Source organism: Mycolicibacterium flavescens, assembly GCF_001722335.1.
GTDB classification, from domain to species: Bacteria; Actinomycetota; Actinomycetes; order Mycobacteriales; family Mycobacteriaceae; genus Mycobacterium; species Mycobacterium flavescens.
This window is the reverse complement of record NZ_MIHA01000003.1, coordinates 111,272-222,782: the sequence shown is the minus strand read 5'-3', so window position 1 is coordinate 222,782 and position 111,511 is coordinate 111,272. Positions and strand designations below refer to the sequence as shown.

Genomic DNA, 111,511 nt, shown 5'->3' with positions numbered 1-111,511 from the left:
ACCTGCTTCGCTCCGACGACTTCCGCGTCACCGCGATGGGCTCGAACCTGCCCAAGCCGCTGCAGTGGGTCGCCAACCACACCAAGACCGGGCTGCTGCATCCGCTGGAACCGCCGTCGATGCTGTCTGTCGAGCCGCCCGAGCACACGCGCTACCGCAAACTGGTGTCGTCGGTGTTCACCACCAGAGCCGTTGCGGCGCTGAAGGATCGGGTGCAGCAGACCGCCGACTCGCTGCTCGACGAGCTGTCCGGCGCCGGGACCGTCGACGTCGTCGAACGGTACTGCGCGCAACTTCCGGTCACCGTCATCGGCGACATCCTCGGCGTGCCCGACGACGCTCGCCCCCGGGTCCTCGAATTCGGTGAGCTCGCCGCCCCCAGCCTGGACATCGGGTTGACCTGGTCGCAGTACCGCACCGTCTACCGCGGTATCGAAGGCTTCAACGACTGGCTCTCGGCGCACCTTCAACAGCTGCGGGCCAACCCCGGCGACGACCTGATGAGCCAGCTGATCGCGGCCTCCGACGAGGGGGCCCGGCTCAACGACCAGGAGCTTCTGGCCACGGCCGGGCTGGTGCTCGCGGCCGGCTTCGAGACGACGGTGAACCTGCTGGGCAACGGCATTCGCCTCCTGCTCGACCACCCCGAGCACCTGGAAACGCTCGCCGCCCGCCCCGAACTGTGGCCGACCGCGGTCGAGGAGATCCTGCGACTCGACCCGCCGGTGCAGCTGACCGCGCGAATCGCCAAGGTGGACAACGAAATAGCCGGACGTGTCGTACGTGCAGGCGAAGGGGTGATCCTGTACGTCGCGGGCGCCAACCGGGACCCGAAGGTGTTCGACGACCCGCACACCTTCGACCTCGAACGCGACAACGCCGGCAAGCACCTGTCGTTCTCCGGCGGGCGGCACTTCTGCCTGGGCGCGGCGCTGGCCCGCGCCGAAGGCGAAGTCGGGTTGCGCACCTTCTTCGAGCGGTTCCCGAACGCCCGGCTGGCCGGGCGCGGCAGCAGGCGCGACACCCGGGTGTTGCGCGGCTGGTCGACCTTGCCGATCGAGTTGGGGTCCCGCGCCGCGGTTAGTACGCCGTCCTGATCCGAATCACCGTTATCGGGGGCTTTCGCGTCCGGTATTGAGTAGGTTCGCAAGCGTGGATTTCCGAGCGGCGCTGCTCGACCAGACCCGATCCTTCGGTGAGCTGATCCGCAGTGCAGACCCGTCAACGCCCGTGCCGACCTGTCCCGACTGGACGCTCAAACACCTGTTCCGCCATGTCGGTCGCGGAAACCGCTGGGCCGCACAGATCATCGCCGAACAGCGGATCGCGGCGCTGGATCCCCGCGACGTGCGTGACGGGAAACCGCCCGAGGACCCCGACGCGGCCACCCGCTGGCTGCTCGAGGGTGCACAGCTGGTCATCGACGCCGTCGACCGCGTGGGTGCGGCCACCCGGGTGTGGACCTTCCTCGGTCCGCGGCCGGCGGGCTGGTGGATCCGGCGTCGCCTGCACGAGGTCGAGGTGCACCGCGCCGACGCGGCGCTGGCGGTCGGCGCCGGCTACGAACCGCCCGCCGACCTGGCCGCCGACGCGATCAGCGAGTGGGTGGAGCTGATGGCGCAGAACAGCGCCCAGCCCGCGCTGGACCGCGGCCGCAGCCTGCACATGCACGCCACAGACGATGGCCTGGGGCCGACGGGTGAATGGACGATCGTGCACGACGACGACGGCGTCTGGTGGTCGCACAACCACAGCAAGGCCGACGCCGCGCTGCGCGCCACCGCCACCGAACTGCTGCTCGCGCTGACCCGCCGACGCACCGCGAGCGACCTCGGTGTCGAAGTGCTCGGTGACGCGGCGGTGTGGGACAGATGGCTGGAGCGCACGGCCTTCTAAGCTGACGGCATGCGCGGCATCATCCTGGCCGGCGGTGCGGGCACCCGGCTGTACCCCATCACCATGGGCGTCAGCAAGCAGCTGGTCCCGGTCTACGACAAACCGATGATCTACTACCCGCTGTCCACGTTGATGATGGCCGGCATCCGCGACATCCAGGTGATCACCACCGAGCAGGACGCCGACGCGTTTCACCGCTTGCTCGGCGACGGTTCGAATTTCGGCATCAACCTGACCTACGCGGTGCAGCAGCGCCCGGACGGCCTGGCGCAGGCGTTCGTGATCGGTGCCGACCACATCGGCACCGGCTCGATCGCGTTGGTGTTGGGCGACAACATCTTCTACGGTCCCGGCCTCGGCACCAGCCTGAGCCGCTTCCAAACCGTCAACGGGGGAGCGATTTTCGCCTACTGGGTGTCCAACCCGGCCGACTACGGCGTGGTGGAGTTCGGCCCCGACGGTGCCGCGCGGTCGCTGGAGGAGAAACCCGCGACGCCGAAATCGCATTACGCGGTGCCGGGTCTGTACTTCTACGACAACGACGTCGTGGAGATCGCACGCTCGCTGAAGCCCTCCGCGCGTGGTGAATACGAGATCACCGAGATCAACCAGACCTACCTCGAACAGGGCAGGCTGCGGGTCGAGGTGCTTGCCCGCGGCACCGCCTGGTTGGACACCGGCACGTTCGACTCGCTGCTCGACGCCAGCGACTACGTGCGCACCATCGAACGCCGCCAGGGGTTGAAGATCGGCGTCCCCGAGGAGGTCGCCTGGCGGGTCGGGTTCATCGACGACGAACAGCTCGCCGCCCGCGGGCAGGCGCTGCTCAAGTCCGGCTACGGCCGGTATCTGCTGGAACTGCTGGAGCGCTAGGGGTCGCCAGCACCGCGGCGATACCGGTCGTCAACGGCACCGACAGGGCCAGCGCGATACCGCCGACCGCCGAGCGCGCGATCTCGATGGCCACGCTCTCGCCGGTCAGCACGTCGCCGAGCGAACGGTTGGCCACGCTGAACAACAGCAGCAGCGGCAGCGCGGTACCCGCGTACGCCAGCACCAGCGTGTAGACCGTCGACGCGATGTGGTCGCGGCCGACGCGCATCGCGCCGACGAAGACCTCGCGGCGCGTGGCGCCGTCGCCGACCGCGGCCAGCTCGAACGCCGTCGACGCCTGCGTGACCGTGACGTCGTTGAGCACACCGAGCGAACCGATGATGAACCCGGCCAGCAGCATTCCGGTGATCGACACGTTGCCCAGGTACGCCGCGACCTCGTTGTTCTGATCCTCTGAGAGCCCGGTCAGATGCGTGAATTCGATTGCTGCCCAGGACAACACCGCGGCAAGCAGCAGCGACGCCAATGTGCCGAGCAGCGCCGCGCTGGTGCGTAGGCTCACGCCGTGGGCGAGGTAGATCACCGCGTACAGGATCGCCGCCGACGCGACGAGGGCCACCGGGACGGCCGGTGCGCCGTCGCGCAGCGCGGGCAACAGGAACACGACCAGCACCCCGACCGCGATCACGATGCCGACCAGGGCGCGCAGGCCACGCCACCGGGCGACCGCCACGATCACGACCGCGAACGCGACGGCGAACGCGGCCAGCGGCCACGTGCGTTCGAAGTCGTAGAACGCGTACGTGGTGGCGCCCGCGCTGTCGACCTGCCTGCTGAGCCGGATGTCGTCGCCGACGGACAGGGTGGGCTGCCCGGGCCCGACGCCGATCTCCAACAAGGTGTTGGCGCCCTTGTTCGGTCCCGAGTCGATCGCCACCAGAGACTGCACGCACGGTGCACCTTGACTGTCGGCGGGAATCGGCGCCGACGTGAGCACCTCACCCGCCGAAGGACTTCCGCACGTCGCCGCGGCGCTGGACACGACATGGCCGGTCTCGGTGGTGACGGCCCCGCCCGCGGCGTTCTGGAACGGCAGCGGGATGTCGGCTTTCTCGCCGCTGGGCCACAGCAGCGCGGCGCCGATCAGCGTGGCCACCCCGATCGCCACCAGCAGGCCGACGACCACCCTGGCGGCCACCGGACCCAGCGGGGACGGGCCGTCGAGCGAATGCGAGTGTCCGTGTGAGTGCGCCACCCGGTCAGGGTAGAGGCAGGCCGCGAACGCTCACCCTACTGGCGGTAGCTGGCCAGGAAGTTGCCGAGCCGCTCGATCGCGGCGGACAGGTCGCGCGCCCACGGCAACGTCACGATCCGCAGGTGATCCGGTGTGGGCCAGTTGAAACCGGTGCCCTGCACCACCAGGATCTTCTCCTGCAGAAGCAGGTCGAGCACGAGTTGTTCGTCGTCGACGATGTCGTACACCTCGGGATCGAGCCGCGGGAACGCGTACAGCGCGCCTTGGGGTTTCACGCACGACACCCCGGGGATCTCGTTGAGCTTCTGCCAGGCCACGTCGCGCTGCTCCAGCAGGCGGCCACCCGGCAACACCAGGTCATCGATGCTCTGGTAGCCGCCGAGCGCGACCTGAATCGCATGCTGGGCAGGAACATTGGGGCACAACCGCATATTCGCCAGCAGGCTGATGCCCTCGATGAAACTCGCCGCGTGCTCCTTGGGGCCGGTGATCACCAGCCAGCCCGACCGGTAACCCGCCACCCGGTAGGCCTTCGACAGGCCGTTGAAGGTCAGGGTCAGCACATCGGGGGCCACCGAGGCCATCGAGATGTGCTCGGCGTCGTCGTAGAGGATCTTGTCGTAGATCTCGTCGGCGAGCAGCAACAGCTCGTGCTTGCGCGCCAGTTCGGCGATCTGCTCGAGCGTTTCGCGGCTGTACACCGCGCCGGTCGGGTTGTTCGGGTTGATCACCACGATCGCCTTGGTGCGCTCGGTGATCTTGGACTCCAGGTCAGCGACATCGGGGTTCCAGCCCTGCGTCTCGTCGCACAGGTAGTGCACCGGGGTGCCGCCGGCCAGCGAGGTGCACGCCGTCCACAGCGGATAGTCCGGCGCCGGGATCAGCACCTGGTCGCCGTTGTCGAGCAGCGCTTGGAGCACCATCTGGATGAGTTCGGAGGCGCCGTTGCCCAGATAGACGTCGTCGACGTCGAACTTGGGGAAGCCCTCGACCAGTTCGTAGCGGGTGAACACCGCACGCCGCGCCGGCATGATGCCCTTGGAGTCCGAATAGCCCTGCGCGTACGGCAGCGCCGCGATGATGTCGCGCATGATCACGTCCGGGGCCTCGAAGCCGAACGGCGCGGGATTGCCGATGTTCAGCTTGAGGATGCGATGGCCCTCGGCCTCCAGCCGCGACGCGTGCTCGTGCACCGGGCCGCGGATCTCGTAGAGCACGTCCTGCAGTTTCGACGACTGCGTGAACGTGCGGAGCCGCTGCTGATGGCCGCCGGTGTGCCAGGTCGCGGGCGTATGGGGCGTGGTCACATCATCCATGGTGGCATTGCCGTCCAGTCATTTAGAAATTTCGCGCGCACCCGCGGTCAGGCGTAGGTCGCGGAGAGGTTGGTCAGAGCGGCCCACCTGTCGGCGAAGTCGGCGGGGCTCAACACCGTCTCGACGTGCGCACCCACCGGCCGGAAGAGGTCGGGTTCGAGCAGGGCGAGCGCCGTCGACTGGTCCCAGAACATCGTGCGCCCGCCGTAACCGGACTGTTCCCAGGTGTCGACCGCCCACGACGCCGACTCGCCCAGCAGGATCTGGCGCAGCGTGTTGGGCAGACCCACCGGACCCAGCCGGTGGACCATCGCCAGCGTCGGGCCGTACACGGTGCCCACGCAACCGGCCCGGTTCGGCGTCGTATCGCAGTCGCCGCGTGGGACGTCGACGTAAGTGTGGTCCAGTCCCGGAAGTTGTTCACCGAACACGGTTTCGCAGGACGGCCGGTCGTAGACGCAGTTGAAGGATTCGCCCGCCTCGAGCTCCGGATCGCCTTCGGCCGGGCGGCCGGTGATGACGACGCGACCGGTCTTGGCGCGCAGCGCGGGACCGTAGTGCCGGAAGGAGGTGAAGCCGCCGATCAGCAGGATGTCCACCCGCGAACAGTGCGATGCGGCGTCGCTGATCTGGCGGACGAAGTCGTCGGACGCCGGTGTCGGCGGCAGCTCCGCGGGCAGGAAGTTGTTCAGCCGGTTCATCAGTTTCCGGAAGACCAGGACGTAATCGCCGAACGTCTCGGCGATGTCGGCCTCCGGACGGTTGACGGCGGCGCCCACGATCACCGGGATCCGGCGTTGACCGGGTTCGGCCACCAGTCGGCTGACCGCCGAGGCGCCGAGCGCCGGCAGCGTGTAGCCCTCGGTCGTCACGATCGCCGCCACATGCCGGGCCCCGACGACCATCGGGATGGTCATCAGGTCGTCGATGTCCATGTCGGTGTCGACGACGACGCAGGCGTCCGCGGGGTCGGCGTTCGCCGCGAACGCGAGCGAGGACCACCCCAGGACGACCGCCGTGGCCAGGGCCAGGACAGGGGTCCGGGTCACCGCTTCCCGGGACGTCGGGCGCCCTTGGCGATGCCGAGGCCTTTCACCGGAGGTTCGTCGCCGACGATGCGGGCGTCACCGTCGCTGCCCGACGACGGCGCGGGCTCGGGGGCCGGCTCCGGCTCGGCCGCAGCGGCTTCCGGCTCGGGGGCTGGTGCCTCAGGCTCGGGGGCTGGTGCCGCGGCCGGCTTCGGCGCCGGTGCCTTCTTCTTGGCACCGGGGCGACGGGCGCCGGGGGCGATGCCCAACCCCTTGACCTCGGGCTCGGGCCTGCTCTCCAGGCCGCGGTCGGAATCCGCGGTGTCCGCGGCCTCGGTGCCCGCTTTCGCCTGGTCCGGATCCACGTTCGGCGGCTGGACGACCGTGGCCTCGCCCTCGTTCGGGGCGGCCTTCGCCGGTGCCTTCTTGGCGCCCGGCCGCCGCGCACCCGCCGCGATGCCGAGGCCCTTGACCTCCGGCTCCGGCTTGGCCTCCGCGGCCGGCTTCGTTTCGGCGGGCGCGGACTGCGCCGCCGGCGCCGCCTTCTTTGCGCCCGGGCGCTTCGCACCTGCCGCGATGCCGAGTCCCTTGGCGGGAGGTGCTGCGGCAGCGGGCTTTTCGTCGGCCTTGTCGGCGGTATCCTTCGTCGCACCCGGAGCCTTCTTCGCGCCGGGGCGCTTGGCGCCGCCCGCGATGCCGAGCCCCTTGACCGGCTTGGTCTCGGTGGTCTGAACGCTCTGAGCCGCCTCTGCGGCAGGCGCTTCCGGTTCCTCTGCCTCGACGGGCGTCTCCTCGACCGCGGGTGCCGCGGCAGCCGCCTTGGCGGCGCGCTCCTCGGCCTCCTTGGCCGCGGTTCCCTTCTCCGGCAGCGTGATCGTGCTCTTGTCCAGCGAGCCCAGCAGCAGCTGGGCCACGTCGAGCACCTCGGCCTTCTCCACCTCACGCGCGGCGGACACCTCGTCGACGCCGTCGGTGATCATCACGCGGCAGAACGGGCAGCCGGTGGCGATGGTGTTGGCCGTGTCCATGGCCTCCTCGGTGCGCTCGGTGTTGACGCGCTTGCCGATGTGCTCTTCCATCCACATCCGGGCACCGCCGGCGCCGCAGCACAGGCCACGGTCGGCGTGGCGCGGCATCTCGGTCAGCTTCGCGCCCGCCGCCCCGATCAGCTCACGCGGCGCGGAGTACTCCTTGTTGTGCCGGCCCAGGTAGCACGGGTCGTGGTAGGTGATGTCCATCCCGCCGTCCGCGGGCTTGACCGGGATCAGCTTCTTGTCGCGCACCAGCCGGTTGAGCAGCTGCGTGTGGTGCAGCACCGTGTAGTTGCCGCCGACCTGCGGGTATTCACGACCCAGCGTGTTGAAGCAGTGCGGGCAGGTGACGACGACCTTGCGGTCGACCCGCTCGACACCCTCGAACAGGCCGTCGAGCGTCTCGACGTTCTGCGCGGCCAGCTGCTGGAACAGGAACTCGTTGCCCGAGCGGCGGGCCGAGTCGCCGTTGCAGGTCTCGCCCTCGCCGAGCACCAGGTACTTCACGCCCGCGGCGGCCAGCAGTTCGGCGACCGCCTTGGTGGTCTTCTTGGCGCGGTCCTCGTAGGCGCCGGCGCAGCCGACCCAGAACAGGTACTCGTAGCCCTCGAAGCTCTCGACGTCCTTGCCGTAGACCGGCACGTCGAAGTCGACCTCGTCGATCCAGTTCGTGCGGTCCTTGGCGTTCTGGCCCCACGGGTTGCCCTTGGTCTCCAGGTTCTTGAACAGCACGCCGAGTTCACCGGGGAACTCGGACTCCATCATCACCTGGTAGCGACGCATGTCGACGATGTGGTCGATGTGCTCGATGTCGACCGGGCACTGCTCGACGCAGGCGCCGCACGTGGTGCACGACCACAGCACGTCGGGGTCGATCACGCCGCCCTGCTCCTCGGTGCCGACCAGCGGGCGGGTGGCCTGCTCCGGACCGGAACCCAGGATCCGCTCGAATCCGGACTCGGGCACGTGCTCGTGCGCGTGCTTCTCGGAGGCCTTCTCGCCGCGCAGTTCCTCGCCGAGACCACCTTCGGGGGTGTTCTCCAGAGGCGACTCCTTGTCGCCGAGGATGTAGGGCGCTTTCGCGAACAGGTGGTCGCGCAGGTTCATGATCACGAGCTTGGGCGACAGCGGCTTACCGGTGTTCCACGCCGGGCACTGCGACTGGCACCGGCCGCACTCGGTGCACGTGGTCATGTCGAGGTAGGCCTTCCACGTGAAGTCCTCGATCTTGCCGCGGCCCAGCACCGCGTCCTCCGGCGGATCCTCGAAGTCGATCTGCTTGCCCTCGTACTCGACGGGCAGCAGCGGGCCCAGGCCGTTGGGTAGCCGCTTGAACGTGACGTTGATCGGCGCCAGCCCGATGTGCAGGTGCTTGGAGTGCAGCACGATCAGCAGGAACACCAGCATCACCGCGATGTGCAGCAGCAGCGCGATGGTCTCGATCCACGAGTTGGCGGTGTAACCCAGCGGGCTGAGCACCCAGCCCATGAACTGCGAGAAGAACGCACCGTTGCCGTAGGGCAGGGCGTCGGTGTTGACCGCGGCGCCGCGCACCAGCGCGTAGGTCCAGATGACGTTGAAGATCATGAACAGGATCAGCCAGGCGCCGCCGGTGTGCGATCCGTAGAAGCGGGAGTCGCGGCCGTGCTGCTTGGGTTCCTGCATCACGCGGATGATCGCGAACGTGATGATGCCGAGCAGCACCGCGACGGCGAAGAAGTCCTGCAGGAAGCCCAGCGCGTCCCAGCGGCCGATGATCGGGATGTGGAAGTCGTGGTCGAAGATCAGGCCGTAGGCCTCGAGGTAGACCGACGCCAGGATGAAGAAGCCCCACATCGTGAAGAAGTGCGCGATGCCGGGGATCGACCAGCGCAGCAGCCGGGTTTGCCCGAACACCTCCTCGAACTGCGTGGTGATGCGTTTGCGGAGGTTGTCCTTGCGGTTGTTCTCCGGGCTGGTGGGGGCGCCGGAGCGGATCAGGCTGGTCAGCCACAGGACGCGCTTGGCCGCGAAGACCAGCACCAGGGCGGTCAACCCGAGGCCGACGACGAGCCTGATCAGCATCTGCGTATCCACCGCGAGCCTCCCAATCTAAGTTACTCATGAGTAACTTACCTGTAGTTACCCGTCGGTAACTTACCTTCAGGGCCTGCTCATAGTTGCATCCCACCGGGAATCGCCGCCACGAAGGCTTGCCTAACTAGCTCCGGTCGCCCGGTCGGGGGTCGGCCGGCGGGGACCCGGACGGCTGCCACCGAGCGCGCCGGGAGGGGGTCGATCAGGCCGGAGTGAGCATGGCCCGCAGCATCGACAGCAACTCGGTGCGCGACTCGGCACCCAGCCGGCGCCGGATCCGGGCGACGTGGTGTTCGACGGTCTTGGGCGAGATGGACAGCTGCTCGCCGATCAGCTTGTACGGCATCCCGCGGATCAGAAGCTCGGCAACTTCGATCTCCTTCTTCGACAACCGCATGTACGACGGCCTGCTCGGGTCGTCGTCGACCGGCCGGGGGATCGGCGCGGCATCCTGCTCGGCGACGGTCTGCTTGAGGTCGCGGGCCAACTGCAGCATCGCGCCGGACACCCGGCCGTCCGGCGTCTGCAGCGCGGCCTGACCGGCCAGCCGGGTGGCGTCCCAGGTGAGACCGAACTGCGCGAGCAGCCGCGCGGCCGCGGTGACCTCGTCGACGTCGACGGAGTTGGCCAGCACCCGCAGCCAGGTCCGGCCCGCGGTGGCCAGCGCCCGCGCGAACGCGCTGTGCGGTGCGGCGGCGGTGAGCGCCTGGCCGTGCGGTGCGACGGCGTCCGGCGCGTTGGCCAGGATCCCCGCGTGCACCCCCGACCAGTGCAGCGGCACGCTCCACAGCACCGGGTCGCCGAGCGAGGCGAGCAGCGCGAACGCGTCGTCGATGGTGTGCTGCAGCCGCTCGAGCTGGTGCAGTCGCGCCGCGGCGACCCACAGTTCGCCGAGCGGCAGCAGCGAGAACAGGTCGACGGAGTACTCGGCCAGCACCTCCATCGCCGCGTACCAGTGCTTCTGCATCGCGCCGGTGTCCCCGCTGCGCCGCGCGATCGCGGTCTGCAGGGCGCTCGCCCACAGCGCGTCACGGCGATGCAGCGGGCTGGTCTCGGAGTCGGCGCCCGCGGCGGCGACGTCGGTGCCTGCGGCCGTGAGCTGACCGTCCTGCATGCGGACCCAGCCCAGCAGCAGGCGGTGCCTGCGGGTCACGAACAACGCCTGGCCGTCACTGCCGCCGCCCGCCACGCGGCCGATCACGCTTCGGGCCCGGACCGGGTCACCGCCGTGCAGCGCGGCCAACGTCACCAGCGCCGCGGGGGTGTCAGGAGCGACGGCGGTCGCCGGCACATCGGTGGCGACGGCCTGCGACAGCCGGGCCACCGTCGCCGGGTACGGCGAGTCCAGTGACATCAGCAGCCCCTCGGCGAGGCTGCGGGCGGCCCGCGCAGTCGACGTCGGAGGTCCGCCGGACTCGGCGCTCACCGATGCGCGGGCGGCGGCCAGATCACCTGCGGCCAGGCAGGCCACCGTGCCCGCGGCGCCGACGAACGCGTCCGGGTGCGGGCCCAGCCACCGGAACAGGTCGGCGGCCTGCGCCGCGCTACCGTCGTGCGCGGCGATGCTGGCGGCGATGCGGACCGCGGCCGCGCGCTCGGCCGGATCCGGCGAGCCGAGCAGTTCGTCGGCGAGCCGGCCCGCGGTGACGCAATCGCCGGTCATCGCCAGCGCATCGGCCAGCTGCGGGCTCAGTGCGGCCGCTCCCGCGTCGACGGCTGCGCGGTAAAGCCTTGCCGCCCTTGCGGGTTGACCTCCACTCCGGGAGGCCAGCTCGGTGAGCGCGGCCGCCAGCCGATCGTCGCGCAGCCCGTGCTCGGCCAGCTGCAGCGCCAGATCCGGTGACAGCGTCGACATTTCGATCTGCGACAGCAGGAGCGAGATCTCCGTGTCGTGATGTCTTGCGGCACCCAGGATCTCGGCCAGGCTGCGGTGCAGCGTGCGACGGAAGGCGCGGCTGTGGGACGGCTCGATCAGTCCGGTGGCGTGCGAGCGGTCGACCAGCGCCCGGGCCCGATCGGGTGGCAACCGCAGGGCGGCCGCGACGTCGTCGGCGCCCAGGCCCCGGTTCAGCGACAGCACCAGCAGCGTGTCGAGAAGCTGCTCGTCGAGGAGGCGGAGCCGCTCGATCAACGCGAACTGCGCGGCCTGCGGGATTCCGGCAGACGAACCATCGGGTTCGGTGACCGCGGTGATGGCCGGTCGCACCAGGAACGGCAGCCCCGCGGTGGCGACCATCAGCGACCGGACCAGATCCGTCGACGGAGTGCCGCCCGCATCGGACAGCAGGCGGGCGACGTCGCCCGGCGCCAGCGGCCCCAGGTCGACGGCCGGGTGCTCGCGCTGCAACGTCAGTGTCAACGCGCGCAGCGCGGGCCGGTGCACCACCGGTTCGGTGGCGACGACCACGGTGGCCGCTGGGTCGTCCACCCGGTCGGCGAGCGCGTCGAGTTCGGCGTCGTCGAGCAGATGCGCATCGTCGACGACCACTGCACCGTCGGCCTCGCCGGGGCGCGGGGGACGGGTCAGCGCCGGCACGGCAGCCGAGCGCAGCGCGGTGCGGACCGCGGTCAGCACCGCGGTCTTACCGGTGCCGATGCCGCCGGAGACCACGACCTTGACCGGTGCTGTCGGGTCGTCACCCAGCCTGGCGACCAGTTCGCGCGCTGACGGCGCAAGGTCGGCCGGCGAGTCCGACGCGGCCATGGCCTAGGGCTCGTCCGGAATCGGGATGTCGGGCAGCGGTTCCACGGTCGTGGTCACCGGCGGCGCGGTCGTCGTCGGCGGCGCGGTGGTCGTCGGCGGCGGTGTGGTGGTCGGCGGTGTGGTCGTGGTGCGCGTCGTGGTCGTGGTTGTCGTCGTCGTGGTTGTCGTCGTCGTGGTGGTCGTGGTGGTGGTCGACGAGGTCGGCGACGTGGTCGTCGTCGATGACGGCGGCGGCGGTGGCGGGGGCACCACCGTGGTGCTCGGCTGCCCGTCCGATCCGGTGACCGTGATCGTCTGCGGCGCAACCGAAGTCAGCTGATCGGGGGATGGACCGGTTTCGAAGGTGGTGGCCGTCTCGGTCACCGGCCCGGTGGTGCCGCTGGTCCCGGTCAGCGTGACGGCCAGACCGCCGATCGCCAGCAGCGCGGCGGCGGCCGCGGCCCCGAACAGCACGGTCGGCCTGCGGTACCACGGCAGCGGCGGCGGTTCCGGTTCGTACTGCTCTTCCTCGTGCGCGAACTCCACCGCGGGCCGCGCGCCGGTGACGCCCGGTTCGAAGGTGTAGTCCTCGCCGGCGTAGGGCACGGGTTCGCCTGCGGGGGAATCGTCCTGGGACCACGCCAGCGCGCGGAACGTCGCCGAGGCGGCGCCGTCGGATGCCGACTCGGCCGCGGCCACCCCGGCCGCGCCGGCGGCCCACGCCGCGGCGGCCATGCCGGTGGGCGCATCGGCTGCGGCCGCCATGCCGGTGGGCGCGTCGGCATCGGCGGCGGTGTCGGCGATCAGCGCAGCGCCCGCGGCCACGTTGAGCTGCGACTGCGGTGTGGTGATCACCGGCGCCCGCAACCGGGTGGACAGCTGCTGGGTCACCAACGGTATGTTGGCCCCGCCGCCGACGGTCGCCACCGCCGAAATGCTGGCCAGCGCAATGTTGTTGCGCTGCAACGTTTCTTCGACTGTGTTCAGCACACCGGTCAACGGCTCGGAGATCAGCTGCTCGAGCTCGGTGCGTGTCACCCGCACGTCGGTGTCGACGCCGGGCAGTTCGACGTGCACGACGGTGGCGGTCTCGCCCGACAACCGCTCCTTGGCCAGCCGGGACTCGTTGCGTAACCGCGCCAGCGACCCCACCGCCGCGGTGCCCGCCGGGTCGGCGTCGTTGGCCGCCGCGACACCCGAGACGACGTGGTTGAGCAGCGACTGGTCGATCTGGTCGCCGGAGAAGTCGGCGTAGCGGACGGTCTCACCGATCGGCGCGAAGTTCGCGCCCGCGTCGGCCAGGCTGATGCTGGTCCCGCTGCCGCCGAAGTCGCAGAGCACCACGACACCGCTGTCGGGCAGGCCAGGCGCGGCCTGCAGCGCGGACAGCGCGGCGACCGAGTCGGGCACCAGCACCGGGGCCACCCCGCCGGGAGACAGCGCCGGCGCCGCGCGCAGGGCACCGCGCAGCGCGCCGACCGTCGCCGGACCCCAGTGCGCGGGCACCGCGACGGCGATCGGCGACCCGCCGTCGACCGTGCGCGCCATCGCGTCGAGCGCCTCGACGAGGACCCGCTCACCGCGGTGGGGGGAACCGTCGGCGGCCACCAGCGGCACCGGGTCGCCGACGCGCTCGACGAACCCGCTGAGCACCGTGCCGGGCCGGGTCAGGTTCGGGTTCTCCGACGGCACGCCGACCTCGGGCGGTCGGTCGTCGAAAATGGTGAGGATGGACCGGCGCATGACCGGCGGTCGGCCGATCCGGGCCGCCACCAAGTTGGTCGACCCGATCGACAACCCGAGAGAGTCGCTCATCACCGTCTTTCTGAGGTCTGCGTGCGGCCGCCCATCACGATAGCGGCTCGGCGGCCGCCGCCACGGGAGCTGCCCCTAGTGCGCCGCGATCCCCTAATGGTGTGTCCCCTAACGGCGGGCCGGCAGGAGTGGGTTTCGCACCGATCACCGGGGCGGCGACCGTCGATAGCATCGTGACATGCCGCTTTGGGCGGCCTGTTGATCCTTCTGGGACATATATCTACGAAAGGGAGGGAGGGTGTTTCATGGCCAACGAGTTGCTCGACTTCGTGATGTCGGTTGTGCGTGACCCGGACACCGCCGCGCGGTTCGCGGCGAATCCGGAGCAGGCCATTCTCGACGCCAATCTGACCGATGTGAGCGCCGCCGATGTCAACGCCCTGATTCCCGTGGTGTCCGAGTCGCTGTCGACGCTGCCGACGACGGTTCCGACCGCCGGGTTCGACGGCGTCGCCGAAGCGGCCAACGTCTGGACCAGCGGCGCGGCGACGGCCGCGTTCGACGCGTTCGGCGACCAGGTGCCGGTTACGGGGCTTGACGACCTCGCGATCGACGTGCCGACGATCACCGACCCGGGTGTCGAGACGCCGAGCGTCGACGACGGCCCGCTGTTGCTCGACCCGGCGGTCGAATCCGTGATCGACGACGCCCCGACGGATCTGCCCGAGGTGGCGGATCTCGGCGAGGCGGTCGCCGACATCCAGCAGCTCGACGTCGACGCCGGCGGTTTCGACCTGTTCGACTGAGCCCGTCCGACCGGATGCGCGGTCCCCTGTGATCAGGGGGCCGCGCATTTTTTTGTGCGCCCACCGACCCCCATGCCGATCCCCTAATCCCCTAATGCGGCCCCCACGGTGATCCCGGGGCGGTGGTGCGCAGGCAGGGGTTGTGACCCCGTTTCTGCGGGGGCGCGCGATCCATAACGTGGTGTTCAGATCGCCGGAGGCCCGGTGACAAGAACCCCGAACCGAATCGAAAGGACCCCGACATGAACCTCATCGACTGGTTTCTGAACCTGTTCCGCGACCCGGTCGCCGCTGCGGCCTTCGTCACCGACCCCGACCGCGAACTGCACCAGGCCGGCTTCGGCAGCGTGTCGGCCGCCCAGGTCCAGGCCGTGGCCGCCACCGTGGCGCCCGCCGCGGTCCTGCACGGCGGCGGCAACCCCGTCGTCGGGCTGCAGCAGGCCGTGGCCCAGACCCACGGCATCGCGTTCACGCCGCAGCGTCAGACCGAGGCGCTGTCCAACAACGACATGCTGTCCAACAACGACACGCGGCTGCTGAGCCCGGAGACCAACACCGTCAACCACGCGGGCCAGGACCAGCAGCAGGGCGTCGGCAACGTCAGCCTGGACTTCGGTGACATCACGTTCGGCAACAAGACCTCGAACACCGCGACCGACGGTGGCGTGGTCAACACCGGAACCGCCGACGACATCGACACCACCAACGTCGAGGGCGACGGCAACGTGGTCGGCGACGACAACGACGGCAACGTGACCGGCGACATCGACACCGACGACGGCTCGCCGGTGATCATCGGCGACGCCAACGACGTCGACAACGACACCCAGCAGGCCGGCGGCGACATTGTTCAGGACAACGAGGCGCCCGTGATCAACGACGTCGACATGAGCGGCGGCAGCGGCGGCGGCGCGGTCGGCGGTGACGGTGGCGGCGGCCTGATCGGCATCGGCAACGACGGTGGCGACGCGATCGGCGGCGCCGGTGGTTCCGGCGGCGGGATCGTCATCAACGACGGCGGCATCGTCGACGCCAGCGACGACGACGTCGCCGTCGAGGACAACGACGTCGTGACGCAGGTCAACGACAACGACACCACGGTCAACCAGGCCGGCGTCGACATCTTCTGATCTGCCTGACACCGCGGCTGGCGGGGACCGAACACTCGGTCCCCGCCAGTCGGCACGTCTACCGTTGACTGACCGATTCGACTCGAGGACTCCATGACACAACCCGCCAAGCAGGTCAAGGTGATCGTCGAGCTTATCGACCACACCAGCCGGATCGCCGAGACCAACGATCGCGGCGACCTCGTCGAGCGGCTGGCCCGGGCCAAGGACCGCGTCACCGACCCGCAGATCCGCGTGGTCGTGGCCGGTCAGCTCAAGCAGGGCAAGAGCCAGCTGCTCAACTCGCTGCTCAACGTTCCGGTGGCGCGCGTCGGCGACGACGAGAGCACGGTGCTGGCCACGATGGTGTCCTACGGCGAGACCGCCAGCGCCAAGCTGATCGTCGCCCGCGGCGACGGGCAGGAACCCGAGGCCGTCGAGATCCCGATGGCCGAGCTGCGCAACGACCTGCGGCGCGCCCCGCAGGCCGGGGGACGGCAGGTGCTGCGTGTGGAGGTCACCGCGGCCAGCCCGCTGCTGCGGAACGGGCTGGCGTTCGTCGACACCCCCGGCGTCGGCGGGCACGGCCAACCCCACCTGTCGGCGACGCTGGGGCTGCTGCCCGACGCCGACGCGGTGCTGATGTGCAGTGACACCAGCCAGGAGTTCACCGAACCCGAGATGACGTTCATGCGCCAGGCGTTCGAGATCTGCCCTGTCGCAGCGATTGTCGCGACCAAGACCGACCTGTACCCGCATTGGCGCCAGATCGTCGAGGCCAACAGGGCGCACCTGCAGCGGGCCGGGCTCTCGGTGCCGATGATCCCCGCGTCGTCGCTGCTGCGCGCCCATGCGATCCAGCTCAACGACAAGGAGCTCAACGAGGAATCGAACTTCCCGGCCATCGTGAAGTTCCTCAGCGAGGAGGTGCTGGGTCGGCAGAACGACCGGATCCGCGAGCACGTCGTCAACGAAATCTACTCCGCAGCAGAGCATCTCACGTTGAAGGTGAGCGCCGAGCTGTCCGCGCTCAACGACCCGCAGACCCGCGACGCGCTCAAGGCGGACCTGGAGCGGCGCAAGCAGGAAGCCCAGGATGCGTTGCAGCAGACCGCACTGTGGCAGCAGGTGCTCACCGACGGCATCGCCGACCTGACCGCCGACGTCGACCACGATCTGCGCGGCCGGTTCCGGGTGATCAGCCAACACATCGAGCACGTGATCGACACCTGCGACCCGACCCAGCACTGGGCCGAGATCGGCGCGGAGCTCGAAGAGGCGATCGCGACCGCGGTGGGCGACAACTTCGTCTGGGCCCACCAGCGGGCCGAGGCGCTGGCCGCCGAGGTCGCCCGCACGTTCGTCGACGCCGGCCTGGACGCGGTGAACATGCCGCAACTCGATCCCCGCCGGATGGGCGCCGACCTCGGCGAGATGAAGTCGCTGTCGAGGCTGGAGGCCAAGCAGCTCAGCAAGGGCCGCAAGCTGACCATGGGCATGCAGGGCTCCTACGGCGGGGTGCTGATGTTCGGCATGATGACGTCGTTCGCCGGGCTGGGCATGTTCAACCCGATCTCGCTGGGGGCGGGGCTGTTGATGGGGCGCAGCGCGTACAAGGAGAACGTCGAGAACCGGATGCAGCGGGTCCGCAACGAGGCCAAACTCAACACCCGCCGGTTCGTCGACGACACCCAGTTCGCGGTCGCCAAGGAATCCCGGGACCGGCTCAAGGCGATCCAGCGTCAGCTGCGCGACCACTACCGCGAGATCGCCAACCAGACCACCCGCTCGCTGAACGAGTCGTTGCAGGCGACGCTGGCCGCGGCCCAGCTGGCCGAGGCCGAACGCAACGGCCGGGTCAAGGAACTGGAACGTGCGCTCAACATTCTCAACCAGGTCACCGAGCAGGCCGTCAAGCTGATGGCCCAACCCGCGGGCGCCGGCTAGCGCCGTCGGTGCCTAAGCTTGATCCCCGGCATGACCCGAGCGGGGAGCGTTGGTGAGTAGCGCGAGATGAGCACGAGCGATCAGGTGCGTGCGATCCTGGGCGGAACGATCCAGGCGTACCAGGCCGATCCCGCGTACCGCCACCGCCCCGACGTGCACAACGAACTCGACCGGATCGGCAGCCGGCTCAACCAGCCGATCCGCATCGCGCTGGCGGGCACGTTGAAGGCGGGTAAATCGACGTTGGTGAATGCCCTTGTGGGAGAGGACATTGCGCCGACGGATGCCACCGAGGCCACCCGTATCGTGACGTGGTTCCGGCACGGTCCCACCCCGAAGGTCACCGCGAACCACGTGGGCGGGCGGCGCTCCAACGTGCCGATCGGACGCGACACCGGTGGGCTCACCTTCGATTTCGCCACGCTCGACCCGCACGACATCGTCGACCTCGACGTGGAGTGGCCGGCCGCCGAGCTGATCGACACCACGATCATCGACACCCCCGGCACCTCCTCGCTGTCGCCGGATGTGTCGGCCCGCACGCTGCGGCTGCTGGTGCCCGACGACGGGGTGCCGCGCATCGACGCGGTGGTCTTCCTGCTGCGGACGCTGAACGCGACGGACATCGCGCTGCTCAAGCAGATCGGTGAGCTGGTCGGCGGGTCCAACGGCGCGCTGGGCGTCATCGGGGTGGCCTCGCGCGCCGACGAGATCGGTGCCGGCCGGATCGACGCGATGCTCTCGGCCAAGGACGTCGCGAAACGGTTCACCGCCGAGATGGACCGGACCGGCATCTGCCAAGCGGTGGTGCCGGTGTCGGGGCTGCTGGCGTTGACGGCGCGGACGCTGCGGCAGAGCGAGTTCGTCGCGCTGGAGAAGCTCGCCGGGGTGGACGCGGCGCAGCTGACCAAGGCGATGCTGTCGGTGGACCGCTTCGTGCGCGAGGACGACACGTTGCCGGTCGACGCGGCCACCCGGGCGGCGCTGCTGGACCGGTTCGGGATGTTCGGGATCCGGATCTCGATCGCGGTGCTGCGCGCCGGGGTCAGCGACTCGGTGGCGCTGGCCGACGAACTGCTCGAGCGCAGCGGCCTGGTCGCGCTGCGCGAGGTGATCGATCAGCAGTTCGCGCAGCGCTCGGATCTGCTCAAGGCGCACACCGCGCTGCTGTCGCTGCGGCGGTTCGTGCAGAACAACCCGATCTACGCCAGCCCGTACATCATCGCCGACATCGACCCGCTGCTCGCCGACACCCACGCGTTCGAGGAGCTGCGGCTGTTGAGCCAACTGCGTTCGCGGCCAACGACGTTGAACGACGACGAGATCGTCTCGCTGCGACGGATCATCGGCGGTTCGGGGACCGACGCGGCCAGTCGGCTGGGTCTGCAGCCCGACAACCCCTACGACGGACCGCGGGCGGCGTTCGCCGCGGCGCAGCGCTGGCGCCGCCGCGCCGATCATCCGCTCAACGACCCGTTCACCACCCGCGCGTGCCGGGCCGCGGTGCGCAGCGCCGAGGCGCTGGTGGCCGAGTACGCGGCGCGCAACTACTAGATCTCGTCGAGATCTGCGCTGGGGCTGATCCGCGAATTCAGCGACCCTGACGCAGAAATCGGCGCGACTGATCGCCTAGGGCGACGGCGGTGCGGTCACGGTCTCGGTGACCGTGCTGGTTTCGGTGCTGGTTTCGGTGCTGGTGCTGACGCTGGTGGTCGGCGGGGTCGTCGTGGTGGTCGTGGTAGTCGGCTCCGTGGTGGTCGTCGGCTCCGTGGTGGTGGTCGTGGTGGTCGGTTCGGTGGTGGTCGGCGGCGCCGCCGTCGTCTCGGTCACCACGGTCGTCGTCGTCGGCACGGTGGTGGCGACCGAGCGGCTCGTGGTGGTCAGCGGCGTCAGCGGGGTCGACTCCTGGGGTTCGTCGCCTCCGGTGATCACGGCGACCAGCATCCACACGATCAGCGCGACCAGCAGGGCGCCGGCGGCCCCGAACCCGACGAGCGCGGCGGGTTTGCGGTACCACGGCGTGGGCTCCTCGGGCGGCTCGCCGTAGCCACCCCCGTCGTCGTAGCCGCCGGTGCCGTAGTTGGCGTACGTGGTGGGGTCGTCGTCGGAGTAGTTCGGGTCATCGGGAGAGCCGTTTCGCGCCACGCGCCGATAGTAGGCGCTCAGTTGAACGGATTGAGGGTGCGCGTCACATTCGTGCGAGGTCCGCGGCGTGTCGTCCGCGGAGTCGTCTGCTCGTCGCTGTCGCGGACGCGGGGCCGCCGCTCGCTGGTGGTCTCGGACTCCGACGTCGTCGACTCCGACGGCGTCGTGGTGTCGTTGATGTCGGTGGTCTGCGGCGGGCTGGTGCTGGTGATCGTCCCGGTGGTTGCGGTCGTGGCCGGGCTCGACGGGGTCCGCGACGGGGCCGACGTGAAACTGGGCTCGACGAAGTTCAGCGGGGCCTGCGGCGGCGGCTCGCTGAACTGTCGCGACACGAAGGTCGCGCCGAACACCAGCAGGCCGATCACCACCAGGGCCGCCAGGCTGGCGCCGACGACTTCGGGGGTGCGGTTGTACCAGGGTGCACGGTCGTCCTGCTCGGCCCTGGTCACGGCCACCGATAGTAGTGGCGGCTTGCTCGACGGCGCCTGTTCAGCCGAGCTGCGGGATCACCTCGCGGGCGAAGAACTCGACGTGCGCGAGATCGGACATGTCGAGAACCTGCAGATAGACCCGCTGCACGCCGGCCTCGGTGAAGGGGCCCAGCTTGTCGGCGATCTCGGCCGGGGTGCCGACGGTGGGGGAGTTGCTGCGCAGTTCGTCGACCTCACGTCCGATCGCCGCCGCGCGGCGGCCCACCTCGGCGTCGTCGCGCCCCGCGCACAGCACGAACGCCGCGGAGTACGTCATCGACTCGGCGGGCCGACCCGCGTCGGCGACCGCGGCGGCCACTCGCTCGAACTGCGTCCTGACGGTGTCCAGCGGCACGAACGGGACGTTGAACTCCGAGGCGAACCTCGCGGCGAGCCGGGGTGTGCGCTTGGCGCCCTGGCCGCCGATGATGACCGGAGGGTGCGGCGACTGCGCGGGCTTGGGCAGGCCCGGGGAGTCGACGACGGTGTAGTGGCTGCCCGGGTAGTCGAAGGTGCCGCCCTGCGGTGTCGTCCACAGGCCGGTGATGATCTCGAGCTGTTCGGTGAGCCGGTCGAAGCGTTCGCCCAGCGGCGGGAACGGGATCGCGTACGCCTGGTGTTCGGCCTCGAACCACCCCGCGCCGATGCCGAATTCGACTCGGCCACCGCTCATCTCGTCGACCTGCGCGACCGATATCGCCAGCGGGCCGGGGTGGCGGAACGTCGCCGAGGTGACCATCGTGCCGAGCCGGATCGACGTCGTCTCGCGGGCGATCCCGGCCAGGGTGACCCAGGAGTCGGTGGGGCCGGGCAGCCCGTCGCCGCTCATCGCCAGGTAGTGGTCGGACCGGAAGAACGCCGAGTAGCCGAGCTCTTCGGCGGCCTGGGCGACGGCGAGCTGGTCGGCGTAGGTGCCGCCCTGCTGTGGTTCGACGAAGACACGGAAATCGGTTGAGGAACTCACGCCCGCCAGCTTAGGCGCGGGCTTGTCGCGCTACAGCCCGCCGCGGTTGTTGCGCACCGACTCGACCGCGGCGGCGTCGCCGTCGAAGTCGAGACGCACCTCGTCGCGCCCGGAGATGAACAGCAGCAGCTCCTGCGGGTCGCCGGTGACGGTCACCGGCTCGCCGCGCCCGACGGTGGCCAGCGCTTTGCCCTGCGGCGTGCGCAGCGTCACCCGTGCCGGTGCCCTGCGCATCGTCATCCGTGCCATCAGTGGCAGCGAGCGGGTCAGCGCGTTGACCGTCTCGGTGTCGAGAGGCCTTGGCTCCCAGCCGGATTGGGCGCGACGAACATCCTCGTGGTGGATGAACATCTCGCCCATGTTGGCCACCGGGTCGAGAATCTTGAACGGCGAGTACACCGGCGGGCCGGACGCGACCTTGTCGAGCAGCACGTCCCAGTCGGAACCCTGCGCGGCCTGGCGCTGCACCCTGTCGGTGTAGCCGGCCAGCGCGGGGATCATGATCCCGGGGGCGGCGTCGAGTCGGCGTTCGCGCACCACCAGGTGCGCGGCCAGGTCACGGGTGGTCCAGTCGCCGCACAGGGTCGGCGCGTCAGGGCCGACCTCGCGCATCGTGGCGACCAGGGCGGCGCGTTCACGTTGAGCAGCGGTCATGCCCCACCCTAGAACGTTTTGACGCCCTCGATTGCGACGACCATGCCGCGTCCGGTGCCGTCGTTGGTGAACCGTGTGCCGCTCTCGGCGGCCTCGATGGTCCAGCCCGCCGCGCGGTAGGAGCGGTAGTCGAGTGTCACGGCCGGGATAGCGCCGAGATTGCCCACCACCCAGGACAATTCGCCGTCGGGGCTCAGTCGGACGCCGTTCGCCGGCAGCCCGCCGACGTCCGGAGGGTCGACGAACGCGGTTTCGCAGCCGACCTCGGCCGCGCTGAGCTGGCAGCGGGTCCGCCCGGATTTCGTCTCGATGAAGACGTACCCGTTCTGTTCGGGCAGGGTCTCGGCGGCGGGCACCTTCCCCGGCGGCCGGGCCGCTGACGGCGGCGAGGGCGGCGACGAGCGCGGGGGCCGCGGCGTCGGGTAGGTGGGCTCGGACTGGGTGTCGGGGACCGCCACGGGTCTTCCGGGTGTGCTGCTCGCGCACCCGACGGCTGCCGCACCGATCAGGATCGCGCACACCGCGACGGTCGTCGTTCGCATTCACCCACGGTACGCAAGCTGTGACGGAAGTGGCGGGAGTGACACCTCAGACGTTGAACCGCACCATCTCGCGGCCGGGGTGCGCCTCGTGCCAGGACGCGATCGCCACGTCCCACTCGTCGCCGTCCAGTGACGTCAACGCGGCGGGGAAAATACCGTCCTCTTCGCGGCGGATGTGCTCGAACAGCTCGTCGACCGCGTCCCGGACGGCCTGCTGCCCTTCCGGCGCGGTGAGGTCGACGGTCGCCAGCAGCCGGTCGAGCTCGCGGTGTTCGCGGATCAGCGGGGCGAGGTGCTCGGCGACCGTGTCGTCCTTGGCCATCACCGCGAACAACCCGTTCTCCTCGCCGCGCCAGTGCGGCACCAACTCGCCGGCCATGTCGGTGAGCAGACCTCTCGCGGTGTCCAACTCGCCGCGGTCGATCGCGTGGACCGCGTGGCGCCCGAGGTCGAGGACCCGGGCGTGCTCGTGGATGAAATCGCGGATCAGCGGGATGTCCCGGCAACCGCAGTACTGGCACACGGCTTCCGACGGTACGCCTGCGATCACCCGTCGGCGCCGGGATCGTTGGTGACGCCGCCGGTCGCTGAGCCGCCCTGGCCGTCCGACCCGCTGCTGCCCTGAGTTCCGGGGGCACCCCCTTTGCCGCCGTTGCCGCCCTCGGCGCTGCCGGTGACGGTGCTGCCGAAGTCGGAGGTGTTGCGCACCTGGGCATCCCCGCCGTCGCCGCCGTCTCCTCCGTTGGCCGCGTCCTGGGGTTGACCCGCACCGGTGCCGCCGAGAGAGCCGTGGCCGCCGAATCCGCCGTTGCCCCCGGTGGCGTTCTTGTAGTCGCTGGTCGCGTCGCCGCCGTCGCCGCCGTCCCCGCCGTCGCCGCTGCCGTACCCGCCGCCGGTGTGCCCGGCATTGCCGCCCGTTCCGCCGCGGCCGCCGGTAGCATCACCCTCACCGGCAGCGGGCGTGAGCGTCGAACTGATCTCGCTGCCGCTCGGAGTGGAGACGACGGTGTACTGCCCGCCCGGCGTCGCCGAGGCGCCACCGCCGTTTCCGCCGTCACCCCCGTGCCCGTTGATGTTGCCCACCCAGTTGTGGCCACCGCTTCCGCCGTTGCCTCCCGTCGCGCTGCCGGCCGCCGCGGTGGCGCTGCCGCCCTGCCCGCCGTCGCCGCCGGTGCCCTCGTAGGAAACGCCGCCCGATCCGCCGGACCCGCCGACGGCGTCGCCACCGATCACCTCGCCGGTGGTCACCGTGACGGGGCCGGGGACGCCGGGAAACGTCTGCGTCGTGATACCGGTGACGCTCAGTTCGTCGACCGCGATGGCGTAGCCGCCGTTACCACCCTCGCCACCCGAACCGGTGCTGGTCGCGTTGCCGGCTCTTCCGCCGTCGCCGCCGGTCGCGTCGCCGCCGTAGGCGATCGCGTAGCCGCCGTCGCCGCCGTCCCCGCCGTCGCCGGTGCTCTGGTTGGGGAAGGTCGGCCCAGAGGGCATCCCGAGGCCGCCGTCCCCGCCGACAGCGTTGCCGACCTGGACGGTCGTCAGGCCGGTCTCGGGATCCGTGGTCACGATCGAACCGCCGTAGGCGTAGCCGCCGTCGCCGCCGCCGCCCCCGTTCCCGTTCGTGGTCAAGCCACCCCAGCCACCGTGGCCCGCGGTCGCGGTGGCGCCGTAGGTGACCGCATCACCGCCGTCGCCGCCCGCGCCGCCACTGCCGCGGAACACGCCGCCGTTGCCGCCCCTGCCGCCGTCGGTGCCGGTGGCGTCACCCGAGGTGCGGATGTCGGAGTATCCGTCGCCGCCCCTGCCGCCGCTGCCGAACAACCGGCCGCTGCCGCCGTTGCCGCCTGCCACACCGGGGGTGGTGGAGTTCCATCCGTCCCCGCCGTTGCCGATCAGGATCCCGCCGTTGAACCCGTTGGGGTGCAGGGCGTTGCCGTCCATACCGTTGCCGATGAAGACGTTGACCACCGGCACCATGCCGGCCAGGTCCATCAGCGGGTTGTTCACCAGCGCGGTCAGCGGGTCCCGCGGCGCGGTGAGCCGGTTGGCCAGTTCGGCCCCCGAGGCGCTGCAGCTGCGCGGAATGGTGGTCGTACAGGCAATTTCGGGTTGTGCCTGCGCGGTCGGCGCGGACAGGAACGCCACCGCCGGCACGGCCGTGATGAGGCCGGCGCCGCCGAGGAACACCGCGGCGCGCGTTCGTGTGCTGCGGGTTGACTGCTGCCAGAACTGCGAAGACTGCGAAAACACGGTGCCCTCCCCGTTAGCGATTGCCAAGTCGATTCGAGTGTCGTGGCGGTGGGCGCCGGCTCCTGGGGTAAGGCGCTACCCCAGTTTCGGAGCTATTTCGGGGCGGGTCGGGAACAAACGCGGCAGCCGACCCGTTGAGCCTTACGACACTTGAGCGCAGATGACTCAAGTCTGGGTTGACAGGTTATAGTCCGTCGGCGCAGTCTTGAGTGCGGTGCACTCAGACCCCTATCAGCAGGACTATTCAGGAGGAACAACCATGGCTCGTGCGGTCGGAATCGACCTCGGGACCACCAACTCCGTCGTCGCGGTTCTTGAGGGTGGCGACCCGGTCGTGGTCGCCAACTCCGAGGGCTCCCGCACCACGCCGTCCGTCGTCGCGTTCGCGCGCAACGGGGAGGTGCTGGTCGGACAGCCCGCCAAGAACCAGGCGGTGACCAACGTCGACCGGACGATCCGTTCGGTCAAGCGCCACATCGGCACCGATTGGTCGGTGGAGATCGACGACAAGAAGTACACGTCGCAGGAGATCAGCGCGCGCACGCTGATGAAACTCAAGCGCGACGCCGAGAGCTACCTCGGTGAGGACATCACCGACGCGGTCATCACGGTGCCCGCCTACTTCAACGACGCCCAGCGTCAGGCCACCAAGGAGGCCGGCCAGATCGCCGGGCTCAACGTGCTGCGCATCGTCAACGAACCGACCGCGGCCGCGCTGGCCTACGGCCTGGACAAGGGCGAGAAGGAACAGACCATCCTGGTCTTCGACCTCGGCGGCGGCACGTTCGACGTCTCGCTGCTCGAGATCGGCGAGGGTGTGGTCGAGGTGCGTGCCACCTCCGGTGACAACCACCTCGGCGGCGACGACTGGGACGACCGGATCGTCGAGTGGCTCGTCGACAAGTTCAAGGGCACCTCCGGCATCGACCTGACCAAGGACAAGATGGCGATGCAGCGGCTGCGTGAGGCCGCCGAGAAGGCCAAGATCGAGCTGAGCTCGAGCCAGAGCACCTCGATCAACCTGCCCTACATCACCGTCGACGCGGACAAGAACCCGCTGTTCCTCGACGAGCAGCTGACCCGCGCCGAGTTCCAGCGCATCACCCAGGATCTGCTGGACCGCACCCGTGCGCCGTTCCAGCAGGTGGTCAAGGACGCCGGTATCTCGGTCTCCGACATCGACCACGTCGTGCTCGTCGGCGGTTCGACCCGCATGCCCGCGGTCTCCGAGCTGGTCAAGGAGATGACCGGCGGCCAGGAGCCCAACAAGGGCGTCAACCCCGACGAGGTCGTCGCCGTGGGCGCCGCGCTGCAGGCCGGCGTGCTCAAGGGCGAGGTCAAGGACGTGCTGCTGCTGGACGTCACCCCGCTGAGCCTGGGCATCGAGACCAAGGGCGGCGTGATGACCAAGCTGATCGAGCGCAACACCACGATCCCGACCAAGCGGTCGGAGACCTTCACCACCGCCGACGACAACCAGCCGTCGGTGCAGATCCAGGTGTATCAGGGTGAGCGCGAGATCGCCGCGCACAACAAGCTGCTCGGCAGCTTCGAGCTGACCGGTATCCCGCCGGCTCCGCGCGGTGTGCCCCAGATCGAGGTGACCTTCGACATCGACGCCAACGGCATCGTGCACGTCACCGCCAAGGACAAGGGCACCGGCAAGGAGAACACCATCCGCATCCAGGAGGGCTCCGGCCTGTCCAAGGAGGAGATCGACCGGATGGTCAAGGACGCCGAGGCGCACGCCGAGGAGGACCGCAAGCGGCGCGAGGAGGCCGACGTCCGCAACCAGGCCGAGTCGCTGGTCTACCAGACGGAGAAGTTCGTCGCCGAACAGCGCGGGGCCGAGGGCGGCTCGAAGGTCCCCGAGGACACGCTGGCCAAGGTCGACGCCGCGATCGCCGACGCCAAGAAGGCGCTCGAGGGGACCGACATCGCCGAGATCAAGTCGGCGATGGAGAAGCTGGGCGTCGAGTCGCAGGGCCTGGGCCAGGCGATCTACGAGGCCACGCAGGCCGAGCAGGCCTCGGAAGCCGGGGCCGGCGGCACGTCCAGTGCCGACGACAATGTGGTCGACGCGGAGGTCGTCGACGATGACAACAAGGAGAACAAGTGACAGGAAACGATCCGCACGAGCCGGTGACCGTCACCGACAAACGGCGCATCGATCCGGTCACCGGTGAAGTCCGAGACGCGGCCTCCGGCCCGACCTCCAGCGGGTCGGCGCCGGAGGCACCCGCGGAGCCGGCCGACAGCGGTGAGGAGGCCCAGCGGGCCGCCGAGCTGCTCGCCGACCTGCAGCGGGTGCAGGCCGAGTTCGCCAACTACCGCAAGCGCGCGCTGCGCGAGCAGCAGGCCGCGGCCGACCGGGCCAAGGCGTCGGTGCTGACCGAGCTGCTGCCTATCCTCGACGATCTCGACCGGGCCCGCAGCCACGGTGACCTCGAGAGCGGACCGTTCAAGGCGGTCGCCGACAAGATCGTCGGTGTGCTTGAGGGACTGGGGCTTTCGGGTTTCGGTGTCGAGGGCGACGACTTCGATCCCGAGCTGCACGAGGCCGTCCAGCACGAGGGTGAGGGCACTCACCCGGTGATCGGCACGGTCATGCGGCGCGGGTACCGGGTCGGCGACTACGTGCTGCGCCACGCGATGGTCGGGGTGGTCGACACCGTGCCCGAAGGCGACGCGCCGGAGGCCGGTGACGCCGCGCCGGCCGCTGACGGCGAGTGAGACAGGGGTGGCGCGGGACGGCCGACGACGATGCGGTCGCCCGCGCCACCAGCGGCTTGGCCGGTTGATCCGACGTGATTCGTCGGCAACCAGCAAAATTGAAGTGAGACTGCGATAAACCTACAAGTGCGGAAGGAGGTGACGCGGTATGGCTCAGCGTGAATGGGTCGAGAAGGACTTCTACAAGGAGCTCGGCGTCTCCTCTGACGCCAGCGAACAAGAGATCAAGCGGGCGGCGCGAAAGCTGCTCGCGGAGAACCACCCCGACCGCAACCCGGGCAACCAGGCGGCCGAAGACCGGTACAAGGCGGTGTCGGAGGCCAAGGAGGTGCTGACCGACCCGGCCAAGCGCAAGGAGTACGACGAGACCCGGCGGCTGTTCGCCAACGGCGGTTTCGGGCGCGGCCGGTTCGGTGGAGGTGGCGGCGGGGGCTTCGGCGGGTTCGGCTCCGATGGCGTCGAATTCAACCTCAACGACCTGTTCGACGCGGCCGGCCAGACCGGCGGCGCCAACATCGGCGACCTGTTCGGCGGGCTGTTCGGGCGCGGTGCCCAGCAGCCGCGACCCAGCAGACCGCGCCGGGGCAACGACCTCGAGACCGAGACCGAATTGTCGTTCCTCGAGGCGACCAAGGGTGTGGCGATGCCGCTGCGGCTCACCAGCCCGGCCCCGTGCACGAACTGCCACGGCAGCGGGGCGCGTCCGGGCACCAGCCCGAAGGTGTGCCCGAACTGCAACGGCGCCGGGGTGATCAACCGCAACCAGGGCGCGTTCGGGTTCTCCGAACCCTGTACCGAGTGCCGGGGCAGCGGCTCGATCATCGAGCACCCCTGCGGGGAGTGCAAGGGCACCGGCGTCACCACCCGCACCCGCACGATCAATGTGCGGATCCCGCCGGGCGTCGAGGACGGTCAACGGATCCGGCTGGCCGGCCAGGGCGAGGCGGGGCTGCGCGGCGCACCCTCGGGTGACCTGTACGTGACGGTGCATGTGCGCCCGGACAAGGTGTTCGGCCGCGACGGCGACGATCTGACCGTCACCGTCCCGGTCAGCTTCCACGAACTGGCGCTGGGCACGACGCTGTCGATCCCGACGCTGGAGGGCAAGGTCGGCGTCCGGGTGCCCAAGGGCACCTCCGACGGCCGGATCCTGCGGGTGCGTGGGCGCGGTGTGCCGAAACGGTCCGGCGGCCACGGTGATCTGCTCGTCACGGTGAAGGTGGCGGTGCCGCCGAACCTCGAAGGTGAGGCGGCCGAGGCGCTGGAGGCGTACGCGAAGGCCGAGCGGGCCAGCGGGTTCGACCCGCGGGCCGGATGGGCAGGTGCGTGATGGCTGCGAAACGGTCGAATGACGAAGCGCGCACCTTCCTGATCTCGGTGGCCGCCGAGTTGGCGGGTATGCACGCGCAGACGCTGCGTACCTACGACCGGCTCGGGCTGGTCCGCCCGCAGCGGACTTCCGGTGGGGGACGGCGTTATTCGCAGCACGACGTCGAACTGCTGCGCGAGGTGCAGCGGCTGTCGCAGGACGAAGGCGTCAACCTCGCCGGCATCAAGCGCATCATCGAGTTGACCAACCAGGTCGAGGCGCTGCAGGCGCGGGTCCGCGAGTTGACCCAGGAAGTGGAGACGCTGCGCGGCAGCCCGCGCCGCGATCTGGCGGTCATGCCGAAGAGCACGGCCGTCGTGGTCTGGCAGCCTGGAGCCGCTCGGCGGCGACGTCAGGCGGAGTGAGTAGCGGTCAGCTGACCGCGATCGAGAACCGAGCGGTCTCCGGCTTGCCGGGGGCCGCTTTTCGGTAGCCGCCCCGCCTCAGCGCGTCGGTCGGTGCGGTCATCGGCTCCACGGCGATCAGGTTCTCGCCCGGCGGGGCGAACAGTTGCGCTGCGGGATAACCGGTTTCGAACACCACGTCGATGCGACGGCCCGCGGCCGCCAGAGTGAACACCGCGGCCTCGGGCACCTGGTCGAACCCGTCGTCGTATCCGGCGTCGCCCAGTTTCTCGTCGAACACCGGCCACGGCTCCCGGTCGCCGGTCGGGATCCCGTTGTCGTCGACCAGTAGGTGGCGCATCGCGGGCGCGGTCAGCGTCCACTGCTCGCGGGGCACACCGGGAATCGTCAGGTACGGGTGGTAGCCGAAGCACAGCGGCACCGCCGCCGCGGTCGTCGCGCGCACGGTCGTCTCGACCGTGAGGCGTCGATCGGCGAGCGTGACGCGCTGGGTGAGCACGTGGGGGAACGGGAACGACGCCAGCAGTCGTGGTGTGCCGCCGTAGTCCAGCGTCGCGGTGACGCTGTCGGCGCTCTGCGCAGTCACCACCCAGCCGGGGTAGGCGGTCAGCACGCCGTGAATCGGTGCGCCGCGGCCGTCGGCCCGCACCCCGCCGGCGCCGGGGGTCAGCGTGACGACCGCACCGTCGACGTCATAGTGGTTGGCGCTCAACCGATTTGCCCACGGGTAGAGGATCGGTATGCCCATCGTCTTGCCGTCGTCGACGTAGGCGGCCAGCCCGCGGCGCTGGCCGAGGAACTCGTCGTCCCCGTCGGCCAGCGAGGTGCCGAGCATGCCCGCCTGCGGGATGAACGTCGCGGTCATCGACGACGCCTGATCGGTCAGCGTGACGGTCTCGAACTCAACCACGCCACGATCGTCGCACGGTGGGGCGTCAGTCGTAGACGATCACCGCGCGGCCGACGAAGTCGCCGCGGCCCAGCGCGTCGATGTGGTCGTTGACATCCTCGAACCGCACCTCGGTCACCGAGTCCCTGATCTTGCCGGCCTCGGCGAGCGCGACGACTTCGGTCAGGTCGTTGTAGTTGCCCCAGAACGAGCCGAAGAACGTGTACTCGCGACCCACCAGCGGGAACAGCGGGATGTCGATGCGGTTGCCGACCAGCCCCACCGAGGCCACCGCGCCCTCGGTTGCCAGCAGCGCGAACGCCAGTCGCACGCTCTCTTCGGCGCCGACGCATTCGATGACCGCGTCCACCTCGCGCGTGCCGGTGGCGGCTTCGAGCGCGTCGCGCACCTGCTCGTCGGACTTGTCGCGAATGTTGATCGTGTGGTCGGCACCGTTGTCGGTGGCCAGCGCCAGCTTGTCGTCGCTGCGCGCGAACGCCACCACGGTGGCGCCGCCGCCCAGCAGCTTGGCGTACTGCACCGCGTAGGCGCCGAGCCCGCCGACGCCCATCACGGCCAGCGTCGCGCCCGGCCCGAGAACCCCTGCGGCGCGCAGCTTCTTGAGCCCCCGGTACGGGGTCAAACCCGCGTCGGTCAGCGGCGCCAGCGACACCGGTGACAACCGGCCGCTGACCGGGATCACCTGCTGGTAGGCCACCGGCACGTACTCGGCGTACCCGCCGTGCGGGCCGAAACCGACCCAGTGGCCCTGATTGCAGATCTGTTCGTTTCCGCGGTGGCACTGGCGGCACGACCCGTCGCCGAGCGGGCCGAACACCACCGCCTGCATGCCCTCGGTCAGCCCCGCCGACGCGGGCACCTGCGCACCGATGCGGTCGACGGTGCCCGCCACCTCGTGGCCCGGGGTGACCGGGAAGTCCATCGGCAGCGTGAAGTAGCCGTCGATGAGTTGAAAGTCCGTGCGGCACATGCCCGCTCCGCCGACCTTGATCAGCACCTCGGTGGGCCCGATGTCGGGGACGGGAATCTCTTCGAGCCGTAACGGCTGTTTGTATCCGTGCATACGCGCGGCCCGCATCGTGGTCATCGGCAGCCCCCAGGAGTTGATCTTGATCGGGAGTCTACGATCGCGCCGCCGGGCGCGCCCGGTTTTCTACCCGGCCAGCGGATCGTGCTGAATCCGTTCGGCCGGCGTTCCTTTGGCGATCAGCGCGTCGCGGGTCGCGGTGACCATCTGCGGGCCGCCGCAGATCAGGATCTGGCGGTCGCCCCAGTTGCCGTAGCGCGTCACCACCTCGGGCAGCTGTCCGGTCTGGCGCACGTGCAGGCCGCGCGGCGGTTGCACATCCGGATAGTCCCGCGCCCACGGCGGATCGACGTTGAACTCCGACACCGGGGTCACCGACAGCCACGGGTTCTGCGAGGCGATCTGCCACAGCGTGGGCAGGTCATAGAGGTCGCACGGGTAGCGCCCGCCGAAGAACAGGTGCACGCGCGGGTTCTCGCCCCAGCGGGTCAGGTCCATGATCAGTGTCCGCAGCGGGGCCAGGCCGGTGCTGCCCGCGACCATCAGCACGTCGCCGCCGTCACGGTCGACGTGCAGACCGCCGTGCGGGCTCGACAACCGCCATCGGTCCCCGGGCCGGGTCTCGGCGATGATCGCGGTGCTGACCATCCCGCCGGTCACCGACCGGATGTGGAATTCGACGCCGCCGCCGCGATCGGCCGGAATCGACGGGCTCAGGTACCGCCACCGCCGCGGCCACTGCGGCACCTGCACCGTGACGTACTGGCCGGGGTGGTAGAACAGCGGCTGGTCCAGTTGCAGGCGCACGACGGACACGTCGCGGGTGACCCGCATGTGCTCGATGACGGTGCCGTCGCAGAACGGCGGACCCTTCTCGGCGTCGGCGGCGCCGCGCATCAGACCGATCATCAGCGCGACGGCGTCGTGGGTGGCCTCGGCCAGCCGGTCGGTCCAGCGCTGGCCGAAGTGGTTGCGGAACGAGCTGTTCAGCGCGTTCTGCATGCTGTCGTAATGGTGTTGCGTGACACCGTATTTCCGGTGATCGCGGCCGAGCTGGGCGAGGAACTCCACCGGCTGCTGGGCCCGCTGGGCGACCAGCTCGCCCAGCACGTAGGTCAGCGCGTGGGCGAAGCGCTGCCGCTGGGCGGCCATGTCGGGCGGGAAGAGGTCGCGCGCGGAGGTGTCGACAGCGAACCAGTGGGTGTAGAAGCCGCGCACCAGTTCGTCGGAGCCACCCGCGGGATCGACCGCGTCGCGCAGCAGAGCCAGCGCGTCACGGTCGTCGAGTCCCACGTCGCCCGAGTGTAAGTCAGGTGGCGAGTGTCCTTCGCTGCCGGAGAGCGGCCAGCACGACCAGTGCGGTGCCGACCGCCAGCCAGCAGCTCAGCACCGCGACCGGAACTGCGGCCCCGGCACCGTCGAAGAACGCCGCCGACCGCAGCAGGGTGGCGTTGGCGCCCTGCGGCAGGAGCTGGCCGAACTGACCCCAGCCGCTCGGCAGCAGTTCCGGGCCGGTCATCAGCCCGGACAGCGGATTGCCGACCAGCACCGCGGCCAGCGCCCCCAGGGCCAGGCCGACCCGGCCGAACAGTGAGCCCAGGCCCAGCAGTGCCATGCCGGTGGCCAGCACGCCCAGCGTCAGCGCTGCGGTGACACCCCAGAAGTTGGTGTCGATCGCGCCGAGCACCCAGCGCATCAGCGCCGCGATCGTCACCCCGGCCACGCCGGAGAACACCACCATCGCCGCGAGCCGGGTCCACACTTCGCGCTTGAGCGCGAACACCAGCGCGACCGCGGGCAGCAGCGCGGCCAGCGTCAGCGGCAGTGCCGAGGCGGCCAGCCCGGCGCCGCGGGGGTCGTCGGCCGTCGGCGGGGCCAGATCCTCGACGCGCAGTTCGGCGCCGCTGTGCTCGGCGATACCGGTGCCGATCTGGGTCAGCATCTGCGCGATCATCGGGCTGCCGCCGGTGGCGATCAACGCGACCGGACCCTCGGGGGTGAGCGCGAAACCGCCGTAGACATCCCGGTTTTCGATGGCGTCGCGCAGCGCGTCGGCACCGGGGTAGTAGGTGACCGCGAACGCGCCGGGCGCCTGCTGCTCGAGCATCGCGGCAATTTGACCGCTGGCGGCGTGTGGGCCGGCCGCGCCGATCGGGACGTCGCGGGCAGCGGTGTGGGCGGCGGGCAGCGCGAAGGCGAGCGCGATGATCGCGATCACCACGGTCAGTACGAACACGACGGCCGTGGCGCGCACGGCCGCGGGCGGTTCGTGGGTCGGTGAGGCAGGACGGGTCGGCGGGGAGGTGGTGTCGGCGGTCATGGCGGAACCTTTTCATCGGACGTTGAATTTCAGGCTGATCGGAGCGTAACGCCGTCGCGCGCTGATTTCAACAGACATTGAAATGTTAGGGTCGGGGTATGCCCTCACCTGCGACGAAGCGACGTGGCCGTCGCCAGGGCGAGCCGGTGTCGCGGGACGCGGTGCTGGCTGCGGCGCGGGCCCGGTTCGCCGCCGAGGGCTACGAGAAGACGACGCTGCGGTCGATCGCCGCCGACGCGGGCGTCGACCCGGCGATGGTGCTCTACCTGTTCGGCTCGAAATCGGCGTTGTTCCGTGATGCGCTGCGCGTGATCGTCGACCCGCAGGCCCTGATCTCGGCGGTCGCCGGCGGCCCCGGCGCCGACCCCGACATCGGCGTCCGGATGGTGCGCACCTACCTGCGGATCTGGGAGTCGGAGGACTCCGGGCCGACGATGGTCGCGATGCTGCAGTCGGCCACGTCGAACAGCGATGCGCACGAAGCGTTTCGCGGGTTCATGCAGGACTACGTGCTGACCGCGGTGTCAGGCGAACTCGGTGGCGGGGAACATGCGCGGCTGCGCGCGTTGCTGGCGGCCAGCCAACTGGTCGGGACCGCGATGCTGCGCTACGTCATGAAGATCGCGCCGCTGGCGACGATGGACGGCGAGGACCTGGTGCGGCTGATCGCCCCGACCGTCACCCGGTACCTGACCGCCGACGCCACCGAACTCGGGCTACCCGACTGACTCAGAGTCCGTGAATCCCCTTGTACAGCACCATCAGACCGATCACGACGAGGATGCCCGCCATCAGCGCGGCGTGCTGGCGCTCCATCCAGTCCTTGAGCCGGTTGAGCGCGTCGTCGAGGCGGTGGCCGGACACCGCGTAGGCCAGGATGGGCAGCGCCACCGTCGACGCTGCGACCGCGACGAACCACACCACCCCGAGCCACTCGTGACGGTCCTCGGCGCCGGCCGTCCCGATCGCCAAACCCGCTGCGGCGCAGATGAACAACACCTTCGGGTTGACGACCGTCAGCGCCAGTGCGGTGGCGCCCGCGCGCGCCGGGGTCAGCTTGCTCATGCTATGCATCCAGCGCGGCATGTGCTCTGACTTGCCGCGGGTGAACCACCGGTAGGCGCCGAACGCGATCAGCGCGGCGCCGACCACGATGCGCAGCCACGACGCCCAGCCCGGCGGGTGGCCTCCGCGTCCCCCGAGCAGCCCCGACACCTGCAGGAACACGATCGTCAGCACGGTCAGCCCGGCCACCCACCCCGCCACGAAGGCCAGGCCGGTCGCCCGCGGCGCGGCGCTGTGCAGGGCCAGCACGCCGGGGATGATCGACAGCGGGGACAGCGCGATCACCAGCGCCAGCGGGATCAGTTCGGTCAGCACGGTAGAACTATGCGCTCTGCGTCGGGTGGTACTGGCAGGCCTTCCACTGGCTGCCCTCGCGCAGGAAGTCCACGTCGAAGGTGCGGTTGTTCCCGCCGGCCTGGAACCGGACGTGCGCGACGGCGTCGTCGCCGCGCGTGCTCACGGACTCCACGGTGATGCGGGTGGGCCCGTCGACTTTGCGGCTCTCGTACCAGCCGGCCGCGAACGCTGCGCCCTGCAGCATGTCGGCGCACACGTGGGCGGCGAACCCGGCGAAGTCGGTGCGGTTGTACGAGGAGTTCATCGCGTCGAGCACCGCGCGGATCTCCTGCTCGCCGGAGTCGGCGACCGCCGGGGCCGCAAGCAGCGTGCTCACCGCGGCCGCGACCGCCGCGGCGCCGACAAAGAAGCGCATGACACCCAGGATCGCCGGTGCCGCGGCGCGATCGGCGTACGACGCGCCGGGCCGGCTCAAAGAGCCGCGGAGTCCGAGGAGTTCAGGAACCGGTTCTCGCCCAGGGTTTCGACGAATTTCGGCCCGACGCGGTCGAGTTCGCGCCGAAACTCCTCGGCCCAGCTGCCGTACGGGTGGTACGCCAGGTACTCGTTGCGGAACCGGTCGTCCTCGGAGACCTCGGTGGCGCAGAACGACGGGATCGTCAGGTCGACGACGGGCTGGTTGCGTTCCACCTCGGCCAGGATCAGGGGAGCGTTGCCGGCCAGGAACCGGTCGAAGATCCAACCGTCCTCACCGAGCCAGACCGAGGAGCGGATCTTGAGGATGACGTGGTCGGCGCGCGCGACGATCGCGCCGGCGACCAGCGGGTCGAGTTCGCGCTCGGCCTCGTATCGGGTGCCGCCGACAGCCGGACCCTTCGCGGTCATGGTGCCGATCGCGTCCTCGTCCAAGGCGGCCACCAGCTCGGCGGGAGTGCCGCGCAGATCGGCCGGTGCCGTTCCCTGCAGCCGGACCCGCACCGCGTAGCCGTCCGCGGCGAACAGATACGCCTGCGCGATCAGTACCGGGCTCGGGTCGGAGGCCACCACGGCGGGCATGTCGCGGACCACGAACTTGCGCTCGAACTCGAAGTCATCGGACATATTGCGAAGCTAACCCGCCGACTGCGCGATCGTGCGGATCTCCCGGGGCGATTCCCGGCCGGACAAAAATTGGATAGACTTGAGCGGAACAGACTCAACCTTGACGGCGTTGTTCTATCCGACAAGCATTTTTGCCAAGCTCACGTACCCAGGAAAGGGAAGGTGTCGTGGACTCGTTCAACCCGACGACCAAGACTCAGGCGGCGCTGACCGCGTCGTTGCAGGCGGCCACCGCCGCAGGCAACCCGCAGATCACGCCCGCCCATCTGTTGATGGCTCTGCTGACCCAGAATGACGGCATTGCCGCACCCCTTCTCGAGGCCGTCGGCGTCGAACCCGCGACGATCCGCGCGGAAGCGCAGCGACTCCTCGACCGGCTACCCACCGCCAGCGGCGCGGCCTCGCAGCCGCAGCTCGCTCCGCAGGCCCTGGCCGCGATCACCGCCGCCCAGAATCTGGCGACCGAGATGGACGACGAGTACGTCTCGACCGAACACCTGATGGTCGGCCTGGCCACCGGCGACAGCGACACCGCGAAGCTGCTGACCGGCCACGGTGCCTCCCCGCAGGCGCTGCGCGAGGCGTTCGTCAAGGTGCGCGGCAGCGCCCGGGTCACCAGCCCCGACCCGGAGGGCACCTACCAGGCGCTGGAGAAGTACTCCACCGACCTGACCGCCCGCGCGCGCGAAGGCAAGCTCGACCCGGTCATCGGGCGGGACACCGAGATCCGTCGCGTCGTGCAGGTGCTGAGCCGTCGCACCAAGAACAACCCGGTGCTCATCGGTGAGCCCGGCGTCGGCAAGACCGCGATCGTGGAGGGCCTGGCCCAGCGGATCATCGCCGGCGACGTGCCGGAGAGCCTGCGCGACAAGACCGTCGTCAGCCTGGACCTGGGCTCGATGGTGGCCGGGTCGAAGTACCGCGGCGAGTTCGAGGAACGGCTCAAGGCCGTGCTCGACGACATCAAGAACTCGGCGGGTCAGATCATCACGTTCATCGACGAGCTGCACACCATCGTGGGTGCGGGCGCCACCGGCGACGGTTCGATGGACGCCGGCAACATGATCAAGCCGATGCTGGCCCGCGGCGAGCTGCGACTGGTCGGCGCGACCACGCTCGACGAGTACCGCAAGTACATCGAGAAGGACGCCGCGCTGGAGCGCCGCTTCCAGCAGGTGTACGTCGGCGAGCCGTCGGTCGAGGACACCGTCGGCATCCTGCGCGGCCTCAAGGACCGCTACGAGGTGCACCACGGTGTGCGGATCACCGACTCCGCGCTGGTGTCGGCGGCGACGCTCTCTGACCGCTACATCACCTCGCGGTTCCTGCCGGACAAGGCGATCGACCTGGTCGACGAGGCCGCGTCACGGCTGCGGATGGAGATCGACTCGCGGCCCGTCGAGGTCGACGAGGTCGAGCGGCTGGTGCGCCGGCTCGAGATCGAGGAGATGGCGCTGTCCAAGGAAGAGGACGCCGCCTCCAAGGAACGGTTGGAGAAGCTGCGCGCCGAACTGGCCGACCACCGGGAGAAGCTCGCCGAGCTGACGACCCGCTGGCAGAACGAGAAGAACGCCATCGACATCGTGCGCGAGCTCAAGGAGCAGCTCGAGTCGCTGCGCGGGGAAGCCGACCGCGCCGAACGCGACGGCAACCTGGAGCGGGCCGCCGAACTGCGGTACGGCCGCATCCCCGAGGTCGAGAAGAAGCTCGACGCGGCGCTCCCGCACGCCGAGGCGCGTGAGGACGTGATGCTCAAGGAGGAGGTCGGACCCGACGACATCGCCGACGTGGTGTCGGCGTGGACCGGCATCCCGGCGGGCCGGATGCTCGAGGGCGAGACCGCCAAACTGCTGCGCATGGAGGACGAACTCGGCAAGCGGGTCGTCGGCCAGCGGCGCGCGGTGACCGCGGTCTCCGACGCCGTGCGCCGCAGCCGCGCCGGTGTCGCCGACCCGAACCGGCCGACCGGCTCGTTCATGTTCCTGGGCCCGACCGGTGTCGGTAAGACCGAGCTGGCCAAGGCGCTTGCGGAGTTCCTGTTCGACGACGAGCGCGCGATGGTCCGCATCGACATGAGCGAATACGCCGAGAAGCACTCGGTCGCGCGGCTGGTCGGTGCCCCTCCGGGCTACGTCGGCTACGACCAGGGCGGTCAGCTGACCGAGGCGGTGCGTAGGCGTCCGTACACGGTGATCCTGTTCGACGAGATCGAGAAGGCCCACCCGGACGTGTTCGACGTGCTGCTGCAGGTGCTCGACGAAGGCCGGTTGACCGACGGTCAGGGCCGCACGGTCGACTTCCGCAACACGATCCTGATCCTGACGTCGAACCTGGGTGCCGGCGGCACCGAGGAGCAGGTGATGGCCGCGGTGCGCGGTGCGTTCAAGCCGGAGTTCATCAACCGGCTCGACGACGTCATCATCTTCGACGGGCTCAACCCCGAGGAGCTGGTGCACATCGTCGACATCCAGCTGGCTCAGCTGGCCAAGCGGCTGGAGCAGCGCAGGCTCACGCTCGAGGTGTCGCTGCCTGCGAAGAAGTGGCTGGGCCAGCGCGGATTCGATCCGCTCTACGGCGCCCGGCCGCTGCGCAGGCTGATCCAGCAGGCCATCGGCGACCAGCTGGCCAAGATGCTGCTGGCCGGCGAGGTGCACGACGGCGACGTCGTGCCGGTCAACCTGAGCCCGGACGGCGACTCGCTGGTGCTGGGCTGAGCCCTTGACTGAGCACTCGGCTGCCGAGTGGCCAGTTATGACGCGGATTCGATCGACAAACGCTGATTAACTTCCCACTCGGCGGCTGAGAGCAGCTGAGATAAGCCTGTAACCAAATCAAGTTCGGGATTTGGCGGCCGGTGCAAGTAGGCTGAGCACAATGGTTCCGCTTTGGTTCACGCTGTCCGCACTCTGCTTCGTGGGTGCGGGCGTGCTGCTGTACGTCGACAACGACCGACGGCGCGGGCTGGGACGTCGACGCAAGTCGTGGGCCAAGTCGCACGGCTTCGACTACGAGCACGAATCGCACGACATCCTCAAGCGCTGGAAGCGCGGCGTGATGTCCACCGTCGGCGACATCAGCGCCAAGAACGTCGTCCTCGGCCAGATCCGCGGCGAGGCGGTGTTCATCTTCGACCTCGAAGACGTCGCCACCGTGATCGCCCTGCACCGCAAGGTCGGCACCAACGTCGTCGTCGACCTGCGGCTCAAGGGCGTCAAAGAGCCCCGCGAGAACGACATCTGGCTGCTCGGCGCGATCGGCCCGCGGATGGTGTACTCCACCAACCTCGACGCCGCCCGCCGCGCCTGCGACCGGCGGATGGTGACGTTCGCCCACACCGCGCCGGACTGCGCCGAGATCATGTGGAACGAGGAGCACTGGACGCTGGTGTCCATGCCGGTCACCAGCACCCGGGCCCAGTGGGACGAGGGTCTGCGCACCGTGCGGCAGTTCAACGACCTGCTGCGGGTGCTCCCGCCGACCCCGCAGGCGATGGCCGCACAGGGTGCTCAGGGGGCGTTGGCCCGGCGCAGCGGCTCACCGAGCCGTCCGCTCACCCCGGCCCCCAGCCGCTCCGAGGCGCCGCGTCCCGAAAGCGCCCGCTACCAGCAGCCGCCCCCTCGGCCCGACGCGGGACGGCGCCCACCGCCGGCGCGCAACGGCCGGCAGTCGCCGCACTATCAGCGCTAGCGGACCGCGCCGGGCAGCGAAGTAGCCTGAAACCCATGTCCCGTCCCGTCGCCCTGATCACCGGGCCCACCTCCGGCATCGGCGCGGGTTTCGCGCGCCGCTACGCCCGCGACGGTCACGACCTGGTGCTCGTCGCCCGCGACCGCGCGCGGCTGGACAGCCTCGCCGCCGAACTGCACGACGAGGCGGGCGCGAACGTCGAGGTGCTGGTCGCCGACCTCGCCGAGGCCGCCGACCGCGGCAAGGTCGCCGACCGGCTGAGCGCCGGAGTGCAGGTACTGATCAACAACGCCGGATTCGGTACCTCCGGGGAGTTCTGGACCTCCGACTTCGCGCTGCTGCAATCACAACTCGACGTCAACGTCACCGCGGTCATGCAACTGACCCACGCCGCGCTGCCCGCGATGCTGGCCGCCGGCCGCGGCACGGTGATCAACGTCGCGAGTGTGGCCGGTCTGCTGCCCGGCCGCGGGTCGACGTACTCGGCGTCCAAGGCGTGGGTGATCGCGTTCTCCGAAGGCCTGGCGAACGGGTTGGGCGGCACCGGCGTCGGGGTGCACGCGCTGTGCCCGGGATTCGTGCGCACCGAGTTCCACGAGCGGGCCGGGATCGACATGGAGGGCACCCCGTCGTGGTTCTGGCTCCAGGTCGACGACGTGGTGCGCGAGACACTCGCCGATGCCGCGAAAGGCAAGGTGGTGATCGTACCGGGGCTGCAGTACAAGGCGGTGGTGACCGGCGGACGGTTGGTGCCGCGAAACCTGGTGCGCGCCATGACCAAAGTCGTGGGCAGGGGCCGTGGCCGGACATAGAGTCTCGTGCGCGCGCTGATCGCGACGCTGACCGCGGTCGTCGTTCTGGTGGCTTCCGCGTGCTCGGGCGACAAGACACCCGCGTCGCCGTACGCCACCCAGACCGCGACGATCGGCGAATCCCTGGCCGTACTCGGCTGGAACATGTCGCTGACCAACCTGCGCTTCGAGGGCGACCACGTGCTCGTCGACGTCGACGCATCCCCGGCGGACCCCGACGCGCCGCGCACCAAACCCGAGGACATCCGCTTCGGCCTGTCCGGTGCGCTGGCCCACCCGGTCGAAGCCAACGCGACCGACGGCTGCCGCGACATCACCGACCTTGGCGTACAACCGGTTTCGGCGCAGACACCGGACCGCCTCACCGGCACCGTGTGCATCGGACCCGCCCGCGACCAGGTGCAGGTGCGCGGGGTGTACGTGTACTCGCCGAAGGACCGGATCGAAGGCACCACCGTCGCGTATCCGGCGGCCTACCCGGTCGGGTTGCCCGCCACCCGCGACCAGGACACCGGGCTGTCGCTGAGCACCACCAGCCTCGACGCGTTCCGCGCCGACGGCGCGATGCTCGACCCGACGGCGCTCGGCGACCCCAACGCGTTCACCGGTAACGGCTACATGCTGATCGGACTCCAGATCGACGGGCTCGCGGAGCAATACCGCGAAGTGACCGAACAGCGGGGCGGGCCCGCGATGGTGCTGGTCGCCCCGACCCTGCCCGCGCCCGGCCTCAGCCACGCCTGCGACATCTACGGCGCGTCGGTGCTGGTGCTGCCCGACGCCTCCCGCGACGCGGTCCAGGTGCGCGCGTCGCTGTGCACGCAGGGCGAGATCAACAACGCGCTGCTGTACGCGACGGTCTCGCTCGTCGGCACCCACGCCGCGCTGTGGACCAAGGGTGACTGAGACACCCGGCCCCACCGAATGGGGCGAATCGCCCGGCGTCGGGCCGTGGCCCGGCCCGCCACCCGACGACGCGCGCTACGACCCCGCGCTGCTGCGCGACGGTGACACCCGCAATGTCGTTGACGCCTACCGCTACTGGACGCGGGAGGCGATCATCGCCGACATCGACCGGCGCCGCCACCCCCTGCACGTCGCGATCGAGAACTTCGGCAACGACGCCAACATCGGCGCGGTGGTGCGCACCGCGAACGCGTTCGCCGTCGACACCGTGCACATCGTCGGCAGGCGCCGCTGGAACCGGCGCGGAGCCATGGTCACCGACCGCTACCAGCGGCTGCGCCACCACGACACCACCGCCGACCTGCTGGCCTTCGCCGCCGCCGAGGGGCTCACCGTCGTCGCCGTCGACAACATCCCCGGCGCCGCGCGCATCGAGCAGACGACGCTGCCGAGGAACTGCCTGATGATCTTCGGCCAGGAGGGGCCCGGCATCACCGACGAGGCCAGCGCCGGCGCCGCGGTGACGGTGTCGATCGCCCAGTTCGGCTCGACCCGCAGCATCAACGCCGGAGTCGCCGCGGGCATCGCGATGCACGCCTGGATCACCCGACACGGAGACCTTTCACAGGCCTGGTAGGGCAGGATCGACGGTATGGACCAGCTCTGGGCCAACCGCGCCGCCAGCGCCGAGGCCGCGATCACCGCCCGACACCTCAAGCGGCTGTGGGGGCTGCCCGGCACCCAGCTCGGCGTCGTGGCCTGGCCCGCCGCGCGCAGGCACCGGTGGTTCGGCACCTGGCACTACTGGTGGCAGGCGCACCTGCTCGACAACCTCGTCGACGCGCAGCTGCGCGATCCGCAGCCCGAGCGGCTGACCCGGATCGCCCGCCAGATCCGCGGACACCGGTTGCGCAACAACCTGTCCTGGGTCAACGACTACTACGACGACATGGCGTGGCTGGCGCTGTCGCTGGAGCGGGCCGGACGGCACGCCGGCGTGGTCAAGGCGGGCGCGCTCAAGAAGCTGTCCGAACAGTTCCTCAACAGCTGGGTGCCCGAGGACGGCGGCGGGATCCCGTGGCGCAAACAGGACCAGTTCTTCAACGCCCCCGCCAACGGCCCGGCCGCGATCTTCCTGGCCCGCTATGACCGGCTGCGCCGGGCCCAGCAGATGGCGGACTGGATCGACGAGACGCTGATCGACCCCGACACCCACCTGGTGTTCGACGGGATCAAGGGCGGCTCGCTGGTGCGCGCGCAGTACACCTACTGCCAGGGCGTGGTGCTGGGTCTGGAGGCCGAACTGGCCGCGCGCACCGACGACGCCGACCACGCCCCCCGGGTGCACCGCCTGGTCGCCGCGGTCGCCGCGCACATGGCGCCCGACGGCGTGATCAAGGGCGCAGGCGGGGGGGACGGCGGACTGTTCAACGGGATCCTCGCGCGGTACCTCGCGGTCGTCGTCACCACGCTGCCGCAGCGCACCGACGCCGACGCCGCCGCGCGCGACACCGCCGGCAAGCTGGTGCTCGCCTCGGCTGAGGCCGCCTGGCAGAACTGTCAGAGCATCGACGGGCTGCCGCTGTTCGGCGCGTTCTGGGACCGCGTCGCCGAGGTGCCGACCGCGGCGGGCGCCGAAGCGCAGTTCGTCGAGGGCGCCGTCAACGCCTCCGAGGTGCCCGAGCGGGACCTGTCGGTACAGCTGGCGGGCTGGATGCTGATGGAAGCCGCGCACACCGTGACCGCGCGCGAGGACCAGCCGACCGCATGACCGCGGAGTCGATTCCGCGGATCGTCCGTATGCTGCCCGCCCGGTTCAGCCGCGACGCCAAGGCCACCAGAACCGGCGAGAACACCGCCGCCGTCCTGCTGCTGCTGTTCACCATCGCCGCGCTGGTCTGGGCGAATTCGCCGTGGGCCGACAGCTATTGGACGCTGCTGGACACCCACGTCGGGTTCGCCTTCGCCGAGCACCGGTTCGAGCTGACGGTCAAGCACCTGATCAACGACGGGCTGATGGCGTTCTTCTTCTTCATCGTCGGCCTCGAGGTCAAACACGAGTTCGCGATCGGCGAGCTCACCGAACGCGCCCGCGCGGCGGTGCCGGTGGTCGCCGCCATCGCCGGGCTCGCCGTACCCGCCGCGATCTTCCTGTTGTTCAACCCGTCCGGCGAGAACGCGCAAGCCTGGGGCGTGGTGATCTCCACCGACACCGCGTTCCTGATCGGCGCGCTGGCCGTCATCAAACCCAAGTTCCCGGCGCGGCTGCGAATCTTCCTGCTCACCCTGGCCGTCGTCGACGACGTCGGCGCGCTGCTGGTGATCGCGCTGTTCTACTCCGAACGGATCAGCGTTGCGCCACTGGTGGTTTCGTTGGTGTTGGTGGCGGCGATCGCGGCGGTGCGGTTCCTGCCGGTGGCACGCGGACCCGCCTACGCCGCGCTCGGGTTCGCGCTGTGGGTGGCGCTGTTCATGGCCGGCATCCACCCGACGCTGGCCGGTGTCGCTGTGGCGCTGCTGATTCCGGTGTTCTCACCGCAACGCAGCCAGGTCGAGGAGGTCGTGCAGCGGATCCGCGCGTTCCGGCAGTCGCCGAATTCGCGCTACGCCCGCGAGGTGACCCGCGGTCTGCGCGACTCGATCTCGATCAACGAACGCCTGCAGATGGCCGTCGGGCCGTACGTGTCGTTTCTGGTGCTGCCGCTGTTCGCGTTGGTCAACGCCGGGGTGGTGCTCGACGCCGCGAGCGTGACGGCCGCACTGCGCTCGCCGCTGACGTGGGGCATCGTCGCGGGCCTGGTGATCGGCAAGTTCGTCGGCATCACGACCGCGACGTGGCTCATGGCCCGCAGCCGGATCGGCGAACTCGCGCCGGGCATGTCGCTGCGGCGGGTCGCCGGCGGCGCGGCGCTGTCCGGTATCGGGTTCACGATCTCGCTGTTCATCGTCGACATCGCCATCGACGACCCGACCCGCAAGGAGCAGGCGATCATCGGCGTGCTGATCGCCTCGGTCGTCGCGTTCGCCCTCGGCTGGGCGATCTTCAAGCTCACCGACCGGCTCAGCCCGCCCGACCCGGTCGGCCTCAAGCTCGTCCGCCCGGTCGACCCGGACCGCGACCACATCAAGGGCGACCCCGACGCGCCGCTGACCCTGGTCGAGTACGGCGACTTCGAATGCCCGTTCTGCAGCCGGGCCACCGGCGCGATCGACGAGGTCCGCGAGCACTTCGGCGCCGAACTGCGCTACGTGTGGCGCCACATGCCGCTGGAGCGGGCCCATCCGCACGCGTTCGACGCCGCCCGCGCCAGCGAGGCCGCCGCGCTGCAGGGCCGGTTCTGGGAGATGGCTCACGAACTGTTCGGCCATCAGGACGACCTCGAATGGTCCGACATCTACCGCTACGCGGTGGCCGCCGGCTGCGACATCGAACGCTTCGACCGGGACGTGCGCGTGCACGCGTCCAAGGTGCTGCACCACGTGCAGGACGACGCCCAGGACAGCGAGGTGATGGATCTGAACTCCACGCCGACGTTCTTCGTCAACGGCGTGCGGCACAAGGGCCCGTGGGACGCCGCCAGCCTGATCCGCGCGCTGGAGCGCGGCCGCGATTAGGCCTGTTCACCCGTCTCGATCGGCGGGGCCGGAATCCCGGCGCGCTTGGCGGCGCGGCGCCGCTTGTACCACTCGATGAACATCGGCAGCACCGAGACGACCACGATCGCGATGACGATCGGCTCGAGCAGTTGCTGGACGACCTCGAAGCGGCCGAGCCAGTACCCCAGCAGCGTCAGCCCGATGCCCCACACCAGCGCACCGATCACGTTGAACAGCGTGAACACGCCGTAGCTCATGCGGGCCGCGCCGGCGGTCAGCGGCGCCAGCGTCCGGACGATCGGCACGAACCGCGCGATCACGATCGCGAACGGCCCCCTCTGTTCGAAGAACAGATGCGCTTCCTCGAGGTACTTCTGCTTGAGGAACCGGGCGTCGGGTTTGAACATCGCGGTGCCCAGGTTGCGGCCGATCCAGTAGCCGGCCTGACCGCCGAGCACCGCGGCGATCGGGATGAACACCAGCAGCTGCCAGAGCTGGAAATTGATCACCTCGCCGCCGTCCTCGGCCAGCGCGGCGGTACCGGCGGCCAGCATGCCGGCGACGAACAGCAGCGAGTCGCCCGGCAGGATCGGGAACAGCACCCCGGATTCGACGAAGATGACGACCAGCAGGCCCACCAGAGCCCAGGCGCCGAAGTACCCGAGCAACGTCATCGGGTCCAGGAAGTCGGGCATCAACGCGAGCTGGTCGGTCGCGGCCAGGGTCATGGTGGTCACAGGGCTCCAAGATACCGGTCTGTTTCGTCGGGCCCGGCAACGTCGATGCCGATACGCTCACCGGATGGCGACACACAGGGCAGTGCACGTCGAATCTGTCGGGGGAGAGCTGCACCTCACCGACGCCGAGACCGTCTCGCCGCCGCGTGACCACGTCCGGATCACGGTCGCCGCGTGCGGGGTGTGTGGCACCGACGCCGGCGTCATCAACGGTGCGTTCCCCGGGGTGAGCTGGCCGCTGACCCCGGGTCACGAGATCGCGGGCACGGTCGCGGAGATCGGCGACGGTGTCGAGGGTTTCGCGGTCGGTGACCGGGTCGCGGTCGGGTGGTTCGGCGGCAACTGCAACCGCTGTGTGCCCTGCCGCAAGGGCAAGTTCATGCAGTGCCTGCAGTTCCAGATTCCGAGCCTGGCCTATCCCGGCGGCTACGCCGAGTCGGTGACGGCGCCGGTGACCGCGCTGGTCCGGATCCCCGACGGGTTGTCGTTCGCCGAAGCCGCGCCGATGGGCTGCGCGGGGGTGACCACGTTCAACGCGCTGCGCCGCACGAACGCGGTGCCCGGTGACCTGGTGGCGGTGCTCGGTATAGGCGGGCTCGGGCACCTCGGCGTGCAGTGGTCGCGGGCCATGGGCTTCGAGACCGTCGCGATCGCGCGCGGTGGCGAGAAGGCGCACGACGCAAAGGAACTCGGCGCCCACCACTACATCAACTCGAGCGCCGAGGACGTCGCCGGTGCGCTACGGGATCTCGGCGGTGCGGCCGTGGTGCTGGCCACCGCGGCCAACTCCGCGGCGATCGGCGCGACCGTCGGCGGGCTCGGGCCCGAGGGCGAGTTGGTCATCGTCGGCGTGACCGCCGACCCGCTGCCGATCTCCCCGGCGGATCTGATCATGGGCGGGCTCAGCGTGAGCGGCCACCCGTCGGGCACCTCCCGCGACGTGGAGGAGACGATGCACTTCGCGCTGCAGAGCGGGGTGCGCGCCCGGATCGAGGAACGGCCGCTGGCCGAGGTCGCCGAGGCGTACGCGGCGATGGACGAGGGCCGCGCCCGCTACCGGATGGTCCTGACGATGTGACCGGTGCTCAGCTGACCGGGGCCTGGCAGATCTTCCACTGCTCGTCGCGGAACTCCAGGTCGAAGCTGCGCGTGGAACGGGTCTGCGGCGCGTAGGCCATGAACGCGGTGACGTTGGCCTCGGCGTGGTCGCCGTTGATGATGACCTGGTCGATGCTGGCCACCACCGGGTACTGCTTGGCCGCCGCCACCCGTTCGTGGATCTCCGCCCAGGTCTTCTCGTCGTACTTGACGTAGCTGTCGCGCTTGCTGCCGCAGGTGATGCCGCGCAGCTTGGCCAGATCACCGCTCTGGATCGCGGCGTCGAACTCCTCGATGGTCGAGCGGACCATCTCTTCCTGCGACACCTTCGGTTTGGAGTCCCGGGTCAACAGCACCGTGCCGAGCACGGCGATCGCCACCAGCGCGGCGATGACCAGCACCACCGCCGCCACCCATCCCCAGCTCCGCCGCTGCTGCTGCGACGGCTTGGGCGCCTCGCCGCGCGGTGGAATCATCTGTGGGGCAACAGGTTTGGCGCCGGGTGGGGCGGCGAACACCTCGGTGGCCGGTTCGGCGGGGGTGTCGATGCGCTGGGTGGTGCCCGCGTCGAAACCGGACGGGGCGGTGAACCGGCGTTCGCCGGGTTCGGCGTCACCGCCTTCGCTCGGGTCCGGCGGCGGCGCCGCCGACATGATCTCGGTCGCCGGTTCGTGGTCGGCGTCGTGTTCGAACGCCTCGGTGGCTGATTCGTCGGGAGCGCCTGCGCCGTCGGCGACGTTCGAATCGTCTTCGGGCTGGTCAGGCCCTGATGGGTTCGACATGCCTGCGCTCTTCCTCCTCGTGAAGCTACCGCCGGAAGCTTAGTCACCGACCGGCACGGCACAATGGACGCCATGACACGGATGGGTGATCTGCTCGGGCCGGAGCCGGTGTTGCTGCCCGGTGACAGCGAGGCTGAAGAGGAACTCGCGGCCGGGGAGAAGCCGGCGATCGTCGCCGCCGCGCACCCGTCGGCGTCGGTCGCGTGGGCCGCCCTTGCCGAGGAGGCGCTGGCCGACGACAAGGCGATCACGGCGTACGCCTACGCGCGCACCGGGTATCACCGCGGGCTCGACCAGTTGCGCCGCAACGGCTGGAAGGGTTTCGGGCCCGTCCCGTACCGCCACGAGCCCAACCGCGGGTTCCTGCGCTGTGTGGCCGCGCTCGCGCGGGCCGCCGACGCGATCGGCGAGACCGACGAGAACCAGCGCTGCCTCGATCTGCTCGACGACTGCGATCCGGGCGCGCGCACCGAACTCGGGCTGGCCTGAGCCCGGTCTACTCGGCCTCGCAGTTGCAGTCCCCGCTGCTTTCGGCCGGTTCGACCTGAACCGTGGAGTGGTCGAGCCCGCGGGCGGTCAGCACCGCGCGGGCGTCGTCGAGCACCTGCGCCGAGTCCCGGTTGCTGGTCAGGTGCGCGGTGACCATGTCCTTGCCGGGCACCAGCGTCCACACGTGCAGGTCGTGCACATCGGTGACGCCTTCGACCGCGCACAGCGCCGAGTGCAGCTCCTCGACGTCGATGTGGGCCGGCGACGACTCGGACAGGATCCGCAGCGCCGCGCGGGCCAGTGAGAACGCCCGCGGCAGCACCCACAGCGCGACGAACACCGCGACCACGATGTCGGCGTAGGGCCAGCTCGTCGTGACCGTGACGACGCCGGCGATGAGCACGCCGATGCTGCCGACCGTGTCGGCCATGACCTCCATGTAGGCGCCCTTGACCGCCAGGCTGGTCTCCGAGTGCGACCGCAGCAGCAGTACGACGACGAGGTTGGCCACCAGCCCGGCGGACGCCACGAGGATCATCGGCATCCCGGGCACCTCGGGCGCGTCGCCGATCCGTTCGATCGCCTCGTACAGGATGAACGCCGCGACGCCCAGCAGCAGCGCCGCGTTGGTGACCGCGGTGAACACCTCCGCGCGGTGCCAGCCGTAGGTGCGGGCCGGGGAGGCCTTGCCGTGCCGGGCCAGCAGCACCGCGGTCAGGCCCATGAACATCGCGACCAGGTCGGTCAGCATGTGACCGGCGTCGGCCAGCAGCGCGATCGAGTTGATCAGCAATGCGGTGACGAGCTCGATCACGAAGAACGCGGTGAGGATCGCCGCCGCGATGATCATGCGGCTGACCCGGGCGTCCCCGTGACTGTGATCGTGGCCGGCACCCATGCCAGCAATCTATGCGTAAACGCGCATATGTGGCAAGGTCACGGGGCTAGAACCAGGCCGACCAGAAGCGGGTCAACGCGCTGCCGCTCCACACCAGCGGCCGCGGCACCCCCGAGAAGTCGAAGACCCACAGCACCGTCTGCCAGAACCACTGGTTGAGCGTCGGGGTGAACAACAGCAGCAGCAGGATCAGCAGCCCCCACTGCTTGGCCGGGGCGACCGCGCGCTGCGTCTGCGGGCTCAGGTGCGGTTCCAGCGCGCCGTACCCGTCCAGCCCCGGCACCGGCAGCATGTTCAGCACGAACGCGGTCACCTGCAGGAACCCCAGGAACGCCATACCGGACCAGAACACGCCGTGGGCCGGGTCGAAGAGCGCGGCGGTCAGCACCAGCAGCGCCACGGCGAACACCAGGTTGGTGGCCGGGCCGGCCAGGCTGACCAGCGTGCGTTGGCGCGGCGTCATCCACGCGGTGCGCACGTACACCGCGCCGCCCGGCAACCCGATGCCGCCGATTGCGATGACCAGCACCGGCAGCCCGATCGACAGCAGCGGGTTGGAGTACTTGAGCGGGTTGAGCGTCAGGTACCCGCGGACCTCGACGTCGCGGTCACCGAACCGCCACGCCGTGAACGCGTGCGCGAACTCGTGGATGCACAGCGACACCAGCCAGCCCGCGATCACGAACGTGAACACCGCGACGTAGGCCAACGGTCGGCGGGCGTCGGTCGCGCAGAACCAGGCCAGCACGCCGCCGGCCACCGTGGCCGCGACGATCGCCAGGAAGACCGGGCTGGGCCGCACCGGCCGGTGCAGCGGGCGAACGCTCACGCGTCGACGCTACCGACCGCTCAACCCACCCGCAGCCAACCCTCGGTGTGCCGGTAGAGGGTCGATCGCCGGACCGCACGCGTGCCCAACTGCCCGTCGCGCACCACGAACGCCCCGGTGGTGCCCAGCTGCGCGGCCCGGCCGGCGAGCCAGCGGCCCGGCCGCATGTGCGGCGAGAGCACCGCCGCCCGCAGCCCGGGCAGCGTCGACGTGGGCTCGATCCGCACCCCGGTGACCGTGCCGTCGAACAGCACCTCGTCGTCGACGACGGCCTCCCCGGTCAGCTTCGCCGCCCGCGCACCGCGGTGCAGTTGCGCCTCACCCAGCCACAGCGCCGCGCCGACGACGGCCGTGCCGCTGTCGTCGCGGATCAGCGGGACCCGGCTCGCCGGGGCGCTCAGCGCCCGGCGGGCCTGCCAGGGGCGCCGGACGTGGGCCACCTCGACGCCGAGCCGCTCGGTGCGCATCAGCCGGGTGAGCACGGCCGCGACGTCGGCGTCCGAGCCCACCACGACCAACCGGCGGCAGTCGACATCGGCGGATTCGGCCGTGGGCAGGCCGCGCAGCGGGCGCGGTATCCGGAGGGCTCCGCACGGCAACACCACGACGTCGGCGGTGCTCATGCCAACTCCTCACACGCGGCTGGGATAAGGTAGCTCACCGGCTGTACAGCGTCGATGGCAACGCCAGCGTCGATGCAGAATCAAGCGGGAGACTACGCCATGCCGGCAATAGTGCTCATCGGCGCTCAGTGGGGTGACGAGGGCAAAGGAAAGGCCACCGATCTACTCGGTGGCCGTGTTCAGTGGGTCGTGCGATACCAGGGCGGCAACAACGCCGGCCACACCGTCGTACTCCCGACAGGGGAGAACTTCGCCCTGCATCTCATCCCGTCGGGAATCCTGACGCCGGGGGTCACCAACGTCATCGGCAACGGTGTCGTGGTCGACCCCGGGGTGCTGCTCACCGAGCTGCAGGGTCTGATCGACCGGGGCGTGGACACCGAGCGGCTGCTGATCTCGGCCGATGCGCACCTGCTGATGCCCTACCACGTGGCGATCGACAAGGTCGTCGAGCGGTACGCGGGCAGCAAGAAGATCGGCACCACCGGCCGCGGGATCGGGCCCTGTTACCAGGACAAGATCGCCCGGATCGGGATCCGCGTCGCCGACGTGCTGGACCCGGTGCTGCTGGCCGAGAAGATCGACGCCGCACTGGAATTCAAGAACCAGGTGCTGGTCAAGATCTACAACCGCAAGGCGGTGGAGTCCGCCGAGGTGGTCGACACCCTGCTGGCGCAGGCCGAGGGGTTCAAACACCGCATCGCCGACACCCGCTACCTGCTCAACACCGCGCTGGAGAACGGCGAGACCGTGTTGCTGGAGGGCTCGCAGGGCACCCTGCTCGACGTCGACCACGGCACGTATCCCTATGTCACGTCGTCGAATCCGACGGCCGGCGGTGCCGCGGTCGGATCGGGTATCGGGCCCACCCGCATCACCACGGTGCTGGGCATCCTCAAGGCCTACACCACCCGCGTCGGCTCCGGGCCGTTCCCGACCGAGCTGTTCGACGCCAACGGCGAGTACCTGTCCAAGACCGGCGGCGAGTTCGGCGTCACGACCGGAAGGCGCAGGCGCTGCGGATGGTTCGACGCGGTGATCGCCCGCTACGCCACCCGGGTCAACGGCATCACCGACTACTTCCTGACCAAACTCGATGTGCTCTCCAGCCTGGAGACGGTGCCCGTGTGCGTGGGATACCGCGTCAACGGCAAGCGCGTCGACGACATGCCGATGACCCAGTCCGACATCGCGCTGGCCGAACCGATCTACGAGGAGCTGCCCGGCTGGTGGGAGGACATCTCCGGGGCCCGCGAGTTCGACGATCTGCCCGCCCGGGCGCGTGACTACGTACTGCGTCTCGAAGAGCTTGCCGGGGCGCACATCTCGTGCATCGGCGTCGGCCCCGGCCGGGAGCAGACGATCGTGCGCCGCGACATCCTGGCTCCGTCGTGACCGACGACCCCCACCTGACCGACCCCGACTACGACAGACACGGCGGCTTCCCCGACTACGAACGCGCCGAACCCGGCCCGGGTTTCGGACGGTTCCTCACCGCGATGCGCCGCGCGCAGGACCTCGCCGTGTCCGCCGATCCCGACAGCGACACCTGGGACCGCGCCGCCGACCAAGTCGAGAACCTGGTGGCTCTGCTGGACCCGTTCGCGGCCGCTGAAGGCGTCGGGCCCGCCAACCGGGTGCCGTCGCTGCCGGGAGCCGGCAGCCTGCTGATGCCGCCCTACACCGACGTCCGGCTGAATCCGGAGGGGGTCGACCTCACGGTGCGGTTCAGCCGGTTCCACGTCGGCGGTAACAGCGCGGTGCACGGCGGGGTGCTGCCACTGCTGTTCGACTCGGTGTTCGGCATGGTGATCCACGCGGTCGGCCGACCGATCAGCCGCACCGGCTTCCTGCACGTGGACTACCGCAAGGTGACGCCGATCGACACCGACCTGACCGCCCGCGGGTGGATGCGGGAAGCGCAGGGCCGCAAGGCGTTTGTCAACGCCGAACTGCGTGACCCCGACGACAACCTGCTCGCCGAGGCCCACGGCCTGATGATTCAGCTGCTCGCCGGCCAGCCGTGACCGGACCCGCCGATCGGCGGCTGCGGCGGCTCACCACTCCGAGGGCCGCGGCGCTGGCCGGCGTGCTGTTCGCGGTGCTGTTCGCCGCGGCGCTGGTGCTGATCCGGTTGGCGCTGCCCGAGGGGGCTCCGCCGGGTTCGCAGTGGCTGCGCGAGGGCAGCGTGAACCTGCGGATCGCCGCGCTGCTGATGCCGTTCGCCGGTATCGCGTTCCTGTGGTTTCTGGGCGTGGTGCGCGACGGGTTGGGCGACTACGAGGACAAGTTCTTCTCGACGGTGCTGCTGGGCAGCGGACTGCTGTTCCTGGCGATGATGTTCGTCGCGGCCGGGGTGGGCGCCGGACTCGAACGCGGCGGCGCGGCCGGTCATCCCGCGGTCGCCGCGGTGGGGCAGATGATCCTGCTGACGATCTCCAAGACCTACGGGCTGCGGATGGCGGCGGTGTTCATGATGTCGCTGGCCACCATCTGGCTCAGGACCGGGCTGATGCCGCGCTGGCTGGTCGGCGCGAGCTACCTGCTGGCGGTCGGGCTGCTGGCCGCCGGCGACACCACCATGTGGCTGGCGCTGACGTTCCCGGCGTGGGTGCTGGTGGTCAGCGTGCTGCTGATGCGCCAGCCCCGCGCGGTCTAGCTCTCGACGAGCCGAAGCGCTTGCGCCGGACACAGTTTCACGGCTTCGCGGGCGTGTTCGAGTTCGTCGTCGGGCACCTCGTCGACGAGCACCACGACGATGCCGTCGTCGTCCTGGTCGAACACCGCGTCGGTCGACATCACGCAGTTACCGGCCTGGATGCACAGGTCGCGGTCGGCATGCACTTTCACGTTGCTCATCTCCAAGTGACCTCCAGCGATTTGAGCCTGTAGATGAAGTGAAACGACCGGAACTGCACGTCGGCGAAATCCTCGGCCAGCCGCAGTTCCGGAAACCGTTGCAGTAGAGCGGGGAACGCGATGCGCATCTCCATGCGGGCCAGCGGCGCGCCCAGGCAGTGGTGCACGCCGTGGCCGAAGGCGACGTGCCCGGCCGCGCTGCGCGCGATGTCCAGCACGTCGGGCGATCCGACGAAGTCCGGGTCGCGGTTGGCCGACGGCAGCGACGCGAACACCAGCTGCCCGGCCGGGATCGGCACGCCGGCGATCTCGACGTCGGTGGTGGTGATCCGCGGAATCGCGGTGTGCACGATGGACAGCCAGCGCAGCAGTTCCTCGACCGCGGGACCGACGGCGTCGGGATCGTCGCGCACGGCGGCGAGCTGATCGGGGTGGCGCAGCAGCGCCAGCGTGCCCAGACCCAGCATGTTCGACGTCGTCTCGTGCCCGGCGAGCAGCAGAAGCCCGGCGATGCCGACGAGTTCGTCGTCGCTGAGTTCGCCGCCGTGTTCGCGGATCAGCATCCCGAGGATGTCGTCGCCGGGGTGTTGCCGGGCCCGCGCGACCAGCGACTGCATGTAGGCGCGGCCGGCGCGCTGCAACTCGAGTCGCTCGGCGAACGGCAGCGACAGGTCGAGTTGCCGCGCGCTGCGGTGCTGGAAGTCGGCGCGGTCCTCATACGGCACCCCGAGCAGTTCGCAGATCACCAGCGACGGGATCGGCAGCGCGAAATGCTCGACGAGATCGGCTGGTGCTCCGCTGTTCTCCATCAGGTCCAGCTGGCCGTCGACGATCTCGGCGATGCGCGGCTCGAGCCGCCGCATCCGTCGGATCGTGAACTCCGGGGTCAGCATCCGGCGCAGCCGCTGATGTTCGGGCGGATCGAGCCCGAGCAGGTTGCCCGCCCGGGCGCTGGCCACATCCTCGTCGGAAAGCGTTGGTGCCCCGGGCATCACGAAACCCGGCGGTCTGCTGTTGGAGAACCGTTCGTGATCGGAGAGCACGTCTTTGACGTCGTCGTGGCGGGTGACCAGGTACACCGTCATACCGAACGTGTTCGTCACGGTGCTGACGCCGGTGGTCTCGCGGATGCGCGCGAGCTCCGCGGTGGGGGTGAACGCGTCGCGCCGCATGTGGACCGGCGGCGGCGCTGGTGCTCGCGTCATGACCCGACGCTACCCGCGCGAGACGAACTCCTCGATGAGTTTGTTCGTCAGGTCGGGGTCCTCCAGACCGGCGAGATGCGCGACGCCGTCGAGCACCACGCCGGTCGCGCCGGGAATCGCGTCGGCCATCGCGAGCGTCTCGGCGACGGGGAACGTCGCGTCCTCGCTGCCCGCGACCACCAGCACCGGCGTGGTGACCTGCGCCAGCAGCGCGCGCTGGTCGGGTCGCGCGGGTACGACGCTTTTGACCGCCCACGCGCACGACGACACATCGACGGCGGCGGCTGCCGCGCGCACGAACGCCACGACGGCGGGCCGCGTGCGCATCGTGGTGGGGCCGAGGAACGCCTTGAGCACCGACCGGGTCAGCGGCGGTCGGATGCCGCCGATGAGCGCGGCCACGCGCAGGAGCAACCCGTACTCGAGCTTCTGCCGGGCGCCGGCCGGGGACGCGGTGCAGTTCATCAACACCGCGCGCCCGATCCGCCCGGGGTGCTCGGCCGCGAACGTGGCGCCGATCATCCCGCCCCACGAGTTGCCGACGAAGTGGGTCCGGTCGATGCCCAGCGCGTCGAGGATGTCGACGACGCAGCGCGCGCAGTCCTCGAATGTGAAGGGGGCGAACAACTTTTCGCTTCCGCCGTGCCCCGGTGGGTCGACCAGTACGACGCGGTGCGTGGCGCTGAAGTGCGCCGCCTGCGCCGACCACATGTCGCCGGTCATCAGCAGGCTGGGCCACAACATCAGCGCCGGGCCGTGACCGCTAGTGCGGATCCGCAGCCTGCCCAGCGCGGTGGCGACCCTGTGCTCCTCCACCGTTGGCACGGTAGTCCGCATCGCGCAGCGCCGGCCACCAGATCCGCGGGCCGATCAGCGTGAACAGCGCCGGGATGATCACCGTGCGCACCACGAACGTGTCGAGCAGAATGCCCAGCCCGACGATGATCCCGATCTGGGTCAACACGATCAGCGGCAGCACCCCGAGCACGCAGAACACCGCCGCCAGCACGATGCCGGCGCTGGTGATCACCGCACCGGTGGCCGACACCGCGCGCACGATCCCGCCGCGGGTGCCGTGCTCGGGTGTCTCCTCGCGGGCGCGGGTGACCAGGAAGATCGTGTAGTCCACGCCGAGCGCCACCAGGAACAGGAACGCGAACAGCGGGGTGGTGTTGTCCAGCGCGGGAAAGCCGAACAGGTGCACGCTGGCCCAGCCGCCCAGTCCCAGCGCGGCCACCGAACTGAGCACCGTCACCGCCACCAGCACCAGCGGCGCCAGCGCGGCCCGCAGCAGCACGTAGAGCACCGCGAGCACCACCAGCAGGATCGCCGGGATCACCACCGCGCGGTCCCGCGACGCCGCCGCGCTCGCGTCCCGCGCGGTCGCGTCGGAGCCGCCGACCAGCGCCGTCGGGTCGGCGTCGCGCACCGAATCCCGCAGCCGGTCAATGGTTTCGAACGCACCCTCGGAGGCGGGCTCGGCGTCGATCACGACCGACCACTGGGTCAACCCGCCCGGGCTCTGGCCCGCCGGGTTCGCCGACACCACACCGGGGGTCCCGGTGATCGCGCGCTGCACGTCGGCGGCGCGCGCGGTGTCGGCGACCACCCGGGTCGGGTCGGTCAGGCCGCTGGGGAAGTGCTGGGAGAGGCGCTCGTAGCCGCTGACCGACTCGGCCTGCACCCGGAACTGCTCGGTCTGCGACAGGCCGATCGGCGTGGCCAGCAACCCGGTGCACAGCAGCGCCAGCGCGGCGATCGCGGTCGTCGCCACCACCGCGGGTTTGCGGGCCACGCCCTCGGCGATGCGGTGCCAGAACCCGGAGTCGGTCAGCGCCCGGTCGCCGACCTTCGGGATGAACGGCCAGAACAGCCGCTTGCCGAACAACCCGAGCAGCGGCGGCAGCACCAGCAGCACGAACACCGCGGCCACCACCAGCCCGGCGGCCGCCTGCACGCCGAGGCTCTCGACGCTCGGCGACGTCGCCAGCACCAGGGTCAGCAGCGCCAGGACGACGGTGGCGTTGCTGGCCACGATCGCCGGCCCGGCCCGGCGCACCGCGGTGTCCAGCGCGTCGTGGTGCTGGTCGGTGCGGGCCAGTTCCTCGCGGTAGCGGGAGATCAGCAGCAGCGCGTAGTTGGTGCCCGCGCCGAACACCAGCACGCTGGTGATCCCGGAGGTCGACCCGTCTGGCGTCATCCCCAGCGACTGGGCCACCGCGGTGCCCAGCACCGCGGCGACCCGGTCGGCGAACGCGATCACCAGCAGCGGCACCAGCCACAGCACCGGCGAGCGGTAGGTGATGATCAGCAGCAGCGCCACCACGGTCGCGGTGACCGCCAGCAGCGTGAAGTTCGCGCCCGAGAACGAGTCGGCGATGTCGGCGCCGAAGGCCGGTCCGCCGGTGACCTCGGCGCGCAGATCGGCGGGCAGCCCGTCGTCGGCCTGCGCCCGGACCTTCTCGACCTCGTCGGTGAGCGCGAAACCGGACAGGTCACCGCTCAGCGGCACCACCGCCAGCGCCGCGGCGCCGTCCTCGGAAACCTGGGCGCCCGGCCACTTTCCGCTGACCGCGGCGGTGTCGGCGCCGGACAGGGGCGCGCCGTCCTCGCGGGTGACCACCACGATCGCGGGTGCGCTGTCGCCGCCGGGGAACTCGGCGAGCAGGGCGTCCACCCGTGCGGATTCGGCCGATTCGGGAACGGGTACTGGGGACTGGGAACTCGAGTCGTCGCTGCCGATCAGCCCCATCAGGGCACCGGATGCCAGCACGACCAGGGCGGCGAGAATCCAGGAAAGACGCCGGGACATTCCACAAATATTTCAGAATCTTAACAATTAATCAAATGCGCGGCCGCCGACCTATGCTTTCGGCGTGACCGCGGACCGTGACGCACTGGAGGCGACGATCGCCGCCGACGTGCGCGCGATGAACGCCGAGACCGACGAGATCGGCAGGCTGTTCGCGAGTCGGCATGACGTGGCGGCCAACGACTTTCGGGCCCTGCTGTACGTGATGGTGGCCGAGACGGCCGGAGCGCCGCTGACGGCGGGCGACCTGCGCAGACGGATGGGCATGTCGGGGGCGGCGATCACCTACCTGGTGGAGCGGATGATCACCTCCGGGCACTTCATCCGCGATTCGGATCCGACCGACCGGCGCAAGGTGATCCTGCGGGTCGCCGAGCACGGGCGGACCGTCGCGCGCGGGTTCTTCACCCCGCTGTCCGCGCGCACCCGCGGCGCGCTGGCCGGGCTGTCCGACTCCGACCTGGCCGCCGCGCACCGCACGTTCACCGCGCTCATCGCGGCCATGCGCGAGTTCCGCGACGAACTCGACGACAGCGTCGTCCCCGGTTGAGCCGCACCGCCGTATCTTGGTCAGCATGTTGGGCAGCCTGGACGCGCGATGACTGACAGCACCGACAACGGACCCGTGACCGACGCCGTGATGCTGCTCGGTTCCTCGGAGCTCAGCCGCGAGCTGGCGCTGGCGTTTCAGCGGCTCGGCACCGAGGTCATCGCGGTCGACCGGTACGCCGACGCGCCGGCGCACGGGGTCGCCGACCGGTCCGCCGTGGTCAAGATGAACGACGCCGAGGCGCTCACCGCGCTCATCGAGACCGAGCGGCCGCGCTACGTGGTCGCCGAGGCGGGGCTGATCGCCACCGACGCGCTGATCGCCGTCGCCGAACGCGGCGCGGTCGAGGTGTTCCCCACCCCGCGCAGTACCCGGCTGTCGCTGGACCGCGAGGGCCTGCGCAGGCTGGCGTCCGACGAGCTCGGGCTGCCGACCGCGCCGTTCTGGTTCGCCGGCTCGACCGAGGAGTTGGCGGCCGTCGCCCAGCACGCCGGCTTCCCGCTGGTGGTCAAGCCGATCGCGTCGGCTCCCGGCGAAGGCGAGTCGGTGCTGGTGCGGCCCGAGGACGTCGAACCGGCATGGCACCGCGCGGTGGCCGCCGGCCGCATCCCGCACAACCGGGTGATGGCCGAATCGGTGGTCGACGTCGACGTCGAGGTGACGCTGCTGACCGTGCGCACCGTCGGCCCGACCGGGCCCGCCGTGCACTTCTGCGAGCCCATCGGGCACCGCCTGCGCGACGGCGACGTGCTCGAGACCTGGCAGCCGCAGGCGCTGTCCCCGACCGCGCTGGACTCGGCGAAGTCGATCGGCGCCCGCATCGTCAACTCGCTGGGCGGACGCGGCGTGTTCGGGGTGGAGCTGCTGGTGCGCGGCGACGAGGTCTACTTCGACAACGTCCGGCCCCGCCCGCACGACAGCGGCCTGGTCACGCTGCGCTCGCAGCGGCTCTCCGAATTCGAGCTGCACGCCCGCGCCATCCTCGGCCTGCCCGTGGACACGATCATGATCTCGCCCGCCGCGGCCGAGGTCACCTACGCGGGCGCCGAGATGAAGATCAGCGCCGGCGTCGACCGGCAGGGGGTGCTCGCCGAGGCGCTCGAGGTCGCCGAGAGCGATCTGCGGTTGTTCGACCGCCCCGACGAGACCGAAGCCCGGCGGCGGCTCGCGGTCGCGTTGGCCACCGCACCGGATCCGATCGTGGCGCGCGACCGAGCCCGGCGGGTGACGGCGTCCCTGCAGGGTCTGTGGTGACGCCGGTGGGCGACGACGACGGCGCACCCCGCGAGATCTCGACCGCGGCACCGTTCATGATCGGGCTGACCATCTTTGTGCTCGTGGTGATCGCAATCTGGCTGCTGAACTTCTTCGGCGACGACACCCCGCCGCCCGATCAGCAGGTGGCGCGCGCGGCGGTCGGCCAGAACGACGCGCTGCAGCGGCAGAGCTACGCCGACTTCCGCGACTACACCTGCGCGGGCCAGCACGGTACCGAGCAGGATGTCCTTGCCGCGCAACGGGACTCGGTCGGCAAGCACGGCGAGCGCTATGTCGACGACGTCACCGACGTCGCGATCGACGGGGACCGGGCCACCGCGAAGGTGGTCTACCACTTCGACAACGCGGCCGACGACAAGAAAACCGTCGAGATGAGGTTCGTGCGCGAGGGCGACGGCTGGAAGGTCTGCTCCCAGGGCCCCAGGTAGCTGTGGGACACTCAACGACCGTGACATACGCCGGAGACATCACGCCCGAGGAGGCTTGGACGCTGCTGGCCGAGACCCCCGAAGCCGTGCTGGTGGACTGCCGCACCGACGCCGAGTGGCGCTTCGTCGGGGTGCCGGACCTGTCGTCGCTGAAGCGCGACGTGGTGTTCATCGAATGGAACCGCTTCGACGGCACGCACAACGAGTCGTTCGTCGACGATCTGCAGCGCGCGGGCATCACACCGGGCGAGAGGCCGGTGGTGTTCCTGTGCCGCTCCGGGAACCGGTCGATCGGCGCGGCCGAAGCCGCCACCGAGGCCGGGATCGGGCCGTCCTACAACATTCTCGACGGGTTCGAGGGCGACCTCGACGAGAACCGGCACCGCGGCCGGGCCGGCTGGAAGGCCGTCGGATTGCCTTGGAAGCAGTCATGAGTGAGCAGGTGCCGTCGGTCCGCATACCCGCGGAACTGCCCGAGGGTGTCAGCCAGGCCACCCTCGGCGTGCGCGGCGGGCTGCTGCGGTCCGGCTTCGACGAGACCGCCGAGGGTCTGTTCCTCACGTCGGGTTACGTGTATTCGTCGGCGGCAGAAGCGGAACGGGCGTTCACCGGTGAGGTCGACCGGTACGTGTACTCGCGCTACGGCAACCCGACGATCTCGATGTTCGAGGAGCGGCTGCGGCTGATCGAGGGTGCCCCGGCGTGTTTCGCCACCGCGACCGGGATGGCCGCGGTGTTCACCTCGCTGGGTGCGCTGCTGGCCGCGGGGGACCGGTTGGTGGCCGCGCGCAGCCTGTTCGGTTCGTGTTTCGTGGTGTGCAACGAGATCCTGCCGCGCTGGGGTGTGGAGACGGTGTTCGTCGACGGCGACGACTTGTCGCAGTGGGAGCAGGCGCTCTCGGTGCCCACCCAGGCGGTGTTCTTCGAGACGCCGTCGAACCCGATGCAGTCGCTGGTCGACATCGCCGCGGTCTCCGAGATGGCGCACGCCGCAGGCGCGAAAGTGGTGCTGGACAACGTGTTCGCCACCCCGATCCTGCAGCAGGGTTTCCCGCTGGGCGTCGACGTCGTGGTGTATTCCGGCACCAAACACATCGACGGTCAGGGCCGGGTGCTCGGCGGGGCGATCCTCGGCGAGAAGCAGTACATCGACGAGCCGGTGCAGAAGCTGATGCGCCACACCGGGCCGGCGCTGAGCCCGTTCAACGCCTGGACGTTGCTCAAAGGTCTGGAGACACTGGCGATCCGGGTCGAGCACCAGAACGCGTCGGCCCAGCGGATCGCCGAGTTCCTCGAGGGCCATCCGGCGGTGAGCTGGGTGCGCTACCCGTTCCTGGAGTCGCATCCGCAGTTCGAGCTGGCCAAGCGCCAGATGACCGGCGGCGGAACGGTTGTCACGTTCGAGTTGGCGGCCCCCGGCGGAGCCGGGAATCCAGACGCAGCCAAGGAGCGCGCGTTCGAGGTACTCGACAAGCTGCGCATCGTCGACATCTCGAACAACCTCGGCGACTCGAAGTCGTTGATCACCCACCCGGCGACCACGACGCACCGGGCGATGGGACCCGACGGGCGGGCGGCGATCGGGCTCGGCGACGGCGTGGTGCGCATCTCGATCGGGCTCGAGGGCACCGACGACCTGCTCGACGACCTCGACCGGGCGCTGGGCTAGATGTCGCGGGGCAGCGACAAGAAGAAGGCGCGGCGGCGCAAGCGGCAGGCCGCCCGCGATCAGCGCTGGGTGCCCGACCAGGTGCTGGACGCGCTCACCGAGGAGAGTACGACCGCCGCGGTGCTCGAGGCGTTCGACGCGCGAATCACCGAGCGCGGCTGGGTGTTCGACGAGGACCTGTCCGACGAGGAGTCGGCGCTGTGGTTCTATCCGCCGTCACACGCCGAGGTGCCCGACGAGGACCTGGTCAATGTCACGACGATCGTGCTGACCGCCGACGACGTCGCCGACATCGCGCACGTCGTGTTCGTCGGCACCGCCGACGACTACCAGTTCGACTTCGACGAGCTGTTCGCCAACCTCGAGCTCATCGAGGCCCACCGGCTCGGCGACCCCATCCCCGGCTTCTGACGCCGAGCTCGGCGAGGTCAGCTCTCGACGACGCCCTGGGCCGTGCGGGCGCGGTCCTCGTAACCCTTGCGGGCGTTCGGATCGAAGTCCAGGAACACCCGGTCCAGGCCCAGCTTCTTGTTCAGCCAACGGCGGCCGCGGGGGCCGAGCATCTGCGCGGCCTGCGCGGTGAACCGCAGCGGTGTGGGCACCGCGACGTGCGTCTTGGGCTTCTGCAGCGTCTTGACGATCGCGGCGGCGATCTCCTCGGGCTCGACGGGCTTGATCGCGCCGCCGCTCCGGGTGCCCGAGATCAGCTCGGTCTTGGTGAACGGCGGCATGACCACCGAGACGTCGACGTGGTGCTGCGCGACCTCGTCGGCCAGCGCCGCGGTCAGCCCGACCACGCCGAACTTGGCGCCGACGTAGACCACCTGGCCCGGCACCGGGATCAGGCCCGACAGCGACGCGATGTTGATGATGTGGCCGCTGCGGCGCGCGATCATCTCGGGCAGCACCAGCTGGCAGCCGGTGATCACGCCGTAGAGGTTCACCTCCAGCGACGAGCGGATCGACTGCTCGGACTCGTCGACGAACGGCCCGATCGGCATCACGCCGGCGTTGTTGATCAGCACGTCGATGCGGCCGCCACCGTCGGTGCGGGCCTTGTCGAGGAAGGCGGCGAACGACTCGCGGTCGGTGACGTCGAGCGGGTACCCCGACGCGGGTCCCAGGTTGCCCAACGTGGCCACGGCCGACTCCTGCAACGCCACGTCGCGGTCGCCGATCACCACGCGTGCACCGTGGGCCAGCAGCGCCTTCGCGGTCGCGAACCCGATACCCCGGGCGGCGCCGGTGATCGCGACGGTCTTACCCCTGATGTTGTCCATGCCGCTAAACTTTACACGTGTCAAGTTTTGCGGGGAAGAGGTTGGCCACCTGGAATGCTTCAGCCCGGAAAGCGTTGAGATCGACGTGATGTCCGAGTCCACCCGGCTGAACTTCATCGCCGTCACCCAGGACGACCCGCTGGTCGAGCCGCTGTTCGCCGACCTGGCGGTCGAGTACTCGCGGCGCTACGGCTCCACCGAGAGCGCGGTGCTGACCTGGTTGCGCGGCCACCCCGCCGACGCGTTCACCCCGCCGCACGGCGATCTGGTGGTCGGGCTGCTCGGCGACCGGCCGGTCACCGGCGGTGCGTTCTGCCGGTTCGACGACGCCACCGCCGAGCTCAAACGGATCTGGACCGACCGGCATCACCGCAAGCAGGGTCTGGCCAAGGCGCTGCTGTCCGAACTCGAGTCGCGGATCGTGAGCCGCGGATATCGGCGGGTCTACCTGACCACCGGGGACCGCCAGCCCGAAGCGGAGGCGCTCTACATCTCGGCCGGCTATTCGCGGCTGGCCGAACCCCTGCCCGCCGAAGGCGACGTCTACCCGGTCGCCTTCGTCAAGGCGCTGGGCTGAGCGCCGGGCACTAGGCTGGCCCGCGAACCCGGGGGTGACGTGGTGTTGTCGCAGACGATGGTCGGTTGGCTGCTGGTTGCCGCAGGCGTGCTGACCTTTCTGATCGGGGTGACGTCGCGGGTGTTGATCGGCCGGCACCGCGAGGCCAAGGCCGTGCGCAGCATGGTGCACACCTTCCGCCGCACCGGGGTGGCGCGCGTGCTGTTCGGCCGATTCGACAGCGACGTGCTCGACGACGACGAACTCGACGCGATGATCCTGATGCCGACGGTCGTGGTGGCGTGTGGGCTGTCGCTGACCGCGGTGTTCCTGCTCGGATATCAGAATCTGACCTGACCCGCTAATCGTGAGATACGATATATTGCATGCCGGTCCCGTCGGAAAGCGGTAAGCACAAGCGGTCACTGCTGCGTGAGCAGGCCTATGTGTCGCTGCGGGACGCGATCATCAACGGGACCTTCCAGCCGGGCGAGAAACTGCGCGACGCAGAACTCGAGGAGTGGCTCGGTGTCAGCCGCACACCCATCCGCGAGGCGATCGGACGCCTCGAGGCGGCGGGTCTGGTGCACACCACACCCGGTCGGTCCACGGTGGTCTCGACGATCGAACGCAAGACCGTGCTCGACGCTCAAGCGGTCGCGGCGGCGATGCACGCGCTCGCGGTCCGCACCGCGGTGCCGCTGATGGGCAGCGCGGAGATCACGGCAATGACCAAGGCCAACAAGAATTTCGCCGCCGCGTTCGCCGCCGGTGACCCCGAGGCCGCCCTGCGCAGCGACGACGAGTTCCACAACGTCGCCGTCGAAGCCAGCCGCAACGGAACGATCCGCTCGGTGCTCGAACAGGTCACCCCGGTGCTGCGCAGGCTCGAGTACCTGCGCTTCTCCTCGTTGACCGGCCGGCAGTCGATCGCCCAGCACAAGCGGATCATCGATCACTGCCGCCGCGGTGAGGCCGACGCCGCAGCCGAGGCGACACAACAGAACTGGGAGACATTGTCGTCTCTCGTCGATAACGACACCATCTGAGAGGGACGCCCATGTCCGAAACGAAGGTCACCGTCATCTACGACAACCCGACCGATCCCGCTGCGTTCGAGGCGGCATACCCCGACGAACAGCTGCAGGCCGCCCGCAATATCCCGGGCTACCTGCGGCTGGAAGCGTCGAAGGTGTGGCCGAAGGAGGACGGCAGCCCGACTCCGGCGTACCGGATGATCGATCTGTACTACCCCGATTACGACACGGCGGTCGATGCGGTGTCCACTCCCGAAGCGAGCGCGTTCTTCGAGGCGATGGCACGGTTGTCCACCGGCGGTGTGCGCGTGCTGATGTCAGACGTCGAGGTGCCGTCGCACTGACGGTGCCGGTCGCGCATCATCACAGTGCCGCGAGCGCTGCGTTGAGCCGACCGTCGAGATCGCCCGTGCCGCCGTGGTACATCGGCCCCTGAGGGTCGGACAGAATCCGGCGCAGCCGGGCCATGCCCATCGCGCGGACCGGTCGCGGTGCGTGCAACCGCAGCGCGACCGCGTGGATGGTGTCGGCTGAAGCGCTGACGTTGTGCCGGTGAGCCCCGATCGCCGACAGTCCCGGGGCGTGACGGGCCCGGGCCTCGTCGAGCGCTCTGCGCAGGGTCCGTGCGATCGCATGACGCTCACGGTCTGACCGCAGGCGTTCCGCGTGGACGGCGAGTGCCGTGCCGGAGCCGGGTATGACCCCGACCGCGAGTTGGTGGTCCAGCCGGCCGGCGAACAGCCGGCCCGCAAGGTGAGCTCCGACGCCGGGAAGCGCGGCGCCGGTGGTGTGGTTCATCGTGTCTCCAGATCTCGGTGGCCTCCCTGAAAACGCCTTCGGCCGCCCGGTGATTCACCTGTGTGAGCTGATTCACAGCCCGCCCGGGTTCAGTGAGCCTGCGCCGCGTCCCAGGCACTGATTGATCCTGGTTGGCGGGTGACGGGACGGCGACGATCGCCCCATGGACCGGACAACCCGCTTGCCTGCTGCCCCGGACATCGCAGCGCAACGTGCAATATATTGCATTTCGAGAGTGTTCATCCGAGCAGGCGTCGAACGCGCCACCGGCCCGAACCGAGGACTTCCGATGAACCCGACTCACCGCGACGACGCAGAGGTGCAATTCGTCCGAGACGTCATGCCCCATTTCGACTACCTGCGCACCAACGCCTACGGACTGACCGGATGCCGCAACGACGCCGAAGACCTCGTGCAGGAGACCCTGCTGAAGGCCTACGTCGGGCTGCCGACCTTCAAGGCGGGCGGCAACATGCGCGCCTGGCTGCACCGCATCATGACCAATGTCTTCGTCGACAACTACCGAAGCGCGAAACGGCGACCGCCGACCTGGTTGGCCGGCGACGCCTCGTTGGAGACCGCGCAATCGGATTCGGCGGCCGTGCGGCCCGAATCCCGGTCGGCCGAGGCGCGGGCACTGGAGTCGCTGGCCGGTGATGTCGCGGGCGCGGTCAGGGCTCTGCCGGACGATCTCAAGCTCACGGTCTTCTACGCGCACGTGCTGGACTATCGCAACGTCGAGATCGCCGAGATCCTCGGCATCCCGGTCGGCACCGTGGCATCCCGACTGCACCGGGCCCGCCTGCGGATGCGGGATCTGTTGCAGCACCGCCCGTTAGGCTGCGTCTCGGCCCGGCAACCGGCCATCCCGGGCGTGGAGCGACGGGCATGAGCGGCGATGCGGGCGTGGTACGACACCTCGAGGTGATCGCAGAGCGGATCGACGCGCTGCTGGCCCGCGAGCGCGCCGATCTCGAGGTCTCCGCGGCAGGCGACGATGAGATATCCCGTCGGGTGGCCAAGTCCCTGAACCGGATGGCCGAGGAGTTCTCCCGGTCGGTCAACCGGGGTGCCGCCGAGATCCGCGGAATGGCGCAAGCATTGCGGCCGGAAGAACGGTGTGAACCATGAGCTACAACGAGGTGGTCGGCGAGCTCACCCGCGGACGCGGACCGGGTCCGCTTGCCCGCGCCAGCGCCGGGTGGGTGCTGATCGCCGAGGAGTTCGACAGGGTCGCCGACGACTGCGACGACGCAGTCGCGGAACTGAAGCGCGCGGGTGACGACGATGCTGCCCACCGGCTCGAACGGTTCGGCCGGTGGCTGCGTGAGCTCAGCATGAGCGCGGCCGCCGCCGCCCGCCGCGCCGAGAACGCCTCGGTCGCCCACAGCGTCTCGGTGCTGAGAATGCCTGCCGAAACCGCCGCGGGAGAAGCCGACGACCGGGCCGTCGCGCAGGTGATGCGCGACTACGACCGGGCGTGCCGGGCGAGCATCCGGCCCTGGCGCACCCCTCAGCCGCCCGGCGGTCCCGGACGCAAGTAAGAAAGTTGAACCGTCCCGGCCATTGAAACGTTTAAATACTCGTGTCCTCCTATTACGCGAGTCCGCTCGCACAGTTTCTTCGTCAGCAGCGCGCCCGGCGGCGGCCCGAGGAGGTCGGGCTGTTGGGGGTCGGGCCGCGCCGTGTTCCCGGCCTGCGACGGGAAGAAGTGGCCGCCAGGGCCAACATCAGCGTGGAGTACTACAGCCGTCTCGAGCAGGGGCGGGTCCGCACCCCCTCGCCGGCGGTGTGCGAGGCGCTGGCCCGAGCGCTCGGTCTCGATCCACTCGAGACGCGCCACCTGCTGGAGTTGGCGAACCCGACGAGGTTGCGTGCGGACGAGAGCAATTCGTGCATACCCGAGGGCAGCCGGCTGCTCATCGACGGCCTCGCGGTGCCTGCGATCATCCAGAACAGGTACACCGATGTGCTGGCCGCCAATCGGCTCGCACCGCGGCTGTCGCCGAACCTGCGGGTCGGGGAGAACCGCATCTGGGCGATCTTCACCGACCCGCGCAGCCGCGCGTTGTTCGTCGACTGGGATCGCGCGGCAGCGAACTGCGTTGCGCAGCTACGTCTTTCGATCGGCGGTGATATGACCGCGGAGCGGCCGCGGCGGCTGATCCGCGAGTTGACGGACAGCAGCGAACACTTCCGTGAGCTGTGGTCGCGTGCGGAGGTGCAGCCGGCACCGAAGAACCCGATCCGGATGCGCCACCCCGTCGTCGGACCGCTCGAAGTGTTCTCCGAGAAGCTGCACATCGCCGCCGCCTGGGATCTGGCGGTGGTGGTGTTCCACGCGCGGCCGGGTACGTCGTCGTTCGCCGCGCTCGAGCGGTTGGCCGAGGCCGACGACGAGGACAGTTCCGAGCTTGCCACGGGTGGTGACCCGCCGAAATCTGCGCATCGTGTCGTCGCGTGACCGTCGGTTCAGTATGTGAACCGATAGGGTGAGGAGGTCATGACGGGGCCCGCAGAGTTGTCCCACCGCTTCGAGGTGGAATCCGTCGAGCGCACCCTCGCGTTGGTCGGCGAGCGGTGGACGTTCGTCATCCTCCGCGAAATCTTCCTGGGGGTGCACCGGTTCGGCCAGCTCGTGAGCAACCTCGACATCCCGCGTCCCACGTTGGCGACCCGCCTGCGTTCCCTCGTCGAACACGGCTTGCTGGTCCGCGTGCCCTACACGCAGGATCCCGAACGCTTCGAGTACCGGCTGACCGATTCGGGCCGCGACCTGTTTCCCGCGGTCGTCGCGCTGATGCAGTGGGGTGACAAGCACCTGCCCGTGCCGCAGGGGCCGCCGGTGGTGCTGCGGCACAAGGCATGCGGCCAGATCGCCGAGGGTCTCCTGCTGTGCAGCCAGTGCCATCAGGAGCTCACCGCGCGCACCGTCACACCCGAGCCGGGGCCCGGCTTCGGTGGCGAACAGCCCTGATCTACAACGTCACGACGTTCGTCGGTTGGCGTACCAGGAGCCGGCCGGACAACTCGAATGACGAACTGCTCACCTGGAAGTGCGCGGACGCGGTGAACGCGTCGCGCAGATTGCGCTGCAACGGCGCGTCGTCGTAGACGGCGCTGCCGCCGGCCAGGTCGTAGACGGTGCGCACCACGTCGGCCGAGGTCCGCACGGCGTGGCTGGCCGCCAACCGCAGCTGTAGGCGATCGTCGGTGGTCAGGGTGTCGACTCGACTTGCGTTCCAGGACTTTTCGATGGCGTGGTAGTAGAGCGCACGCGCCGCCCGCAGCGCCGCCTCGGCGGCGGCCACCGTGCCCTGCACGCTCTGGCGCTCGGCGAGTGTGCGCGCCGAACCCCCGGATTTCTTGTCGGCGGCCAGGTCGACGAAGTTGTCGACCGCGGCGCGCGCGTTGCCCAGCGCCGCGGCGGCGATGCTGCTCGCGAAGTAGCCGAAGATCGGGAACCGGTACAGCGCACGGTCGATCCGCGGGCCGTCGGCCAGCGACAGCACGCGGTCGTCGGGGACGAAAACCTCGTCGGCCACCGCGTCGTGACTGCCGGTGCCACGCAGGCCCAACGTGTGCCACGTGTCGAGGACGTTCAGATCGGCCACCGGGATCGCGACCACCGAGTGCTCCGCGCTGTCGCCGATGACGCAGCCGCCGAAGAACATGTCCGAGTGGCTGATTCCGCTGCAGAACTGCCAACGGCCGGTGACCTTGACGCCGCCGGGGACGCGGCGCGCCCGGCCGCGCGGCGCCCAGACCCCCGCGGCGACCCCCACCCCGTTGCCGAAGTACGTCATCCCGCTGCGCTCGGGCAGGTAGGCCTGCATCAGGCTGCTGGTGGCCGCGATCGACACGCACCAACCCGCCGAGGCGTTCCCGCGGGCCACCGTCTCCGCGCAGCGCAGAAGGGTCACGGGATCGAGTTCGAGTCCGTCGGTCTCCACCGGCGCCCCCGCGCGCAGCAGTTTCGCGACGGCCAGTTCCGTGAGCACCTTGTCGGGCAGGCGGCGGTGAGCGTCGATATCGGCGGCCAGACCGGCCGCCGTGTCGGCAATCCGCTTGGCGGTCGCGTACAGGTGCTGCGGCGCATGCGCGGGCGCCACAGTGGCGTGGGGGTAGGACATCGATGCCTCGCAGCCGGAAATAGCTGGTTCAATTTGTGAACCAGAAGATGGATCTGTCGGAGCCGCCGTCGTGGCGCAGCTCTGCAGTCAATGACGACGGCAGCGGCCAAATCGTTCGTCGGAAACCGGAATTCGGGTGTCAGCCGGCGGCGGCGCGCTCGGCCGCCTCGCGGATCGACCCGCGCCACAGCTGCCCGTGTCCGGGCAGCAGCACCTCGCTGTCGAGCAGTCCGAGAGCGGCGAGACTGCGCACACAACCCTGCTCGTCGTGGTTGAACAAGCCGGGCAGCAGCTGCGGGCCGATGCGCGGCGACACCGGATGCCCGGTGACCAACGCGTCGCCGCTGACCAGGACGCCGTCGACGAGAAACGAGCAGTGCCCGCCGGTGTGGCCTGGAGTCGGGATTGCCGCCGGGCTGCCCGGCAACCCGGCCGCCACCTCCTCGGTGTAGGGCTGCGCCGACGGAATCCCGTCGCGGACCAGACCACCTTTGCGGCTCACCGCGATGGTCCACGTGAGAAAGCTGGGCCGCCAGATCCGCTTGGCCACGTCCACCGGGGACACCTGCTCGAGATATTCGCGTCTGGCGTGCCCGACCTCGGCGGCGTGACAGTAGACCGGTGTGCCATGGGTTTCGGCGAACCAGATGGCCGAACCGAAATGGTCGACGTGGGCGTGGGTCAACAGGATTGCGCGCACGTCGTCGGCGCCGAACCCGAGCCAGCCCAGCGATTCGAGCACGTCGTCGCGGCTGCCGGGGAAGCCCGCGTCGATCAGCAGCACACCCTGCCCGTCGGTGACCAACGTCCAGTTGACCAGGTCGGTGGTGGCGAAATGAACAGTGTCGGTGACGGCGCTCAGGGCTACTGCCATGCCGCGAGTGTAGGCAGCAGAGTAGAAAGTAGGCGTGGCACAACTAAGACTTGGATACAAGGCGTCGGCCGAGCAGTTCGCGCCGCGCGAACTCGTCGAACTGGGCGTGGCAGCCGAAGAGCACGGCATGGACAGCGCGACCGTCAGCGACCACTTCCAGCCCTGGCGGCACGAGGGCGGCCACGCCCCGTTCTCGCTGGCATGGATGACGGCCGTCGGCGAACGCACCAAGAACCTGATCCTCGGCACGTCGGTGCTCACCCCGACCTTCCGGTACAACCCGGCGGTCATCGCGCAGGCGTTCGCCACGATGGGCTGCCTGTACCCGAATCGGATCTTCCTCGGCGTGGGCACCGGTGAGGCCCTCAACGAGATCGCCACCGGCTTCGAGGGCGACTGGCCGGAGTTCAAGGAGCGCTTCGCGCGCCTGCGGGAATCGGTCAAGCTGATGCGCGAGCTGTGGCTCGGTGACCGCGTCGACTTCGAGGGCGAGTACTACCACACCAGGGGGGCGTCGATCTACGACGTGCCCGAGGGCGGGATCCCGGTGTACATCGCCGCGGGCGGTCCGGTGGTGGCCAAGTACGCGGGCCGCGCCGGCGACGGTTTCATCTGCACCTCCGGTAAGGGCGAAGAGCTCTACAAGGACAAGCTCATCCCCGCCGTGCGGGAGGGCGCGCAGGCCGCCGACCGCGATGCCGACGACATCGACCGGATGATCGAGATCAAGATCTCCTACGACACCGATCCCGAGTTGGCGCTGGAGAACACCCGGTTCTGGGCGCCGCTGTCGCTGACCGCCGAACAGAAGCATTCGATCGACGACCCGATCGAGATGGAGAAGGCCGCCGACGAGCTGCCGATCGAACAGGTGGCCAAGCGCTGGATCGTCGCGTCGGACCCGGATGAGGCCGTCGAGAAGGTCAAGGATTACGTCGACTGGGGACTCAACCACCTGGTGTTCCACGCGCCGGGCCACGATCAGCGCCGGTTCCTCGAACTGTTCCAGCGTGATCTGGAGCCGCGCCTGCGTCGCCTCGGCTGACACGCCCGGAACCGACGGCGCCACAGCATGATTCGCATGGCGGCGACGGCGCTGGGCGCGCTGGCATTCCTGGTGGCGCTGGCCGGTCTGCTCGCGCGTTACCTGCCGATCGGCCACGAGGCCGTGCTGGTGCTCGCCGCGGCGGCACCGTACCTGACCCCCGCGGGGGTGGTGGCGATGGTGCTGTTCGCCGTTGCCAGGCGCTGGCTGGCGACCATCGTCGCCGCGCTGCTGTGCATCGTGATGCTCGCGGTGCTGATACCCCGGTTCCTCGGACCCGAGCAGCCGACCGAGCCCACGGTCGCGGTCCGTGTCCTCACCGCGAACCTCGGGATGGGCCGCGCCGACGCCCGGGCGGTCACCGAATTAGCCGATGCCGCAGCAGATGTGCTCGTCGTGCAGGAGATGACGCCGGAGGCCGCCGCCGCGATGTCGGCGGCCGGACTGGACCGCGGTTTCCCGCACCGGGTGATCGACCCGCGCCCGATGGCCGCGGGTATCGGGGTGTGGAGCCGGTATCCGATCACCTCGTCCGCCGCGATCAACGGCTACCAGATGCCGATGCTGAGCGCGCGGATCCGCGTGGCCGGCGTGCGCGACGAGGTGACGGTGCTCGGCGTGCACATGGCCGCGCCGCTGGTGCAGCCGCTGCACTGGTTCAGCGGTGACATCGAACAGCTGCCGCAGACGATGGCAGCGCTGGCCCGCGACGCCGGATCCGGGGCGGTGATCGTGGCCGGTGACCTCAACGCCACCTACGACATGCGGCCGTTCCGGCGGTTGCTCGACGAGGGTTACCGCGACGCCGTCGAACAGGCCGGCGGAGGTCTGGCGCGCAGCTATCCCAGCCGGCCCTGGCGCCCGGCGGTCGTCGGCATCGACCATGTGCTCGTGCGCAACTGCACCGCGACCGCGGCGTACACGGTGGCAGTGCGGGGCTCGGATCACCGCGCGCTGGCGACCACCGTGGCGATTCCGGTCGATCCCTAGCCGGGCAGCAGCGCGGTCAGCCGCTGCTGTGTCGGCGTGCCGGGCCGCGGGTTGTAGAGCACCAGGTGCCAGTCGGGGTGATCGGTGACGCCCAGCGTCGTCTTGTCGAAGACGAGCTCGCCGGCCTCGGGGTGGCGGACCGCCTTGACCGCCTGCAGGTGCGGGCCGACGTCGTTGAGCGCCCACAACTCCGCGAATTCGGGGCTGCGCGAACGAAGTTCGTCGACCACCTCGTCGAAGCCCCGATCGTCGGGGTAGCGTCCCGCGTCGGAGCGGAAGGCTGCGACGACGCCGGGAGCCGCCGCGCTCCACTCCACGTACATCGCGCGGTAGCGGGCGTTGGTGAAAAAGCTGACCAGGCAGTTGCGGTCGGAATCGGTGTAGCCGAACACCTCTCGCGTACCGGAGTTGATCGCCAGCAGATCCCAGTGGCGGTCCTGCAGCATCGCCGGCCGCGGCGCCCACGCCGCTACCAGCGCCTGCAGTTCGGCGGGCACCGGTCCGTCGTCGAGCGGTGACAGCGGTTGCGGACCGATGCCGGCGAGCCGGTGCAGGTGCATGCGCTCGGCCGGCGCGAGGCGAAGCGCCGCGCTGACCGCGTCGAGCACGTCGACCGAAACCGAGATGTCGCGGCCCTGCTCGAGCCACGTGTACCAGGACACCCCGACCCCGGCCAGCATCGCGACCTCTTCACGGCGCAGGCCGGGTGTGCGGCGCCGGCCACCGGGCGGCAGGCCCACCTCGGCGGGGGTGATCCGGGTGCGACGCGACCTCAGGAAGTCGCGCAGGGCCGTGCGGCGCGGCGCACGGACCTCCGGCACGGACATCCTTCGACTGTAGGCCGGGCCAGCCTGGTGGTGGCAGTCCCGGGATCAGCCGACACTGTCCGCGCCGGCGTGGATCCGAAACGCTGAAGGCATGAGGTTCGGGGTCTGCACGTTCGCCACCGACGAGGGACTGCGGCCCGACGAACTCGCCGTCGCGCTGGAGGAGCGTTTGAAGGCGGCGGCGCCGATGTGGATCTGTGGTCCTACCTCGGTGGGCCGTTCCTGCTCGCGGTCGCGTTCATCGGCTGGTCGTTCGTCGGCTTCGAGAGCGCCGGTTCCATCGCCGAAGAGGTGCACAACCCGAAGCGGGACCTGCCCAAGGCCGTGCTGTTCTCGCTGGTTTTCATCGCGCTGGTGGTGGGCTACTCGAGCCTGGCGATCATTCTGGCCATCCCCGATCTGGATGCGGTGGCCGAGGGCGCGGTCAGTGACCCGGTGTACGAGACGCTGACCGACGCGCTGGGCGCCGGCATCGCCAAGCCGGTCCAGGTGATGTTCGTGATCGGGTTCCTGGCCAGCTTCTTGGCGCTGCAGACCTCGGCGTCGCGGGTCATCTGGGCCTACGCCCGCGACGGTGCGCTGCCGGCGGCCGGCACCCTGGTGCAGCTGCGAGGCAAGGCCCGTATCCCGGTGGTGGCGATCCTGGTGACGACTGCGATCGGCGCCGGTCTGTTTCTGCTGAGCATCGTCGACGGCGACACTACTCGCTGATGGTGAACTTCACCGCGGGCGGCTTCTACCTCGCGTTCCTGTTCCCGCTGATCGGCTTCCTGGTGGTGCTGCTGCGCAAGGGCTGGACGGCCGGGGCGTTCTCACTGCGCGCGTGGACGCTGCCCGTGGCGGTGGTGGCCGTGGTGTGGGCGGTGCTGCAGTTCGTCAACATCGCCTGGCCCCGTGTCGCGTTCGAGCAGCGCTACCTGGACTGGTCGGTGTGGATCGGCATCGTGGTGCTCGGGATCATCGGTGCGGTGCTGTATGCCACGGTGAAGTCGAGGATCACCGCTCCGCGTGACGAGGACGAGGACGAGGACGAACCGGTACTGGCGAATGAGTGAGCAACCGGTCGCGCTGGTCACCGGCGGCGCCAGCGGGATCGGCGCCGCGGTGGTCGAGGCGCTGACCGCGCGCGGCTACACGGTCGGGTGCCTGGACCTCAACCCGGGGGCCGCCGAAAATGCCGTCGCCACTGACGTTTCCGACGCCGGCGCGGTGACGCGTGCGGTGGGACAGCTCCGCGAGCGGCTGGGTCCGGTGAGCGCCGTGGTGACCTCGGCGGGCTACTACGAGATGGCGCCGGTGTCGGAGATCAGCGTGGATGCGTGGCGACGGATGCTGCGCGTGCACCTGGGCGGGCTGGTCAACGTCGCCCGGGCCACGCTGCCGGACCTGCGCGCGGCGCGCGGGTCGCTGGTCGCGGTGGCCAGTGAGCTCGCCGTGGGTGGCGGTGACGAGGACGCTCATTACGCGGCCGCCAAGGGCGCGATCCTCGGCCTGGTGCGCAGCCTGGCCGCCGAAGTCGCCGACACGGGGGTGCGGATCAACGCGGTCGCACCAGGCCCCACCGACACCCCGCTGCTGGCCGCCGACTCACCGTGGCGCGCACCGGAATACCTGCAGACCCTGCCACTGCGGCGCCTCACCACACCGGCCGAGGTGGCCCGCTGTGTCGAATACCTGGTCTGCGAAGCGACGTTCAGCACCGGGGACGTCGTCAACGTGAACTCGGGAGCGGTGATATGAGTACCGATCTGCACGGTCGGGTCGCGCTCGTGACCGGTGCGGCCCAGGGCATGGGCGCCGCACACGCGCGGCGACTCGCGAAAGCCGGTGCGGTCGTGGCGGTCAACGACCGTGAAGACAGCGACGCATTGACCGCGTTGGCCGCCGAGCTCGGCGGGCTGACCGCGGCCGGCGACGTCTCGGATCCGCAGCAGTGCCAGACCATCGCTGCGCACGTGGCCGCCTCCGCGGGCCGGCTGGATGTGCTGGTGGCCAACCACGCGTACATGACCATGGCGCCGCTGCTCGAGCACGACGCCGACGACTGGTGGAAGGTGGTGGATACCAACCTCGGTGGCACCTTCTTCCTGGTGCAGAGCGTGCTGCCCTACATGCGGAACGCCGGAGCCGGCCGCATCGTCGTGATCACCAGTGAATGGGGAGTGACGGGGTGGCCCGAGGCGACCGCCTATGCGGCATCCAAGGCGGGGCTGATCTCGCTGGTCAAGACGCTGGGCCGCGAGCTGGCCCGTGAGCGGATCATCGTCAACGCAGTGGCGCCCGGGGTCATCGACACCCCGCAGCTGCAGGTCGACGCCGACGCCGCCGGAGTGCCGGTCGCCGAGATCCGGCGCAGCTATGCCGAAACGATCGCGATGGGCCGCATCGGCGAGCCTGACGAGATCGCCGCGGCGGTCGAGCTGCTGTCCGACTTCAGCATGGAAGCAGTTGTCGGACAGGTGATCTCGTGTAACGGTGGATCCACCCGCACCAGAGCGTAAAGGCAAGAGGAGAGCACTGTGCAACAAGATCCGCGGACGCGGGCGGAGTCCGGCGTGCTGGGCCAGGTCGACGCCCAGCAGGTGCCGCGCTACGCCGGGTTCGGCACGTTCGCCCGGCTCCCGCAGCGCCACGAGGTCGCCGACCATGACGTCGCGGTGATCGGCGTGCCGTTCGACAGCGGCGTCACCTACCGGCCCGGGGCGCGCTTCGGACCGGCCGCGATCCGGCAGGCCTCCCGGCTGCTCAAGCCCTACCACCCGGCGCTGGACGTCTCCCCGTTCGCGGCCGCCCAGGTCGTCGACGCCGGCGACATCGCCGCCAACCCGTTCGACATCACCGCCGCCGTCGAGCAGGTCAAGGACGGCATCCTCGGCCTGGTCACCCGGCCGGAGCAGCGGTTCGTGCTGCTCGGCGGCGACCACACCATCGCGCTGCCGGCGCTGCAGGCCGTCAACGAGCTGCACGGCCCGGTCGCGTTGGTGCACTTCGACGCTCACCTGGACACGTGGGACACCTACTTCGGGGCTCCCTGCACCCACGGCACCCCGTTCCGGCGCGCGTCCGAGCAGGGCCTGATCGTCAAGGGGCACTCCGCGCACGTCGGCATCCGCGGCTCGCTCTACGACGCGGCCGATCTGCTAGACGACGCCGAACTCGGGTTCACCGTGGTGCACTGCCGCGACATCGACCGCATCGGCGTGGACGGCGTCATCGAGCGCGTGCTCGAGCGCGTCGGTGACCATCCGGTGTACGTGTCGATCGACATCGACGTGCTGGATCCGGCGTTCGCGCCGGGCACCGGAACCCCCGAGATCGGCGGCATGACCAGCCGTGAGCTGGTCGCGGTGCTGCGGGCGATGCGCGCGCTGAACATCGTCGGCGCCGACGTGGTCGAGGTGGCGCCGCCCTTTGACCACGCCGAGGTGACGGCCGTGGCCGCTGCGAACCTGGCCTACGAGCTGATCACCCTGATGGTCGGCTGATGGAGCGCTTCAGCTGGCCCGAAGACAAGACCGCCGCGGCCGCGTTCACGTTCGACGTGGACGCCGAATCGGCGATCCTGTGGGGCAACGAGAGCGTCGGGGCCCGGATGAGTGTGATGAGCCACCAGGCCTACGGTCCGCTGGTCGGGATCCCACGCATTCTGGATCTGCTTGAGAAACACCAGATCCGGTCGACGTTCTTCGTGCCCGGACACAGCGCCGACCGCTACCCCGAGGCGGTGCGCAGCATCGTCGCGGCGGGGCACGAGATCGCCCATCACGGATATCTGCACGAGCAGCCCACCGCGCTGACCCTCGAGGAGGAGATCGACGCGCTGGACCGCGGACTCGCCGCGCTGGCCGATGTCGCCGGCGTACGGCCGGTGGGGTACCGGGCCCCGATGTGGGATCTGTCCTGGCGCACCCCCGCGCTGCTGGCCGAGCGTGACTTCCTGTACGACTCGAGCCTGATGGACGCCGACCATCCCTACGAGTTGGCGATCACCCCGGACACGCAGGAGTCGCTGGTCGAGATCCCGATCCAGTGGGCGCTCGACGACTGGGAGCAGTACTGCTTCCTGCCCGACATCTCCGGCAGCGGGTTGATCGAGAGCCCACGCAAGGCGCGGGAGCTGTGGCAGCTGGAGTTCGACGCGCTGCGCAAGGTGGGCGGCTGCTGGGTGCTGACCAACCATCCGTTCCTGACCGGCCGGGCGTCGCGGGCCGCCGAACTCGGTGAGCTGATGCGGTACGTGCTCGACCACGACGACGTCTGGGTGGCCTCGCTGCAAGACGTCGCCGAACACGTTCGGACGCTGAGGCTTTCACCACGGTCGATCACGCCGCCCGACATTCCGCGCTGAGCGCCCTCACCCGTCCGCGGAGGCCGGGGCGGGCGAGGGCACACGAAGCAGGCTGCGCAGGGTGCTGGTGACGAACTTGCGCAGCGCCACGTCGCGTTCGGACCGGGCCTCGCCGACGGTTGTTAGCAGGGCGTACACGCCGAGGAGGAAGAACGCCGCGCTGTGATAGGAGTCGACGTCGTCATAGAGTTCGCCGCGGACGCGCAGGCGCTCGATCTCAGCGGCGAGCAGCACGAAAAGCGGATGGTTGGTCCACTGTTCCCGTTCGGGCCGGGTGGGCGAGAAGTACAGACTGATGACGTCGTGAAACAGCGCTGATCCTCAACGGGTTTCGAGTTCCAGGACCAGCTCGACGATCCGTGTCAACACCGCGGGCAGGTCGCGGCGGGTGTCGAGGAACCTGCTCAGCTCGTTCGCCAGGCGCATCTCGTCTCGTCGGATGAGTTCGAGCAGCACATGTTCCTTGGTGGGGAAATGAAAGTAGAAAGTGCTGCGCGCGACCCCCGCCGCCTTCACGATGGCGTTGATGTCGGCCGCGCTGGTGCCGGAACGCTGGAACTCCACAATGGCGGCGTCGAGCAGCCGCGCACGGGTGTTTCGCCGCTGAGCTTCGCGGCGCGTCGCACTCTCTGGCACGCGCCCCATTGTGCAGCACGGCGCCGTTGCTGACCAGTGTCACCGAAAACATGAGATCGCCATTCGGCTGATCAGGCCGTGCAGATGCCCGCGAATACACGATAACTGCGGTTATGCCAGCCGATTCGACTTGATCCCCGTGCCACGAGCCGCCCGGGCCGACCCAGACTCACTGTCATCTGTCAGTGAATGTGCTAGACCTATGGCGACCGGAGCGGCAGCAGATCCAACCAGGCAGGGCAAGCGATGACGACGGCGACGGCGAAGACAACGACGGCGATGAACACCAGGGGCCAGCGCATTCTCTTGTGGACGGTGCCGCCGGCGGCGGCGCTGTTCGTGCTCGCGTTCTTCCTGTTCCCGGTGTTCTCCCCGCCGCTGTCGCCGACGATGACCCCCGAGCAGGTGGCGGCGTTCTTCGCCGAGAACACCACCGGAATTCTGGGCGTCGCGATCCTGTGCAATCTCATCGCGTGCTCGCTGGTCCCGCTTTTCGCGGTGACCGCGGTGCAGATATCCCGGACCGCCACCTCGAGCAGCGTCTTCACCTACGCCTACATCCTGTGCGTCGGCGTCGGACTCACGGCGTTCATCCTCGCCGACTACTGCTGGGGGATGGCCGCGTTCCGGCCCGAGCGCGACCCCCAGCTGATCAGCCTGCTCAACGACATGGCGTGGTTCTTCTTCATCGCCCCGGTCGGCACGATCGTCATGCAGAACCTCTGTCTGGCCGCCAGCATCTACCTCGACGCGCGGCCGGACCCGATCTTCCCCCGGTGGGTGGCGCACTTCAACGTCGCGACCGCGGTCCTGTTGGTTCCCAGCGCGTTCTCCATCCTGCACACCTCGGGTCCGCTCGCGTGGAACGGCGCGGTGTCATTCACCCTGCGGCTCAGCGTCTTCGCGTGCTACATCGTGGTGATGTTCATCGTCCTCGTGGGCGTCGTCAACCGCCAAGGCGACGAGCGGGAGGCCCTGGTATGACCCAGACCGTGCTTCCGGCGCCCGGGCGGCGGGGCTCGTGGCGCACATCCAGGAAGCTGGACCAGTGGATGGCGTTCTGGTCGGTCCCGATCTTCTTCAGCCTGTTCGGGTTGGTCTTCGTGCCGATGAGTTGGATGATGCCGCCGCGATCGCCGAGCAGTTCGCAAGCCGAGATCGTCGAGTTCATTCAGTCCCCCAACCTGCTTGTCGCGTGCGTGATCCTGACGCTGACGTTCGGGCTGGGGCCGGTATCCAATGCGTGCTACCTGATCCAGATCAAGCGGATGTCGGTCAGTCCGGTGCTGCGCTTCACGCTGATGATGGGCGCGATCACCGGAACCATCGTCGGCATGCTGTTCCCGATGTTCTGCTTCGGGCTCGGCGCGTTCCGCCCCGGCTACGCCCCCGCGATCCTGGCGATGCTGTTCGACTTCGGATATCTGGCGTTCATCGGTTCCCTCGGCTGTTTCTGCGTGATGTGGATGGCCTTCGGGCTGGCGATCATCCTCGACCAGAACAACATCCTGCCGAAATGGCTGGGTTACTACACCGTGTGGCAGTACGTCACCGAGTTGATCGCCGCACCGGTCTGAATCGCCAAGTCGGGTCCGTTCGCGTGGAACGGGGTGATGACGTTCTGGTTCGCGATGGCGCTCTACGTGTCGTGGCAGATGATCGTGTACGCGTGCATCTTCCGGGCGATCAAGAATCAGCCCGACGAGGAGCTGGAGAACGCTTGGCTGACCGCGGAATCGGCTACCGCGCAACCTCCGGCCAAGGCCGGCGCATGACCGGGGTTTCCACCCAGCCCACCGCCGGACCCGGCATCACGGCGCGAAAGACTCACCGGGGCGGTCACCTTCCCGGCGAATCCAGCATGTGGTTCTTCGTCATCGGCGACCTGCTGATCTTCGGCGTCTACTTCGTCGTCTACATGTACTACCGCGGCCAGGACCAGGACCTATTCCTGCACAGCCAGGCAAAGCTGAACCTCACCATCGGTGCCGTCAACACCGTCGTGCTGCTGACCAGCTCGCTGTTCGTCGCGCTGGGTACCGCCGCAGCCCGGGCCGGGAAGACCACCGATGCCTACCGGTTGTTCTGGCTGGCGCTGGCCGGCGGTGCGCTCTTTCCGGCGCTCAAGGCGTTCGAGTACATCCCCGAGATCACCGCCGGCCTAACCCCGGGAACGAACCTGTTCTTCATGTTCTACTACGTGATGACGGGGATGCACCTGTGCCATGTGCTGCTCGGCCTGGTGATCCTGGGCTTCGTGATCCGTGATCTGCGCAGTCCGGCGCCCCGAATGTCGCTGGTGGAAACCGGCGCAACGTACTGGCACATGGTCGACCTGCTGTGGCTCGTCCTGTTCGCACTGCTCTACCTGATGAGGTGATCTTGCTGACCGCATATCTGCGCCACCCGCTGACCCTGGTGTGGGCGCTGCTGACGGCGGTGACCGTAGCGTCGTGGCTGACCGCCCGCGACGGCGGTGCGGGAGAACATCTCGACGCGTCGGTGACCGTCGTCGTGCTGCTGATCGCAGCGGTCAAAACCCAGCTGGTGATGTGGCATTTCATGGAAGTACGGCAGGCGCCGCGGTGGCTGAAGGTGACGACGAACGGATGGCTGGTCGTCCTCTTCGGGGTGCTGCTGGGCCTGTACTTCAGCGCTGTCTTGGGATTCGCGAACTCAATCACCGCGCACCTCGTCGGTGATGTCGGCGAGCTGGTTGTCGTCGCGGTGGTCGTTCATGTTGCGGCATTCCCCGTAGATCTCGACCGTGCCGCGGTCGGGGTAGTTCCCGGGGCCGACGAGGACCATCACGCCGCCCTTGTGGACCGCGTCGCCCGCGGGCTGGAAGCCCGGCGGCGGCCCGGGCGCCCAGCCGGGCTGGCCGGCCAGGGTGTCGGCGATCTGCCGGCTGACGCTCTGGCCGGGCGGCGTCTCGAACGCCACGTCGACGCGGCCGTGGAACGGCGGGTCGCCCTGATCGTTACACCACTCCCACTGGAAGCTCGCATACGTGACACGCAGGTTCGCGGCCCGCACAACATCTTTGGCCGCGTTGACGACCTGGGCGCGGGATTCGGCATCGGACGGCGGCGGAGCGGTGGGCCCCCCGGGCTGCGGTGAGTTCGGCTCGGACGGGGACATCGGTGAGCATCCTCCTACAGCTGACGTCGCGGCGGCGAGTATGACGGCCAGCCCCGCGATACGACGACTAGTACCCGTGGTCATTGGTCACCGATCCTCCCGCCCGGTTCCATTCGGGGTCATAGATCACCGGCGTCTCGACGTTCATGTGCGGCAACGGAACCTCACCGAGGATCGGGACGTCGAGCTGCTGCGGTGTCGACACCGTCAGCTCGGTACGCGGCTGCGCCAGCAGGCCGAGTTCGCCGAGACGGTCGGGATTGCCGGTGACGATCTCGGTCATGCTGCGCAGCGACTCGCTACCGACGGCGTAGTAGTACGAATGGTCGGCCGGGTCGATCATGTCCGCACCGGGAACCTCGGCCCGGAACCGCGTCGCACCGAAGTCCTCGAACGCCGGGTCGGCGCCCAGACCGGCCGTCGGACCGACCATGTCGCCCAACGAATCGTTGAGTTCGCCAGGCAGCGTGTTGCCCATCTGACCCAGCCAGCCCACCGGGTCGGTGGACGCGTCCCCGATGTAGACCTGCCCGCCGTCGAGGTCGAAGTCCGCGGCGCTGCGCGCCACGTCGGTGCCGGGGCTGCCGAGCAGGATGGCGTCGTCGGCGCGCATCCCGCTGTTGGCGAACGCGTCGGCGACGGTGGTGGAACCGTAGGAGTGCCCGATCACCGTCACATGCTCGGGAACGCCCGCCTCGTGGGTCACGCTGAGTCCGTTGACATCCCACGCCAGGGCGTCGCCCCCGGCGCGTGCGAGGCCCGTGTTGGCGATGTTGGGGTCGGTGAAGCTCTCCGGGGTGTCGTAGCCCATCCAGGAGATCACCGCCGTCGGGTCACCAGGATCGGCCTTGAGTGACTGGCCGTACAGATTGATCGCGTCGTTGTGCCCGACGGACAGCCAGCCGTCGCGGACGCTGGCGCTGGTGCCGGGCACAATGACCGCGGTGTTCGACGCCTTGTCCGGATTGGCGATCGAGACCGCCGCGCGGCCTTGCCGTCGAAGGCCTGCGGGTCGTAGGCCCACAGCATGGTCGGCCGCCAGTTCCTGTCGTGCCGCTCCTGTGCGCCGATCTCGCTGTAGCGCCGGGACTCTCCGTCGGGCGCGCCGAGCTGATGCAGCAGTCCTTCCTGGGTCCGCTTCGCGTTCTGGTAGCGCGTGACATCGCTGTCGGTCAGCCCGTAGCGGCCCGGATTGCCCACCACCTCGTCGGCTGGGACGTGGTTGCGGGACGCCACGTTCTCCACCCGGTCGAGGTCGTCGTCCATCACCGCGACGTTGACCTGGTCGCGCACCTCGGCGGGAATCCCGTTGAGATTGCCCAGGATCGGCGGATGCTGGTCGATGAGCCCACGGCGCTGATCGTCGGTCAGCGCATTCCACCAGGTCGTCACGTCGGCAGGATCGGTGTCCGTCGAGGGGATCTGGATGCTCTGCCCGCCCACCGCCACGGGCGGACTCGGGATGTCTACTCCCGCGGCCTGATCGATCGCCGACGCGGTGTTCTCGTCCAGGTCGGTTAACAGCTGCAGCATCTTCTTCAGAAACGCAGTGAACTTGTCGGCCAGGCTGTCCAGAAAGCGCCCGACCAGCCACTGCTGCGGGGTGACCGTCCCATCGTCGGCGACGGCGAACCCGAATCGGTCCAGCGTCGACACCAGGTCCAGCAGAGCGTCCCGCAACGCGGCCATCTGCACGCCGCCGTTGCGCAGCGCGGACTCGAGGTTGCGCAGCCGCCGGGCGATCCGGTCCTGCTGGGCGAGGTCCGTGACCCCCTGCGCGACCGCGCCGGTGGCGGCCTGCCCGGTCCAGTGCTCCTGCAGGTGGGCCAGCATTTCTCGTTCGCCGGTCAGGATCGTCTCGAGTTCGCTGCGCCGGCGACCCAGCGCGTCGGCGGCGTCGACCAGCCGGTCGGGATCCGAGTCCCGCACCGTCGACACTGACACCGACATGGCCCTCCTGTTCCGGTCGCAACGATCGCTCCACATCCAGAGCCGGAGCCTGCGGAGTTAATGTGGGCGGGTGGGCACTCAGGTGATTCCGGGCGGCGTGGTGCACGAACTTCCCGATGATCTGCGCACCGCGCTGACCGGGAGCGCGACGGCGCTGGCGGCGTGGCAGGACATCACCCCGCTGGCGCGCAACGAGTTCATCTGCTGGGTCGAGGACGCCAAGCAGCAGAAGACCCGTGAGCGGCGGATCCGCCGCACTCAGGAGGAACTTGAGGAGGGCATGCGCCGGCCGTGCTGCTGGCCGGGCTGCAAGCACCGCGAGCGCAATGGCAAGGCCTAGCGGCTGCGCCTGCTTTCCCGCCGGTTGGCCTTCTTGATCTCGTCGACGAGTTCGTCCTTGGTCATCTTCGACCGGCCGGGGATGTCGAGGCGACGGGCAAGATCGACGAGGTGCTTCTTGCTCGCGTTGGCGTCGACGCCCTCGGCGGTGTCGCCCTTGGCCTGCGGGCCTCCGCTCTCGGCCCGCTCGTCGGACGGGCCGCGCCGGCCCTTCCTCTCCCAGTGGTCGCCCACCTTCTCGTAACTGTGCTTGAGGGCGCTGTAGGCGACGCGGTGCGCCCGTTCACCCTCGCCGTATTCCTCGGCGGCAGCGTCGTGCGCCTTGGCGAACGTGCGCTGGGCTTTGTCCTCGGAACGCCGCAGAGTGCTCGGCAGTTCACTTTCCTTGGCCTTGCCGTAGCCGGCCCCGCACAGGGCGTCGGCCTCCGCGCCCATCAGGGTGTGGATGAACGTGGCCAGCAGCTCGCAAGACGTCAGGGTGGCAGGTGGTGAGTCGTTCGGCGAGCACAGCAGGCAGGTCGATGTTGTGGGCACTGGTCATCGCGTTGATTCCCAAGCTCCGAGTGACTTTGGTCGGTCTCTCGAAGAATCACGCGATGACCTTCAATCGCTCGGCTGCGACACGCCGGTACCCCTGATCAGGTCCGACTCGTACACCACTCTGCTGGACGCAAACCAGCAGCCTTGGGTTGATCCGTCACCGGTCGCAATCGGCGGTCTCAGCTCCGGCGGTGGACTGGCTGCGGCGCCGCCGATACATGGGCGGCCCCCCAGCGGCCAACGCCCGCCGCACCGTATTGCGGCCCACGTCCATCACCCGGGCATGGTTCTGCAAGCCGTTGCACCGCAGGTTAATTCGCCACATACCAGCCTCCAAGACGCATCCACTTCACCCGTCGCGGACATCAGATCACCCTGGCATTCCGACACCGCCCGGGACTCGACCTACACCGCGGTAAGGTTCACAGCGTGCGGCTTTGCTTGACTCCGTCTTGAGAGGCGACAAGCCAACGCCTGGAACGAGAGGTAGCAGTGGACGATTACGAAGAGATCAGGCGCGTAATTGCTTTGCACGCTCAGCTGCTCGACGAACGTCGATGGGCCGACCTTGCGGCGTTGTTCTGTGATGACGGTGTGCTGCCATGGGCGGGACAGACGTTTCGCGGGCGAAAGGCGATCATGGAAGGGTTGCCTGCAACGCAACCCTCCACTCCCCACAGGATCAAACATTTCGTCTACGCGCCGGTAATCGACATCTACGAGAACGAGGCTAGAGCCTGGAGCGACGTGATTGTGTCACTGATACCGGAGGACGGGCCGGCAGAGATGTCGTTTGTGGGGCGATATCACGATCACCTGCGCCGAGAGGACGGCCGCTGGCGTCTGTCGAAGCACATCACTGTGAAAACCGGAGATGTACTGCCTGACGGTGAACGACTGCCCTCGAGGCTATCTGATTAACCGCGGACCCGACCTTGGCATTGGTTAGTTGCCGGTCGGGGTGATCGGGCCGTTATTGGTGATTGCGAACGCGTGGAGCGCAGGCTTCCCCTCATGCCCATCGGTGCCCTACCTCGCCCCTGTCGGATCCAGTGCTCGGTGAAGAGAGAGGCATTTTTTCGCGGCCTGGTCGGGTCGCCACGTCGGTCCGGAGTTGGCGTTTTTGACCCGTGCCCGCGAGACGCCCTCACTCGCCGATGCCATCCCAGCGGGCATTCGTCGCGGATGCGGGAGTTCAATGATTCGACGTAGCTGTTGCGCCACGGGTGGCGGGGCGGGATGAAGTGCAGGTCAACCTGGCCGGCATGCATGTTGCTGACACGGCGCTCCCGATGACGGCCCGCCGTGATTCGCGCAGCAGCAATCAACGAACCGCAAAGCCGGCATCAAGGGGCCACGCCGTTCCGGTGATGAACTTGGCTTCATCCGAGACCAGGAAGGCCACCGCGTTCGCCACGTCTTCGGGCGCCAGCACCGGAATCGGCAAGACGTTCTGCATGGCCTCCATCGCGACGTCCCCGGACTCCAGCAGTTTGCCCATCGCTTCGTTCATGACCATGCCGGTCGCCACTCCGGTGGGATGGATGGTGTTCACGCGAATGGAATGCTTGCCCAGATCGTTGGCCCACACCTGCATCAGGCCGACGAGTCCTCGCTTGGCAGCCGAGTAGGCCTGACCGCCGGTCCGGTCGGTGCCGGTGGCCTTGAGGCCGGCACTGGAGCTGGTGATGACGATCGATCCGCCACGTCCACCGTCGATCAGGGTGGGGATCGCGGCGTGCACGGTGTTCCACACCCCGATCAGGTTGACGTCGACGATGTCGCGGAACACCTGCCGGTCGTCACCCCCGCTGCCGAGCCGGATGATGCCGGCGTTGGCGATCACGATGTCCAGGCGCCCGAATTCGGCGAGGCCGTCGGACAATGCCGCCTCCACGGCGTCGCCGTCGCGGACATCGGCCTGGCGTGCCACGATGCGTCGGCCCGTATGCTCGACCAGCTTGACCGTCTCGTCCAAATCGGAAGGGGTGGCGTTGGGGTAGTCCATCGACGCGATGTCAGCGCAGATGTCCAGGGCGATGATGTCGGCGCCGTCGGCGGCCAACCGCACCGCATGCGCGCGTCCTTGCCCGCGCGCGGCGCCGGTGATGAAGGCAACCCGACCGTCCAAAACTCCCATGTCCCTCAACCCTTTTCGCTGTTGTATTGCGCGCTCTCGCCCGCCGGGAGTGAGACCCGCGGCGGGCACCGACGTGCCACCGGGGACCTCCACCAACTCATAGACATCTGCCGTCGGCCCCACGCGGCGGGATACCGACACTATGGCAGCCGAGTGTCAACTGTCAAGAGCGCGACTCGATGATTTCGCCCCGAACCAGTCAGGCACTGCACTGAACGATACGACGGCGATTGGGACTGGCCGTAGGAGTCGTTGTGCTGTCGGCAAATAGACGATTAGCAGTTCAGTGCAGTCATGGCGACCAACTCCCTACTGTTGTACATCGACGGTGAGCGAACGGCCACGGCAGGCATCCATCGTGTGGTCAACAGGACGTGGTGACAGTTGCCTGTCATACATGTGGGGGAGCCGGGGTAGCGCAAGGCTGGCGACAGGACCAGAACTTGCCGGATGAAGTCCCTCGACGGTGTGATCATGAGAGCCGTTCCCCTACGTCCGTCACCCGCGACGCTTTCCCCGGACACTATGACAGTCTGGTGTCACACGATTCGAACCGCGGTAGCCATCCTCGCGCCCTACCCTCTCCGACATCGGCGCTGGAATTCTCCTGCCGTGCGGTCGGATTTCGGACTCGGAAGTCGCGGCATGCTGTTGCCGAAACGCTGCGGTGCGAGCTGTCGCGCTGTGGTGGCTCCGGGTGCCGAATATGGCTGTCCAACAACATTATTAATCATCACAGCAATTGCTGGGGTGAGTGCGCGCACGGCCTCGCCAGCCGCGTCCGAGATGTCCATTCGCGATTGGCATGCCCCCGTGAATTCCCGGTCAACATGGCAGATGCACCTCGAGCAGGCCCGATCGAAGGGCCAGTGCTTGGCAGGACATTGACTATGACAGTCGTCTGTCATAGTCTCGCATCACTCGAATCCTTTCCCCGAAAGGCGTGTCCGTGGCGGAGAACCTGTTCCTCGTGTTGAGCAACCCCATCGAAGGTCAAGACGACGCCTTCAATTCGTGGTACGACTCCACGCACGTGCCTGAGGTGCTCGAGGTTCCCGGTGTCGTAGCGGCGCAGCGCTACGACCTGTCCGAGATCACGGTGCCCGACGACGAGGACCTCCCCGCACAGCTGCCGCCACCGACGCACCGCTACCTGGTGATCTACGAACTCGATCGTGAGCCCGAGGCCGTGATGGGAGAGTTCCTCAAGCGGGTCATGGCGGGAACGTTGACGCTGGGTGAGACCTTGGACCTGAGCACCGTGTCGTTGACCGGCTGGACCCCCCGCGGCGAACGCCGGGTGGCGACGTGACGGCCGGGACCCGTGCAACGCGACACGCTTGATGGCGGCATCGCTCGGACCCACGCCCATGACCTTTCCCGTTCGACCCGATGAGTGAGGCCGCATCATGCCCTTGGCGTTAACCGAAGACCACAGTGAGCTCGCCGACGTCGCCAAATCACTGGTGACCGGTCGCGGGGGAACCGCAGCGGCCCGCCGCATCCTGCTCGACCCGGACGACGACGGCCGCTGGTGGCAGAACGACGCCTTGTGGAAGGAGATCGTTTCCACCGGTTGGCTGGGTTTGCACATCGACGAACGCTACGACGGCCAGGGCTATGGACTTCCCGAGCTGACCATCGTGCTCGAACAACTCGGCCGCGCCGCGATCGCGGGGCCGTTCCTGCCGACCGTGGCCGCCTCTGCAGTCATCGCCGAGGTGGGCACCGAGGACCAACGGCAACGCTGGCTCCCGAAGCTGGTGTCGGGCGACGTGGTGGCCGCGATCGGCACGACGAGTAATGCCACGATGAGCGGAGCGGCGGTCGTTGCCGACGCCGTGGCGACCCTAGGGGAGCGGCGCGCCGACATCTTCCTCATCCCGGTCGGGGGGGATCTGGTGCTCATTGAGGCCGGCGACGCGGTGAGCACGACGCGCAGCGACTCCGTCGATCAGGTGATGCGTCCGATTACCGTCGTCACATTGACCGAAGCGCCGGTGGCGGAACGTTTCCCGGGAGCGGCCCGCGGGGCCGTCCAGACGATGCGCCTGCTGGCCGCCGCCGAAGCCACCGGAGGGCTGGCCGCGTGCACCGAGATGGCCAGCATCTATGCGGCCACCCGTGAACAGTTCGGGCGACCGATCGGGTCCTTCCAGGCGATCAAGCATCATTGCGCCAACATGTTGGTGGACACCGAGCTCGCCGTGTCCGCCACCTGGGATGCGGCCCGAGCCCCGGCGTCGGAGGCCGAGTTGGCGGTGACGATGGCGGCGGGCCACGTGTTGCCTGCGTACCAACGTGTCGCATTGAAGAACATCCAGATCCACGGCGGTATCGGGTACACCTGGGAACACGACGCCCACCTCTATGTCCGGCGCGCTACGGTGCTGCTGGCGTTCGCCGGCGGCGAGGACGCGCTCCGCGAAGATGTCGCAGCCCTTCAGATCGGTGGTGCACGCCAAGGCACATCGCTGGGCCTACCACCGGAAGCCGAACAGTACCGGCAGGCGGTCCAGGACTTCCGGGCGGAGCTGGCCAATACCGAGCCCGCCGAGCAGCAGAAGCTGTGGGCTCGCACCGGCTATCTCGTGCCGCACTGGCCGAAACCGTACGGCCGCGCTGCCGGATCCGTCGAGCAGCTGATCATCGAGCAGGAGCTCGACGGCGTGGAGCGCCCCAGCCTGGGACTCGGCGAGTGGATGGTGCCGACGGTGCTTCAGCACGGCAGCCCCGAACAGATCGACCGGTTCATGTGGCCCAGCTTGGAGGGCGAGGTGCGATGGTGCCAGCTGTTCAGTGAACCGGGTGCCGGCTCCGACGCGGCTGCGGTGTCGACGAGAGCCGTCCCCACCGAAGGCGGCTGGATCCTCACCGGTCAGAAAGTGTGGACCAGCGACGCGGTGAACTGCCAGCTCGGGTTGGCCACGGTGCGTACCGACACGAATGTGCCCAAGCACAAAGGCATTACGGCGATGATCATCGATATGTCGGCACCGGGTGTCGAGATCCGGCCGTTGCGGGAGATCACCGGGGAAGCCTTGTTCAACGAGGTGTTCTTCAACGAGGTGTTCGTCGCTGATGATCGCGTGGTCGGCGAGGTCAACAACGGCTGGCGGGTGGCGATGGCAGCGCTTGGCAACGAGCGGGTGTCGATCGGTGGCGGTTCGGTGACCATGGTCGCTGAGGACCTGCTCGATCTGCTGGCTCGTCACCGCCGCGATGATCATCGTCTGGCCGGCGAGGTCGGCGCGCTGCTCATTGAGTCGTACGCCCTGGCGACGGTGAACCTGCGCCAAGCCGCCCGCGCGGTGTTCGAATCCGGACCCGGTATCGAAGGCAACATCGCCAAGCTGTTCGGCGCCGAGCACGCCCAGCGCGTCGCCGAACTGGCACTGCGCATTGCCGGGCCTGCCTTGTTGACCGGACCAGACGGCAACCCGGCCGCCGACGGCGATCCACTGGGCCGGCAGGCCGCCGGAACGGTGGTGCACGACTATCTGTTCAGTCGCTGCCTGACCATCGCTGGCGGCACCTCCGAGGTTGTCAGAAATCTGATCGCCGAACGAATCCTGGGCCTGCCCAGGGACCCAGCCCCCGCGCCGACCACTACCTAACCAAGATGACTGGAGAGATGAAATGACCTGTGCCGTCATCGGAATCGGCCGCACCACCTACTCGAAGAAGTCCGGCCGCACCACCCGCGGCATGGCCGTCGCCGCCTGCCGGGATGCCATCGAAGACGCCGGGCTGACACCGGCCGACATCGACGGAATCTGTACGTTCTCTGCAGGAGACTCCGAGCAGCCGATCTTTGTGGGGTGGGCGCTCGGAATCGACGAGTTGGCATGGGCCAACTCGATGTACGGCGGTGGGAACCTGGTCGCCGACCAGATCGCCACTGCCGCAGCGGTGATCGAAGCCGGGATGTGCAAGGCGGTACTGGTATATCGCTCGCTCAACGGCCGGTCCGGTTACCGGTTCGGTCATGTCGAGGGTCCGATGCAGGTGCCGCATCACGACCAGTTCGACACCGCATCCGGTTATATGGTGCCGCCGCAGTGGTTCGCCATGTGGGCCCGCCGCCATCAGCACGAGTACGGCTCCACCTGTGAGGATCTCGGTCACATCGCGATCACTCAGCGCAAGCATGCTGGCCCCAATGAGCATGCGCTGCGTCGTGAGCCGCTGTCGATGGACGACTACTTGGCCGCGCGTTGGATCAACGAGCCGTTCCGGGTGCTGGACTGCACGTCCGAGGTCGACGGGGCGGTGGCTATCCTGATCACCGGCGAGGACATCGCGCGCAACGCCAAGCAGGATCCCATGTGGCTGCTCGGATCGTCGAACTCCCAGGGCGGGGCGGGGTGGACGGAGTGGGATGACCCAACCGAGATGTATTCGCGCACGGCGGGTCCAAAAATCTGGGAGAAGACGGGTCTGACGCCGGCCGACATGGATCTGGCCTGCATGTACGACTGCTTCACCTACACGGTGATGGCCACCATGGAAGGCTTCGGTTTCTGCGAGAAGGGCGAGGTGGGCAAGTTCTTCTCCACCGGCCGCGCGACGTACGGCGGCGACGTGGTGGTGAACCCACACGGCGGCCTGTTATCCGAGGGCTACATCCACGGCCTCAACCACCACTACGAAGCCGCCTTGCAGCTGCGCCACGCCGCCGGCGTACGCCAGGTCGACGACGCGCAGCTCGCTCTCGTCACTGCCGGCGGCGGTCCTTTCGGCGGTGCCAACGTCTACAGCAGGGAGAAGCCATGACATCACCAGCCGCGGCATCGCCATCGGCCACCAATCCGCAACTGATGCCGCCGATCCCGGTTCCGGACCCCGACTCGGCACCGTATTGGGAGGGTCTCAAGCAGGGCAAGTTGATGCTGTGTCGCTGCGACGACACTGGCAAGTGGATTCATCCCCCGTTGGAACGCAGCCGGTATACAGGCGGCCCGGTGCACTTCGAAGAAGTCAGCGGCCGGGGCACCATCTTCAGCTACATCGTGATACGCCAGGCGCTGGTGCCGGGCCGCATACCGCCCTACGTCGTCGGCCTCATCGAACTCGACGAACAGCCAGGCCTGCGTATCAACGCGGTTATCGACGCCGACCCGGCCGACGTCCGCATCGGCCAACCAGTGCAGGCCTGCATTGCGGACCTCGGCGAGAGTGGTTACCGCATACCCGAATTCACCATCCGGCACGAGAACGACGCGACCTAGCCAGCATGACCGGCATGTGGCCTCCACGGTAGGCGCTTCGACGATTCGTCGGCGGTAGCGAAGCCTCTACTTCAGTACCGCGGGCAGCGCCGCGAACTCCTGGCGGATCAGATCGTCGAGAGCGCGCCCCGGTGCCGACACCCATCGATCAAGGACGCGCTCGACCAGCAGCATACCGATGGCCGCCAGCAGTCGGCACTCGTCGTTGGGTGTCGGCAGATGTCGCCGTTCGGCAATCACCTTCGCCACTGTCGCGGCGTTCGCCTCGTGACCGCGGAGTACGACCCGGCCACCGGCACCTACATGGGCCCGGACGGCAAGGTCTACACCCAGGCCAATTTGGCCAGGGGCGCCTCGAAGGAGTAGACGTAGCAGTCCATGGTGGCATCTCCGGGGAGCTGAACGCCTCCGCGCTGACACTACCGAAACGTCGGACGACGAAACATCTTCCACCGCCGACGTTCTCGACTACGTCGACGCAGGCGGCGCGACGACGACGCTGATGACCTCACCGAGGGCCGGACCGAGAAAGAAGCCGGCCGCTGGGTACCGCACCTGTGGCGGGGGCTCGTCGCAGGTTTGGTCACGGTGCCGGCCCTTGGCGCGTTGGCCGGGTGGTTGGGCGTGCACGCCCACGAGGCCAGGCAGTCGAAGCAGGCCAAAGCGTGTCCAGTGTTCGCGTGAGTCTCGACAAGGTTGACAACCGTTGGCTGATCTCTGGATTCGATCCGGTCTGATCTGTCGAGGGCCGGGTAGGCGTTACACCGGCGATGGAGCTGGAGTCCATTCCTCGATCAACTTGTCGACGGTGGTCAGCCGACCGAGTACGGCAATCGTGTTGTTCAGAACCTGCTCCGCGTACTCGACCGGGGTTCCTCCGACGGCGTCGCGGGGTACGACGAGCTCGAAGCCGGCTTGGGTGGCGTGCCCGGCGGTGTGGGTGATGGCCAGATTCAACGACACGCCCACCAGAACGATCGTGGTGATGCCAAGGCCCTTCAGTACCGGCAGCAGTTCCGAGTCCACCGTGGGAAACAGGCCGTGATGACGGGGGAGTACGAGATCATGCTCGCCCAACAACTCTGGAACGACGGAGGTTTCAGCTGTGCCAGGCTTCCAATGCGCTGTCGCCGGACCGAGCGCGCGCCACAGCCAGGCGGTACCTGTCGGCTGGCCGCCAAAGTTGCCCTCATAGGTGGCATGCACCACTCGGGCACCGAACTCGCGCGCGGATTCGAGCAGGCGGCGCACGTTGCTCACAAGGTCGGCGCTGTCGGCGGCCAACGCCGGCAAGACCGATTCCGGCCCCAGCACGCCGTTCTGGCATTCGACGCAGACGACGGCGGTGGTTTCGGGGTTCCAAATGGTACGGGGCATGCTACTAGACTAGACGACTTGGGGGACGCGGTAAAACCTTACCCGTGAACGGGATTGGTACCCGAGAAGCTTACGAGCAAGGAGAGCGGCATGCAGATCCGTGACCATGTCGACGTGGACAAACCTGCCCTGATTCTGGCCCGAGCGGGCACCGAGATCGGCTTCGCTGAACTCGAGGAACGGGCCAATCGGCTCGCTCATTTCTGGCGGGCCGCCGGCCTGCGTGAGGGCGATACCGTGGCGGTGGTCATGGAGAACAACGAACACATTCACGCGGTGATGTGGGCGGCTCGACGCAGTGGTCTGTATTACGCGCTGATCAACACCCACCTGACCTCGGCCGAGGCGGCGTACATCGTCGAGAACAGTGGCGCCAAGGCGGTGGTCGGTTCGTGTGCCATGCGCGCGGTGTGCGAAGGCCTCGGAACCCATCTTTCTGCGGGACTGCCCGACGTGTTGCTGATGGCCGACGACGACCTCGCCGGCTGGACGCGCTATCCGGAATGTGTTGCCGACCAACCGTCGACGCCGATCCCCGACGAGACCGAGGGCGACCTTCTGCAGTACTCCTCGGGTACCACCGGACGGCCCAAGGGGATCCGCCGAGAGCTTCCGCATCTGCCGCCGGCGAAGGCGCACAACATATTGATGCCACTGCTTGATGCCGTTGGAATCACCGGTGACTCTGTGTACTTGAGTCCGGCGCCGTTGTACCACACCGCACCGTCGTTTTGGTCGATGGCGGTGCAGTCATTGGGCGGCACCACCGTGGTCATGGAGAAGTTCGACCCCGAGGCCGCGCTGGAGTGTATTCAGCGATACGGCGTCACGCACGGCCAGTTCGTTCCGGCAATGCTCGTTCGGATGCTCAAACTGCCTGAAGGAGTCCGACATTCGTATGACATCTCGAGCCTGAAGCGGGTAGTCCACGCCGCAGCCCCCTGCCCGATCGACATCAAGAAGCAGATGATCCAGTGGTGGGGGCCGATCATCGACGAGTACTACGCCTCGTCGGAAGCCGTGGGTGCGTCCTTCATCCGCGCGGAGGACTGGCTGAACCATCCGGGTTCGGTGGGCCGTCCGCTGGTCGGAGTGCCGCACATCCTCGACGAGGACGGCCGCGAGTTGCCGCCTGGACAGGCGGGCGAAATCTATTACGAGGGTGGTTATTCCTTCACTTACCTCAAGGATGAGGCGAAAACGTCGGCTGCGCGCAATGCACACGGCTGGGCGACGGTGGGCGACATTGGGTATCTCGATGACCACGGCTACCTATATCTCACCGACCGCAGACACCACATGATCATCTCGGGCGGCGTGAACATCTACCCGCAGGAAGCCGAGGATCTGCTGATCACCCATCCCAAGGTGCTCGACGCCGCGGTGTTCGGCATCCCGGACGACGAGATGGGGCAGTCGGTCAAGGGGGTGGTTCAGCTGGTCGATCCTGCCGACGCCACCGACGCATTCGCGACAGAGCTGCTCGACTGGCTTCGGAAGCGATTGGCGCACTACAAGTGTCCGCGCTCGATCTCGTTCGAGGCGCAGTTGCCACGCACCGATGCCGGCAAGCTCTACAAGCAGCAGCTCGTCGTCAAGTACTCCTCGACGGTGTAAACCGTCACCCCAGCCGTAGCGGGAGCCGCGCCAACCCGAAGGTGTTCGCCGGGAACACGATCTCAGGGGTGAAGCCGGGCTCGAGCGAGAATTCCGGGATGCGATGTAGCCACTCGCCGATGATCAGGTTCATCTCCATGCGGGCAAGATGCGAACCGAGGCACCGGTGCGGCCCGCCGCCGAATCCCCAGTGCCGGTGCACCTTTCCATCCATCACCACGTCGTTCGTTGAGATCGAATCGCTGTCGTCGCGGTTGATCGCACCGATGCACAGCCGAACCTGGGTGTTCGGGGGCAAGGTGATGTCGCCGATGGTGACCTCGGCGGTGGTGACCCGCGGCACCATCGGCGCGGGCGGCTCGAGTCGGACGATCTCCTCGACGAACACGCTCATCTGGCTGGGGTCGTCGCGCAGCGTGGCACGCAACTCCGGATTGCGAGCGAGTTCGAGAAGTGCGGCGGTCATGGCCGCGGTGACGGTATCCAGTCCGGCCAGCACGAACAGGTAGCTCAAGCCGATCGCCTCGGCATCGTCGAGGGCGTCGTCACCAGTGAGCAACTGCGACAGAATGTCTGGACCCGGGTTGGCGCGTCGTTCGTTGATCGCCTCGGTCAGATAGGCGAACAGTTCGAGTGCTGGTGTGAGATCGGCGCCCTCGAGCGACGGTGCATCAGCCAGCGCGATGACGGAGTCCTTCCACGCGACAAGTCGGTCGCGATCCTCCAGCGGCAGCCCGAAGAGGGTGAGGAAGACCTGCGAGGGATAGGGGATGGCGATGTCGGCCACCACTTCGCATTCGCTCTTGGCGGCGACCGCGTCGATGATGTCGATCGCCTGCTTCTGTAGCGAGGGCAACATCTGCGACAGCGTGTTCGGGCTGAAAAACGGTTGCAACATCTTGCGGAATCGGGTGTGCTCCGGCGGGTCGAACGCGATGGGGACCAGGGGCAGCGGGCTGCCGAGGACGTCGAATGCCTTCTTCGAGGAGAACAAGCCGGGGTCCCGCAGTGCGGATAGCACGTCGTCGCGGTGGGTCAGATAGAACCAGCCGTCGACGAAGACGACCCGGCCCGCATCGCGCAGAGCCGCCCACCCGGCGTTGCGGTCGGCGGCCATGGGCAGTCCGGCGAAGGCCAGCTCTGGGGCACCCAGGGTTTCCATTCGTTCTCCTCGTCGTCAGAACGCCGAGCGGTGCAAGCCACCGTCGACTTCGATCCAGCTGCCGGTGATGTATCCGGCCGGCTCGGAACACAAATATGTGATGAGAGACGCGATTTCGCTCGGCCTTCCCATGCGGGCCGCAGGGACGCGGGCCTGGTTCAGCATGAACTCCCGGCGCTCTTCATCGGAACTGGTGCCGAGGTGGTTCTGCAGATAGTCGAGCGCGTTCTGCGTCTCGATCCAACCCGGTGCGACGGTGTTGACCGTAATGCCGTATCTGGCGTACTCGTCGGAGACCGTCTTGAGCATGCCGACGGTCGACGGTCGACTGGTGTTGGCGACCGCATGATGAATGTTGCCCGCCGGTTCCTTCGCGGTGGCCGAGCCGACGTGGACGAATCGCCCCCAGCCGGCCTCCTTCATCGCCGGCAGCACTGCATGAAGGAGCAGAATCTGGCTCATGGTGTGCATCTCGAAGGACTCGCGGTAGAGATTCACGTCGGTGATGTCGGCGAAGTCTCCCGGGCGCTGATACTTGGCCTGACCGACCACTATCAGCGGCGGACCGTGTGCGGCTGAGGTCTCGCGGACGGCGGCGGTGAGCTGCTCGGGATCACTGACGTCGCCGGTGACGCCGATCGCCGTGCCGCCACCATCCCGGATGGCCTCGACCGCGGCATCGACGTCGGTTTTGGTCCGCGCGAGCACCGCCACCCGCGCACCCTCGTCGGCGAGCTGCTTGGCGACCTCGAAGCCGATTCCCTTACTGCCGCCGACGACCAGCGCCGAGCGGTCCGCTATTCCGTACTGCATCGTGTGTCGTCGCCTAGCGCTTGACGTCCATCCCGGCGTCTACCTTCAACAAGCTCCCGGTGAACGAGCGACCCGCGTCGCTGATCAAGAACAGGATCGCGTTGCTGACATCGCGTGGTTCGATCATCGGGAAGTCCGGCAGCGCGGTCGACATCGCGTTGGCCAGGTGCGGGTTCTCCTCGATCACCTTGAAGAGTGCCGGATTCTCGGTGATCATCGGTGTCGAGCAATTGGTCGGCGCCACGGCGTTGACGCGAATGCGGTCGGCGGCGAGCATGAGTGCGTAGGCGCGCACCAGGCCGGTGATCGCGAGCTTCGACGTGAGATAGGCATCGGTGCCACCGCGTCCGTCGGTGAGATCAAGCAACGCGATCATGGAACTGGTCGCAATCAGGTTGCCGCCCTGGCCGCGCTCCTTGATGTGTGGGATGGCGACCTGGAAGGTGTTCCACACCCCGATCAGCATGATGTCGAGGCCCAGTCGCAGCGCTTCGGAGGCGTCGCGCTCGTCTGCATTGGTGAGCACCACACCGGCGTTGGCGATGACGGTGTCGATGTGGCCAAACCGCTCCACTCCAGCGTCGAAAACCTTCTGCAGTGCGGCCATGTCGCGGACGTCGGCCTTCTCGAACAGCATTTCCTGCCCGGTCTTCTCGACCAGGCGAGCGGTCTCCTCGAGATCGTCGTAGGTGCCGAGCTTGTAGGGCACGACGTCGAGGTCCTCGCAGATGTCGACTCCGACGATGTTGGCGCCCTGTTCGGCACACATCACCGCGTGCGAACGGCCCTGCCCGCGGGCGGCGCCAGTGATGAAGACGACCCGGCCGTCGAGTGAACCCATCGATTTTCCTCCATTGAGATCGCTGTTTTCCGCGCCCGGCGCGGCGGTGCGGGCATGCCTAAGTGACGTGCGCCATTCCGAGGATGCTACGCCGGGAAGTTGGATTCCTTCAACTATTTGGCTAATTTGATGCTGACGGAACACTCAAAGCTCTGGAAGGGATTTCAGATGTCCGACAGCCCCAACGGCGGTCCGCGCCCACCCGACGGCGACTGGCTCGGCACCCCGTTTCTCACGTTCACACGAGAGGGGGCGTTCGCGATCTGCACCTTGGATCGACCGCAGGCACGCAACGCGATGACTCCGGCCATGTACTTCGGCATCCGCTACGCAATCAGTCGGGTCAACGCGGATCCCGACCTGGCGGGACTGCTCATCACCGGCACCGGTGACGTCTTCGCGCCCGGCGGCGACCTCGGTCAAGCGGCAGAGGACAACTGGATGGACTTCGCCTCCACCATAGGCATGGACGTGACGCCCTTCGACGTGTTGCGGCAGTCTCCGAAGCCGGTCGTGTCGGCGGTCAACGGGCTGTGTCAGGGCGGCGGTCTGCAGATCGCGATGTGCAGCGATCTCGCCGTGGTCAGCGACCGGGCCACCTTCCGCGTGCCCGAGCTGTTCCGCGGCATCGCAGACACCTACTACAGCCAGGTGCTGGCGCGGATGATCGGCCCGGTCCGCACAAAGGACCTGATGTTCACCGGACGGACGTTGAACGCCCAAGAGGCGGTGGAGTGGGGCATGGTCGCCAGGGTGGTTCCCCACGACGAACTGCTCGACACCGCGAAAGAGCTTCTGGCACAAAGCTGCCGGACTGCTCCTGCGGCCCGCGGGGTAATCAAGGCCAGCCTGGACAACTACCTGGGCCTGTACGACCGGATCGGCATGCAGACCAGCCTGTTCGGTCCGGAGGCGCGCGAGGGCTTCCGGGCGTTCAAGCAGAAGAACTCACCGGACTGGGTGCATCCGGAACTTCAGGTCGAGGGACGGCTCTGAGCCCGGAACCGCGTGCCAGCCACGGTGAATTGCCAGTCAGGGCAACCGCGCGTCAACGAAGACGCTCTGCGGAACGCCGTCGTCCAGATCGCTTGGCACGGACCGGCCATTGCGGGCCAGCAGGTCGGCCGCGCTTACCCCGGACGCCCGCCAACCGTGGGCGGTGAGCCAATCGACAACCTCGGTGCGCTCCTCCTCGTAAAGGAGATTGCCAGACGCAGCGATGTCCTCCCGGCCCAGCTTGGCCGCGGCTTCGCGATATAGCTGGATTTGTTCCTCGCGTCGCGCAAAACTCTCCGCGCTGAAGAACTCGTTGTTGAACGCCTCCACCGCCGCCCGACTGCCGGCTGCGCTCAGATCCGTGATCCGCTCGAAGAGCACGTCCTGCGCACTGGCGGTCAGATACGGCAGCAAGCCCTCGGCGGACCAGGCGGTCGGGGTGGCGGGATCGAAGCCGGCCGCGCGCAGGGCGGCCGGCCAATCGTTGCGCAGGTCGACCGGAACGCCGACGTAGGTTGCTGCTGGTGAAACCCCGTGCGCCTCGAGCGCGGACAACTTGAAGTCCAGGACCTTCGGCTGATCGATCTCGTAGACCACACTGCCGGCAGGCCAGTCCAACCGCCAGGCGCGCGCATCCAGACCTGCGGCCAGGATCACCGCCTGGCGAATTCCACTCGCCGCCGCGTCAGTGAAGAACTCGTCGAAGAACAACGTGCGTGAAGCGGTGTATCCCATCATCGCCTGCATCCGCTCTTTGAAGCGGGGATCGATCTCGACCAGTTCGGCGGGCAGTTCCTCTGGGCGCAGATACATGGTCCAGACACCGTTTCCCGCAGCCTCGAGGAACATCTGCGCGTACGGATCTCGGATCAGCGGATTCTCGCTGTTGGTCTCCGCGGCCCGGCCGGCCGCAACACCCAGCGCGGTCGCGCCCACGCTCTCGGTGATGTCCCACGTGTCGTTTTCCGCTCTTGCCATGGTCGCCCTCCGCCGGCTTCGTCCGCCCAATCTTATAGTGGCTAACTATCTGGGCGCAGGGAAGTAGACCTCCTGGACAGCGGTACACACCAAGTCCCCGCTTTTGTTGTAGATTGCGCCCGCCGCTAGCGCACGACCGTCGGCCCCAGTGGGTGAGGTTTGTTCGTAGAAGAGCCAGTCCGAGAAGTCGGCAGGCCGGTGGAACCACACGGTGTGATCGAGCAGCGCCGATATGTCGTACTGCGACTTGCGCATTGGCCCCAACGTGGCCTCGACCGGTGTGAGGGCGCTTTGAAGCGTGAGTACGCAACTGTTGGTGACGGGGTCGACCGGGAGGGCACCCCTGGCCCGTAGCCAGATCCGACTCACCGGTCGCGCTGGTTCATCTGAATCCATGGCGACGCGCGGAGGCGGGTCGACGTAGCGGACGTCGAACGGACGCTCATCGGCCCACCAGCCGCCGAACTCCTCGGCGTAGGGTGCCAGTTGCTCTTCAATCTGAATCAAGGATTCGGGCGGCGGCGCGTGGGGCATTTCGCGCTGGTAGGTGGCGGAGTCGGCGCCGCCGGTGAACGATGCGAGGCCCTCCATCAGCACCTCACCGCCTTGGGTGGCGACGATCCGGCGAGCCGAGAACGTGCCGCCGTCATGCAGGCGAGAGACCGCGAATCGGACCGGCCGGCGTGCATCCCCGCGGCGCAGGAAATAGACGTGCACGCTGTGCGGTGGACGCCCCTCCACGGTGCGACTGGCGGCCATCAGCGCCTGTGCGGCGATTTGGCCACCGACGATGTGGTGATTGGGCGGATCGGGTTGGGTGCCCTCGAAGGTGTCGGGTTCCAGCACCGTCAGCTCAAACAGGTTCAACACATCCGAAAGCGTCCCCACCAACCGACCCCAATCTTCGTGCCTTCGCGGCGCCTCAGCGCGCCTGCCGACGATCGGACGGACGGTCTGGCTGCCGGGCGCCAGCCAGACCGTGACGTCGTCGGTCCGAATTATTTCGGGGTGAAGCGCTGCGCCCCGTCGAGGCGCATGACCTCACCGTTGACGTAGGTGTTGGTCAGCAGGAACGCCGCCGCATCGGCATATTCGTCGGGTGCGCCGAGCCGCTTCGGGAACGGGATGTTGGCGGCGAACTTGGCGATCGCTTCTTCTCCGACGGACTCCATGATCGGAGTCTTCATCGTTCCGGGGGCGATCGTGTTGACCCGGATTCCCACGGAGCTCAGGTCCCGGGCAGCTGCGATCGTCAAACCGATGACGCCGGCTTTTGCTGCGGCATAAGCAGTTTGCCCGATCTGACCTTCGTACCCGGCCACCGAAGCGGTCATCACGATGGCACCCCGTTCGCCGTTGTCGAGGGGTTCGGCGCCGGCGACAGCGGCTGCAACCAGGCGGGTCAAGTTGTAGGTGCCGTTGAGATAGAGGTTGATGGTCTTGTCGAATGCCGTCATGTCGGCCGGGCTGCCGTCGCGCTGCACGATCCGTTGCGCCACGCCGAAGCCGCCGTGCGCGACGACCGCGTAGCGCAACTGGCCGAGCTGCTGGGCCTGCTCGATAGTGGCAAGGACACTGTCGTCGCTCGTCACGTCGGTGCTGACGAACAACGCCCGCGACCCGAGTTCGTCTGCGAGCGCCTTGCCCCTGTCCGCGGCGAGATCGGCGATCACGACGCCGAGCCCGTCGGCGTGGAGGCGGCGTACCGTCGCCTCTCCCAGGCCGCCGGCACCGCCGCTGACGATGGCCGAGGCGCCGTCGAATTGTTGCACAGTCACGTGTTCTCCCTTATCAATTGGTGTTTTCGAGTTGGGCCAGATCGCCCGCTATCAGGTCCCACGGATCCTCCGCGGCCAGCGCCAGCCGACCCAGACGGCGAGCGAAGTTGTTGGTGGTGCCATAGTCGGAGCTCCAGCTCTGGGCCCGCAACGTGAACAGCCACAGCGGATGCTCACTGGTGACACCGATCGCACCGTGCAGCTGATGTGCAGTGGTGGTGACAGGACCGATGGCACGGCCGACCGCGACCTTGGCGACGGCGACGGCATAGTCGGTGTAGGGGGAGTCGAAGCCGTGTTCGGTGGCCGCAACGACTGCCAGTTCGACCGCGGCGCGGGCCCTTTCGATCTCACCCGCCATTCCGGCGAGCGATTGCTGGACGGATTGAAACGCGGTCAGGGCGCGGCCGAACTGCACCCGTTGGCGGGTGTACTCGACGGTCAGCGTCGCGGCGGCGTCGAGTGCTCCGACGATCTGGACACATCGCGACCATGCGCCGCGGCGGATGAGTTCGTCCTCCGCTGTTGTCGCCACGGCTCGCAATTGGGCGGCAGGCACGTCGAATTCGATCGAATCGCGGGGTTCTCCCGCCAGATTGTGATTCTCGTGCGCGATGGTGGACGCCGGGTCGAGCACACCGACCCGCAGGCCGCCGCGCCCGCGGACCGCGAGCACCGTGGTGCATGCCCGCGCCCAGGGCACGTCCCTCGCGGTGCCGGTGATGCGCGTGCCGTCTGTCTCGGCATCAGCGACTGCCACGGTCAGTGGCCCGCCGGGCAGCTCGATGCCCGCGAGTTGACCGAGCCATCCTGCGAGTGCGTCGGTTTCGGCCAAGGGGACCGCGCCGGCATGCCGCGCCACGCCATAGAGCGCTATCGCCAGCTCCGACGGCCCTGCGCCCATGTCGGGGGTGCTCGTGAGCCTGGCCAGTCCGGTCGCCTCGAGGTTGTCCCACAGTTCGGCGTCGAACACGTCGGGGATGCCGCGGCGGCCCAGCCCGGCGTCATAGGAACGCCGCCCGAGATCGTCGACGAGCCCGCGGAGTTCGGCGTCGCTGTCCCCGGTGTCCTTCGTGGCGAACACGCCGCCGATGAGCGCACTCACCGCAACCCCATTCCTCGAGCAACCACGCCGCGCAGCACCTCGTTGGTGCCGCCGCGCAGGGTGAACATGGGCTTGTGCAGCCAAGCGGTGTTCAGCATCGCCTCCAGCTCCTGGTTCGGCGGTGAGTCCTCCAGTAGGTCGGCGGCCAACTCGACCGACTCGGTTTCGAAGCGGGTGCCGAGGTCCTTGACCAGTGCCGCCTGATTCGCTGCATCGCCGCCCTCGGTGAGGGTGCGGGCCACCGACAATGACAGCTGCCGCAGCGAGATCAGTTGCGCCATCAGATGTCCGATTTCGCCCGCCGTGCGATCGTCTGCCTCGAGACCGGAGCTGAGCGCGCGGATCGCGGCAAGCAGTAGCGGTCCGGTGGACAGGATGCGTTCGGGCCCGCTGCGTTCGAACGACAACTCGGATGTGACCTGGTGCCACCCGTTGCCGATCTCGCCGAGGACATCCGCGTCGGAAACGAAGACCGAATCCAAGATCACCTCGTTGAAGTGATGAGCACCAGACATCAGCAGGACCGGTTCCACGCGCACCCCGTCGGCATCGCAGGGCACGAGGAACTGGCTGAACCCTGCGTGTCGATGTTGAGGATCCGGCGGACTTGTGCGTGCCAGGACGACTACCTGATGCGCGTGGTGTGCCCCGCTGGTCCACACTTTCGTGCCGGACAGCAGCCAGCCGCCGTCGGCCCGTGTTGCCTTGGTCGATACGGCCGCTAGATCAGATCCCGCGCCGTGCTCGCTCATGCCGATCGATGAGTAGAACCGGCCCGCCGCGATCTGGGGCAATAGCCGTTCGCGCTGCTCTTCTGTGCCGTGGCTCAGCAGGCCCGGCGCGACCTGTCGGTCGGCCGTCCAATGCGCTGCGACGGGCGCACCCGCCGCGATGAGTTCTTCGGCCACCACGTAGCGGTGCAGATGCCCGAGTTCGTGGCCGCCGTATCGCTTGGGAATGGTCAGTCCGACGAATCCGGCATCCCCCAGCCGCGCCGAGAATGCCTCGTCCCAGCCGGCCAGCCATGAATCGACACCGGGTCGCCAACCGAACTCGGCTCGGTCGGACCGCAGGAAGTCCCGCACGGCGAAGCGCAGCTTGGCGAACTCGGGCTCACGGGCCGTCAACGCATCGAACGCATTCAAGCGATGTCTCCTAGATGGTCGGCAACGTGGCTGACGGAAGGTAGAAGTTGGGCGTCAGGTCCTCTTCGCTTGCGGCCAATCGGTATTCCGACAAATCGTGGACGCCCTCCTCGCGCAGGATGCCCTCGTCGGTGTAGAAGTGGCCAGTGCAGGCCGCTGCGGGCCGGGTAACCAGGGCGTGCACCGCATCGGCCATGATCTGCGGGCTGCGGGCCTGCGCGCGCACGACGGCCTCGCCCATCGCGACCACCATCCCCGTGCTGGCGACGGTGGTGGCCGGCCACACCGAATTCACGGCGATGGGCACAGAGGCGAATTCCTCGGCCCAGCCGAGGGTGAGCAGGCTTTCGGCGTACTTGCCGACGGTGTGGCCGACGTGGGCACCCACCCACCTCGGGTTCATGTCCAGTGGGGGAGCGACGTTGACGATGTGCGCATTCGCCGACCTGCGGAGGTGGGACAGCGCGGCGTGCACAACCGCGTACGGGCCCTCGACATTGACCCCCAGAAGTCGGCGCAGGTTCTTCGGCGGCAACGTCTCGGTCGACCGCAGATCGAGCGCGCCCGCGTTGTTGATCACGACATCGATGCCGCCGAACGTGTCGGCAGCCGAGGCGATCGCCGCCGCCACCGCGTCCGCGTCACGCACGTCACACGCCACCGACAGAGCCCGACCGCCCGCACGTTGCACGGCGTCCGCCGTCTCTGCGAGGGTGCCCGCGATCTTGGGGTTGGGGGTTTCGGTCTTGGCCAGCAGCGCAACGGCCGCGCCGTCTCGGGCCGCTCGGACAGCGATAGCGGCGCCGATGCCGCGGCTGGCGCCGGTCACCACGACGACGCGATCCCGCAGGGTTCGGGGATCCGGACTGTTCACAGTGTGGTTGACCCTTCCGCTTTCGCTCGGCTGCGCGCTTGAATGCTATAACTATATAGCTCATTAGTTGAGCGGCGTCACACGCCCATGACCAAAGCGAGGCTCGATGACTCAGATCGGCTCCATCGGCACCTATCTGCCGCCGTGGACCGTGCGGGATCGACGGGTGAAAGGGCCCGATGAGGACGCGCTGACCATGGCGGTCGCCGCGGGACGCGCCGCCGATCCCGACGCGACCGCGAAACGCGTGGTGCTGGTGTCGCGCGACTTCCCCCTCCTCGAAGGGGGTAACGGCGCGGTGCTGCTGGCCGCGCTGTCGCTGCCGGCCGCGACGCCCGTCACCGAGGTTCTCGGCTGCGCGCCCGCCGTCCTGGATCAGATCGTCGGTGCCCCAGAGGGCACCCTGGTGGTCGCCGCCGACGACAACGACGCAACCGCGGGTGCGGGTGCGGTCCTGACCGGCGGCGGTGGTGTCGCCGTCAACCCGATCGCGCGTCAGACCCGCAGCCTGCCGTTGATGGCACGTGGCGAGGACGGTACCCGGCACGCGTACCCCGATCCCAGGCTGCAACGGGAGGTCGGATTGCGCTCGACGCTCGACCGCCTCGGCCTCACCGGAACGCCCGTGCTCGCCGCGGTGGCAGGGGTGCCGCTGGCGCAACTCAAGAGCGGCTTCGATACGTCGGCGGCCGTCGGTGAGACGAGCGTCTCCGCAGCGGCCGCCGTGCGTGTCCTCGCCGCCGCGATCGAGTCCGGCGCGGGAGGGTTGGTGCTCGCCGTCGAACAGTCCAGCATCAGCGCGGCTGAGCTCGTACTCGGGGATGAGCCACCGCGGCTCTCGAGGGACGAGTACCCAGCACAGGAGTTGCCGAAGACCCGCACCGCCGAAGGCATCGGCATCCCGATCTCGATGCCCGCCTACGCGCGGGCCTTCGAGCCGAAAATCCGCTGGGAAGCAGCGGTTTTCGACGAGCGGCCTGGCATCGACGCCGCGCCGCAGTTTCCGCCGCGGCTGAGGGTGGACAACTCCGGACACCTGGCCACCGAGTACCGGCTCGAGTCTTTGCCGCGCACGGGCACGGTGTACACGCACACCACGGTGCGCATCCCAGTCCCCGACCTGCCCAGCCCGTACTCGCTGGCGGTGGTACAGCTCGACGACAGTCCGGTCCGGGTGCTCCTCAAGGTGACCGGCGTACCCGCGGGCGAGGCGACGATCGGGCAACCAGGATCGATCGTCCTGCGCAGAATCGCCGTCCGTGCCGGCATCCCCGACTACGGCTACATGTTCTGGCCGGGGCGCACCTTGAAAGGAGCGCACGCATGAGAAACGTCGCGATCGTCGGCGCGGGGATGACGCCCTTCGCCGAACACTTCGAACTCGGCATCAAGGACCTGGTGCCGATGGCATACGCCGAAGCCGTCTCCGGGGTGGACAAGGGCATCGAGAAGGCAGACATCGAGGCGGCTTGGTTCGGCGAGCTGTCCACCACTGACGGCTTTCCGTCGGGGATCCTCGCCGACACCCTCGATCTCACTGACATCCCAGTCACCCGAATCGAAAATGCCTGCGCCACAGGCAACGACGCAATTCGCAATGGAACGATGGCGATCGCGTCGGGCATGTACGACGTGGTGCTCGTCGTCGGAGCGGACAAAGTTCGTGAAACCGCCTCGAACACCACGTTCTGGGACTGGGCGGCGATGACCCGCGACAACGCATGGGACTATCCGCTCGGGCTCGTCGCGCCGGCGAACTTCGCGCTGCACGTGATGCGGTATCTGCACGAGTCACCGGCCACCAAGGAGCATATGGCCATGGTGGCGGTGAAGAACCATTTCCACGCGCTGAAAAATCCCAAAGCCCAACTGCGTTACGAGATCACCGTGGAGCAGGCGCTGGCGGCGCCGATCGTGGTGGAGCCGTTCGGACTCTACGACTGCACACCTCAGAGTGACGGCGCTGCCGCCGTCATCCTGGCTGCCGAGGACGTCGTGGACCGCTATACCGATCGACCGGTGTGGGTGCGTGGTGTCGGGCTCGGTATGGACAGGGTGATGCACCAGCACAAGAACGACATGACCAGCTTCCCGCCGACGGTGCGGGCCGCCAAGGCCGCCATGAAGATGGCCGGTGTGACACCCCGCGACATCGACGTCGCGGAGGTGCACGACTGCTTCACCGGAGTTGAGCTGATCAGCTATGAGGATCTCGGGTTCGCCAACAGGTACGAGGCTTACAAGCTCGTCGAGGGCCGCGAGCACTACGTCGGTGGCTCGATGCCAGTCAACCCGAGTGGGGGATTGAAGGCCAAGGGGCACCCCCCGGGTGCCACAGGCGTGGCACAGTGCTACGAACTGTTCAATCAACTTCGCGGTGAGGCCGAGAACCAAGTCGACGGGGCGCGAGTAGCCTTGGCACACAACATCGGTGGGCCGACCGCGGTGTCGGCGGTCACCATCCTTTCCATCGACAAGACCTGACGGGACATCACATGACGACTTCAGAGATCGCTACCCTGGCCGGCTACGAGCAGTTCGCCCCCTGGTTGCTGGTGGAGAAGCGCGGCAATGTCCACGTTGTCAGCATCAACCGCCCCGAAGCGCTCAACGCCGTCACCGAAGAGGTGCATCACGCGTTCGCCACCATCTGGAAGGTGCTCGACGCCGACACCGATGTGAAAGCCGTCGTGACCACCGGGGTGGGCAAGGCCTTCTCGGCAGGCGGTGACATGGTGATGTTCGGTCGCCTGATCGAGGACGAGGTGGCGCGTACGTTCCAAATCCACGAGGCCCGAACGGTTTTTCTCGAGGTCATCAACTTCCCCAAACCACTGGTGTCCGCGGTCAACGGACCCGCTGTGGGCCTGGGTTGCTCGATCGCCCTCCTGAGCGACCTGTTGGTGATGGGGGAGAACAGCTACCTGGCCGACCCACACGTCGCGGTCGGGCTCACGGCGGGCGACGGTGGCGCGGCGATGCTTCCTCTGCTGATCGGCATGATGAAGGCCAAGGAGTACGTCCTGCTGGGCGATCGAATCACCGCATCCATTGCGGAGAAGCTGAACCTGGTCACCAAGGTCGTCCCCGACGACGCCGTGCTCGACGAAGCATTGGCACTGGGCGAGCGGTTCGCTGCGTTGCCCCCGCAGGCGCTTCGGTCATCGAAGGTGGCGCTCAACATGCACCTGGCCCGCGCTGCGCAGGGTGTGTTGGAGTACGCGCTCGCAGAAGAGTTGACCTCGTTCTCGACACCCGAGTTCAAGGAACGGGTGGCGGCCTTCCGCGCACGCTCCAAGAAGTGAGGGCCATGAAGTTGCGGGCTGCCATCGTCGCCATGGGCCTTGCTCCGGCGGCACAACTGCCCATCGGTGAGTAGATTCCCGAGCCGGGGCCACCAGGAAACCCCTGTCCCGGCGGTCGCGCCCAGCGACGCGCACTCCGGTCACGTCTAATACCGCGTTGACGCCGGAACGTGTTCTTGGACTTCGGATGTGACTCATCACTCCCAATGGGTCCACGCGGGCGACGCGCCATTTGCGTTCTGCACCGTCGGCCTGCGGGCCGTCGACGAGGCGGGCAGAATTGACGCGGTGCTCAGCGGTAGGCGGTCAGGCGCGCGGTGAGCGCGACCTTGCCGTCGTCGCCGATGGCCTTCGCGTCGCCCACTGCGGAGTTGCGGCCGACGCGCATCGGTGTGCCCTCGTAGCGAGAGTTCGCTCCGGCGAAGAAGGGCCGCAGAAAGTTGACCCGGAGCGAAGCGGTCCGCAAAGGGGCGTCGGGTAGACCGTGGTTGATCGCCGCCGACGCCGCGAATTCCAGGCCGGCCGCCGCTACCCCGCCGTGCACGATATCGATGTCATTGTTCAAATTCGGGTCGATACGTTGCACCAGGACATGGCCATCGGCCTCCGGCCCAACGTGAACTGCCATCCGGTCTGCAATCGACGTCTGGGGCGACAGGTCCAGGGTTTCCGCCGGCCACTTAGAGACACCGACATCCGCGTCGATGAAGAATGAGCGCACCGTGCCGCCGCCGATAACAACCCCGTCGTAGGTCAGTGTGCAGATCCCCAGCGATGTGGCACCCAACGGTCCGAACGCATGGGCGGTGGCCAGCACGGGACCATCCAGGTCCCGGACGTCGCCGAGGCTGAGGTCTATCGACAACTCGCTGGACACCGTCCACTGGCCGGGCCGCCGACGGTAGTGGTTGACGATTCCAGCAGCTGCGTCGACCAAGATCGCCAAAGGCCCCAACGATGGCGCGCCGGTGAACGGATTTCGGTACTGCCACATCGGCATCGACATCGTCGCGGTCGCGGCGGCGGGGTCGGCTTCGAGGTAGGTGATGTCGAAGCGAACCTGAATCGAGTCAGGCGTCTCGAGATCGTGCTCGTTTACCCGTTCGTCCACGCTTCTCATTCGAGAAGATCGACGACAGTGGACATTTCGGAGCCGGACAGCACGAACTCCTCTGCCTTCTGCAGGTGCCGCTTCCAGAGCTCGCCGGCGTTCTCGGCGTCGCCGGCCTTGATCATGTCCAACACCATCCGGTGAGTCTTGGCCGACCGGCGGACCGCCTGCTCGGCGCGCGCACCGGCAGTGGGCTGCAGCGAGCGATTCGCCTTTTCGATGATGTGATGCAACATGTCGCTCACGATCTGCAGTGTGCTGTTGCCGGACAACCGCGCCATCGCAGCGTGGAAGTCGGTGAGCTGATCGACCGCGTCGCTGCCGGGTTTCAATTGGGACTCGCGATCCACGATCTGCTCCAGTTCGGCAATCACCTTCGGATTGCGGTCCTTGGCGAGCTGCTCGACCATGGGAACCTCGAGTGTCACCCGGGCGTCGTACACGTCCTTCACGGTGACGCCCTCGTACTCCAGGATCAAGCCGGCATAGCGCGCCAGCGTTTCGCGCCGCGGAGGGGTGACGCGAGCTCCGCCACGCACCCCGCGCTGTACCTGGATGAGGGATTCGGACTCGAGCACCCGAAATGCCTCGCGCAATGTGGGCCGCGACACCCCGAAGCGTTCCATAAGTTCCGATTCAGGCGGAAGCATGGTGCCCTCGGGAATCTCACCCCTGATGAACATCCGGCGCAGCACTGTGGCCACCCGATCGGCCATCTTCGGTTCGCGAAGACTGGTGACCTCCATGACAACCTCCCCGACGTATAAATCCAGAAAACAACTAACTATTTGGCAGGTTAATCGAATCTCTGGGTAGAGCCGCGCATTGACGACCCGCCAGTGACCAAGGTCATGCCTAGTATCCCATCGCCCGGCCCATGAGGTCCTTCATGATTTCCGTGGTGCCCGCATAGAGCCGCTGGACTCGCGAATCCCGCCATAGCCGGGCCACTTCGTATTCGTTGATGTAGCCGTAGCCACCGTGCAACTGCAGGCAGCGGTCGATGATTTCCCATTGGACCTCGGAGGTCCACCACTTCAGCCCGGCGGCGTCCTGATCGGAGAGGGTGCCGTCGTTGACCGAGAGTACGCATTGATCCAGATAGGTCTGGGCGGCATCCAGCTTGGTCTGCATCTCGGCGAGGAAGTGGCGGTTGACCTGGAATTTTCCGATGGGCTGTCCAAACGCGGTGCGTTCCAGTGCATACGCCTTGGTCAGATCCAGCGCCCGGCGGGCGGCGGGCAGCGCGTAACAGGCCACACCGACGCGCTCGCTGGGCAGGTTGGAGACCAGATGGTAGAAGCCGCGGTTCAGCTCTCCGACCAGGTTCTCCTTGGGTACCTTGACGTCCTCGAAGAAAAGCTCGGCAGTGTCGGCGGAGTACTGGCCGATCTTGTCGAGCTTGCGGCCACGGGTGAACCCCTCCATGCCGTCCTCGATCATCAGCAGGCTGATGCCCTTGTGTCGCGCCGTTGGATCGGTCTTCACAGCGGTGAGCACCAGTTTGGAGAGTAGACCGTTGCTGATGAATGTCTTCTGACCGTTGACCACCCAGTGGTCACCTTCGTCGCGCGCCGTGGTCTTGATGCCGGCCAGGTCCGACCCGGCAGCGGGCTCGGACATCGCGATGGAACCGATCAGTTCCCCTCTGACGAAGCCGGGCAGCCAGCGCTCCTTCTGCTCGTCGGTGGTGAGGTTCTGCAGGTAGGGCATCAGAATGTCGTTCTGCACGCCGAGGCCGATGCCTACCGAGCCGGTGGCGAACATCTCCTCGGAGATGATCTGGTTGAACCGGAAGTCCTTGACGCCGAGGCCGCCGTATCGCTCGTCGAACTCCCAGCCGATCAGACCGTGCTCGCCCGCGGCCAGCCACGCTTCGCGGCTGACCTTGCCGTCGCGTTCCCACTTCTCGATGTTCGGCACGCAAACGCGTTCGAAGAACTCCCGGGCGGTGGCCCGGAAATCGTCATGAATTTCGTCAAAGATGTTGCGGCGCATGACCGTCCTCTACTTGGTCCAGGAGACGATGGCCGGCAACGCGCGGCCGGGAGCGTAGATGTCGAAGAGTCGCTCACCGAGCAGCGCCTCGAGCTGATCGTGCGACCCGCACAGGGCGTCGACCTGGAAACCGCGCGTGACAAAGCGGTGCAGATCGTGCTCGGCGGTCAGGCCGATCGCCCCGCACACCTGAAGCGCCACATCGCTGACCGCCCGGTGTGCCCGTCCCGCGGCGGCCTTCGCGGTGAGCGCCGACAGCCGGCCGCCGAATCGCCATGATTCGCCCAGCAGGGCGCGTGCGCCTTCGAGTTCCGCGGCCGCATCGGCCAGGGCGTGACGAGGTGACTGCAACGACCCGATCGGGGCGCCGAACTGCACCCGGACGCTGACGTGCTCGACCGCGATGTGCAACGCCCGCTCGGCAAGTGCCACCAATTCGGTGGCGAGTGCGCGATGCGCCGCACCGATCGCCCGGTTCCATTCGGTCGATGCCTCGACCAGAGGGGCGTCGAACGGCCCGCTCACCTGGGTCCAGAACGCCGACGGATCAAAGGTATCCAGGCGCCGGCCCTCGAGCCGGGTGGCCTCCACGACGCCCACCGACACCGTTCCCATGGCGCCCGACACCGGCACCACGAGCCGACCCTCGAGCGGCCCGAGGACGATGCCCGACACCCGGGCATCGTCGGAACCGGGGACATAGCCAGGGTTCAATGCCGGGAGCAGGACGTGGTCGGCGGGTCCGTCCAGAAGGCTGCCCAGCTCGGCGAGCATCACGCGGTCGAGGCAGTCGGTGTGGGCGAGCGTCCGGCCCTGCGCGCGGAACAGCAGCTCGCATGCCTCGACCGGGTATTCCGACTCGATGTCCGACCAGCCCAGCTCGGCCAGCCGCGGTCCGATCGCCACGTGCTGCTGATCGTCGCCGACCTTGCCTGCCAGTTCCTCGAAGAGGCGGAAAACGGCCTCCTCCACCATGGGCCATGTTTCGTCGGTCACTTCCGCTGCCCTCTGCTTTCCTTCGGCAACCCGAGGATGTGGTCGGCGATGATGCCGCGTTGCACTTCTGCGGTGCCGCCCATCACGGTCGCAGCCCGCGAGTACCACCACTCGGCCCGCGCGGTGTCAAGCGCTGCGCCGCCCCGACCGGCGGCCGAGCCGGATGTCGCCGCTCCGGCGATCATCTGTTCCCTGGTGATCTCGAGGATCAGGTCGTTCGCCTTCTTCTCGGCACGGCCGAAGAGCAATTTGTCGATGCTGCTGTCCGCACCGACCGCCTCGCCAGCGGCCAGTCGACGGACGGTGGTCGCGGTTCGGGCCTGTGCGGCCACGACGTCGACGT

113 protein-coding genes and 6 pseudogenes (2 of these 119 cut by a window edge) are annotated in these 111,511 nt (G+C 68.5%); 61 read left to right on the top strand and 58 right to left on the bottom strand.

The genetic code is table 11. The annotated features are described in order from the left end of the window. The 3 genes in view from BHQ18_RS05525 to rfbA are tightly spaced (at most 55 nt apart) and all read left to right on the top strand, a layout consistent with a single transcriptional unit that may run on beyond the window. A protein-coding gene (locus BHQ18_RS05525; protein WP_069412719.1) for a cytochrome P450 crosses the window boundary here: on the top strand, positions 1-1,097 show its 3' portion. Its footprint begins 211 nt before the window's first position; the window shows 1,097 of its 1,308 coding nt (coding positions 212-1,308); its start codon lies off the left edge, out of view; the stop codon is at positions 1,095-1,097. Positions 1,098-1,152: 55 nt separating this feature from the next. Further along, a complete protein-coding gene (locus BHQ18_RS05520; RefSeq protein ID WP_069412566.1) occupies positions 1,153-1,896 on the top strand; it encodes a maleylpyruvate isomerase family mycothiol-dependent enzyme in 744 nt (247 codons plus the stop codon). Positions 1,897-1,905: 9 nt separating this feature from the next. Then, the gene (gene rfbA, locus BHQ18_RS05515; protein ID WP_069412565.1) at positions 1,906-2,769 is read left to right on the top strand and encodes a glucose-1-phosphate thymidylyltransferase RfbA; all 864 of its coding nucleotides are present in this window, start codon (positions 1,906-1,908) and stop codon (positions 2,767-2,769) included. On the opposite strand, the gene BHQ18_RS05510 is transcribed toward rfbA, so the two are convergent. The 6 genes from BHQ18_RS05510 to BHQ18_RS05485 form a co-directional block, all read right to left on the bottom strand. Beyond that, positions 2,723-3,985, bottom strand: a complete 1,263-nt coding sequence (locus BHQ18_RS05510) for a YibE/F family protein (RefSeq protein WP_069412564.1) — start codon at positions 3,983-3,985, stop codon at positions 2,723-2,725. The genes rfbA and BHQ18_RS05510 overlap by 47 nt on opposite strands. Before the next feature lie 35 nt (positions 3,986-4,020). Then, positions 4,021-5,301 (bottom strand): pyridoxal phosphate-dependent aminotransferase, encoded by a 1,281-nt coding sequence (locus BHQ18_RS05505; protein WP_069412563.1) that lies wholly within the window; start codon positions 5,299-5,301, stop codon positions 4,021-4,023. Positions 5,302-5,348: 47 nt separating this feature from the next. Then, entirely contained in the window at positions 5,349-6,350 is a 1,002-nt protein-coding gene (locus BHQ18_RS05500) for a nucleoside hydrolase (protein ID WP_069412562.1), read from the bottom strand. Further along, positions 6,347-9,436: a 4Fe-4S dicluster domain-containing protein gene (locus BHQ18_RS05495; protein WP_069412561.1), complete on the bottom strand. Its 3,090-nt coding sequence runs from the start codon at positions 9,434-9,436 to the stop codon at positions 6,347-6,349. Before BHQ18_RS05495 ends, BHQ18_RS05500 begins: the two co-directional genes overlap by 4 nt. Before the next feature lie 202 nt (positions 9,437-9,638). Next, positions 9,639-12,140 carry an isoniazid response ATPase/transcriptional regulator IniR gene (gene iniR, locus BHQ18_RS05490; RefSeq protein ID WP_069412560.1) on the bottom strand — a complete coding sequence of 834 codons (2,502 nt, stop codon included), beginning with the start codon at positions 12,138-12,140 and terminating at the stop codon, positions 9,639-9,641. 3 nt (positions 12,141-12,143) lie between these two features. Next, positions 12,144-13,934, bottom strand: a complete 1,791-nt coding sequence (locus BHQ18_RS05485) for an Hsp70 family protein (protein ID WP_069412718.1) — start codon at positions 13,932-13,934, stop codon at positions 12,144-12,146. A 245-nt stretch (positions 13,935-14,179) separates the two neighbouring features. Here BHQ18_RS05485 and BHQ18_RS05480 point away from each other — a divergent pair, with 245 nt between their 5' ends. The 4 genes from BHQ18_RS05480 to BHQ18_RS05465 all read left to right on the top strand — a co-directional run bounded on the left by BHQ18_RS05480 (position 14,180) and on the right by BHQ18_RS05465 (position 19,290). Next, positions 14,180-14,680 (top strand): Rv0340 family IniB-related protein, encoded by a 501-nt coding sequence (locus BHQ18_RS05480; RefSeq protein ID WP_069412559.1) that lies wholly within the window; start codon positions 14,180-14,182, stop codon positions 14,678-14,680. Between the two features lie 242 nt (positions 14,681-14,922). After that, the gene (locus BHQ18_RS05475; RefSeq protein WP_069412558.1) at positions 14,923-15,810 is read left to right on the top strand and encodes an IniB N-terminal domain-containing protein; all 888 of its coding nucleotides are present in this window, start codon (positions 14,923-14,925) and stop codon (positions 15,808-15,810) included. A 93-nt stretch (positions 15,811-15,903) separates the two neighbouring features. Beyond that, a complete protein-coding gene (locus BHQ18_RS05470) occupies positions 15,904-17,736 on the top strand; it encodes a dynamin family protein (RefSeq protein ID WP_069412557.1) in 1,833 nt (610 codons plus the stop codon). Between the two features lie 66 nt (positions 17,737-17,802). Next, complete coding sequence (locus BHQ18_RS05465; protein ID WP_069412556.1) at positions 17,803-19,290, top strand: dynamin family protein; 1,488 nt, start codon at positions 17,803-17,805, stop codon at positions 19,288-19,290. Positions 19,291-19,365: 75 nt separating this feature from the next. Here the strand turns inward: BHQ18_RS05465 and BHQ18_RS05460 are convergent, their stop codons facing one another. Genes BHQ18_RS05460 through BHQ18_RS30730 form a run of 7 tightly spaced genes read right to left on the bottom strand, consistent with a single transcriptional unit; the run spans position 19,366 to position 24,761 of the window. Further along, positions 19,366-19,881 carry a hypothetical protein gene (locus tag BHQ18_RS05460; protein ID WP_069412555.1) on the bottom strand — a complete coding sequence of 172 codons (516 nt, stop codon included), beginning with the start codon at positions 19,879-19,881 and terminating at the stop codon, positions 19,366-19,368. Between the two features lie 17 nt (positions 19,882-19,898). Continuing rightward, positions 19,899-20,330, bottom strand: a complete 432-nt coding sequence (locus BHQ18_RS05455) for a hypothetical protein (protein ID WP_234794079.1) — start codon at positions 20,328-20,330, stop codon at positions 19,899-19,901. Positions 20,331-20,370: 40 nt separating this feature from the next. Continuing rightward, positions 20,371-21,315, bottom strand: coding sequence for an LLM class F420-dependent oxidoreductase (locus BHQ18_RS05450; RefSeq protein WP_069412553.1), 945 nt, complete (start codon positions 21,313-21,315; stop codon positions 20,371-20,373). Between the two features lie 30 nt (positions 21,316-21,345). Further along, positions 21,346-21,969, bottom strand: a complete 624-nt coding sequence (locus BHQ18_RS05445; RefSeq protein WP_069412552.1) for a TIGR03085 family metal-binding protein — start codon at positions 21,967-21,969, stop codon at positions 21,346-21,348. A gap of 8 nt (positions 21,970-21,977) precedes the next feature. Next, entirely contained in the window at positions 21,978-22,511 is a 534-nt protein-coding gene (locus BHQ18_RS05440; protein WP_069412551.1) for a hypothetical protein, read from the bottom strand. A gap of 46 nt (positions 22,512-22,557) precedes the next feature. Then, positions 22,558-23,034 carry a hemerythrin domain-containing protein gene (locus BHQ18_RS05435; RefSeq protein ID WP_069412717.1) on the bottom strand — a complete coding sequence of 159 codons (477 nt, stop codon included), beginning with the start codon at positions 23,032-23,034 and terminating at the stop codon, positions 22,558-22,560. Between the two features lie 23 nt (positions 23,035-23,057). After that, positions 23,058-24,761, bottom strand: a complete 1,704-nt coding sequence (locus BHQ18_RS30730) for a PGRS repeat-containing protein (RefSeq protein ID WP_069412550.1) — start codon at positions 24,759-24,761, stop codon at positions 23,058-23,060. A 259-nt stretch (positions 24,762-25,020) separates the two neighbouring features. Between BHQ18_RS30730 and dnaK the strand changes: the two genes are divergently transcribed. The 4 genes from dnaK (at position 25,021) to BHQ18_RS05410 (ending at position 29,228) form a co-directional block, all read left to right on the top strand. Further along, positions 25,021-26,880, top strand: a complete 1,860-nt coding sequence (gene dnaK, locus BHQ18_RS05425) for a molecular chaperone DnaK (RefSeq protein ID WP_069412549.1) — start codon at positions 25,021-25,023, stop codon at positions 26,878-26,880. Beyond that, positions 26,877-27,494 carry a nucleotide exchange factor GrpE gene (gene grpE, locus BHQ18_RS05420; RefSeq protein ID WP_069412548.1) on the top strand — a complete coding sequence of 206 codons (618 nt, stop codon included), beginning with the start codon at positions 26,877-26,879 and terminating at the stop codon, positions 27,492-27,494. The genes dnaK and grpE overlap by 4 nt, the downstream gene beginning before the upstream one ends. Before the next feature lie 148 nt (positions 27,495-27,642). After that, positions 27,643-28,824, top strand: coding sequence for a molecular chaperone DnaJ (gene dnaJ / locus BHQ18_RS05415; RefSeq protein ID WP_069412547.1), 1,182 nt, complete (start codon positions 27,643-27,645; stop codon positions 28,822-28,824). After that, a complete protein-coding gene (locus BHQ18_RS05410) occupies positions 28,824-29,228 on the top strand; it encodes a heat shock protein transcriptional repressor HspR (protein ID WP_069412546.1) in 405 nt (134 codons plus the stop codon). The genes dnaJ and BHQ18_RS05410 overlap by 1 nt, the downstream gene beginning before the upstream one ends. Positions 29,229-29,235: 7 nt before the next feature. Here BHQ18_RS05410 and BHQ18_RS05405 read toward each other — a convergent pair whose 3' ends face one another. From BHQ18_RS05405 to BHQ18_RS05390, 4 genes are all read right to left on the bottom strand, one after another. Then, positions 29,236-30,138 (bottom strand): aldose 1-epimerase, encoded by a 903-nt coding sequence (locus BHQ18_RS05405; RefSeq protein WP_069412545.1) that lies wholly within the window; start codon positions 30,136-30,138, stop codon positions 29,236-29,238. Positions 30,139-30,163: 25 nt separating this feature from the next. Next, entirely contained in the window at positions 30,164-31,225 is a 1,062-nt protein-coding gene (locus BHQ18_RS05400; RefSeq protein ID WP_234794078.1) for an NAD(P)-dependent alcohol dehydrogenase, read from the bottom strand. Positions 31,226-31,291: 66 nt separating this feature from the next. After that, positions 31,292-32,458, bottom strand: coding sequence for an FAD-binding oxidoreductase (locus BHQ18_RS05395; protein ID WP_069412544.1), 1,167 nt, complete (start codon positions 32,456-32,458; stop codon positions 31,292-31,294). Between the two features lie 16 nt (positions 32,459-32,474). Continuing rightward, entirely contained in the window at positions 32,475-33,485 is a 1,011-nt protein-coding gene (locus tag BHQ18_RS05390; protein WP_069412543.1) for a hypothetical protein, read from the bottom strand. A 98-nt stretch (positions 33,486-33,583) separates the two neighbouring features. Here BHQ18_RS05390 and BHQ18_RS05385 point away from each other — a divergent pair, with 98 nt between their 5' ends. After that, positions 33,584-34,213 carry a TetR/AcrR family transcriptional regulator gene (locus BHQ18_RS05385; protein ID WP_084293892.1) on the top strand — a complete coding sequence of 210 codons (630 nt, stop codon included), beginning with the start codon at positions 33,584-33,586 and terminating at the stop codon, positions 34,211-34,213. Position 34,214: 1 nt separating this feature from the next. Here BHQ18_RS05385 and BHQ18_RS05380 read toward each other — a convergent pair whose 3' ends face one another. The 3 genes from BHQ18_RS05380 to BHQ18_RS05370 are packed head-to-tail and all read right to left on the bottom strand — an operon-like array spanning position 34,215 to position 35,948. Then, positions 34,215-34,865, bottom strand: a complete 651-nt coding sequence (locus BHQ18_RS05380) for a GAP family protein (RefSeq protein WP_069412541.1) — start codon at positions 34,863-34,865, stop codon at positions 34,215-34,217. Between the two features lie 7 nt (positions 34,866-34,872). After that, a complete protein-coding gene (locus tag BHQ18_RS05375) occupies positions 34,873-35,262 on the bottom strand; it encodes an Rv0361 family membrane protein (protein ID WP_069412715.1) in 390 nt (129 codons plus the stop codon). Positions 35,263-35,318: 56 nt separating this feature from the next. Continuing rightward, entirely contained in the window at positions 35,319-35,948 is a 630-nt protein-coding gene (locus tag BHQ18_RS05370) for a CYTH domain-containing protein (protein WP_069412540.1), read from the bottom strand. A gap of 167 nt (positions 35,949-36,115) precedes the next feature. Here BHQ18_RS05370 and clpB point away from each other — a divergent pair, with 167 nt between their 5' ends. From clpB to nhaA, 7 genes are all read left to right on the top strand, one after another. Then, positions 36,116-38,662, top strand: a complete 2,547-nt coding sequence (gene clpB, locus BHQ18_RS05365; RefSeq protein ID WP_069412539.1) for an ATP-dependent chaperone ClpB — start codon at positions 36,116-36,118, stop codon at positions 38,660-38,662. A 160-nt stretch (positions 38,663-38,822) separates the two neighbouring features. After that, complete coding sequence (gene ttfA / locus BHQ18_RS05360) at positions 38,823-39,635, top strand: trehalose monomycolate transport factor TtfA (protein WP_069412538.1); 813 nt, start codon at positions 38,823-38,825, stop codon at positions 39,633-39,635. Positions 39,636-39,670: 35 nt separating this feature from the next. Beyond that, positions 39,671-40,447 carry an SDR family NAD(P)-dependent oxidoreductase gene (locus tag BHQ18_RS05355; RefSeq protein ID WP_069412537.1) on the top strand — a complete coding sequence of 259 codons (777 nt, stop codon included), beginning with the start codon at positions 39,671-39,673 and terminating at the stop codon, positions 40,445-40,447. A gap of 6 nt (positions 40,448-40,453) precedes the next feature. Beyond that, positions 40,454-41,353, top strand: coding sequence for a hypothetical protein (locus tag BHQ18_RS05350; RefSeq protein WP_069412536.1), 900 nt, complete (start codon positions 40,454-40,456; stop codon positions 41,351-41,353). Then, complete coding sequence (locus tag BHQ18_RS05345; RefSeq protein WP_069412535.1) at positions 41,346-41,990, top strand: TrmH family RNA methyltransferase; 645 nt, start codon at positions 41,346-41,348, stop codon at positions 41,988-41,990. The genes BHQ18_RS05350 and BHQ18_RS05345 overlap by 8 nt, the downstream gene beginning before the upstream one ends. 15 nt (positions 41,991-42,005) lie before the next feature. Beyond that, positions 42,006-43,124 carry a glycoside hydrolase family 76 protein gene (locus tag BHQ18_RS05340; RefSeq protein ID WP_069412534.1) on the top strand — a complete coding sequence of 373 codons (1,119 nt, stop codon included), beginning with the start codon at positions 42,006-42,008 and terminating at the stop codon, positions 43,122-43,124. Next, positions 43,121-44,968: a Na+/H+ antiporter NhaA gene (nhaA, locus tag BHQ18_RS05335; RefSeq protein ID WP_069412533.1), complete on the top strand. Its 1,848-nt coding sequence runs from the start codon at positions 43,121-43,123 to the stop codon at positions 44,966-44,968. Before BHQ18_RS05340 ends, nhaA begins: the two co-directional genes overlap by 4 nt. Here nhaA and BHQ18_RS05330 read toward each other — a convergent pair. After that, on the bottom strand, positions 44,965-45,678 hold the full coding sequence (locus BHQ18_RS05330) for a DedA family protein (protein ID WP_234794089.1): 714 nt from the start codon (positions 45,676-45,678) through the stop codon (positions 44,965-44,967). The two genes, nhaA and BHQ18_RS05330, sit on opposite strands and share 4 nt — an antisense overlap. A 73-nt stretch (positions 45,679-45,751) precedes the next feature. On the opposite strand from BHQ18_RS05330, the gene BHQ18_RS05325 reads away from it, so the two are divergent. Continuing rightward, entirely contained in the window at positions 45,752-46,765 is a 1,014-nt protein-coding gene (locus BHQ18_RS05325; protein WP_069412532.1) for an alcohol dehydrogenase catalytic domain-containing protein, read from the top strand. A 7-nt stretch (positions 46,766-46,772) separates the two neighbouring features. Here BHQ18_RS05325 and BHQ18_RS05320 read toward each other — a convergent pair whose 3' ends face one another. After that, positions 46,773-47,567 carry an Rv0361 family membrane protein gene (locus BHQ18_RS05320; RefSeq protein ID WP_069412531.1) on the bottom strand — a complete coding sequence of 265 codons (795 nt, stop codon included), beginning with the start codon at positions 47,565-47,567 and terminating at the stop codon, positions 46,773-46,775. 72 nt (positions 47,568-47,639) lie between these two features. On the opposite strand from BHQ18_RS05320, the gene BHQ18_RS05315 reads away from it, so the two are divergent. Continuing rightward, positions 47,640-48,056: a DUF3151 domain-containing protein gene (locus BHQ18_RS05315; protein ID WP_069412713.1), complete on the top strand. Its 417-nt coding sequence runs from the start codon at positions 47,640-47,642 to the stop codon at positions 48,054-48,056. 7 nt (positions 48,057-48,063) lie between these two features. Here the strand turns inward: BHQ18_RS05315 and BHQ18_RS05310 are convergent, their stop codons facing one another. From BHQ18_RS05310 to BHQ18_RS05300, 3 genes are read right to left on the bottom strand one after another with little or no spacing between them, the layout of a single operon-like run. Continuing rightward, positions 48,064-48,954 (bottom strand): cation diffusion facilitator family transporter, encoded by an 891-nt coding sequence (locus BHQ18_RS05310; RefSeq protein ID WP_069412530.1) that lies wholly within the window; start codon positions 48,952-48,954, stop codon positions 48,064-48,066. A gap of 46 nt (positions 48,955-49,000) precedes the next feature. Then, positions 49,001-49,783, bottom strand: a complete 783-nt coding sequence (locus tag BHQ18_RS05305) for a site-2 protease family protein (protein ID WP_069412529.1) — start codon at positions 49,781-49,783, stop codon at positions 49,001-49,003. Between the two features lie 20 nt (positions 49,784-49,803). Next, positions 49,804-50,406, bottom strand: a complete 603-nt coding sequence (locus BHQ18_RS05300) for a peptidase M50 (protein WP_069412528.1) — start codon at positions 50,404-50,406, stop codon at positions 49,804-49,806. A gap of 99 nt (positions 50,407-50,505) precedes the next feature. Between BHQ18_RS05300 and BHQ18_RS05295 the strand changes: the two genes are divergently transcribed. Genes BHQ18_RS05295 through BHQ18_RS05285 form a run of 3 tightly spaced genes read left to right on the top strand, consistent with a single transcriptional unit; the run spans position 50,506 to position 53,065 of the window. Further along, a complete protein-coding gene (locus BHQ18_RS05295; protein WP_069412711.1) occupies positions 50,506-51,801 on the top strand; it encodes an adenylosuccinate synthase in 1,296 nt (431 codons plus the stop codon). Further along, the gene (locus BHQ18_RS05290) at positions 51,798-52,433 is read left to right on the top strand and encodes a PaaI family thioesterase (RefSeq protein ID WP_069412527.1); all 636 of its coding nucleotides are present in this window, start codon (positions 51,798-51,800) and stop codon (positions 52,431-52,433) included. The genes BHQ18_RS05295 and BHQ18_RS05290 overlap by 4 nt, the downstream gene beginning before the upstream one ends. Next, positions 52,430-53,065, top strand: coding sequence for a hypothetical protein (locus tag BHQ18_RS05285; RefSeq protein WP_069412526.1), 636 nt, complete (start codon positions 52,430-52,432; stop codon positions 53,063-53,065). Before BHQ18_RS05290 ends, BHQ18_RS05285 begins: the two co-directional genes overlap by 4 nt. Here the strand turns inward: BHQ18_RS05285 and BHQ18_RS05280 are convergent. The 4 genes from BHQ18_RS05280 to BHQ18_RS05265 are packed head-to-tail and all read right to left on the bottom strand — an operon-like array spanning position 53,062 to position 57,282. Next, positions 53,062-53,256 carry a ferredoxin gene (locus BHQ18_RS05280; protein ID WP_069412712.1) on the bottom strand — a complete coding sequence of 65 codons (195 nt, stop codon included), beginning with the start codon at positions 53,254-53,256 and terminating at the stop codon, positions 53,062-53,064. The two genes, BHQ18_RS05285 and BHQ18_RS05280, sit on opposite strands and share 4 nt — an antisense overlap. Before the next feature lie 5 nt (positions 53,257-53,261). Beyond that, positions 53,262-54,470 (bottom strand): cytochrome P450, encoded by a 1,209-nt coding sequence (locus tag BHQ18_RS05275; protein WP_069412525.1) that lies wholly within the window; start codon positions 54,468-54,470, stop codon positions 53,262-53,264. A 9-nt stretch (positions 54,471-54,479) separates the two neighbouring features. Next, the gene (locus BHQ18_RS05270) at positions 54,480-55,307 is read right to left on the bottom strand and encodes an alpha/beta fold hydrolase (protein WP_084293891.1); all 828 of its coding nucleotides are present in this window, start codon (positions 55,305-55,307) and stop codon (positions 54,480-54,482) included. Further along, on the bottom strand, positions 55,234-57,282 hold the full coding sequence (locus BHQ18_RS05265; protein ID WP_069412524.1) for an MMPL family transporter: 2,049 nt from the start codon (positions 57,280-57,282) through the stop codon (positions 55,234-55,236). Before BHQ18_RS05265 ends, BHQ18_RS05270 begins: the two co-directional genes overlap by 74 nt. A gap of 118 nt (positions 57,283-57,400) precedes the next feature. On the opposite strand from BHQ18_RS05265, the gene BHQ18_RS05260 reads away from it, so the two are divergent. Genes BHQ18_RS05260 through BHQ18_RS05235 form a run of 6 tightly spaced genes read left to right on the top strand, consistent with a single transcriptional unit; the run spans position 57,401 to position 61,618 of the window. Continuing rightward, positions 57,401-57,832 carry a MarR family winged helix-turn-helix transcriptional regulator gene (locus BHQ18_RS05260; protein WP_069412709.1) on the top strand — a complete coding sequence of 144 codons (432 nt, stop codon included), beginning with the start codon at positions 57,401-57,403 and terminating at the stop codon, positions 57,830-57,832. A gap of 48 nt (positions 57,833-57,880) precedes the next feature. Continuing rightward, on the top strand, positions 57,881-59,086 hold the full coding sequence (gene purT / locus BHQ18_RS05255) for a formate-dependent phosphoribosylglycinamide formyltransferase (protein ID WP_069412523.1): 1,206 nt from the start codon (positions 57,881-57,883) through the stop codon (positions 59,084-59,086). A 56-nt stretch (positions 59,087-59,142) separates the two neighbouring features. Beyond that, positions 59,143-59,538: an Rv0361 family membrane protein gene (locus BHQ18_RS05250; RefSeq protein ID WP_084293909.1), complete on the top strand. Its 396-nt coding sequence runs from the start codon at positions 59,143-59,145 to the stop codon at positions 59,536-59,538. A 20-nt stretch (positions 59,539-59,558) separates the two neighbouring features. After that, positions 59,559-59,972: a rhodanese-like domain-containing protein gene (locus BHQ18_RS05245; protein WP_069412521.1), complete on the top strand. Its 414-nt coding sequence runs from the start codon at positions 59,559-59,561 to the stop codon at positions 59,970-59,972. Then, positions 59,969-61,207 (top strand): O-succinylhomoserine sulfhydrylase, encoded by a 1,239-nt coding sequence (locus tag BHQ18_RS05240; RefSeq protein ID WP_069412520.1) that lies wholly within the window; start codon positions 59,969-59,971, stop codon positions 61,205-61,207. The genes BHQ18_RS05245 and BHQ18_RS05240 overlap by 4 nt, the downstream gene beginning before the upstream one ends. Next, positions 61,208-61,618, top strand: coding sequence for a hypothetical protein (locus BHQ18_RS05235; protein WP_069412519.1), 411 nt, complete (start codon positions 61,208-61,210; stop codon positions 61,616-61,618). Between the two features lie 17 nt (positions 61,619-61,635). On the opposite strand, the gene BHQ18_RS05230 is transcribed toward BHQ18_RS05235, so the two are convergent. Further along, complete coding sequence (locus tag BHQ18_RS05230) at positions 61,636-62,487, bottom strand: SDR family oxidoreductase (RefSeq protein WP_069412518.1); 852 nt, start codon at positions 62,485-62,487, stop codon at positions 61,636-61,638. Positions 62,488-62,575: 88 nt separating this feature from the next. Between BHQ18_RS05230 and BHQ18_RS05225 the strand changes: the two genes are divergently transcribed. Genes BHQ18_RS05225 through BHQ18_RS05210 form a run of 4 tightly spaced genes read left to right on the top strand, consistent with a single transcriptional unit; the run spans position 62,576 to position 64,424 of the window. Beyond that, positions 62,576-63,064 (top strand): GNAT family N-acetyltransferase, encoded by a 489-nt coding sequence (locus tag BHQ18_RS05225; RefSeq protein ID WP_069412517.1) that lies wholly within the window; start codon positions 62,576-62,578, stop codon positions 63,062-63,064. 39 nt (positions 63,065-63,103) lie between these two features. Further along, on the top strand, positions 63,104-63,400 hold the full coding sequence (locus BHQ18_RS05220) for a hypothetical protein (protein ID WP_234794076.1): 297 nt from the start codon (positions 63,104-63,106) through the stop codon (positions 63,398-63,400). Positions 63,401-63,429: 29 nt separating this feature from the next. Next, the gene (locus tag BHQ18_RS05215; protein ID WP_069412516.1) at positions 63,430-64,092 is read left to right on the top strand and encodes a GntR family transcriptional regulator; all 663 of its coding nucleotides are present in this window, start codon (positions 63,430-63,432) and stop codon (positions 64,090-64,092) included. Positions 64,093-64,103: 11 nt separating this feature from the next. After that, on the top strand, positions 64,104-64,424 hold the full coding sequence (locus tag BHQ18_RS05210; protein WP_069412515.1) for an EthD family reductase: 321 nt from the start codon (positions 64,104-64,106) through the stop codon (positions 64,422-64,424). Positions 64,425-64,443: 19 nt separating this feature from the next. Here the strand turns inward: BHQ18_RS05210 and BHQ18_RS05205 are convergent, their stop codons facing one another. Further along, positions 64,444-64,878, bottom strand: a complete 435-nt coding sequence (locus BHQ18_RS05205) for a hypothetical protein (protein WP_069412514.1) — start codon at positions 64,876-64,878, stop codon at positions 64,444-64,446. A 289-nt stretch (positions 64,879-65,167) separates the two neighbouring features. Here BHQ18_RS05205 and BHQ18_RS05200 point away from each other — a divergent pair, with 289 nt between their 5' ends. The 5 genes from BHQ18_RS05200 to BHQ18_RS05180 are packed head-to-tail and all read left to right on the top strand — an operon-like array spanning position 65,168 to position 67,855. Further along, entirely contained in the window at positions 65,168-65,770 is a 603-nt protein-coding gene (locus BHQ18_RS05200) for a sigma-70 family RNA polymerase sigma factor (protein ID WP_069412513.1), read from the top strand. Continuing rightward, on the top strand, positions 65,767-66,009 hold the full coding sequence (locus BHQ18_RS05195) for a PE domain-containing protein (RefSeq protein ID WP_069412512.1): 243 nt from the start codon (positions 65,767-65,769) through the stop codon (positions 66,007-66,009). Before BHQ18_RS05200 ends, BHQ18_RS05195 begins: the two co-directional genes overlap by 4 nt. Continuing rightward, positions 66,006-66,422, top strand: a complete 417-nt coding sequence (locus BHQ18_RS05190; protein WP_069412511.1) for a PPE domain-containing protein — start codon at positions 66,006-66,008, stop codon at positions 66,420-66,422. Before BHQ18_RS05195 ends, BHQ18_RS05190 begins: the two co-directional genes overlap by 4 nt. Positions 66,423-66,463: 41 nt before the next feature. Beyond that, a complete protein-coding gene (locus tag BHQ18_RS05185; RefSeq protein WP_069412510.1) occupies positions 66,464-67,342 on the top strand; it encodes a helix-turn-helix transcriptional regulator in 879 nt (292 codons plus the stop codon). Positions 67,343-67,381: 39 nt separating this feature from the next. Continuing rightward, the gene (locus tag BHQ18_RS05180; protein WP_069412509.1) at positions 67,382-67,855 is read left to right on the top strand and encodes a winged helix-turn-helix transcriptional regulator; all 474 of its coding nucleotides are present in this window, start codon (positions 67,382-67,384) and stop codon (positions 67,853-67,855) included. 1 nt (position 67,856) lies between these two features. On the opposite strand, the gene BHQ18_RS05175 is transcribed toward BHQ18_RS05180, so the two are convergent. Continuing rightward, positions 67,857-69,011, bottom strand: coding sequence for an acyl-CoA dehydrogenase family protein (locus BHQ18_RS05175; RefSeq protein ID WP_069412508.1), 1,155 nt, complete (start codon positions 69,009-69,011; stop codon positions 67,857-67,859). 139 nt (positions 69,012-69,150) lie between these two features. After that, a complete protein-coding gene (locus BHQ18_RS05170) occupies positions 69,151-69,885 on the bottom strand; it encodes an MBL fold metallo-hydrolase (protein ID WP_069412507.1) in 735 nt (244 codons plus the stop codon). 34 nt (positions 69,886-69,919) lie between these two features. Here BHQ18_RS05170 and fgd point away from each other — a divergent pair, with 34 nt between their 5' ends. Both fgd and BHQ18_RS05160 read left to right on the top strand, forming a co-directional pair. Continuing rightward, positions 69,920-70,930 (top strand): glucose-6-phosphate dehydrogenase (coenzyme-F420), encoded by a 1,011-nt coding sequence (fgd, locus tag BHQ18_RS05165; RefSeq protein ID WP_069412506.1) that lies wholly within the window; start codon positions 69,920-69,922, stop codon positions 70,928-70,930. Between the two features lie 36 nt (positions 70,931-70,966). Next, positions 70,967-71,920: an endonuclease/exonuclease/phosphatase family protein gene (locus tag BHQ18_RS05160; RefSeq protein WP_308204577.1), complete on the top strand. Its 954-nt coding sequence runs from the start codon at positions 70,967-70,969 to the stop codon at positions 71,918-71,920. Here the strand turns inward: BHQ18_RS05160 and BHQ18_RS05155 are convergent. Continuing rightward, positions 71,917-72,747 carry a helix-turn-helix transcriptional regulator gene (locus BHQ18_RS05155; protein ID WP_069412504.1) on the bottom strand — a complete coding sequence of 277 codons (831 nt, stop codon included), beginning with the start codon at positions 72,745-72,747 and terminating at the stop codon, positions 71,917-71,919. The genes BHQ18_RS05160 and BHQ18_RS05155 overlap by 4 nt on opposite strands. A gap of 168 nt (positions 72,748-72,915) precedes the next feature. Here BHQ18_RS05155 and BHQ18_RS05150 point away from each other — a divergent pair. The 5 genes and pseudogenes from BHQ18_RS05150 to BHQ18_RS05130 all read left to right on the top strand — a co-directional run. Further along, a pseudogene (locus BHQ18_RS05150) lies at positions 72,916-73,802 on the top strand (APC family permease); the annotation flags it as partial. Further along, positions 73,795-74,487, top strand: coding sequence for an SDR family NAD(P)-dependent oxidoreductase (locus tag BHQ18_RS05145; RefSeq protein WP_069412503.1), 693 nt, complete (start codon positions 73,795-73,797; stop codon positions 74,485-74,487). The pseudogene BHQ18_RS05150 and the gene BHQ18_RS05145, both read left to right, overlap by 8 nt. Further along, positions 74,484-75,248 (top strand): SDR family NAD(P)-dependent oxidoreductase, encoded by a 765-nt coding sequence (locus BHQ18_RS05140; RefSeq protein ID WP_069412502.1) that lies wholly within the window; start codon positions 74,484-74,486, stop codon positions 75,246-75,248. Before BHQ18_RS05145 ends, BHQ18_RS05140 begins: the two co-directional genes overlap by 4 nt. Before the next feature lie 18 nt (positions 75,249-75,266). Next, the gene (speB, locus tag BHQ18_RS05135; RefSeq protein ID WP_069412501.1) at positions 75,267-76,232 is read left to right on the top strand and encodes an agmatinase; all 966 of its coding nucleotides are present in this window, start codon (positions 75,267-75,269) and stop codon (positions 76,230-76,232) included. After that, positions 76,232-77,095: a polysaccharide deacetylase family protein gene (locus BHQ18_RS05130; protein ID WP_069412500.1), complete on the top strand. Its 864-nt coding sequence runs from the start codon at positions 76,232-76,234 to the stop codon at positions 77,093-77,095. Before speB ends, BHQ18_RS05130 begins: the two co-directional genes overlap by 1 nt. 6 nt (positions 77,096-77,101) lie before the next feature. Here the strand turns inward: BHQ18_RS05130 and BHQ18_RS05125 are convergent. Beyond that, positions 77,102-77,740, bottom strand: a pseudogene (locus tag BHQ18_RS05125) (TetR/AcrR family transcriptional regulator). A gap of 237 nt (positions 77,741-77,977) precedes the next feature. On the opposite strand from BHQ18_RS05125, the gene BHQ18_RS05120 reads away from it, so the two are divergent. The 4 genes and pseudogenes from BHQ18_RS05120 to BHQ18_RS05105 form a co-directional block, all read left to right on the top strand. Continuing rightward, on the top strand, positions 77,978-78,715 hold the full coding sequence (locus tag BHQ18_RS05120) for a hypothetical protein (protein WP_069412499.1): 738 nt from the start codon (positions 77,978-77,980) through the stop codon (positions 78,713-78,715). Further along, positions 78,712-79,506 (top strand): annotated as a pseudogene (locus BHQ18_RS05115) (hypothetical protein). The gene BHQ18_RS05120 and the pseudogene BHQ18_RS05115 overlap by 4 nt, the downstream one beginning before the upstream one ends. After that, entirely contained in the window at positions 79,503-80,111 is a 609-nt protein-coding gene (locus BHQ18_RS05110) for a cytochrome c oxidase subunit 3 (RefSeq protein WP_084293888.1), read from the top strand. Before BHQ18_RS05115 ends, BHQ18_RS05110 begins: the two are co-directional and overlap by 4 nt. Beyond that, positions 80,072-80,353, top strand: a pseudogene (locus tag BHQ18_RS05105) (cytochrome C oxidase subunit IV family protein); the annotation flags it as partial. The gene BHQ18_RS05110 and the pseudogene BHQ18_RS05105, both read left to right, overlap by 40 nt. A 54-nt stretch (positions 80,354-80,407) precedes the next feature. Here the strand turns inward: BHQ18_RS05105 and BHQ18_RS28965 are convergent. From BHQ18_RS28965 to BHQ18_RS30835, 3 genes are all read right to left on the bottom strand, one after another. Continuing rightward, positions 80,408-80,872, bottom strand: a complete 465-nt coding sequence (locus tag BHQ18_RS28965; protein ID WP_084293907.1) for a lipoprotein LppJ family protein — start codon at positions 80,870-80,872, stop codon at positions 80,408-80,410. 67 nt (positions 80,873-80,939) lie between these two features. Continuing rightward, positions 80,940-81,809: an alpha/beta hydrolase gene (locus tag BHQ18_RS30840; RefSeq protein WP_308204586.1), complete on the bottom strand. Its 870-nt coding sequence runs from the start codon at positions 81,807-81,809 to the stop codon at positions 80,940-80,942. Next, complete coding sequence (locus tag BHQ18_RS30835) at positions 81,692-82,822, bottom strand: WXG100 family type VII secretion target (protein WP_308204575.1); 1,131 nt, start codon at positions 82,820-82,822, stop codon at positions 81,692-81,694. Before BHQ18_RS30835 ends, BHQ18_RS30840 begins: the two co-directional genes overlap by 118 nt. 70 nt (positions 82,823-82,892) lie before the next feature. Here BHQ18_RS30835 and BHQ18_RS05095 point away from each other — a divergent pair, with 70 nt between their 5' ends. Further along, entirely contained in the window at positions 82,893-83,162 is a 270-nt protein-coding gene (locus BHQ18_RS05095; RefSeq protein ID WP_069412498.1) for a YdeI/OmpD-associated family protein, read from the top strand. On the opposite strand, the gene BHQ18_RS05090 is transcribed toward BHQ18_RS05095, so the two are convergent. Together BHQ18_RS05090 and BHQ18_RS30420 are read right to left on the bottom strand one after the other, a co-directional pair. Then, positions 83,159-83,524, bottom strand: a complete 366-nt coding sequence (locus BHQ18_RS05090) for a ChaB family protein (RefSeq protein WP_234794088.1) — start codon at positions 83,522-83,524, stop codon at positions 83,159-83,161. The two genes, BHQ18_RS05095 and BHQ18_RS05090, sit on opposite strands and share 4 nt — an antisense overlap. A 29-nt stretch (positions 83,525-83,553) precedes the next feature. Further along, positions 83,554-83,702 (bottom strand): annotated as a pseudogene (locus tag BHQ18_RS30420) (IS256 family transposase); the annotation flags it as partial. A 491-nt stretch (positions 83,703-84,193) separates the two neighbouring features. On the opposite strand from BHQ18_RS30420, the gene BHQ18_RS05085 reads away from it, so the two are divergent. Further along, positions 84,194-84,622, top strand: coding sequence for a nuclear transport factor 2 family protein (locus BHQ18_RS05085; RefSeq protein WP_234794073.1), 429 nt, complete (start codon positions 84,194-84,196; stop codon positions 84,620-84,622). 251 nt (positions 84,623-84,873) lie between these two features. Here the strand turns inward: BHQ18_RS05085 and BHQ18_RS30415 are convergent. Together BHQ18_RS30415 and BHQ18_RS05080 are read right to left on the bottom strand one after the other, a co-directional pair. Further along, positions 84,874-84,963: pseudogene (locus tag BHQ18_RS30415) on the bottom strand (integrase core domain-containing protein); the annotation flags it as partial. 62 nt (positions 84,964-85,025) lie between these two features. Further along, positions 85,026-85,841, bottom strand: coding sequence for a mycofactocin-coupled SDR family oxidoreductase (locus BHQ18_RS05080; RefSeq protein WP_069412496.1), 816 nt, complete (start codon positions 85,839-85,841; stop codon positions 85,026-85,028). A gap of 949 nt (positions 85,842-86,790) precedes the next feature. Here BHQ18_RS05080 and BHQ18_RS05075 point away from each other — a divergent pair. The 4 genes from BHQ18_RS05075 to BHQ18_RS05060 all read left to right on the top strand — a co-directional run bounded on the left by BHQ18_RS05075 (position 86,791) and on the right by BHQ18_RS05060 (position 91,072). Beyond that, a complete protein-coding gene (locus tag BHQ18_RS05075) occupies positions 86,791-87,153 on the top strand; it encodes a DUF4286 family protein (RefSeq protein ID WP_069412705.1) in 363 nt (120 codons plus the stop codon). A 97-nt stretch (positions 87,154-87,250) separates the two neighbouring features. Further along, on the top strand, positions 87,251-89,458 hold the full coding sequence (locus BHQ18_RS05070; protein ID WP_069412495.1) for an acyl-CoA dehydrogenase family protein: 2,208 nt from the start codon (positions 87,251-87,253) through the stop codon (positions 89,456-89,458). Between the two features lie 22 nt (positions 89,459-89,480). Continuing rightward, positions 89,481-90,617 carry a thiolase C-terminal domain-containing protein gene (locus BHQ18_RS05065; RefSeq protein WP_069412494.1) on the top strand — a complete coding sequence of 379 codons (1,137 nt, stop codon included), beginning with the start codon at positions 89,481-89,483 and terminating at the stop codon, positions 90,615-90,617. Next, positions 90,614-91,072, top strand: a complete 459-nt coding sequence (locus BHQ18_RS05060) for a Zn-ribbon domain-containing OB-fold protein (protein WP_084293887.1) — start codon at positions 90,614-90,616, stop codon at positions 91,070-91,072. Before BHQ18_RS05065 ends, BHQ18_RS05060 begins: the two co-directional genes overlap by 4 nt. A gap of 66 nt (positions 91,073-91,138) precedes the next feature. Here BHQ18_RS05060 and BHQ18_RS05055 read toward each other — a convergent pair whose 3' ends face one another. Both BHQ18_RS05055 and BHQ18_RS05050 read right to left on the bottom strand, forming a co-directional pair. Continuing rightward, positions 91,139-91,321 carry a hypothetical protein gene (locus BHQ18_RS05055; protein WP_234794071.1) on the bottom strand — a complete coding sequence of 61 codons (183 nt, stop codon included), beginning with the start codon at positions 91,319-91,321 and terminating at the stop codon, positions 91,139-91,141. 510 nt (positions 91,322-91,831) lie between these two features. Next, the gene (locus BHQ18_RS05050) at positions 91,832-92,449 is read right to left on the bottom strand and encodes a cysteine hydrolase family protein (protein WP_069412493.1); all 618 of its coding nucleotides are present in this window, start codon (positions 92,447-92,449) and stop codon (positions 91,832-91,834) included. Positions 92,450-92,539: 90 nt separating this feature from the next. On the opposite strand from BHQ18_RS05050, the gene fadD4 reads away from it, so the two are divergent. Continuing rightward, positions 92,540-94,066, top strand: a complete 1,527-nt coding sequence (fadD4, locus tag BHQ18_RS05045) for a fatty-acid--CoA ligase FadD4 (protein ID WP_069412492.1) — start codon at positions 92,540-92,542, stop codon at positions 94,064-94,066. 4 nt (positions 94,067-94,070) lie between these two features. Here the strand turns inward: fadD4 and BHQ18_RS05040 are convergent, their stop codons facing one another. Genes BHQ18_RS05040 through BHQ18_RS05030 form a run of 3 tightly spaced genes read right to left on the bottom strand, consistent with a single transcriptional unit; the run spans position 94,071 to position 96,882 of the window. Further along, complete coding sequence (locus BHQ18_RS05040; RefSeq protein WP_069412491.1) at positions 94,071-95,228, bottom strand: cytochrome P450; 1,158 nt, start codon at positions 95,226-95,228, stop codon at positions 94,071-94,073. Positions 95,229-95,243: 15 nt separating this feature from the next. Next, on the bottom strand, positions 95,244-96,041 hold the full coding sequence (locus BHQ18_RS05035) for an SDR family oxidoreductase (protein WP_069412490.1): 798 nt from the start codon (positions 96,039-96,041) through the stop codon (positions 95,244-95,246). Positions 96,042-96,054: 13 nt separating this feature from the next. Continuing rightward, a complete protein-coding gene (locus BHQ18_RS05030; protein WP_069412489.1) occupies positions 96,055-96,882 on the bottom strand; it encodes a mycofactocin-coupled SDR family oxidoreductase in 828 nt (275 codons plus the stop codon). Between the two features lie 168 nt (positions 96,883-97,050). Between BHQ18_RS05030 and BHQ18_RS05025 the strand changes: the two genes are divergently transcribed. Continuing rightward, entirely contained in the window at positions 97,051-97,878 is an 828-nt protein-coding gene (locus tag BHQ18_RS05025; protein ID WP_069412488.1) for an enoyl-CoA hydratase/isomerase family protein, read from the top strand. Positions 97,879-97,914: 36 nt separating this feature from the next. On the opposite strand, the gene BHQ18_RS05020 is transcribed toward BHQ18_RS05025, so the two are convergent. From BHQ18_RS05020 to BHQ18_RS04995, 6 genes are all read right to left on the bottom strand, one after another. After that, complete coding sequence (locus BHQ18_RS05020; RefSeq protein ID WP_069412487.1) at positions 97,915-98,856, bottom strand: SAM-dependent methyltransferase; 942 nt, start codon at positions 98,854-98,856, stop codon at positions 97,915-97,917. 45 nt (positions 98,857-98,901) lie between these two features. Then, the gene (locus BHQ18_RS05015) at positions 98,902-99,744 is read right to left on the bottom strand and encodes an acyl-CoA thioesterase (protein WP_324614040.1); all 843 of its coding nucleotides are present in this window, start codon (positions 99,742-99,744) and stop codon (positions 98,902-98,904) included. Between the two features lie 110 nt (positions 99,745-99,854). Further along, on the bottom strand, positions 99,855-100,634 hold the full coding sequence (locus tag BHQ18_RS05010) for an SDR family oxidoreductase (RefSeq protein WP_069412485.1): 780 nt from the start codon (positions 100,632-100,634) through the stop codon (positions 99,855-99,857). A 13-nt stretch (positions 100,635-100,647) separates the two neighbouring features. Further along, positions 100,648-101,739: an acyl-CoA dehydrogenase family protein gene (locus BHQ18_RS05005; protein ID WP_069412484.1), complete on the bottom strand. Its 1,092-nt coding sequence runs from the start codon at positions 101,737-101,739 to the stop codon at positions 100,648-100,650. Further along, on the bottom strand, positions 101,736-102,884 hold the full coding sequence (locus BHQ18_RS05000; RefSeq protein WP_069412483.1) for an acyl-CoA dehydrogenase family protein: 1,149 nt from the start codon (positions 102,882-102,884) through the stop codon (positions 101,736-101,738). The genes BHQ18_RS05005 and BHQ18_RS05000 overlap by 4 nt, the downstream gene beginning before the upstream one ends. A 10-nt stretch (positions 102,885-102,894) precedes the next feature. Next, the gene (locus BHQ18_RS04995; RefSeq protein WP_069412482.1) at positions 102,895-103,758 is read right to left on the bottom strand and encodes an SDR family oxidoreductase; all 864 of its coding nucleotides are present in this window, start codon (positions 103,756-103,758) and stop codon (positions 102,895-102,897) included. A gap of 106 nt (positions 103,759-103,864) precedes the next feature. On the opposite strand from BHQ18_RS04995, the gene BHQ18_RS04990 reads away from it, so the two are divergent. From BHQ18_RS04990 to BHQ18_RS04980, 3 genes are read left to right on the top strand one after another with little or no spacing between them, the layout of a single operon-like run. Then, a complete protein-coding gene (locus BHQ18_RS04990; protein WP_069412481.1) occupies positions 103,865-105,085 on the top strand; it encodes a Zn-ribbon domain-containing OB-fold protein in 1,221 nt (406 codons plus the stop codon). Then, positions 105,082-106,242 (top strand): thiolase C-terminal domain-containing protein, encoded by a 1,161-nt coding sequence (locus tag BHQ18_RS04985; RefSeq protein WP_069412480.1) that lies wholly within the window; start codon positions 105,082-105,084, stop codon positions 106,240-106,242. Before BHQ18_RS04990 ends, BHQ18_RS04985 begins: the two co-directional genes overlap by 4 nt. A gap of 11 nt (positions 106,243-106,253) precedes the next feature. Next, on the top strand, positions 106,254-107,063 hold the full coding sequence (locus BHQ18_RS04980; RefSeq protein ID WP_069412479.1) for an enoyl-CoA hydratase/isomerase family protein: 810 nt from the start codon (positions 106,254-106,256) through the stop codon (positions 107,061-107,063). 292 nt (positions 107,064-107,355) lie between these two features. Here BHQ18_RS04980 and BHQ18_RS04975 read toward each other — a convergent pair whose 3' ends face one another. From BHQ18_RS04975 to BHQ18_RS04955, 5 genes are all read right to left on the bottom strand, one after another. Then, a complete protein-coding gene (locus BHQ18_RS04975; protein WP_069412478.1) occupies positions 107,356-108,183 on the bottom strand; it encodes a PaaI family thioesterase in 828 nt (275 codons plus the stop codon). Continuing rightward, entirely contained in the window at positions 108,180-108,920 is a 741-nt protein-coding gene (locus BHQ18_RS04970) for a FadR/GntR family transcriptional regulator (protein WP_069412477.1), read from the bottom strand. The genes BHQ18_RS04975 and BHQ18_RS04970 overlap by 4 nt, the downstream gene beginning before the upstream one ends. A gap of 109 nt (positions 108,921-109,029) precedes the next feature. Further along, complete coding sequence (locus BHQ18_RS04965; protein ID WP_069412476.1) at positions 109,030-110,172, bottom strand: acyl-CoA dehydrogenase family protein; 1,143 nt, start codon at positions 110,170-110,172, stop codon at positions 109,030-109,032. A 9-nt stretch (positions 110,173-110,181) separates the two neighbouring features. Continuing rightward, positions 110,182-111,147 (bottom strand): acyl-CoA dehydrogenase family protein, encoded by a 966-nt coding sequence (locus BHQ18_RS04960; RefSeq protein ID WP_069412475.1) that lies wholly within the window; start codon positions 111,145-111,147, stop codon positions 110,182-110,184. Between the two features lie 17 nt (positions 111,148-111,164). Continuing rightward, positions 111,165-111,511, bottom strand: partial view of an acyl-CoA dehydrogenase family protein gene (locus BHQ18_RS04955; protein WP_069412474.1) — the 3' portion only. It continues 877 nt past the right edge of the window; the window shows 347 of its 1,224 coding nt (coding positions 878-1,224); its start codon lies off the right edge, out of view — the gene reads right to left on this strand; the stop codon is at positions 111,165-111,167.

What these genes read in the sequence shown, in the direction of transcription:
- rfbA (WP_069412565.1), top strand. Translation starts at nt 1,906, where the DNA reads ATGCGCGGCATCATCCTGGCCGGCGGTGCGGGCACCCGGCTGTACCCC.
- BHQ18_RS05505 (WP_069412563.1), bottom strand. Translation starts at nt 5,301, where the DNA reads ATGGATGATGTGACCACGCCCCATACGCCCGCGACCTGGCACACCGGC.
- iniR (WP_069412560.1), bottom strand. Translation starts at nt 12,140, where the DNA reads ATGGCCGCGTCGGACTCGCCGGCCGACCTTGCGCCGTCAGCGCGCGAA.
- BHQ18_RS05485 (WP_069412718.1), bottom strand. Translation starts at nt 13,934, where the DNA reads ATGAGCGACTCTCTCGGGTTGTCGATCGGGTCGACCAACTTGGTGGCG.
- BHQ18_RS05480 (WP_069412559.1), top strand. Translation starts at nt 14,180, where the DNA reads ATGGCCAACGAGTTGCTCGACTTCGTGATGTCGGTTGTGCGTGACCCG.
- BHQ18_RS05475 (WP_069412558.1), top strand. Translation starts at nt 14,923, where the DNA reads ATGAACCTCATCGACTGGTTTCTGAACCTGTTCCGCGACCCGGTCGCC.
- BHQ18_RS05470 (WP_069412557.1), top strand. Translation starts at nt 15,904, where the DNA reads ATGACACAACCCGCCAAGCAGGTCAAGGTGATCGTCGAGCTTATCGAC.
- BHQ18_RS05465 (WP_069412556.1), top strand. Translation starts at nt 17,803, where the DNA reads ATGAGCACGAGCGATCAGGTGCGTGCGATCCTGGGCGGAACGATCCAG.
- BHQ18_RS05445 (WP_069412552.1), bottom strand. Translation starts at nt 21,969, where the DNA reads ATGACCGCTGCTCAACGTGAACGCGCCGCCCTGGTCGCCACGATGCGC.
- BHQ18_RS05440 (WP_069412551.1), bottom strand. Translation starts at nt 22,511, where the DNA reads ATGCGAACGACGACCGTCGCGGTGTGCGCGATCCTGATCGGTGCGGCA.
- dnaK (WP_069412549.1), top strand. Translation starts at nt 25,021, where the DNA reads ATGGCTCGTGCGGTCGGAATCGACCTCGGGACCACCAACTCCGTCGTC.
- dnaJ (WP_069412547.1), top strand. Translation starts at nt 27,643, where the DNA reads ATGGCTCAGCGTGAATGGGTCGAGAAGGACTTCTACAAGGAGCTCGGC.
- BHQ18_RS05410 (WP_069412546.1), top strand. Translation starts at nt 28,824, where the DNA reads ATGGCTGCGAAACGGTCGAATGACGAAGCGCGCACCTTCCTGATCTCG.
- BHQ18_RS05400 (WP_234794078.1), bottom strand. Translation starts at nt 31,225, where the DNA reads ATGACCACGATGCGGGCCGCGCGTATGCACGGATACAAACAGCCGTTA.
- BHQ18_RS05390 (WP_069412543.1), bottom strand. Translation starts at nt 33,485, where the DNA reads ATGACCGCCGACACCACCTCCCCGCCGACCCGTCCTGCCTCACCGACC.
- BHQ18_RS05385 (WP_084293892.1), top strand. Translation starts at nt 33,584, where the DNA reads ATGCCCTCACCTGCGACGAAGCGACGTGGCCGTCGCCAGGGCGAGCCG.
- BHQ18_RS05375 (WP_069412715.1), bottom strand. Translation starts at nt 35,262, where the DNA reads ATGCGCTTCTTTGTCGGCGCCGCGGCGGTCGCGGCCGCGGTGAGCACG.
- BHQ18_RS05370 (WP_069412540.1), bottom strand. Translation starts at nt 35,948, where the DNA reads ATGTCCGATGACTTCGAGTTCGAGCGCAAGTTCGTGGTCCGCGACATG.
- ttfA (WP_069412538.1), top strand. Translation starts at nt 38,823, where the DNA reads ATGGTTCCGCTTTGGTTCACGCTGTCCGCACTCTGCTTCGTGGGTGCG.
- BHQ18_RS05355 (WP_069412537.1), top strand. Translation starts at nt 39,671, where the DNA reads ATGTCCCGTCCCGTCGCCCTGATCACCGGGCCCACCTCCGGCATCGGC.
- BHQ18_RS05340 (WP_069412534.1), top strand. Translation starts at nt 42,006, where the DNA reads ATGGACCAGCTCTGGGCCAACCGCGCCGCCAGCGCCGAGGCCGCGATC.
- nhaA (WP_069412533.1), top strand. Translation starts at nt 43,121, where the DNA reads ATGACCGCGGAGTCGATTCCGCGGATCGTCCGTATGCTGCCCGCCCGG.
- BHQ18_RS05330 (WP_234794089.1), bottom strand. Translation starts at nt 45,678, where the DNA reads ATGACCCTGGCCGCGACCGACCAGCTCGCGTTGATGCCCGACTTCCTG.
- BHQ18_RS05325 (WP_069412532.1), top strand. Translation starts at nt 45,752, where the DNA reads ATGGCGACACACAGGGCAGTGCACGTCGAATCTGTCGGGGGAGAGCTG.
- BHQ18_RS05320 (WP_069412531.1), bottom strand. Translation starts at nt 47,567, where the DNA reads ATGTCGAACCCATCAGGGCCTGACCAGCCCGAAGACGATTCGAACGTC.
- BHQ18_RS05315 (WP_069412713.1), top strand. Translation starts at nt 47,640, where the DNA reads ATGACACGGATGGGTGATCTGCTCGGGCCGGAGCCGGTGTTGCTGCCC.
- BHQ18_RS05310 (WP_069412530.1), bottom strand. Translation starts at nt 48,954, where the DNA reads ATGGGTGCCGGCCACGATCACAGTCACGGGGACGCCCGGGTCAGCCGC.
- BHQ18_RS05300 (WP_069412528.1), bottom strand. Translation starts at nt 50,406, where the DNA reads ATGAGCACCGCCGACGTCGTGGTGTTGCCGTGCGGAGCCCTCCGGATA.
- BHQ18_RS05295 (WP_069412711.1), top strand. Translation starts at nt 50,506, where the DNA reads ATGCCGGCAATAGTGCTCATCGGCGCTCAGTGGGGTGACGAGGGCAAA.
- BHQ18_RS05275 (WP_069412525.1), bottom strand. Translation starts at nt 54,470, where the DNA reads ATGACGCGAGCACCAGCGCCGCCGCCGGTCCACATGCGGCGCGACGCG.
- BHQ18_RS05270 (WP_084293891.1), bottom strand. Translation starts at nt 55,307, where the DNA reads ATGCGGACTACCGTGCCAACGGTGGAGGAGCACAGGGTCGCCACCGCG.
- BHQ18_RS05265 (WP_069412524.1), bottom strand. Translation starts at nt 57,282, where the DNA reads ATGTCCCGGCGTCTTTCCTGGATTCTCGCCGCCCTGGTCGTGCTGGCA.
- BHQ18_RS05260 (WP_069412709.1), top strand. Translation starts at nt 57,401, where the DNA reads ATGAACGCCGAGACCGACGAGATCGGCAGGCTGTTCGCGAGTCGGCAT.
- purT (WP_069412523.1), top strand. Translation starts at nt 57,881, where the DNA reads ATGACTGACAGCACCGACAACGGACCCGTGACCGACGCCGTGATGCTG.
- BHQ18_RS05250 (WP_084293909.1), top strand. Translation starts at nt 59,143, where the DNA reads ATGATCGGGCTGACCATCTTTGTGCTCGTGGTGATCGCAATCTGGCTG.
- BHQ18_RS05240 (WP_069412520.1), top strand. Translation starts at nt 59,969, where the DNA reads ATGAGTGAGCAGGTGCCGTCGGTCCGCATACCCGCGGAACTGCCCGAG.
- BHQ18_RS05235 (WP_069412519.1), top strand. Translation starts at nt 61,208, where the DNA reads ATGTCGCGGGGCAGCGACAAGAAGAAGGCGCGGCGGCGCAAGCGGCAG.
- BHQ18_RS05230 (WP_069412518.1), bottom strand. Translation starts at nt 62,487, where the DNA reads ATGGACAACATCAGGGGTAAGACCGTCGCGATCACCGGCGCCGCCCGG.
- BHQ18_RS05225 (WP_069412517.1), top strand. Translation starts at nt 62,576, where the DNA reads ATGTCCGAGTCCACCCGGCTGAACTTCATCGCCGTCACCCAGGACGAC.
- BHQ18_RS05215 (WP_069412516.1), top strand. Translation starts at nt 63,430, where the DNA reads ATGCCGGTCCCGTCGGAAAGCGGTAAGCACAAGCGGTCACTGCTGCGT.
- BHQ18_RS05210 (WP_069412515.1), top strand. Translation starts at nt 64,104, where the DNA reads ATGTCCGAAACGAAGGTCACCGTCATCTACGACAACCCGACCGATCCC.
- BHQ18_RS05205 (WP_069412514.1), bottom strand. Translation starts at nt 64,878, where the DNA reads ATGAACCACACCACCGGCGCCGCGCTTCCCGGCGTCGGAGCTCACCTT.
- BHQ18_RS05200 (WP_069412513.1), top strand. Translation starts at nt 65,168, where the DNA reads ATGAACCCGACTCACCGCGACGACGCAGAGGTGCAATTCGTCCGAGAC.
- BHQ18_RS05195 (WP_069412512.1), top strand. Translation starts at nt 65,767, where the DNA reads ATGAGCGGCGATGCGGGCGTGGTACGACACCTCGAGGTGATCGCAGAG.
- BHQ18_RS05190 (WP_069412511.1), top strand. Translation starts at nt 66,006, where the DNA reads ATGAGCTACAACGAGGTGGTCGGCGAGCTCACCCGCGGACGCGGACCG.
- BHQ18_RS05180 (WP_069412509.1), top strand. Translation starts at nt 67,382, where the DNA reads ATGACGGGGCCCGCAGAGTTGTCCCACCGCTTCGAGGTGGAATCCGTC.
- BHQ18_RS05175 (WP_069412508.1), bottom strand. Translation starts at nt 69,011, where the DNA reads ATGTCCTACCCCCACGCCACTGTGGCGCCCGCGCATGCGCCGCAGCAC.
- BHQ18_RS05170 (WP_069412507.1), bottom strand. Translation starts at nt 69,885, where the DNA reads ATGGCAGTAGCCCTGAGCGCCGTCACCGACACTGTTCATTTCGCCACC.
- BHQ18_RS05160 (WP_308204577.1), top strand. Translation starts at nt 70,967, where the DNA reads ATGGCGGCGACGGCGCTGGGCGCGCTGGCATTCCTGGTGGCGCTGGCC.
- BHQ18_RS05155 (WP_069412504.1), bottom strand. Translation starts at nt 72,747, where the DNA reads ATGTCCGTGCCGGAGGTCCGTGCGCCGCGCCGCACGGCCCTGCGCGAC.
- BHQ18_RS05145 (WP_069412503.1), top strand. Translation starts at nt 73,795, where the DNA reads ATGAGTGAGCAACCGGTCGCGCTGGTCACCGGCGGCGCCAGCGGGATC.
- BHQ18_RS05140 (WP_069412502.1), top strand. Translation starts at nt 74,484, where the DNA reads ATGAGTACCGATCTGCACGGTCGGGTCGCGCTCGTGACCGGTGCGGCC.
- BHQ18_RS05130 (WP_069412500.1), top strand. Translation starts at nt 76,232, where the DNA reads ATGGAGCGCTTCAGCTGGCCCGAAGACAAGACCGCCGCGGCCGCGTTC.
- BHQ18_RS05120 (WP_069412499.1), top strand. Translation starts at nt 77,978, where the DNA reads ATGACGACGGCGACGGCGAAGACAACGACGGCGATGAACACCAGGGGC.
- BHQ18_RS05110 (WP_084293888.1), top strand. Translation starts at nt 79,503, where the DNA reads ATGACCGGGGTTTCCACCCAGCCCACCGCCGGACCCGGCATCACGGCG.
- BHQ18_RS28965 (WP_084293907.1), bottom strand. Translation starts at nt 80,872, where the DNA reads ATGTCCCCGTCCGAGCCGAACTCACCGCAGCCCGGGGGGCCCACCGCT.
- BHQ18_RS30835 (WP_308204575.1), bottom strand. Translation starts at nt 82,822, where the DNA reads ATGTCGGTGTCAGTGTCGACGGTGCGGGACTCGGATCCCGACCGGCTG.
- BHQ18_RS05080 (WP_069412496.1), bottom strand. Translation starts at nt 85,841, where the DNA reads ATGGGAGTTTTGGACGGTCGGGTTGCCTTCATCACCGGCGCCGCGCGC.
- BHQ18_RS05070 (WP_069412495.1), top strand. Translation starts at nt 87,251, where the DNA reads ATGCCCTTGGCGTTAACCGAAGACCACAGTGAGCTCGCCGACGTCGCC.
- BHQ18_RS05065 (WP_069412494.1), top strand. Translation starts at nt 89,481, where the DNA reads ATGACCTGTGCCGTCATCGGAATCGGCCGCACCACCTACTCGAAGAAG.
- BHQ18_RS05060 (WP_084293887.1), top strand. Translation starts at nt 90,614, where the DNA reads ATGACATCACCAGCCGCGGCATCGCCATCGGCCACCAATCCGCAACTG.
- BHQ18_RS05050 (WP_069412493.1), bottom strand. Translation starts at nt 92,449, where the DNA reads ATGCCCCGTACCATTTGGAACCCCGAAACCACCGCCGTCGTCTGCGTC.
- fadD4 (WP_069412492.1), top strand. Translation starts at nt 92,540, where the DNA reads ATGCAGATCCGTGACCATGTCGACGTGGACAAACCTGCCCTGATTCTG.
- BHQ18_RS05040 (WP_069412491.1), bottom strand. Translation starts at nt 95,228, where the DNA reads ATGGAAACCCTGGGTGCCCCAGAGCTGGCCTTCGCCGGACTGCCCATG.
- BHQ18_RS05035 (WP_069412490.1), bottom strand. Translation starts at nt 96,041, where the DNA reads ATGCAGTACGGAATAGCGGACCGCTCGGCGCTGGTCGTCGGCGGCAGT.
- BHQ18_RS05030 (WP_069412489.1), bottom strand. Translation starts at nt 96,882, where the DNA reads ATGGGTTCACTCGACGGCCGGGTCGTCTTCATCACTGGCGCCGCCCGC.
- BHQ18_RS05025 (WP_069412488.1), top strand. Translation starts at nt 97,051, where the DNA reads ATGTCCGACAGCCCCAACGGCGGTCCGCGCCCACCCGACGGCGACTGG.
- BHQ18_RS05020 (WP_069412487.1), bottom strand. Translation starts at nt 98,856, where the DNA reads ATGGCAAGAGCGGAAAACGACACGTGGGACATCACCGAGAGCGTGGGC.
- BHQ18_RS04990 (WP_069412481.1), top strand. Translation starts at nt 103,865, where the DNA reads ATGACTCAGATCGGCTCCATCGGCACCTATCTGCCGCCGTGGACCGTG.
- BHQ18_RS04985 (WP_069412480.1), top strand. Translation starts at nt 105,082, where the DNA reads ATGAGAAACGTCGCGATCGTCGGCGCGGGGATGACGCCCTTCGCCGAA.
- BHQ18_RS04980 (WP_069412479.1), top strand. Translation starts at nt 106,254, where the DNA reads ATGACGACTTCAGAGATCGCTACCCTGGCCGGCTACGAGCAGTTCGCC.
- BHQ18_RS04975 (WP_069412478.1), bottom strand. Translation starts at nt 108,183, where the DNA reads ATGAGAAGCGTGGACGAACGGGTAAACGAGCACGATCTCGAGACGCCT.
- BHQ18_RS04970 (WP_069412477.1), bottom strand. Translation starts at nt 108,920, where the DNA reads ATGGAGGTCACCAGTCTTCGCGAACCGAAGATGGCCGATCGGGTGGCC.
- BHQ18_RS04965 (WP_069412476.1), bottom strand. Translation starts at nt 110,172, where the DNA reads ATGCGCCGCAACATCTTTGACGAAATTCATGACGATTTCCGGGCCACC.
- BHQ18_RS04960 (WP_069412475.1), bottom strand. Translation starts at nt 111,147, where the DNA reads ATGGTGGAGGAGGCCGTTTTCCGCCTCTTCGAGGAACTGGCAGGCAAG.